At 63.1% G+C, this 112,382-nt stretch carries 109 protein-coding genes and 1 tRNA gene (1 of these 110 running past the window's edge); 52 read left to right on the plus strand and 58 right to left on the minus strand.

Annotation, left to right across the window (positions count from 1 at the left end; translation table 11 throughout):
* The 14 genes from IQ26_RS12845 to IQ26_RS12915 all read left to right on the plus strand — a co-directional run.
* Positions 1-335 (plus strand): ISAs1 family transposase (locus IQ26_RS12845; RefSeq protein ID WP_145716890.1); only part of this gene is annotated, 335 nt, incomplete at its 5' end.
* 289 nt (positions 336-624) lie between these two features.
* A complete protein-coding gene (rpsF, locus tag IQ26_RS12850; RefSeq protein ID WP_145717486.1) occupies positions 625-1,119 on the plus strand; it encodes a 30S ribosomal protein S6 in 495 nt (164 codons plus the stop codon).
* Positions 1,119-1,367: a 30S ribosomal protein S18 gene (gene rpsR / locus IQ26_RS12855; RefSeq protein WP_006203718.1), complete on the plus strand. Its 249-nt coding sequence runs from the start codon at positions 1,119-1,121 to the stop codon at positions 1,365-1,367. The genes rpsF and rpsR overlap by 1 nt, the downstream gene beginning before the upstream one ends.
* A gap of 213 nt (positions 1,368-1,580) precedes the next feature.
* The gene (rplI, locus tag IQ26_RS12860; protein ID WP_145717488.1) at positions 1,581-2,165 is read left to right on the plus strand and encodes a 50S ribosomal protein L9; all 585 of its coding nucleotides are present in this window, start codon (positions 1,581-1,583) and stop codon (positions 2,163-2,165) included.
* 176 nt (positions 2,166-2,341) lie between these two features.
* A complete protein-coding gene (locus IQ26_RS12865; RefSeq protein WP_145717490.1) occupies positions 2,342-3,631 on the plus strand; it encodes an SAM-dependent methyltransferase in 1,290 nt (429 codons plus the stop codon).
* Between the two features lie 85 nt (positions 3,632-3,716).
* Entirely contained in the window at positions 3,717-4,040 is a 324-nt protein-coding gene (locus IQ26_RS12870; RefSeq protein WP_145717492.1) for a YnfA family protein, read from the plus strand.
* Positions 4,041-4,043: 3 nt separating this feature from the next.
* Entirely contained in the window at positions 4,044-5,006 is a 963-nt protein-coding gene (locus IQ26_RS12875; RefSeq protein WP_145717495.1) for a small ribosomal subunit Rsm22 family protein, read from the plus strand.
* 251 nt (positions 5,007-5,257) lie between these two features.
* Entirely contained in the window at positions 5,258-6,748 is a 1,491-nt protein-coding gene (locus tag IQ26_RS12880) for a replicative DNA helicase (RefSeq protein ID WP_145717497.1), read from the plus strand.
* A gap of 243 nt (positions 6,749-6,991) precedes the next feature.
* On the plus strand, positions 6,992-8,395 hold the full coding sequence (gene radA, locus IQ26_RS12890; RefSeq protein ID WP_145717499.1) for a DNA repair protein RadA: 1,404 nt from the start codon (positions 6,992-6,994) through the stop codon (positions 8,393-8,395).
* Positions 8,396-8,443: 48 nt separating this feature from the next.
* Entirely contained in the window at positions 8,444-9,118 is a 675-nt protein-coding gene (locus tag IQ26_RS12895; protein ID WP_145717501.1) for a CvpA family protein, read from the plus strand.
* 78 nt (positions 9,119-9,196) lie between these two features.
* Positions 9,197-10,666: an amidophosphoribosyltransferase gene (gene purF, locus IQ26_RS12900; RefSeq protein WP_145717503.1), complete on the plus strand. Its 1,470-nt coding sequence runs from the start codon at positions 9,197-9,199 to the stop codon at positions 10,664-10,666.
* A 221-nt stretch (positions 10,667-10,887) separates the two neighbouring features.
* Positions 10,888-11,634 (plus strand): SDR family NAD(P)-dependent oxidoreductase, encoded by a 747-nt coding sequence (locus IQ26_RS12905; protein WP_145717505.1) that lies wholly within the window; start codon positions 10,888-10,890, stop codon positions 11,632-11,634.
* Positions 11,635-11,708: 74 nt separating this feature from the next.
* On the plus strand, positions 11,709-12,338 hold the full coding sequence (locus IQ26_RS12910; RefSeq protein WP_145717507.1) for a hypothetical protein: 630 nt from the start codon (positions 11,709-11,711) through the stop codon (positions 12,336-12,338).
* A 113-nt stretch (positions 12,339-12,451) separates the two neighbouring features.
* Positions 12,452-12,658 carry a hypothetical protein gene (locus tag IQ26_RS12915; RefSeq protein ID WP_126040584.1) on the plus strand — a complete coding sequence of 69 codons (207 nt, stop codon included), beginning with the start codon at positions 12,452-12,454 and terminating at the stop codon, positions 12,656-12,658.
* A 14-nt stretch (positions 12,659-12,672) separates the two neighbouring features.
* Here IQ26_RS12915 and IQ26_RS12920 read toward each other — a convergent pair whose 3' ends face one another.
* Together IQ26_RS12920 and IQ26_RS12925 are read right to left on the minus strand one after the other, a co-directional pair.
* Positions 12,673-13,011: an OsmC family protein gene (locus IQ26_RS12920; RefSeq protein ID WP_145717510.1), complete on the minus strand. Its 339-nt coding sequence runs from the start codon at positions 13,009-13,011 to the stop codon at positions 12,673-12,675.
* Positions 13,012-13,155: 144 nt separating this feature from the next.
* The gene (locus IQ26_RS12925; RefSeq protein WP_145717512.1) at positions 13,156-14,184 is read right to left on the minus strand and encodes a MerR family transcriptional regulator; all 1,029 of its coding nucleotides are present in this window, start codon (positions 14,182-14,184) and stop codon (positions 13,156-13,158) included.
* 120 nt (positions 14,185-14,304) lie between these two features.
* Here IQ26_RS12925 and IQ26_RS12930 point away from each other — a divergent pair, with 120 nt between their 5' ends.
* Positions 14,305-14,460, plus strand: coding sequence for a hypothetical protein (locus tag IQ26_RS12930; protein WP_240547100.1), 156 nt, complete (start codon positions 14,305-14,307; stop codon positions 14,458-14,460).
* A gap of 76 nt (positions 14,461-14,536) precedes the next feature.
* Positions 14,537-15,421, plus strand: coding sequence for a DMT family transporter (locus IQ26_RS12935; RefSeq protein WP_145717514.1), 885 nt, complete (start codon positions 14,537-14,539; stop codon positions 15,419-15,421).
* A 164-nt stretch (positions 15,422-15,585) separates the two neighbouring features.
* On the opposite strand, the gene IQ26_RS12940 is transcribed toward IQ26_RS12935, so the two are convergent.
* Entirely contained in the window at positions 15,586-16,443 is an 858-nt protein-coding gene (locus tag IQ26_RS12940; RefSeq protein ID WP_145717516.1) for a LysR substrate-binding domain-containing protein, read from the minus strand.
* A gap of 106 nt (positions 16,444-16,549) precedes the next feature.
* Here IQ26_RS12940 and IQ26_RS12945 point away from each other — a divergent pair, with 106 nt between their 5' ends.
* Together IQ26_RS12945 and IQ26_RS12950 are read left to right on the plus strand one after the other, a co-directional pair.
* Entirely contained in the window at positions 16,550-16,957 is a 408-nt protein-coding gene (locus IQ26_RS12945; protein ID WP_145717518.1) for a tautomerase family protein, read from the plus strand.
* A 199-nt stretch (positions 16,958-17,156) separates the two neighbouring features.
* Complete coding sequence (locus tag IQ26_RS12950) at positions 17,157-19,379, plus strand: AMP-binding protein (protein WP_145717520.1); 2,223 nt, start codon at positions 17,157-17,159, stop codon at positions 19,377-19,379.
* 100 nt (positions 19,380-19,479) lie between these two features.
* Here the strand turns inward: IQ26_RS12950 and IQ26_RS12955 are convergent, their stop codons facing one another.
* The 6 genes from IQ26_RS12955 to IQ26_RS12980 all read right to left on the minus strand — a co-directional run bounded on the left by IQ26_RS12955 (position 19,480) and on the right by IQ26_RS12980 (position 25,455).
* Complete coding sequence (locus IQ26_RS12955; RefSeq protein ID WP_145717521.1) at positions 19,480-19,743, minus strand: hypothetical protein; 264 nt, start codon at positions 19,741-19,743, stop codon at positions 19,480-19,482.
* 158 nt (positions 19,744-19,901) lie between these two features.
* Positions 19,902-20,717, minus strand: coding sequence for a CDP-alcohol phosphatidyltransferase family protein (locus IQ26_RS12960; protein WP_126040569.1), 816 nt, complete (start codon positions 20,715-20,717; stop codon positions 19,902-19,904).
* Between the two features lie 3 nt (positions 20,718-20,720).
* The gene (locus IQ26_RS12965) at positions 20,721-21,419 is read right to left on the minus strand and encodes a phosphatidylserine decarboxylase (RefSeq protein ID WP_145717522.1); all 699 of its coding nucleotides are present in this window, start codon (positions 21,417-21,419) and stop codon (positions 20,721-20,723) included.
* A gap of 180 nt (positions 21,420-21,599) precedes the next feature.
* Positions 21,600-23,486, minus strand: a complete 1,887-nt coding sequence (locus IQ26_RS12970; RefSeq protein ID WP_145717523.1) for an ABCB family ABC transporter ATP-binding protein/permease — start codon at positions 23,484-23,486, stop codon at positions 21,600-21,602.
* A gap of 109 nt (positions 23,487-23,595) precedes the next feature.
* Positions 23,596-23,922: an ArsR/SmtB family transcription factor gene (locus IQ26_RS12975; RefSeq protein WP_145717524.1), complete on the minus strand. Its 327-nt coding sequence runs from the start codon at positions 23,920-23,922 to the stop codon at positions 23,596-23,598.
* 99 nt (positions 23,923-24,021) lie between these two features.
* Entirely contained in the window at positions 24,022-25,455 is a 1,434-nt protein-coding gene (locus IQ26_RS12980; protein ID WP_145717525.1) for an Ig-like domain-containing protein, read from the minus strand.
* Between the two features lie 150 nt (positions 25,456-25,605).
* Here IQ26_RS12980 and IQ26_RS12985 point away from each other — a divergent pair, with 150 nt between their 5' ends.
* Positions 25,606-26,217 carry an LOG family protein gene (locus IQ26_RS12985; RefSeq protein ID WP_126040556.1) on the plus strand — a complete coding sequence of 204 codons (612 nt, stop codon included), beginning with the start codon at positions 25,606-25,608 and terminating at the stop codon, positions 26,215-26,217.
* Positions 26,218-26,477: 260 nt separating this feature from the next.
* The gene (locus IQ26_RS12990) at positions 26,478-27,323 is read left to right on the plus strand and encodes a CorA family divalent cation transporter (protein ID WP_240547101.1); all 846 of its coding nucleotides are present in this window, start codon (positions 26,478-26,480) and stop codon (positions 27,321-27,323) included.
* Here the strand turns inward: IQ26_RS12990 and rarD are convergent.
* The 7 genes from rarD to cysS form a co-directional block, all read right to left on the minus strand.
* Positions 27,298-28,233 (minus strand): EamA family transporter RarD, encoded by a 936-nt coding sequence (rarD, locus tag IQ26_RS12995; RefSeq protein WP_145717526.1) that lies wholly within the window; start codon positions 28,231-28,233, stop codon positions 27,298-27,300. The genes IQ26_RS12990 and rarD overlap by 26 nt on opposite strands.
* Before the next feature lie 83 nt (positions 28,234-28,316).
* Entirely contained in the window at positions 28,317-29,939 is a 1,623-nt protein-coding gene (cimA, locus tag IQ26_RS13000) for a citramalate synthase (protein WP_407660241.1), read from the minus strand.
* Entirely contained in the window at positions 29,936-30,892 is a 957-nt protein-coding gene (gene pip, locus IQ26_RS13005; protein WP_145717528.1) for a prolyl aminopeptidase, read from the minus strand. The genes cimA and pip overlap by 4 nt, the downstream gene beginning before the upstream one ends.
* Positions 30,889-31,365 (minus strand): GFA family protein, encoded by a 477-nt coding sequence (locus IQ26_RS13010; RefSeq protein ID WP_145717529.1) that lies wholly within the window; start codon positions 31,363-31,365, stop codon positions 30,889-30,891. The genes pip and IQ26_RS13010 overlap by 4 nt, the downstream gene beginning before the upstream one ends.
* Complete coding sequence (locus IQ26_RS13015; protein ID WP_145717530.1) at positions 31,362-31,853, minus strand: GFA family protein; 492 nt, start codon at positions 31,851-31,853, stop codon at positions 31,362-31,364. Before IQ26_RS13015 ends, IQ26_RS13010 begins: the two co-directional genes overlap by 4 nt.
* Before the next feature lie 4 nt (positions 31,854-31,857).
* Positions 31,858-32,244, minus strand: a complete 387-nt coding sequence (locus IQ26_RS13020) for a VOC family protein (protein WP_145717531.1) — start codon at positions 32,242-32,244, stop codon at positions 31,858-31,860.
* A complete protein-coding gene (gene cysS / locus IQ26_RS13025; RefSeq protein WP_145717532.1) occupies positions 32,241-33,698 on the minus strand; it encodes a cysteine--tRNA ligase in 1,458 nt (485 codons plus the stop codon). The genes IQ26_RS13020 and cysS overlap by 4 nt, the downstream gene beginning before the upstream one ends.
* A 445-nt stretch (positions 33,699-34,143) precedes the next feature.
* Between cysS and IQ26_RS39690 the strand changes: the two genes are divergently transcribed.
* On the plus strand, positions 34,144-34,299 hold the full coding sequence (locus IQ26_RS39690) for a hypothetical protein (protein ID WP_126040534.1): 156 nt from the start codon (positions 34,144-34,146) through the stop codon (positions 34,297-34,299).
* An 82-nt stretch (positions 34,300-34,381) separates the two neighbouring features.
* Here IQ26_RS39690 and IQ26_RS13035 read toward each other — a convergent pair whose 3' ends face one another.
* Entirely contained in the window at positions 34,382-35,143 is a 762-nt protein-coding gene (locus IQ26_RS13035) for an SOS response-associated peptidase (RefSeq protein ID WP_145717533.1), read from the minus strand.
* A gap of 120 nt (positions 35,144-35,263) precedes the next feature.
* Between IQ26_RS13035 and IQ26_RS13040 the strand changes: the two genes are divergently transcribed.
* From IQ26_RS13040 to IQ26_RS13055, 4 genes are all read left to right on the plus strand, one after another.
* Complete coding sequence (locus IQ26_RS13040) at positions 35,264-35,683, plus strand: NUDIX hydrolase (protein WP_145717534.1); 420 nt, start codon at positions 35,264-35,266, stop codon at positions 35,681-35,683.
* Positions 35,684-35,731: 48 nt separating this feature from the next.
* A complete protein-coding gene (locus IQ26_RS13045) occupies positions 35,732-36,109 on the plus strand; it encodes a TIGR02301 family protein (protein ID WP_145717536.1) in 378 nt (125 codons plus the stop codon).
* Between the two features lie 315 nt (positions 36,110-36,424).
* Positions 36,425-36,682: a hypothetical protein gene (locus IQ26_RS13050; protein WP_077381793.1), complete on the plus strand. Its 258-nt coding sequence runs from the start codon at positions 36,425-36,427 to the stop codon at positions 36,680-36,682.
* Positions 36,683-36,713: 31 nt separating this feature from the next.
* Positions 36,714-37,517 (plus strand): hypothetical protein, encoded by an 804-nt coding sequence (locus tag IQ26_RS13055; protein WP_162457946.1) that lies wholly within the window; start codon positions 36,714-36,716, stop codon positions 37,515-37,517.
* Between the two features lie 44 nt (positions 37,518-37,561).
* Here the strand turns inward: IQ26_RS13055 and IQ26_RS13060 are convergent, their stop codons facing one another.
* The 3 genes from IQ26_RS13060 to IQ26_RS13070 all read right to left on the minus strand — a co-directional run bounded on the left by IQ26_RS13060 (position 37,562) and on the right by IQ26_RS13070 (position 39,982).
* Positions 37,562-38,299, minus strand: a complete 738-nt coding sequence (locus IQ26_RS13060) for a nucleotidyl transferase AbiEii/AbiGii toxin family protein (RefSeq protein WP_145717538.1) — start codon at positions 38,297-38,299, stop codon at positions 37,562-37,564.
* Positions 38,300-38,369: 70 nt separating this feature from the next.
* On the minus strand, positions 38,370-38,597 hold the full coding sequence (locus IQ26_RS13065) for a hypothetical protein (protein WP_097577268.1): 228 nt from the start codon (positions 38,595-38,597) through the stop codon (positions 38,370-38,372).
* Positions 38,598-38,650: 53 nt separating this feature from the next.
* Entirely contained in the window at positions 38,651-39,982 is a 1,332-nt protein-coding gene (locus IQ26_RS13070) for a dihydroorotase (RefSeq protein ID WP_145717540.1), read from the minus strand.
* 83 nt (positions 39,983-40,065) lie between these two features.
* Between IQ26_RS13070 and ygfZ the strand changes: the two genes are divergently transcribed.
* The 3 genes from ygfZ (at position 40,066) to IQ26_RS13085 (ending at position 43,792) form a co-directional block, all read left to right on the plus strand.
* A complete protein-coding gene (gene ygfZ, locus IQ26_RS13075) occupies positions 40,066-40,944 on the plus strand; it encodes a CAF17-like 4Fe-4S cluster assembly/insertion protein YgfZ (RefSeq protein WP_145717541.1) in 879 nt (292 codons plus the stop codon).
* Complete coding sequence (locus tag IQ26_RS13080; RefSeq protein WP_145717543.1) at positions 40,944-41,576, plus strand: HD domain-containing protein; 633 nt, start codon at positions 40,944-40,946, stop codon at positions 41,574-41,576. The genes ygfZ and IQ26_RS13080 overlap by 1 nt, the downstream gene beginning before the upstream one ends.
* 65 nt (positions 41,577-41,641) lie before the next feature.
* The gene (locus IQ26_RS13085) at positions 41,642-43,792 is read left to right on the plus strand and encodes a putative bifunctional diguanylate cyclase/phosphodiesterase (RefSeq protein ID WP_145717937.1); all 2,151 of its coding nucleotides are present in this window, start codon (positions 41,642-41,644) and stop codon (positions 43,790-43,792) included.
* 30 nt (positions 43,793-43,822) lie between these two features.
* Here IQ26_RS13085 and IQ26_RS13090 read toward each other — a convergent pair whose 3' ends face one another.
* Positions 43,823-44,713 (minus strand): fatty acid desaturase family protein, encoded by an 891-nt coding sequence (locus tag IQ26_RS13090; RefSeq protein ID WP_145717545.1) that lies wholly within the window; start codon positions 44,711-44,713, stop codon positions 43,823-43,825.
* A gap of 107 nt (positions 44,714-44,820) precedes the next feature.
* Between IQ26_RS13090 and IQ26_RS13095 the strand changes: the two genes are divergently transcribed.
* The gene (locus IQ26_RS13095; protein WP_145717547.1) at positions 44,821-45,768 is read left to right on the plus strand and encodes a LysR substrate-binding domain-containing protein; all 948 of its coding nucleotides are present in this window, start codon (positions 44,821-44,823) and stop codon (positions 45,766-45,768) included.
* A 14-nt stretch (positions 45,769-45,782) separates the two neighbouring features.
* On the opposite strand, the gene IQ26_RS13100 is transcribed toward IQ26_RS13095, so the two are convergent.
* From IQ26_RS13100 to rpoZ, 17 genes are all read right to left on the minus strand, one after another.
* Positions 45,783-46,043 (minus strand): DUF3303 domain-containing protein, encoded by a 261-nt coding sequence (locus tag IQ26_RS13100; RefSeq protein WP_145717549.1) that lies wholly within the window; start codon positions 46,041-46,043, stop codon positions 45,783-45,785.
* 34 nt (positions 46,044-46,077) lie between these two features.
* Positions 46,078-47,541 carry a RimK family protein gene (locus IQ26_RS13105; RefSeq protein WP_145717551.1) on the minus strand — a complete coding sequence of 488 codons (1,464 nt, stop codon included), beginning with the start codon at positions 47,539-47,541 and terminating at the stop codon, positions 46,078-46,080.
* Entirely contained in the window at positions 47,538-48,644 is a 1,107-nt protein-coding gene (locus IQ26_RS13110) for a peptidase C39 family protein (protein WP_145717553.1), read from the minus strand. The genes IQ26_RS13105 and IQ26_RS13110 overlap by 4 nt, the downstream gene beginning before the upstream one ends.
* Before the next feature lie 229 nt (positions 48,645-48,873).
* Entirely contained in the window at positions 48,874-49,665 is a 792-nt protein-coding gene (locus tag IQ26_RS13115; RefSeq protein WP_145717555.1) for an anti-sigma factor family protein, read from the minus strand.
* Complete coding sequence (locus IQ26_RS13120) at positions 49,662-50,180, minus strand: RNA polymerase sigma factor (RefSeq protein ID WP_145717557.1); 519 nt, start codon at positions 50,178-50,180, stop codon at positions 49,662-49,664. Before IQ26_RS13120 ends, IQ26_RS13115 begins: the two co-directional genes overlap by 4 nt.
* Positions 50,181-50,336: 156 nt before the next feature.
* Positions 50,337-53,111, minus strand: a complete 2,775-nt coding sequence (locus tag IQ26_RS13125) for a DUF2339 domain-containing protein (protein ID WP_145717559.1) — start codon at positions 53,109-53,111, stop codon at positions 50,337-50,339.
* An 82-nt stretch (positions 53,112-53,193) separates the two neighbouring features.
* Positions 53,194-53,712 carry a PaaI family thioesterase gene (locus IQ26_RS13130; RefSeq protein ID WP_145717561.1) on the minus strand — a complete coding sequence of 173 codons (519 nt, stop codon included), beginning with the start codon at positions 53,710-53,712 and terminating at the stop codon, positions 53,194-53,196.
* A complete protein-coding gene (recO, locus tag IQ26_RS13135) occupies positions 53,709-54,485 on the minus strand; it encodes a DNA repair protein RecO (RefSeq protein WP_145717563.1) in 777 nt (258 codons plus the stop codon). Before recO ends, IQ26_RS13130 begins: the two co-directional genes overlap by 4 nt.
* 278 nt (positions 54,486-54,763) lie before the next feature.
* Positions 54,764-55,579 (minus strand): aminoglycoside phosphotransferase family protein, encoded by an 816-nt coding sequence (locus tag IQ26_RS13140; protein ID WP_145717939.1) that lies wholly within the window; start codon positions 55,577-55,579, stop codon positions 54,764-54,766.
* Positions 55,575-56,507 carry a GTPase Era gene (gene era / locus IQ26_RS13145; protein ID WP_145717565.1) on the minus strand — a complete coding sequence of 311 codons (933 nt, stop codon included), beginning with the start codon at positions 56,505-56,507 and terminating at the stop codon, positions 55,575-55,577. The genes IQ26_RS13140 and era overlap by 5 nt, the downstream gene beginning before the upstream one ends.
* A 69-nt stretch (positions 56,508-56,576) precedes the next feature.
* Positions 56,577-57,332, minus strand: a complete 756-nt coding sequence (rnc, locus tag IQ26_RS13150) for a ribonuclease III (protein ID WP_145717567.1) — start codon at positions 57,330-57,332, stop codon at positions 56,577-56,579.
* A 4-nt stretch (positions 57,333-57,336) separates the two neighbouring features.
* Positions 57,337-58,086 carry a signal peptidase I gene (gene lepB / locus IQ26_RS13155; protein ID WP_145717569.1) on the minus strand — a complete coding sequence of 250 codons (750 nt, stop codon included), beginning with the start codon at positions 58,084-58,086 and terminating at the stop codon, positions 57,337-57,339.
* A 77-nt stretch (positions 58,087-58,163) separates the two neighbouring features.
* Complete coding sequence (gene acpS / locus IQ26_RS13160; protein ID WP_145717577.1) at positions 58,164-58,577, minus strand: holo-ACP synthase; 414 nt, start codon at positions 58,575-58,577, stop codon at positions 58,164-58,166.
* A gap of 307 nt (positions 58,578-58,884) precedes the next feature.
* On the minus strand, positions 58,885-59,265 hold the full coding sequence (locus IQ26_RS13165; RefSeq protein WP_208760155.1) for a VOC family protein: 381 nt from the start codon (positions 59,263-59,265) through the stop codon (positions 58,885-58,887).
* Positions 59,266-59,337: 72 nt separating this feature from the next.
* The gene (gene pyrE, locus IQ26_RS13170; protein ID WP_145717591.1) at positions 59,338-59,916 is read right to left on the minus strand and encodes an orotate phosphoribosyltransferase; all 579 of its coding nucleotides are present in this window, start codon (positions 59,914-59,916) and stop codon (positions 59,338-59,340) included.
* A 30-nt stretch (positions 59,917-59,946) separates the two neighbouring features.
* A complete protein-coding gene (locus tag IQ26_RS13175) occupies positions 59,947-62,175 on the minus strand; it encodes a RelA/SpoT family protein (protein WP_145717594.1) in 2,229 nt (742 codons plus the stop codon).
* A 111-nt stretch (positions 62,176-62,286) separates the two neighbouring features.
* Entirely contained in the window at positions 62,287-62,688 is a 402-nt protein-coding gene (gene rpoZ, locus IQ26_RS13180) for a DNA-directed RNA polymerase subunit omega (RefSeq protein ID WP_145717596.1), read from the minus strand.
* A gap of 301 nt (positions 62,689-62,989) precedes the next feature.
* Here rpoZ and IQ26_RS13185 point away from each other — a divergent pair, with 301 nt between their 5' ends.
* Positions 62,990-63,571, plus strand: coding sequence for a LabA-like NYN domain-containing protein (locus IQ26_RS13185; RefSeq protein ID WP_145717603.1), 582 nt, complete (start codon positions 62,990-62,992; stop codon positions 63,569-63,571).
* Positions 63,568-64,245 (plus strand): uracil-DNA glycosylase, encoded by a 678-nt coding sequence (locus IQ26_RS13190; RefSeq protein WP_407660240.1) that lies wholly within the window; start codon positions 63,568-63,570, stop codon positions 64,243-64,245. Before IQ26_RS13185 ends, IQ26_RS13190 begins: the two co-directional genes overlap by 4 nt.
* On the opposite strand, the gene IQ26_RS13195 is transcribed toward IQ26_RS13190, so the two are convergent.
* The 3 genes from IQ26_RS13195 to dapA form a co-directional block, all read right to left on the minus strand.
* A complete protein-coding gene (locus tag IQ26_RS13195; RefSeq protein WP_145717610.1) occupies positions 64,214-64,954 on the minus strand; it encodes a glycoside hydrolase family 25 protein in 741 nt (246 codons plus the stop codon). The genes IQ26_RS13190 and IQ26_RS13195 overlap by 32 nt on opposite strands.
* 106 nt (positions 64,955-65,060) lie before the next feature.
* The gene (gene smpB, locus IQ26_RS13200; RefSeq protein WP_006202221.1) at positions 65,061-65,540 is read right to left on the minus strand and encodes an SsrA-binding protein SmpB; all 480 of its coding nucleotides are present in this window, start codon (positions 65,538-65,540) and stop codon (positions 65,061-65,063) included.
* Positions 65,541-65,565: 25 nt separating this feature from the next.
* Positions 65,566-66,447 (minus strand): 4-hydroxy-tetrahydrodipicolinate synthase, encoded by an 882-nt coding sequence (dapA, locus tag IQ26_RS13205; protein ID WP_145717617.1) that lies wholly within the window; start codon positions 66,445-66,447, stop codon positions 65,566-65,568.
* Positions 66,448-66,689: 242 nt separating this feature from the next.
* Here dapA and IQ26_RS13210 point away from each other — a divergent pair, with 242 nt between their 5' ends.
* The gene (locus IQ26_RS13210; RefSeq protein ID WP_145717944.1) at positions 66,690-68,762 is read left to right on the plus strand and encodes a lytic transglycosylase domain-containing protein; all 2,073 of its coding nucleotides are present in this window, start codon (positions 66,690-66,692) and stop codon (positions 68,760-68,762) included.
* A 265-nt stretch (positions 68,763-69,027) separates the two neighbouring features.
* Positions 69,028-69,915: an alpha/beta fold hydrolase gene (locus tag IQ26_RS13220; RefSeq protein ID WP_145717624.1), complete on the plus strand. Its 888-nt coding sequence runs from the start codon at positions 69,028-69,030 to the stop codon at positions 69,913-69,915.
* Positions 69,916-69,977: 62 nt separating this feature from the next.
* On the opposite strand, the gene IQ26_RS13225 is transcribed toward IQ26_RS13220, so the two are convergent.
* The 4 genes from IQ26_RS13225 to IQ26_RS13240 all read right to left on the minus strand — a co-directional run bounded on the left by IQ26_RS13225 (position 69,978) and on the right by IQ26_RS13240 (position 73,103).
* On the minus strand, positions 69,978-71,042 hold the full coding sequence (locus IQ26_RS13225) for a tyrosine-type recombinase/integrase (RefSeq protein WP_208760156.1): 1,065 nt from the start codon (positions 71,040-71,042) through the stop codon (positions 69,978-69,980).
* Positions 71,043-71,287: 245 nt separating this feature from the next.
* A complete protein-coding gene (locus IQ26_RS13230; RefSeq protein ID WP_145717631.1) occupies positions 71,288-72,448 on the minus strand; it encodes a porin in 1,161 nt (386 codons plus the stop codon).
* A gap of 122 nt (positions 72,449-72,570) precedes the next feature.
* Positions 72,571-72,813 (minus strand): GIY-YIG nuclease family protein, encoded by a 243-nt coding sequence (locus IQ26_RS13235; RefSeq protein ID WP_145717948.1) that lies wholly within the window; start codon positions 72,811-72,813, stop codon positions 72,571-72,573.
* Positions 72,814-73,012: 199 nt separating this feature from the next.
* Positions 73,013-73,103, minus strand: a tRNA-Ser gene (locus IQ26_RS13240).
* A 464-nt stretch (positions 73,104-73,567) separates the two neighbouring features.
* On the opposite strand from IQ26_RS13240, the gene IQ26_RS13245 reads away from it, so the two are divergent.
* Positions 73,568-74,737: a porin gene (locus IQ26_RS13245; RefSeq protein WP_145717641.1), complete on the plus strand. Its 1,170-nt coding sequence runs from the start codon at positions 73,568-73,570 to the stop codon at positions 74,735-74,737.
* Positions 74,738-75,144: 407 nt separating this feature from the next.
* On the opposite strand, the gene IQ26_RS13255 is transcribed toward IQ26_RS13245, so the two are convergent.
* The gene (locus IQ26_RS13255) at positions 75,145-76,818 is read right to left on the minus strand and encodes a tetratricopeptide repeat-containing sulfotransferase family protein (protein ID WP_145717654.1); all 1,674 of its coding nucleotides are present in this window, start codon (positions 76,816-76,818) and stop codon (positions 75,145-75,147) included.
* A 120-nt stretch (positions 76,819-76,938) separates the two neighbouring features.
* Here IQ26_RS13255 and IQ26_RS13260 point away from each other — a divergent pair, with 120 nt between their 5' ends.
* From IQ26_RS13260 to IQ26_RS13270, 3 genes are all read left to right on the plus strand, one after another.
* Positions 76,939-78,051 (plus strand): pyridoxal phosphate-dependent aminotransferase, encoded by a 1,113-nt coding sequence (locus tag IQ26_RS13260; RefSeq protein WP_145717681.1) that lies wholly within the window; start codon positions 76,939-76,941, stop codon positions 78,049-78,051.
* A gap of 198 nt (positions 78,052-78,249) precedes the next feature.
* A complete protein-coding gene (locus tag IQ26_RS13265; protein WP_145717695.1) occupies positions 78,250-78,912 on the plus strand; it encodes a TetR/AcrR family transcriptional regulator in 663 nt (220 codons plus the stop codon).
* A gap of 107 nt (positions 78,913-79,019) precedes the next feature.
* A complete protein-coding gene (locus tag IQ26_RS13270) occupies positions 79,020-80,183 on the plus strand; it encodes an isovaleryl-CoA dehydrogenase (protein ID WP_145717706.1) in 1,164 nt (387 codons plus the stop codon).
* On the opposite strand, the gene IQ26_RS13275 is transcribed toward IQ26_RS13270, so the two are convergent.
* Complete coding sequence (locus IQ26_RS13275; RefSeq protein ID WP_145717718.1) at positions 80,180-80,548, minus strand: type II toxin-antitoxin system HicB family antitoxin; 369 nt, start codon at positions 80,546-80,548, stop codon at positions 80,180-80,182. The two genes, IQ26_RS13270 and IQ26_RS13275, sit on opposite strands and share 4 nt — an antisense overlap.
* A complete protein-coding gene (locus IQ26_RS13280; RefSeq protein WP_420846396.1) occupies positions 80,545-80,811 on the minus strand; it encodes a type II toxin-antitoxin system HicA family toxin in 267 nt (88 codons plus the stop codon). The genes IQ26_RS13275 and IQ26_RS13280 overlap by 4 nt, the downstream gene beginning before the upstream one ends.
* A 107-nt stretch (positions 80,812-80,918) precedes the next feature.
* On the opposite strand from IQ26_RS13280, the gene IQ26_RS13285 reads away from it, so the two are divergent.
* From IQ26_RS13285 to IQ26_RS13300, 4 genes are all read left to right on the plus strand, one after another.
* A complete protein-coding gene (locus IQ26_RS13285) occupies positions 80,919-82,526 on the plus strand; it encodes a carboxyl transferase domain-containing protein (RefSeq protein ID WP_145717730.1) in 1,608 nt (535 codons plus the stop codon).
* Position 82,527: 1 nt separating this feature from the next.
* On the plus strand, positions 82,528-83,070 hold the full coding sequence (locus tag IQ26_RS13290; RefSeq protein WP_145717737.1) for an O-acetyl-ADP-ribose deacetylase: 543 nt from the start codon (positions 82,528-82,530) through the stop codon (positions 83,068-83,070).
* 105 nt (positions 83,071-83,175) lie between these two features.
* Entirely contained in the window at positions 83,176-83,553 is a 378-nt protein-coding gene (locus IQ26_RS13295; RefSeq protein ID WP_145717744.1) for a hypothetical protein, read from the plus strand.
* Between the two features lie 85 nt (positions 83,554-83,638).
* Positions 83,639-85,603: an acetyl/propionyl/methylcrotonyl-CoA carboxylase subunit alpha gene (locus IQ26_RS13300; RefSeq protein ID WP_145717752.1), complete on the plus strand. Its 1,965-nt coding sequence runs from the start codon at positions 83,639-83,641 to the stop codon at positions 85,601-85,603.
* Between the two features lie 136 nt (positions 85,604-85,739).
* On the opposite strand, the gene IQ26_RS13305 is transcribed toward IQ26_RS13300, so the two are convergent.
* Together IQ26_RS13305 and IQ26_RS13310 are read right to left on the minus strand one after the other, a co-directional pair.
* A complete protein-coding gene (locus IQ26_RS13305) occupies positions 85,740-86,861 on the minus strand; it encodes an ABC transporter substrate-binding protein (RefSeq protein ID WP_145717761.1) in 1,122 nt (373 codons plus the stop codon).
* 266 nt (positions 86,862-87,127) lie between these two features.
* A complete protein-coding gene (locus tag IQ26_RS13310) occupies positions 87,128-87,952 on the minus strand; it encodes a methyltransferase domain-containing protein (RefSeq protein WP_145717768.1) in 825 nt (274 codons plus the stop codon).
* Positions 87,953-88,154: 202 nt separating this feature from the next.
* Here IQ26_RS13310 and IQ26_RS13315 point away from each other — a divergent pair, with 202 nt between their 5' ends.
* A complete protein-coding gene (locus IQ26_RS13315) occupies positions 88,155-89,093 on the plus strand; it encodes a LysR family transcriptional regulator (protein ID WP_145717774.1) in 939 nt (312 codons plus the stop codon).
* Between the two features lie 361 nt (positions 89,094-89,454).
* Here IQ26_RS13315 and IQ26_RS13320 read toward each other — a convergent pair whose 3' ends face one another.
* The gene (locus tag IQ26_RS13320) at positions 89,455-89,721 is read right to left on the minus strand and encodes an SEL1-like repeat protein (protein WP_027152750.1); all 267 of its coding nucleotides are present in this window, start codon (positions 89,719-89,721) and stop codon (positions 89,455-89,457) included.
* Between the two features lie 486 nt (positions 89,722-90,207).
* On the opposite strand from IQ26_RS13320, the gene IQ26_RS13325 reads away from it, so the two are divergent.
* The 5 genes from IQ26_RS13325 (at position 90,208) to IQ26_RS13340 (ending at position 93,915) form a co-directional block, all read left to right on the plus strand.
* On the plus strand, positions 90,208-90,549 hold the full coding sequence (locus tag IQ26_RS13325; RefSeq protein ID WP_145717782.1) for a DUF2147 domain-containing protein: 342 nt from the start codon (positions 90,208-90,210) through the stop codon (positions 90,547-90,549).
* Between the two features lie 221 nt (positions 90,550-90,770).
* Complete coding sequence (locus tag IQ26_RS39695; protein WP_167522682.1) at positions 90,771-90,923, plus strand: hypothetical protein; 153 nt, start codon at positions 90,771-90,773, stop codon at positions 90,921-90,923.
* A gap of 32 nt (positions 90,924-90,955) precedes the next feature.
* Positions 90,956-91,150, plus strand: coding sequence for a hypothetical protein (locus IQ26_RS13330; RefSeq protein ID WP_145717791.1), 195 nt, complete (start codon positions 90,956-90,958; stop codon positions 91,148-91,150).
* 151 nt (positions 91,151-91,301) lie between these two features.
* Positions 91,302-92,762 carry an AMP nucleosidase gene (locus IQ26_RS13335; protein ID WP_240547104.1) on the plus strand — a complete coding sequence of 487 codons (1,461 nt, stop codon included), beginning with the start codon at positions 91,302-91,304 and terminating at the stop codon, positions 92,760-92,762.
* 94 nt (positions 92,763-92,856) lie between these two features.
* Complete coding sequence (locus IQ26_RS13340; RefSeq protein ID WP_145717805.1) at positions 92,857-93,915, plus strand: endonuclease/exonuclease/phosphatase family protein; 1,059 nt, start codon at positions 92,857-92,859, stop codon at positions 93,913-93,915.
* A 6-nt stretch (positions 93,916-93,921) separates the two neighbouring features.
* On the opposite strand, the gene IQ26_RS13345 is transcribed toward IQ26_RS13340, so the two are convergent.
* Both IQ26_RS13345 and IQ26_RS13350 read right to left on the minus strand, forming a co-directional pair.
* Positions 93,922-94,527, minus strand: coding sequence for a DUF922 domain-containing protein (locus IQ26_RS13345; RefSeq protein ID WP_145717811.1), 606 nt, complete (start codon positions 94,525-94,527; stop codon positions 93,922-93,924).
* A 142-nt stretch (positions 94,528-94,669) separates the two neighbouring features.
* The gene (locus IQ26_RS13350) at positions 94,670-96,349 is read right to left on the minus strand and encodes an electron transfer flavoprotein-ubiquinone oxidoreductase (protein WP_145717819.1); all 1,680 of its coding nucleotides are present in this window, start codon (positions 96,347-96,349) and stop codon (positions 94,670-94,672) included.
* A gap of 248 nt (positions 96,350-96,597) precedes the next feature.
* On the opposite strand from IQ26_RS13350, the gene IQ26_RS13355 reads away from it, so the two are divergent.
* The 3 genes from IQ26_RS13355 to IQ26_RS13365 all read left to right on the plus strand — a co-directional run bounded on the left by IQ26_RS13355 (position 96,598) and on the right by IQ26_RS13365 (position 99,176).
* Complete coding sequence (locus IQ26_RS13355) at positions 96,598-97,242, plus strand: hypothetical protein (RefSeq protein ID WP_145717826.1); 645 nt, start codon at positions 96,598-96,600, stop codon at positions 97,240-97,242.
* A gap of 102 nt (positions 97,243-97,344) precedes the next feature.
* On the plus strand, positions 97,345-98,232 hold the full coding sequence (locus tag IQ26_RS13360; RefSeq protein ID WP_145717833.1) for a uracil-DNA glycosylase: 888 nt from the start codon (positions 97,345-97,347) through the stop codon (positions 98,230-98,232).
* Positions 98,233-98,369: 137 nt separating this feature from the next.
* Positions 98,370-99,176 carry a helix-turn-helix domain-containing protein gene (locus IQ26_RS13365; RefSeq protein WP_145717839.1) on the plus strand — a complete coding sequence of 269 codons (807 nt, stop codon included), beginning with the start codon at positions 98,370-98,372 and terminating at the stop codon, positions 99,174-99,176.
* 6 nt (positions 99,177-99,182) lie between these two features.
* On the opposite strand, the gene IQ26_RS13370 is transcribed toward IQ26_RS13365, so the two are convergent.
* A complete protein-coding gene (locus IQ26_RS13370; protein ID WP_145717953.1) occupies positions 99,183-100,085 on the minus strand; it encodes a DMT family transporter in 903 nt (300 codons plus the stop codon).
* A 44-nt stretch (positions 100,086-100,129) separates the two neighbouring features.
* Positions 100,130-102,436 (minus strand): xanthine dehydrogenase family protein molybdopterin-binding subunit, encoded by a 2,307-nt coding sequence (locus tag IQ26_RS13375; RefSeq protein WP_145717846.1) that lies wholly within the window; start codon positions 102,434-102,436, stop codon positions 100,130-100,132.
* Positions 102,437-102,590: 154 nt separating this feature from the next.
* Here IQ26_RS13375 and pepN point away from each other — a divergent pair, with 154 nt between their 5' ends.
* Both pepN and IQ26_RS13385 read left to right on the plus strand, forming a co-directional pair.
* The gene (pepN, locus tag IQ26_RS13380) at positions 102,591-105,236 is read left to right on the plus strand and encodes an aminopeptidase N (protein WP_145717853.1); all 2,646 of its coding nucleotides are present in this window, start codon (positions 102,591-102,593) and stop codon (positions 105,234-105,236) included.
* A 174-nt stretch (positions 105,237-105,410) separates the two neighbouring features.
* On the plus strand, positions 105,411-107,735 hold the full coding sequence (locus IQ26_RS13385) for a PAS domain-containing sensor histidine kinase (RefSeq protein ID WP_145717856.1): 2,325 nt from the start codon (positions 105,411-105,413) through the stop codon (positions 107,733-107,735).
* 85 nt (positions 107,736-107,820) lie between these two features.
* Here IQ26_RS13385 and IQ26_RS13390 read toward each other — a convergent pair whose 3' ends face one another.
* The 3 genes in view from IQ26_RS13390 to IQ26_RS13400 are tightly spaced (at most 1 nt apart) and all read right to left on the minus strand, a layout consistent with a single transcriptional unit that may run on beyond the window.
* Entirely contained in the window at positions 107,821-110,778 is a 2,958-nt protein-coding gene (locus IQ26_RS13390) for a bifunctional [glutamine synthetase] adenylyltransferase/[glutamine synthetase]-adenylyl-L-tyrosine phosphorylase (RefSeq protein ID WP_145717859.1), read from the minus strand.
* Positions 110,778-112,253, minus strand: a complete 1,476-nt coding sequence (locus IQ26_RS13395; RefSeq protein ID WP_145717862.1) for a sensor histidine kinase — start codon at positions 112,251-112,253, stop codon at positions 110,778-110,780. The genes IQ26_RS13390 and IQ26_RS13395 overlap by 1 nt, the downstream gene beginning before the upstream one ends.
* Position 112,254: 1 nt before the next feature.
* Positions 112,255-112,382 carry the final stretch of a response regulator transcription factor gene (locus IQ26_RS13400; RefSeq protein WP_162457949.1) on the minus strand. It continues 547 nt past the right edge of the window, so only the last 128 of its 675 coding nucleotides appear in the window; its start codon lies off the right edge, out of view; its stop codon occupies positions 112,255-112,257.

The raw sequence follows: 112,382 nt of genomic DNA on the forward strand, positions 1-112,382 counted from the left end.
GTGTCCGCTCCCGAACCGGCCTCAAGGACAGGAGCCGGTTCGATACGCGCTACTACATCTCCTCGGCCGATCTCTCCGCCGAGCGGGCCGCTCACGCCGTGCGCGGCCATTGGCTTATCGAGAACGCCCTGCACTGGACGCTCGACGTCGTCTTCAAGGACGACCAGTCGAGACTGCGCAAGGGCCACGGCGCAAACAACATGGCAATCGTCCGCCACTTCGCCCTCAATCTCGTCAAAGCCGTCAACGACAAACGTCCAATCAAGCGCAGACGCAAGATGGCAGCCTGGAGCACCGACTATCTCGCATCGATCCTCGGTCAGCTATCGCGTTAACCTGGATTCGGAGCCCTGCGGGTTTTCCGCTTGCGCTTGCCTTGCGGCCAAATTGCTGTATAGACGCCCGCAATCTGCCGGTCCTTGCTGGGGGCTGAACGGAGGGCCGGAGGTTTTTCGAAAACCTCCGTGTGGGGCCAGAAGCGCTTCCGCCTCCCGTGTCTCCGCTCTCGACCGTCTCGTCATGCTCCTTTCTTCCCCCGCCCCTTCGGGACTAGCGGGTCAGAGAAGTTGCAGAGGCTTTTGCCGCCGGGAACCGGGAGAGAAACGAAGAAAGGCAAAGAACAATATGGCTCTTTACGAACATGTGTTTCTTGCCCGGCAGGACCTCTCGCAGCAGCAGGTCGATGCGCTTGTCGAACAGTACAAGGGTGTCATCTCCGCTAATGGCGGGTCCGTCGGCCGGGTCGAGAACTGGGGACTGAAGTCCCTCACCTACCGGGTCAACAAGAACCGGAAGGCATACTACACGCTGATGGACATCACCTGCCCGCCGGCCGCGCTCAACGAGATGGAGCGCCAGATGGGCCTGTCGGAGGATGTGCTGCGTTTCCTCACCGTCAAGGTCGATGCGCATGAGGAAGGCCCATCGGCGATGATGCAGAAGCGCGAAGAGCGATCGGAGCGAGGCAGCTTCGGCGACCGCGATCGCGGGCCGCGCTCGTTCGGCGACCGCGATCGCGGCGACCGTGGCGATCGTCCGCCGCGCAGCTTCGGTGGCGACGCCGGTGCGGACCGTGGTCCGCGCCGTCCGCGCGAAGGTGTTGAAGGGAGTGCAGAATAATGGTCGACATCAATCAGATCCCGACCCGGCGCCCCTTCCATCGCCGCCGCAAGACCTGCCCGTTCTCCGGCGCCAACGCGCCCAAGATCGACTACAAGGACGTACGTCTTCTGCAGCGCTACATCTCCGAGCGCGGCAAGATCGTGCCGTCGCGCATCACCGCCGTCAGCCAGAAGAAGCAGCGCGAGCTCGCCAAGGCGATCAAGCGCGCCCGCTTCCTCGGCCTGCTGCCCTACGTGGTTCGCTAACGCTCTTTTGAGCGGGTGGTTCGCCGCCCGCTTTTCCCACGGCGACGGGCGCCGCAGGGTTTGCCATCAAATCCCGGGTTGAGGTGAAGACCTCTAACTGCCGCGACAGGCAGGACAGCGACATAGGCGGCGACGCCCTCAGCTTCCTGACCTGTTCCAGACAATTCGGCGTCGATGCCAATGATTGGCGCGCCCATACGAAGGAACAAAACCATGGAAGTCATTCTTCTCGAACGCGTTTCCCGCCTCGGCCAGATGGGCGATACCGTCAAAGTCAAGGACGGATTCGCCCGCAACTTCCTGCTGCCGCAGGGCAAGGCGCTGCGGGCCAACGAAGCCAACAAGAAGAAGTTCGAAGGCCAGCGCGCCCAGCTCGAAGCCCGCAACCTCGAGCGCAAGTCCGAGGCCATGCAGATTTCGGAAAAACTCGACGGCACGAGCTTCATCGCCGTGCGTTCGGCCGGTGAAACCGGTCAGCTCTACGGCTCGGTGTCGACCCGCGACATCGCCGAGCTGCTGACGGCGGAGGGCTTTTCGGTCAACCGCAACCAGATCCTGCTCAACCAGCCGATCAAGACCATCGGTCTTACCAATGTGGCGATCGCGCTGCATCCGGAAGTCGAGGTCACCATCACGCTCAACATCGCCCGCACGGCCGACGAAGCCGAGCGCCAGGCCCAGGGCGAGACGCTGACCACCGCCGAAGCCATCTATGGCGAGGACATCAACGACAATGCGCGCCCGGAGAACTTCTTCGACCCCAATGCCGAGTTCGAGGGTGGCGAAGACAACGCCTGATTACATACGACCGAGCGTCAGAACGGCGCTCCGGTCACTTAGTCGGCTTCCAGTCGTTTCTGGACCAATGCCCGGGCCTCTCGCCCGGGCATTTTTGTGCCAAAAGGAACTTTTCGAAACCCTATATGTTGATGCAGAGTAGGACAGCGTGTCTGACCGAGAGGGGACATTTGGTCATGAATATTCTGTTGAAGCGCGTTCTCGACCGCCTGGTTCGCACCGGCAATCTCAAAGTCACCGGACCGAAAGGCTTTTCGGTGACTTTTGGCGACGGCAGCGGCGAGCCGGTGCACATGCACATCAAGACCGCGCATGCTGAGCGTGCCATCACCTTCGATCCGATGCTGGCGGTGCCGGAAGCCTATATGGACGGAGAACTCGACATACTCGAGGGCGGCGTGCTGGGGGTGATGCGCATCGCCTTCCAGAATATGGGCAGCGGCGGCATCGACGCCACCTGGTCGAAGGCGATCGAGGGCCTGCGCCACGCCTTTCGCCGCCTGCAGCAGATCAATACGGCGGCGCGCGCGCGCCGCAACGTGCAGCGCCATTATGATCTCTCGGGCGACCTTTACCGGCTCTTCCTCGACGATGACATGCAGTATTCCTGCGCCTATTTCGAGCAGCCGGACATGACGCTCGATGAGGCGCAGACCGCCAAGAAGCGCCACATCGCCGCCAAGCTCAGGCTGAAGGCCGGCCAGACGGTGCTCGACATCGGCTCCGGCTGGGGCGGGCTCGGCCTCTATCTCGCCAAGTCCTTCGACGTGGACGTGCAAGGCGTGACGCTGTCGACCGAGCAGCATGGCGTCGCCACCGACCGCGCCCATGCGCAAGGTTTGGAAAATCGCGTGCATTTCGAGTTGAGGGATTACCGCGAGCTCAACGAGCGCTTCGACCGCATCGTCTCGGTCGGCATGTTCGAGCATGTCGGCGTCAATCACTTCCGCACCTTCTTCGAAAAGTCGGCGACGCTGCTCAAGCCGGACGGCGTCATGCTGCTGCACACGATCGGCCGCTCCGGCGTGCCGTGGGCAACCAGCGCCTTCATTCGCAAATACATCTTCCCGGGCGGCTATATCCCCTCGCTCTCGGAAGTCATGCCGGCGATCGAAAAGTCTGGCCTCATCGTTACCGACATCGAGATCCTGCGGCTGCATTATGCCGACACGCTGAAGCACTGGGGCGAGCGCTTCGCCGCCAATCGCGACAAGGCCAAGGCGATCTATGACGAGCGCTTCTGCCGCATGTGGGAGTTCTATCTGGCAGCATCGGAAGCAGCCTTCCGCTGGCAGGATCTTGTGATCTTCCAGATCCAGATCGCCAAGAAGAACGACACGCTGCCGATGACGCGCGACTATATGGCCAAATGCGAGAAGGCGCTTGAGATGCACGACATGGGGCATCGCCCAAAAGCCCCTGCCGCCAAGCCCGCGCGGCGGCGCAAGGTGGCGGATCCGGAATAGACTGCCGGCCGCCACGTCATTGCCGCTTGCCATTGCCTGCCTGCATGCTGAAAAAGGTCTCGCCGTCACCGCGAGACCTTTCTTCATGACCTATCTCATCTACATCGTCGCTGCCCTTGCCGAGATCGCCGGCTGCTTTTCGATCTGGGCATGGTGGCGACTGGAAAAGTCGCCGCTGTGGCTGGTGCCAGGCATGGTCTCGCTCGCCCTGTTCGGCTTCCTGCTGGCGCTGGTAGACATCAGTGCGGCGGGCCGCGCCTATGCCGCCTATGGCGGCATTTACATCGGCGCCTCGCTCGGATGGCTGTGGCTGGTGGAAGGCGTGCGCCCCGACCGCTGGGACCTTGCCGGCGCCGCGCTCTGCATCGTTGGCGCCTCGGTCATCCTGCTCGCGCCTAGGGGAGCGTGAGCCATGGAACTGCCTGTCCCGCTTCGACAGGGTGTCGAGCGTCTCCTCGAAAAAGTGCCGCTGCCGATGCTGAAGCAAGCGGCAAGAACGCTGTCGGACCGCTACCGCGCCGAGTTGCGCGACGGCCGCATGCACATGGCCGAGGAGATGGCGGTCAAGGCCTATCTGGCGACGCGGCTGCCGGCGACCTACGCCGCCGTCCGCGCCAGCCTTGATGCGCTCAGCGAGGCAAGGCCCGATTATGCTCCGAAAACCCTGCTCGATGTCGGCGCCGGCCCTGGTACGGTGCTTTGGGCCACGCTCGATCTCTGGCCCGATCTCGAACAGGCGGTGTTGCTCGAGGCGAGCGCCGCGGTGCGCCGTGTCGGCGAAGCGCTTGCCACTGAGGCGATGACGGCCAAAATCGCTTGGCTGGCCGGCGATGTCACCATCGACCTTGCCGATCTCGAGCCGGCCGAGCTGGTCACCTGCGCCTATGTGCTGGACGAGATCGCGCCGGCGTCGCTGCCAAAGCTCATCGACCGGCTCTGGCAGCTCACCGACGACACGCTTCTGGTCGTCGAACCGGGCACGCCGGCCGGATGGCAGCGCATCCTTGCCGTGCGCCGGCACCTCATCGAGGCGGGCGCGCATGTGCTTGCCCCTTGCCCGCATGAGGCACCCTGCCCGCTCACAGCCCCCGACTGGTGCCATTTTTCGCGCCGTGTCGCACGCTCGCGCCTGCACCGGCTGGCCAAGGACGCCGACGTGCCATGGGAGGACGAGAAATTCATCTATGTCGCCGCCTCGCGGCAAACTGCCTCGTCGCGCGCCGCGCGGGTGATCGCGCCGCCGAAATCCGGTTCAGGCAAGGTTCTGTTCAAGCTTTGCCAAAAGGACGGCAGCGCCGGCGAAAAACTGTTCACCAAGCGCGACGGCGATGCGTTCAGGCTGGCGCGACGGCTCGACTGGGGCGACACAATCTAATCTCGCGTCGATTCCTGATGCAGCTTCCTCCTCTCCGATTTTGTTCTTGATTTGTTCGATGCATCGCGTAGAATCGCGACCTTGCTGAGTCAACTGGAATCGAGGCACGGGAATTCTGTCCTGTGGACGGTTTGCCGTTCCTGTGAACAGCGGGCATCAAGGCAAGTTCGACGCGCACTGATGCAGATAAGTCAGCACCGGTTTTTTCTCGTTCTGATATCGAGAAGCCGGGATCAAGAACCGGGGACATCATGGCAGAGGCAGCGCGAAAATTCGGCGTGGCGGAGCAACCGCTTTATCGCGAGGCGCCAAACAATATCGAGGCCGAGCAGGCGCTGCTCGGCGCCATCCTCGTCAACAACGATGCCTTCTACCGCGTCTCGGACTTCCTCAAGTCAGGCCATTTCTACGAGCCGCTGCACAGAAAAATCTTCGAGGTCGCCGCCGAACTCATCCGCATGGGCAAGATAGCGACGCCGATCACGCTGAAGACCTTCCTGCCGGCCGACGAGAAGGTCGGCGACATGACGGTTGCGCAATATATCGTGCGATTGGCCGTCGAGGCGGTCACCGTCGTCAACGCCGCCGACTATGGCCGCGCCATCTACGATCTCGCCACACGGCGCGCGTTGATCACCGTCGGCGAAGACATGGTCAACATCGCCTACGATGCGCCGGTCGACATGTCGCCGTCCGAGCAGATCGAGGATGCCGAACGGCGCCTGTTCGAACTGGCCGAGACCGGCCGCTACGATGGCGGCTTCGAGAGCTTCACCGATGCGGTGAAAACCGCCGTCGACATGGCCAATGCCGCCTATATGCGCGACGGGCACCTGTCGGGCGTCGCCACCGGCCTGCGCGATCTCGACCGCCGCATGGGCGGCCTGCAGCCGTCCGACTTGATCATCATCGCCGGCCGCCCCGGCATGGGCAAGACCTCGCTCGCCACCAACATGGCGTTCAACATCGCCGAGGCCTATGTGCCGGCACAGCAGGCCGACGGCTCGTTCAAGGCGGCCAATGGCGGCGTCGTCGGCTTCTTCTCACTCGAAATGTCGTCGGAACAGCTCGCCACCCGCATCATTTCCGAGCAGACCGAAATCCCGTCGTCAAAAATCCGCCGCGGCGAGATTTCCGAAATGGATTTCGAAAAGCTGGTCGCCTGCTCGCAGACCATGCAGAAAATCCCGCTGTTCATCGACCAGACCGGCGGCATCTCGATCGCTCAGCTTTCGGCGCGCGCGCGGCGGCTGAAGCGCCAGCGCGGCCTCGACGTCATCGTCATCGACTATATCCAGCTGATGCAGGGGTCGAGCGCCAAGGCCTCGCAGAACCGCGTGCAGGAAATCACCGAGATCACCACCGGCCTGAAGGCGCTGGCCAAGGAGCTTGCCGTGCCGATCATCGCGCTGTCGCAGCTGTCGCGTCAGGTCGAAAGCCGCGACGACAAGCGCCCACAGCTCTCGGATCTGCGCGAATCGGGTTCGATCGAGCAGGACGCCGACGTGGTGATGTTCGTCTACCGCGAGGAATACTATCTGAAGAACCGCGAGCCGAAGCCCGGCACCGACGAATATATCAAATGGGAAAACGAGATGAACGAGATGCGCGGCAAGGCCGAGGTCATCGTCGCCAAGCAGCGCCATGGGCCGACCGGCTCGGTCAGCCTCGCCTTCCAGGGCGAGTTCACCCGCTTCTCCGACCTCGCCGAGGAGCATCACCTGCCGGATCGGTTCGAGTAGCCGCTTGAGACAGGTCTCATTCCGTCGCGCCCCCCTCTGTCCTGCCGGACATCTCCCCCTCTTGGGGGGAGATTGGCAGTTTCGATCCAGCCGCACACTTTGCAACACTAATGATTGGCGAAATCCGCCGCGACATTCGATCTCCCCCCTTGAGGGGGAGATGTCCGGCAGGACAGAGGGGGGCGCTGTCCCGCCGGCCTATCCGTCGTTTGCATCTGCCACACCCGAACCGGGGCACGCCTGATGGCCAAGTCCCGCGTTCAGTTCATCTGCCAGAATTGCGGATCGGTGCATCAGCGCTGGGCCGGCAAATGCGATGCCTGCGGCGAGTGGAATACGCTGGTCGAGGAAGGCACGTCCGGCGGCATCGGCTCGGGGCCGGCCAACTCGCGCAATGCGCGCAAGGGCCGCGCGGTGGTGCTCACGACGTTGTCCGGCGATATCGAGGACGCGCCACGCATCGTTTCCGGCATCGGCGAACTTGACCGCGCCACCGGCGGCGGTTTTGTCCGCGGTTCGGCGCTGCTGGTCGGTGGCGACCCGGGTATCGGCAAGTCGACGCTATTGACCCAGGCCGCAGCCGCACTCGCGGCAAAAGGCCATCGCATCGTCTATGTCTCCGGCGAGGAGGCCGTTGCCCAGATCCGGCTGCGCGCGCAACGGCTCGGCGTCGCCGACACTCCGGTGGAGCTTGCCGCCGAAACCAATGTCGAGGACATCCTCGCCACGATCGCCGACGGCCGGCGACCGGATTTGGTGATCCTCGATTCGATCCAGACCTTGTGGACCGACATGGCCGATTCTGCGCCCGGCACCGTTACCCAGGTGCGCGCCGCCGCCCAGGCGATGATCCGCTATGCGAAATCCACAGGGGCGGCGATCGTGCTGGTCGGCCACGTCACCAAGGAAGGCCAGATCGCCGGGCCGCGCGTCGTCGAGCACATGGTCGACGCGGTGCTTTATTTCGAGGGCGAAGGCGGCCACCACTACCGCATCCTGCGCACGGTCAAGAACCGCTTCGGGCCGACCGACGAGATCGGCGTCTTCGAAATGTCTGACATGGGCCTGCGCGAGGTCGCCAATCCGTCCGAGCTTTTTCTCGGCGAACGCCATGCAAAAGCGCCGGGCGCGGCGGTTTTCGCCGGCATGGAAGGCACCCGCCCGGTGCTGGTCGAGATCCAGGCACTCGTGGCGCCGTCGTCGCTGGGCACGCCCCGCCGCGCCGTCGTCGGCTGGGACGGCGCCCGGCTGTCGATGATCCTCGCCGTCCTCGAAGCCCATTGCGGGGTCCGCTTCGGTACCCACGACGTCTATCTCAATGTTGCCGGCGGCTACCGCATTTCGGAGCCGGCCGCCGATCTGGCGGTAGCGGCCGCGCTGGTTTCCTCGCTCACCGGTCTTGCCCTTCCGGCCGATTGCGTCTATTTCGGCGAAATCAGCCTTTCGGGCGCCGTTAGGCCGGTTGCGCATGCGCAGCAGCGCCTGAAGGAAGCCGAAAAGCTGGGTTTCGGAAGCGCGGTTCTGCCCTTGGGCAGCGAGGAACTTGCCGGGGGGATAGGGGCCGGCGCTTTCCAGCCCACCGGGCTTGCCGATCTCGTGGCGCGCATAGCCGGCTCACGGCGCAGCCGCGCCGACGAGCAAGAGTGACGCGGCTCGCCCGAGTCGTGAAAAAGAGACCGGAGTGGGGCAAAAGACATGCCGATTACGCTGCTTGACGGAATACTCGTCGGCTTCACCTTGGTCTCGGCGATGCTCGCCATGGTTCGCGGCTTTTCGCGCGAGGTCCTCTCCATCATCTCCTGGATAGCGGCGGCGGCAGCGGCGTTCTTCTTCTACAGACCGGTCCTGCCTTATGTTCAGCCCTATGTCGACAATGAGAAGGTTGCCATGGTGGCCGCCGCCGGCATCGTCTTCATCATCGCGCTGATCGTCGTTTCCGTCATCACCATGAAGCTTGCCGACTGGATCATCGATTCCAGGATCGGCGCGCTCGACCGCACGCTCGGTTTCCTCTATGGCGCGGCGCGCGGCATCCTGGTCGTCGCGGTGGCCCTGCTGTTCTTCAACTGGCTGGCCGGCGAGAAGGCTCCGGGCTGGGTCGCCAACGCCAAGTCGCGACCGCTGCTCGAATCGATCGGCGCCAAGCTCGAAAGCCTGCTGCCCGAGGATCCGGAAAACGCGATCCTCAACAGGCTCAACCCGAATCAGCCGGCACCCGAGACCGGTGCCGAGACACCTCCGGCGGCGGATGCACCCGCGGCGGACACGCCAGCAACCGGCGACGAGACCGATGCTCCGGCACCCGACGACAGCGGAACCGACGCGCCACCGGCCGACAATGCACCGGCCAATCCGGCGCCGGCAAACTAACGACCATGTGAACGCTGCAAACTCTACGTTGCTCTCTGGCAGTCATCACACTATATAGCGACTTTAGCGGAGCTGAAGATGGCAGACGCAGACGACGTGCTTTCCGCCGAAGCCGACGATCATTTCCATGACGAATGCGGTGTGTTCGGTATTTTTGGCCGACAGGACGCCGCAGCTATCGTCACGCTCGGCCTGCATGCGTTGCAGCATCGCGGCCAGGAAGCGGCCGGCATCGTTTCCTACGACGGCACCCAGTTCCATGTCGAACATCATGTCGGCCTGATCGGCGACACCTTCACCAAGCAGCGCGTCATCGACAGCCTGCAGGGCAACCGCGCCATCGGCCACACGCGCTATGCCACCACCGGTGGCGCCGGCCAGCGCAACATCCAGCCGTTTTTCGCCGAGCTCGCCGAGGGCGGTTTCGCCGTCGCCCACAACGGCAACCTCACCAACGCCATGACCGTGCAGCGCGCGCTGCAGAAACAAGGCGCGATCTTCTCGTCGACCTCCGACACCGAGACGATCTTGCATCTGGTCGCCACCAGCAAGGAACGCGATCTCAACTCGCGCTTCATCGATGCGGTGCGCCAGGTCGAGGGTGCTTTCTCGCTGGTGGCGATGACGGCAAAGAAGATGATTGGCTGCCGCGATCCGCTCGGCATCCGCCCGCTAGTGCTCGGCGATCTCGACGGTGCCTGGATCCTGGCTTCCGAAACCTGCGCGCTCGACATCATCGGCGCGCGTTTCGTGCGCGACCTGAAGCCCGGCGAGATGGTCGTCGTCACAACCAAGGGCATCGAGAGCCTGTTTCCCTTCGAGCCGCAGAAAACCCGCTTCTGCATCTTCGAATATGTTTATTTCGCGCGTCCGGATTCGTCGGTCGAAGGCCGCAACGTCTACGAGGTGCGCAAGCGCATCGGCGCCGAGCTGGCGCTCGAAAGCCCGGTCGAGGCCGATATCGTCGTGCCGGTGCCGGACAGCGGCACCCCGGCGGCGATCGGCTTTTCGCAAGCCGCGGGCATCCCTTTCGAGCTCGGCATCATCCGCAATCACTATGTCGGCCGCACCTTCATCCAGCCCGGCGATTCGATCCGCCACATGGGTGTCAAGCTCAAGCACAACGCCAACCGCCGCATGATCGAGGGCAAGCGCGTGGTGCTGGTCGACGATTCGATCGTGCGCGGCACCACCAGCCAGAAGATCGTGCAGATGGTGCGCGATGCCGGCGCCAAGGAAGTGCACATGCGCATCGCCTCGCCGCCGACACGTGCCTCCTGCTTCTACGGCGTCGACACGCCGGAGAAGTCGAAGCTGCTGGCGTCGCGCATGTCGGTGGAAGAGATGGCCGAGTTCATCCGCGTCGATTCGCTCGGTTTCCTCAGTATCGACGGGCTCTACCGCGCCGTCGGCGAGGCTGGCCGCGACAATGAGCAGCCGCAATTCTGCGACGCCTGCTTCACCGGGCAATATCCGACCCGGCTTGCCGACTTCGAAGGCTCCGACAATGTGCGCACGCTGTCGCTCTTGGCGGCGGGCGGTTCGTAGGGTCTTGCTGCAGCCGTGAACGTCGCCAGCGTGAAAGTTTCTTCGGGATCGCTTTGTCGCGCCCCCCTCTGTCCTGCCGGACATCTCCCCCACTTGGGGGGAGATCGGCTTTCATCTCCACTTTCGCCACACCTTGCAGGTTGGGCGCCGTCGGTGCGGCAGGGAGATGTCCGGCAGGACAGAGGGGGGCGCCGTAGAACGCTAACCTTCGGAGCTGCCCGGTGACCCCTGCCCTCGACCTTTCCGGCCGCGTCGCGGTCGTCACCGGCGCCTCGCGCGGCATCGGCTACTTCATCGCCAAGGAACTTGCCGCCGCCGGCGCCCATGTCATCGCCGTAGCCCGCACCGTCGGCGGGCTGGAAGAGCTTGACGACGAGATCAAGGCGGCCGGCGGACAGGCGACGCTGGTGCCACTCGACCTCGCCGACATGGCCGGCATCGACCGGCTGGGCGGCGCCATCCACGAGCGTTGGGGCAAGCTCGACGTCCTCGTCGCCAATGCGGGCGTGCTCGGCGTCATCTCGCCGATTGGCCATGTCGAGGCCAAAACCTTCGAAAAGGTAATGACCATCAACGTCACCTCGACATGGCGGCTGATCCGCTCGGTCGACCCGCTGCTCAGGCTCTCCGACGCTGGCCGGGCCATCGTGCTTTCCTCCAACGCTGCCCATTCGGCGCGGGCCTTCTGGGCGCCCTATGCGGCGTCGAAGGCGGCGGTCGAGACGATGATGCGTTCCTGGGCGCATGAGGCGGAAAACCTGCCGCTCAGGGTCAATGCCGCCGACCCCGGCGCCACCCGCACCGCCATGCGGGCGCAGGCCATGCCCGGCGAGGATCCGGAAACGCTGCCGCATCCCTCAGAGATCGCTAAACGCATCGTGCCGCTGGCCAGCCCCGCGCTCAAGGAAACCGGCCTGATCTTCCAGGCCAAGCACAACCGCTTTGTCGCCTACCGGCAGCCGGAGTAGACGCACCGCGCATTTTGACGGAAGAATTGCGCCGCCACCGACGTTGTTGGAATGTTCGCAAACGGAGGACCACCATGCGCAAACTGCTTCTCGTCACCGCCGCTGCATCACTGGTAGCCATCGGCGTCGCATCGTCGCAGGACGCGACGATGAGTTTCTTCGTCACCAGCGTCGGTTCGGGCAAGGGCGCCGATCTCGGCGGCCCGGCGGGTGCCGATGCGCATTGCGCCTCGCTGGCTGAAGCCGCCGGCGTTACCGGCAAGACTTGGGCTGCCTATCTCTCGACCAGCACGGAGGACGCGCGCGACCGCATCGGCAAGGGGCCGTGGTTCAACGCCAAGGGGGTCAAGATCGCCGATGATGTCGCTTCGCTGCATAGTGATGCCAATGCCATCACCAAGCAGACGGCGCTCGACGAAAAGGGCGAAGTGGTCAACGGCCGCGGCGACAAGCCCAACCGACACGACGTGCTGACCGGATCCACGCCCGACGGCACGAAAATCGCCGACCAGACCTGCGGTGACTGGACGCTCAGTGGAGCAGAAGGTGCGGCAATGACGGGCCATCACGACCGCACGGGCCTCGACGATTCAGCCGCCGCCAAATCGTGGAATTCCTCGCACGCTTCACGCGGCGGCTGCAGCCAAGAAGCGCTGAAGAGCACCGGCGGCGACGGCCTCTTCTACTGCTTTGCCGTGAACTGAGCTGTCCCGGCCTTACGCGGCTGTAATGCCGCGGCCGCGTCCGGCGGACGCTTTCGTCGATCGCCCGCGGTTGATAGGATTGTCTGATTCCCACAACAACTGAGGAAATTCCCATGGCGGCTTCGAGCGTAGCGTTGGTCTGGTATCTGGTAGTCGCCGGCCCGCAGGGCGGCATGGTGGTGCTGCCCAGCACGTTCGACACCCGCGAACAATGCACCTCCGCCATTACCGAATACCAGAAGCAGCCGACGCCGGCCGGCTGGACGGTGCAGTGCGTGCCGAGCGCCTCGCCGTTCGCCGACGAAGGCGAAAGCGAGTAGCCAGCGGCGGATTTTCAGCGCCGCGCGCTCACCGTCAGTTCCGGCTTCTGATTGATGGTCTGGAACACCACGCAATAGCGTTCGGTCAGCTTGAGCAGCGTGTCGATGCGCTCTTGTGGCTCGTCGCTGTCGAGGCTGAAATTCAACCGGATGGCGCGGAAGCCGACTGGCGCATCCCTTGCCACACCTAAAGTGCCGCGAAAATCGAGATCGCCTTCGGCCACCACCTTGCAGGCGATCGACTGGTCGTCGATCGAGCCCCGGGCCCTGAGCGTGATCAGCGCGCTCGACGCGTCGTTGCGATAGGCCTCCTTGAGCGGTGCCTGCATGGCCTTCAGCCCGGTGGCGTCCATGTCCAACCCTCCTCGACAGTCATTCTTCATTCGCCCGTCGCGACACTCGATGGAACCGGTACGGCCTGAATTTCGATCTCACGACATTTGGATCAGAGTGACAAGCTGTCCAGACATGGCTGTGTCATTTGACAGGGTGCCTGTTCATGCCACCTGGGGCCGCCAGGCGATGACGCCGTCCGTCCGAGCGCGTACCTCGGATGAGGCCAGGCAGGTGGCGACGGCCTCGTAGCCGGGCGTGCCGGGGTACGGGGCGACATGCGTTGGCGGGCTGTGATTGGCGGGGCAGAGGACGATCGCTTCGTCGGTGCCGACGGCCACCAGGTCCAGTATCGCGCAGGAGCGTGTGAGCAGAAAAAGTGGTCGACCACCGGGGCCACGGCGGCGCAGATGGGCAATCAGGGCCTCTTGCGAAGCCTGGTCCAGCCCCCGTTCGATCATGTCGACGACCAGCATGGACGGGCCTTCGGCTTCCAGTCCGGCGAGCAGGGCGATCAGTGCGTCCGACACCGTGGCGCCGTCCTCGACGAGCCAGGCCAGCGTCTCATCGACCCGCGACCTCAGAGCTGGATCGGCGTCCATGCGAGCCAGAGCCACCGCACAACCATCCGCCAGTCGGTCCAAGCCAAGGAAGGCGGTGTTGGGCAGGGTCTCGGCCAGGCGCTGCGCCAGCCGGGTCTTGCCACTGCCTAGCGGACCGATGATGTAGTTCAGCGGTCGGATAGGCTCGAAGCGCTCGCCACCCCAAGGCCAGGGAAGGTCGAAAGCGACGCTGAGCGTGACGTGTGGCGCCATCAGGCGCGTCAGTTCCCCGGCGGTTGGCGCCTCGCCTTGAGCGAGATCATCCCGTAGGCTACCGATCTTCTCTATAGTGCCCACAAGCTGGCGCAGTCGGTCTTCGAGTGCTGCCTGGTGCGCGGCCAAGACCGGCTCCAAGCCCCGCGAGTCGCCCTCCAACACCCGCGCCACCTGGGCGAGGCTGAAGCCAAGCGCGCGCAGGGCCGCGATCTCGGCGGCGCGACCCATCTCGACAGGACCGTAGGCCCGCCATCCGGCCGCGGTGCGGATTGGAGCGATCAGGCCACGCTGCTCATAGAGCCGCAGGGCTTTGGCCGACACCCCGAGCCGGCCGGCGGCTTCGGAAGCATTCAGGAACTGGGCGGAAGGGCTCATGAATCACCTCGTGCTGTTGTCCGCCCTTTCTATCGGGGCTGTCCCAGGGGCCGAGTCAACAGGGATGTTCGCGGTGTGCTCCGCCGGAGCCGTGTCGAACTGCGACATCGGCTTGATGATATGAACCGACTTGAGCAACCAAGCCCTGTTCAGCCATGGCTAGTCTGGGCTTTCGCGATCTGGGGCGATGTGCCGCGCCGCGAAGTGTTCCTCGCCCTGATCGTCGCGACCGGCCTGCTGATCATCGGCAACGAGCATTTCCGCAAGCGAATGTAGGATGCGGCAATCCCTGCTGACGGTATAGTGTCAGGACAAGGCAGGGTAGTCTGGTGACATGACGGGATCCCTAAGCATGCCAGGCACCATCGACACCGCTGCCGAGCGCACCCTTGGCATCATCCTGGTTTCGGCGTCGGCGGCAGTGTTCGGCCTCACCGGCGTATTGACCAAGTCGATCCACGCCGACCCGCTGACCATCACCTGCTGGCGCGGCTTCGTCGGCTCGATCCTGATCACGCTTTATGTGCTTTGGCGGCGCCGCCGCTCCGGCGGGCGTGAAAGCCTGCGCCTCGGCTGGCGCGGCTGGCTGCTGGCGATCGAGGGCGCGCTCGCCAGCATCGCCTTCATATCGGCGTTCAAGTTCACCTTCGTTGCCAATGTCGCGATCATCTACGCCACCGCGCCCTTCGTCACCGCGCTGCTTGCCTTCATGCTGGTCCGTGAGCGCTTCCGGCCGCAGACGCTTGCCGCCGCCGCCGTGTCGCTCAGCGGCGTGGCGATCATGGTCTGGTCCGGCTTCGGTACCGGCCATCTGTTCGGCGACGGGCTGGCGCTGCTGATGACAATCGGCGCCGCGCTCTACATGATCATGGTGCGTGCTTTCCGCGACACGCCTGTGGTGTGGGCCGGAGCGGTATCGGCGTTTCTTTTGTTCGTGCTCGGCTGGTTCGTCACCGACCCATTGGCGGTCTCGGCCAGAGACGCCGTGCTGCTCGTCGCTTTCGGGATGTCCTTCGCGCTGGCCTCTATCCTGTGGACGGAAGGTGCGCGGCTCATCCCGGCCGCCGAATCCGGCCTGCTGGGCTCGGCTGAAGTGCCGTTCGCGATCCTGTTCGCCTTCCTGTTCCTGGCCGAGATCCCGCCGGCCGCCAGCATGATCGGCGGCGTCATCGTGCTTTGCGCAGTGTTCGCCCATGCCGGGTGCGACTGGCAAGCGGCGAGGCAGCGCTCCGCCTGAGAAATCTGCCCCCTGAGATAAATTTGCGCCAGATAAATTTGCAAAGTCACGGAACCATCATCGGGTTCAGGCATTGTTGGATCGACGGGTCACCCCCAAGTCCCCCCAAACCCCTCGGCCCGTCAACCTATAGCCGACCGCAAGGTCGGCTTTTTCTTTGGGCGTCAGGCTAGGGCCAAGGGAAGGCTGCCGCTGATCAACGCGGCCAGGTCCTGCGCTGGCCGGTCGGCCCCCTCGCGCCGCCGGATGGCGAATTCTGCAGCGGGGACCGACGGCAGGCCAAGATCGCGCGGCGCCTCGACGATGCCGGAATGAGCGAACCGCGCCGTCCTCAGCGTCAGCGCGATGCCGGCATTCACCGCTGTGCGCAGTCCGGCCAGGCTGGCGCTGCCGGCGGCGATGCGGTAGCGGCGGCCGGCCGCATCAAGTGCCGCGATTGCCGCGTCGCGAAAGCCGCAATGCGGGTCGAGCAATGCCAACGGCACCTCGTCCTGGCGCGAGACCAGCCCCTTTTGCGAACAGAGCCAGATCATAGGCTCGCGGAGCACGCCAACCTCGTCGGGCGCTGACGCCTGGCGCATGGCGATCGCCAGATCGAGGGTGCCGGATTGCAGCGCCTGCGCCAATTCGGCGGAGCGGCCGACGCGCAATTCGATCCTGACGCGCGCATGACTCATGGCGAAGGCCCTGAGCAAATCCGGCAGGCCGCTGTCGGCGAAATCCTGCGTCGTGCCGATGGCGATGCGCCCGTCGGCCCGCGCGCCGTTGAGCGCCAGCCACGCCTCGCGATGCGCGGCCAGGATGCGCCGCGCATGTCCGACCAGATCCTCGCCGGCTAGCGTCAAGCCGCGCCCTCGCCCCTGCGACACCAAAAGCGGTTCGCCGACAATGTCCTCCAGCCGCTGCATCTGCGCCGTCACCGCCGAAGGCGAGCGGCCAACGATCGATGCCGCCTGCGCCAGCGAGCCGCCATCGACGAAGGCGAGAAAAGTTTTGAGGAGATCGGGATCGAGCGTCTGCATAATTCAATATTATCGAAGTGTTACTCAAAAACAATTCGATTTTTCCGATGCTAGAACCGTGACATGGTTTTCTCCACGCCGCGAGACAAAACCCAGGAGAAGAGATATGCCGATCATCAATGTCAGCGTCACCGGCAGGCCCGATGCCGCTCTGTCCGCCACCATAGCGCGGGAGGTGAGCGAACTGACCGCGACGCATCTGCGCAAGGATCCCACCATCACGGCAGTCGCCATATCCTATCTCGACCCGCAGCACTGGTTCGCCGGCGGCAAGTCAATGGCCGAGCACGGCGCGAAGACCTTCTGGCTCGACATAAAGGTGGTCGACGGTACCAACACCAAGCTCGAACTGGAAGGCTATCTCAAGGCGATCTTCGCCGCCTTTGGCCGCATGCTGGGTCAGACGCACGAGGAAAGCTACGCCTTCGTGCATGAGGTGCCGGCCGCTGCCTATGGCTATGGCGGCAAGACACAGGAATTCCGCTTCATCAGCGGGAGGTTGAAAGCGGCGTGAGCCCCTCCATCGATCCACACTCATCCCGCAGGCGCTCTCTGCCGCAAGGACAGATAGGCACGCACTTTTACTGGCGGGTTAGGCCAGTAAGGCTAAGGAACCGCACCTCCGCATTGACGTTGAGCCCACTTCGGCTAGGTTCTCACCGAAGCGCCCGCCAAAGAGGCGCGACGTGAAGAACGTTGGGAGAGATGCGGCCATGATCCTGACACTGGCGCTGCTTGCGGGCCTCGTTGCGGCCTGGCTGCTGATCGGCGTGGTGGAGAAATTCCGCCTCGGCCTGCGCTTCATCCAGGCGCTGCTATATGTGCCATTCAAGCTCGCCTACCGGGTTGCCGACGGCCGTATCAAGATCGCCCGCAACGCAGCCGCCCCGGTCATCTACGTCATTTCGCATCAGTCGCGCCTCGAACCGGCGCTGATGCTGTCACTGCTGCCGGAAGACACGCTGCATATCCTCGACGAGGGCTCGGCGCGGTCGCCCTGGCTCGAACCCTGGCGTGAGCTTGGCCGCACCATCGCCTTCAACGCCGAGCATGTGTTCGTCAGCCGGCGGCTGGTGCGGGTGCTGAAGGGCAAGGGCCGCCTCGCCGTCTACCTGCCGGATACGGTCGAGCCTGATGTCAGGACATTTCGCCTGTTTCGCGCCGTCACCCGCATCGCGATGCAGGCCGACGCCCGCATCGTGCCGATCTTCGTCGCTGGAGCGCGAACTCTGCCGGCATCGCTGACGCCGGCGGACAAGGCGCCGCGGCTCTGGTTTCCGCGCCTGTCGATCAGTGTGCTGGAGCCGCTGACCATCGCCGAGCTGGTGGCGCGAAACCCTGATCTGTCCTCGAACACCAATGCGCTGTTCGACCGTTTTGCCGAGGCCCGGCTTTTCGGCAGCGATCTTGATCGCGGCCTGTTTCTCGCCATACGCGACGCCGCCGACCGGGTCGGCGCCTCACATCCTATCGTCGAAGACGTGATCAGCGGCGCGCTGAGCTACAGAAAGCTGTTCATCGGCGCGCGGGTGCTGGGCCGCCGCTTCGAGGCTGTGACGGCGCCGGGCGAAGCGGTTGGACTGCTGCTGCCCAACGCCAACGGCGTCGTGCTGTCGTTCATTGGCCTGTTGTCGGCGAGCCGGGTGGCGGCGATGATCAACTACACCGCAGGCCCGGCCAGCGTCACCGCGGCCGTGCGCACGGCCGAAATCCGCACCGTGGTCTCGTCGCGAGCCTTTGTCGACAAGGCCAGCCTCGCTGACATCGTCGCGGCGGTGGAAGAAGGCGGCGCCAGGCTGCTATGGCTGGAGGATGTGCGGGCCAGCGTAACCGTGCTGGACAAGCTCGCCGCCGCTTTGCTATGGCGCCTGCCGCTGCAGCGGCAGGACGCGGCCAAGCCGGCGGTGGTCCTGTTCACCTCAGGCTCGGAGGGCACGCCCAAGGCGGTGGTGCTGTCGCATAGGAACCTTCTCGCCAACGCCATGCAGGCCGAAGCCCGCATCACCATCTCGCCGGCCGACATCCTGCTCAATGTGCTGCCGGTGTTCCACTCGTTCGGGCTCACCGGCGGCACCATCCTGCCGCTGGTCACCGGGGTAAAACTGTTCCTCTACCCCTCGCCGCTTCACTACAAGCTGATCCCCGAGGTCGCGCGCAAGGCAAGGCCGACCGTCATGTTCGGCACCGACACGTTCCTCGCCAACTATGCGCGCACCGCCAAGGATGACGATTTCTCCAGCCTGCGCTTCATCGTCGCCGGTGCGGAGGCGGTGAGACCGGAGACGCGCCGTGTCTACCGTGAACGCTTCCAGGCCGAGATTATCGAGGGTTTCGGGCTGACCGAGGCAGCGCCCGTTGTGGCCGTCAACACAGCCATCCATGGCCGCGACGGCACGGTCGGGCGGCTGTTGCCGGCCATGCGGATGAAACTCGAACCGGTCGAGGGCGTCAGCGGCGCCGGACAGTTGTGGCTCGATGGGCCGAACCTGATGATGGGCTACATGACAGCAGATCGACCCGGCGAATTGCAGCCGCGCGACGGCTGGCACGATACCGGCGACATCGTTTCAGTCGACCGCGAGGGCTTCCTCACCATCTGCGGCCGGGCCAAGCGCTTCGCCAAGATCGCCGGCGAGATGGTGTCGCTGGGCGCGGTCGAGATGCTGGTGCAGTCGCTATGGCCGGAAGAGCACCATGCCGTGGTGGCAGTTCCGGACAAACGCCGCGGCGAGCGCATCGTGCTGGTCACCACCGCCAATGACGCCGACCCCGACGAATTGCGCACGTTCGGAAAAAAGGCCGGTGCCGCCGACCTGATGGTGCCTAACGACATCGTCAAGGTCGAGGAAATCCCGGTTCTGGGTTCGGGCAAGACCGACTACGTCTCGACCCGCCAACTGGCGATCAACCGGCTAGGGCTCAGCGAGGCAGCTTAAAGCGCGTCGCGACTGAAAGAACCCGTGCGGCGCGCTTTAAATTCTTGTTCTTATGCATGTCGTTATCCCAAAACCGCTGCGCACTTTTGGGCGACATGCATTAGAGAACCACCACCGACAACAGCAGGATGACGCCGACCGCCATCATCAGCAGGCCCGGCCAGTTCTGCGACAGGCCGAGGAAACCGAGGCCGCGCCGCCGCGGCTCAAGTGTCGGGCCTGGCGTTGCGAGCTTTGGGGTCGGGCGATCCGGCGCCGTGCGAACAGGCTCCGGATCGCTGAGCCGCCCACGCCCGAGGGCTGCGCCAGCCATGTACACAACGCCAACGACAATGAGCAACGCACCGATGAGGACGACAGCCATTTCTCCTCGCTCTTCTCCAGGCGCTGCACCTGGGACAGCAGCTTGAGAGATCAGTGGCGAGGCATTTCGCGAGTTCGCGCCTCGCCCGCTGAGACAGAACGGTCAACATGCCCGGCAGGTTCCCGCGCCAGGTGACTGCCGGAGCGAATTGGCGACGGTCAGCCGATGTCTGAAGGCGGCACCTTCTCGCCTTCGCGCTTGGCACGCCTCGAATAGGCGCGGACGCTGAACGGCAGGAAGATCAGATAGCCGGCGACCGACGCCGTCAGCGTGTACCAGGGATAGGTCATCAACAGCAGGATGTAGAGGACGACGCCGAGGATGATCGGCAGCACCCTGTCGCCCGGGACTTTCAGGCTTTTGCCGGAATAGACCGGCAGCCGACTGACCAGCAGGAAGGCGACCAGAATGGTAAAGCCGGTGGCGACGTAGGCTGCAGGGCGGGACGGCTCCAGGCCAAGCCGCAGGAAGTACAGATAGAGCGGCAGCATCACCAGCACGGCGCCCGCCGGCGCTGGCACACCGACGAAATATTCGACCTGCCACTGCGGCCGATCGGTCTCTTCGTCGAGCACGTTGAAGCGAGCAAGCCTAAGCCCGCAGGCGATGGTGAACAGGAGCGCGGCAATCCAGCCCGGCGAGCCGGCCCGGTCGAGCAGGAAGGCATAGAGCACCAGTGCGGGTGCTACGCCGAAATTGACGATGTCGGCCAGCGAATCCATCTGCGCGCCGAATTTGGACGTCGCCTTCAGCATCCGCGCCAGGCGGCCGTCGATGCCGTCGAGGAAGGCCGCGAGCAGCACCATCACCACCGCCGGCTCGAAACGGCCTTCGAAGCCGAAGCGGATGCCGGACAGGCCGGCGCAGATGGCGAGCACGGTGACGAGATTGGGCAGCACCATGCGCATCGGGATTTCACGGATGTGCGGGCCGCCGCCGCCATGCGCCTCGAATTTCTTGAATGGCGCGCCCACGGCTCAGGACACCCGCACGAGCGGCGTTGCGGCGACACCGCCGAATTCGGCCAGTATGGTCTCACCGCCAACCGCGGTCTGGCCGACGGCGACACGCGGTGTCGCCGTCGAGGGCAGGAACACGTCGACGCGCGAGCCGAAGCGGATCAGCCCGAAGCGCTCGCCGATGCCGATCGTACCGCCGGCCTCTGCCCAGCAGACGATGCGCCGTGCCACCAGGCCGGCGATCTGTACTGCTGCCACCGTGCCGTTCGGGCTTTCGATGACCAGGCCGTTGCGCTCGTTGTCGACACTCGCCTTGTCGAGCGCGGCGTTGAGGAATGCGCCCGGCCGATGCTCGATCCTTGTGATGCGGCCGCGCACCGGAGCGCGGTTCAGATGGCAGGAGAAGACGTCCATGAACACCGAGATGCGGGTCATTTCGGTGGCGCCGAGTCCGAGTTCGCGCGGCGGCACAGCCGGACCGACCGCGGTGATGATGCCGTCGGCCGGGCTCACCACCAGCCGGTCGTCGACAGGCGTGACGCGCTCCGGATCGCGGAAGAAATAGACGCACCAGGCCGTCAGAATGAGGCAGATCCAGAACAGGATCGAAGAGAAATAACCGAGGAAAAGCGTCACCGCGGCGAACGCCGCGATGAACGGATAGCCTTCGCGATGGATCGGAACGAACGTTTTCTTGATCGTGTCGACGATGTCCATGGAATGGAAACAGCCCTAATTTCAAGTCCGGCCTCAATAGCGGAAACACCTTGTGGCCGCAACGCGGCAATCGGCGAAGGCACACCGCACTGCGGCTGCGGGCGTTGACGTCGATGTGACAGCTTCCTCTGCCCCTGCCGGACATCTCCCCCCATTTGGGGAGATTGGCGCTCCATCGCCCTACGACACCTCCGAGGGGCGGCGGCGGACGACGACGCCGAGTTCGTCGCTCTCGCGCGCAATGCGCAGCCGCTCCTCGGCCTCCGTGGCTTCACGCTGGCGGTCCCACATCGAGGCGTAGAGGCCAGCCTTGCGCATCAAGGCGGCATGAGTGCCGCGCTCGGCGATCTGGCCGTCCTGCAGCACGATGATCTCGTCGGCCGAAATCACCGTCGACAGCCGGTGCGCGATGACGATGGTGGTCCGGCCCTGGCTGACGAGATCGAGCGCCGCCTGGATCTCCTGTTCGGTATGGCTGTCCAGCGCCGAGGTCGCCTCGTCGAGCATCAGGATCGGCGGCGCCTTCAGGATGGTGCGGGCAATCGCCACGCGCTGCTTCTCACCGCCGGACAGTTTCAGCCCGCGCTCGCCGACCATCGAACGGTAGCCGTCGGGCAGCCGCTCGATGAACGGCCCGATCTGAGCGAGTTCGGCCGCCTTGCGGACGTCCTCCTCGCTGGCATCGATGCGGCCGTAGCGGATGTTGTAGGCGATGGTGTCGTTGAACAGCACGGTGTCCTGCGGCACCATGCCGATCGCCGCGCGCAGGCTCTCCTGCGTTACGTCGCGAATGTCCTCGCCATCGATCAGGATCTTGCCGCCCTGGATGTCGTAAAAGCGGAACAGGAGTCGCGAAATGGTCGACTTGCCGGCGCCCGACGGCCCGACAATGGCAACCGTTTTGCCAGCCGGCACGTCGAAGCTGATCCCTTTCAGGATCTTGCGGTTGGGATCGTAGGAAAAATGCACGTCGCGGAACTCGACCTTGCCGGCGCCGACGACCAGCGGCTTGGCATCTGGTTTGTCGACGATCTCCTGCGGCACATCGAGCAGGTCGAACATCTGCTCGATGTCGGTCAAGCCTTGCCGGATCTCACGGTAGATGAAGCCGATGAAATTGAGCGGCACCGATAGCTGCATCAGCATGGCGTTGATGAAGACGAAGTCGCCGACAGTTTGTGTGCCAGCCTGCACCTCCAGCGCCGAAAGGCACATGACGATGACCGTGCCGAGGCCGAAGATGACGCCCTGGCCGAAGTTCAGCCAGCCAAGCGAAGTCCAGATCTTGGTCGCGGCGATCTCGTAGCGCGCCATCGAACGGTCGAAGCGCTGGGCCTCCATGGCCTCGTTGTTGAAATACTTGACCGTCTCGAAATTGAGCAGCGAGTCGATCGCCTTGGTGTTGGCGTCGGTATCGCTGTCGTTCATGTCGCGGCGGATACCGATGCGCCAGTCGCTCGCCCTGACCGTGAACCAGACATAGAGCCAGACCGTGACCGCAACGACCGCGACATATTTCCAGCCATAGGCATAAGCGAAAATGCCGGCTGTCAGCGCGAACTCGAGGATGGTCGGCAAGGTGTTGAGCACGGTGAAGCGAACGATCGTCTCGATACCCTTGGTGCCGCGCTCGATAATGCGCGACAGGCCGCCGGTGCGGCGTTCGAGATGGAAGCGCAGCGACAGTTGATGCATGTGAATGAAAGTGCGGAAGGCGAGCTGGCGCACCGCATACTGCCCGACGCGGGCAAATAGCGCGTCGCGCAGTTGGTTGAAGCCGAGCTGCAACAGCCGCACGACATTGTAGGCGACGACCAGCATGACCGGCGCCAGCAGGAAGGCCGGCAGCGGCGGCACCGACCTGGCGTCGCCGGCCAGCGCATCGGTCGCCCATTTGAAGAAATAGGGACCGGCAACCAGCGTCAGCTTGGCGACGACCAGAAGCACGGTCGCCCACAACACTCGTGCCCTGAGGTCGGCGCGATCGGCCGGCCACATGTAGGGCCAAAGGTTGCGCAATGTCTTGAAGGTCGAACCGGAGTCGGCGGAAACAGTTTTTTCGGCCATTTTTATTGCCTTTTTTATATCTTATTGCCTGACCACGAACGTAGGTTAGCGCAGCAAAAACCGGCTTCCATTTTTCGCTGACGCGGCCCCTTCGGTTCGGGATCATGGTCTAGCGGCCGGAGCAGCAGGAAGTGACAAGCTCGGCCAGCGATGCGGAAACATCGGCGAGCGCATCGCTGTCGACTTGATAGCGCGAGCGTTGCCGGTCCGGTTCGTAGCGGACGAGCCCGGCGTCGACCAATATCTTCAGGTGCTGCGAAACGGTGGACTGCGCCAGGTCGAGATGGTCGACGACCTCGCGGCAGCAGCAGGAGCGGCTGGCCGAAAGATGCCTGAGAATCTCGATCCGCGCCGGATGCGAAAGCGCGGCAAGTTTCGCGGCAACGGACTGGCTGTCGGCGAAGCCGCAGGTTTTCTCGATCAGAGGAGTGTTCATCGTCTATCGCCGATAGACGATGAACAAACTTTCCGCAAGAGACCCGTATAAGAAAATTAATTTCTGCAGGGTCTTGAACGCCTAACTGATCTTGAACGTCTAGTTGGGTTTGGTCGGGGCCGTCGTCATCTGGTCGCCCATCGCCTCGAGGTCGGCGGCTTCGCCTTCCCGCGATTTTTCCGGGACCTTGAACACCTGACCCGGCCAGATGCGGTCGGGATCGCTGATCTGATCCTGGTTGGCGAGGTAGATTGTCGAGTAGCGCATGCCTTGGCCATAGACGCGCCGTGAAATCTGCCACAGCGTATCGTGGCGGCGGATGATGACGGCGCCATCGGCATGCTCGAGCTGGGGCGCCGTCGTCTCAGGAATTTTGGCCGGAGGCGTCGCCGCCACTCCGGCCGGCGCTTCGGTAGCGGGAGCAGGAGGCGCGGTCGCGTCAGCGGCGGGCGGCGTGGCTGGCTGAACCTCGGCTGGCTTCGGCTCGGTGGGTGCCACGGCGGCGACCGACTCGCCTGGCTCCCGCTCGAACGGCACGGCGGCACGGGCCACCACCTTGACCCCGTCAGCATGGAGTGCGTCGACATGAATCGTGTAGGTGCCGACTGGAATGTCGCGCGTCGCCTCAACCAGGAAGTGGCCATCGGGCGAGGTTTTGGCGTCGCCGAGCAAGATATCGTTTGCATAGGCGCGCACCTTGCGGCCGGGGTCGGCGAGGCCGGCGACGAAGATCTTGTTGCCGTCGATCTCTATCGCTTCGACGACGATCTTTGGCCCTGCAGCTGGTGTTGCGGGTGCCGGAGATGTTGCCGGAGCCGGCGCGGGTGCGGCTTCCACGACAGCCGGCGCAGTAGCAGGCGCCGGTGCGGCTGGCGCTGGTGCGGCGGCGGCTGGCGCCTCGGGGGCCGGTGCAGCCGCCTGATCGCTGGTAGCCGGCGCGACAGGCTTTGTCTCGGGCTCTGGAACCGTCAGTAGTTCAGACGGCTTGCCCGGCTCCTCGACCATGGCCAGCACCTGGCCGGCCGGATTCTGGGGAATCGAGACGACGGCGGTCTGAACCGAGGGGGTTACGACATTGTCGGGCGTCGTCGAACGCAGCGTGATCGTGTAGTCGCCGGACTTCAGCGGATCGTCGAGAACGATGGCAAAGGCGCCATCGGAACCGGCGACCGTCGAGCCGAGAACCGTCGAACCGTTGAGGATCTCCACCTTGGCGTTGGGCTCCGCATTGCCGGCGACGACGATGGAACCATTGCTTTCGACCCGCACGACATCGAAACTCGGAGCGATCGCCCCGGCTACGGCCGGTGCCGTCACTGGCGCTGCCGGTGCCATCGCACCCGACGCGGACGGAAGCTGTCCCTCGGCCGCCGGCTCGGCCGGCTTCTCTGCCGGCGGCGTCAGCGAGGCAACTTCCGGCGGCGGCGCGCGATTGAGATATGGGTCGAGCGCGCCCGACACATAGGCGGTTCCCGCCGCGGCGACGGAGCCGCCGGCGACGAACAAAAACGCCTTCAATGGATTAATTGCCATATATTTTCCTGCCCCTTAGCCACCTAATGCCGGTCTAGCCTGTTTTGCCCAAACCGACAAGAAAAACGGGGCCGACAAGAAGAAGGGGGCCGACAAGAAAAAGCCCGCCCGGGCTTGACCACGAATAAAGACCCAATCACCAATCATTCCATGAATACGATTCGATCCGTCTGCGTCTATTGTGGCTCGTCTCCGGGCCGCGATGAAACCTATGCCAAGGCCGGACACCTGCTTGGGCGTTCGATCGCCAAATCCGGCCTGCGTCTGATCTATGGCGGCGGCACCAGAGGCATCATGGGAGCCGTTGCCGAAGGCGCGTTGCGGGCTGGCGGCAAGGTGACGGGCATCATTCCACGCTTCCTGATCAACAGGGAGGCCACCGAAACCGCGCTTGATAGGCTCGACGAGCTCGTGATCACCGACAACATGCACGAGCGCAAGCACAGCATGTTCGAGAAATCCGACGCCTTTGTGGCGCTGCCCGGCGGCATCGGCACTGTCGAGGAAATCATCGAGATCATGACCTGGGCGCAGCTCGGCCATCATCGCAAGCCAATCGTCTTCGGCAACGTTGGCGGATTCTGGGATCCGATGCTGGCGCTGCTCGACCATATGATGGCCGAGGGCTTCATCCACACCGCGCAGCGGGTCAAACCACTGGTGGTCGAAGACCCGGAAGCGATCGTCGCCGCCATCATGGTCGCTGGATCGTCGGTCGATGCGCCCACCGAGGGTGTGCAGTCGGTGATCGACAAGCTCTGAGCTGCTGTCAAGAAACCGTCACACGAAACCGGGTTCGCCCGTGCTAGGAATCACAGTCCGGCCGCCACCGCGCGGCGCCGTATCCGAGAACCTGGCGAAGCGACCATGAATATCGCTCTCAACGCGGAAGGCAGCGAGCTATCGCCTTATCTGCCCGACGAGCATGGGCTGTTCTTCATCTATCATTTCACCGCCGAAGGCCCCGAACCAAAGACCCGGCCGCCACGCACTGGACATGGCGCAGCTACCAGCTCTCCGACATGCGCGCGCGCCATGAGATCGCCACCGAACCTGCGCCGCCGCCGCCAGTGCGCGAAGCCTTCCTGTCGGCCGGTCATGGCTGCCACATCGACCTTGAGGGCGACTGGCTCCATGGCGACCTGCCGGACCTGCGCCACGACTATTCAGCGGAGGCGCGCGGGCTCGGCCATTTCCGCTTTGCCTTCAACGGCACGATGCTGGTCGGCGGCCGCAAGCAGCCGCTGCGGTCGGTCGACACTATCCGCAAGGCGATCGACAACGGGTCGCGCAAGTTCCGCTCTCCGGCCGAATTGATCGAGGCTGTCATGAGCCAGTCGCTCGACGGCATGGCGACGGAACTCGGTGGCCTTGGTGACACGCTCGACGGCATCGAGGACCGCATCGTCTGCGACGCATGGCACAATGAGCGGCAGGCGCTGGTCGATGCGCGCCGGCATCTGGTGGTGATCCATCGGCAGATGGCAACGCTGACCAGCCTGTTCCGCCATCTCGACCATTCGCATCGCAACGATTTGCCGGATGCGATCAACGACATGGCCGCGCGGCTTTCGTACCGCGCCCATACGTTGCATCATGACGGCGAGCAATTGCAGGCGCGCGCCCAGCTTTTGCAGGATGAGCTGATGGCCAAGCTGACGACGCAGTCGAACCAGTTGCTCTACATGCTGTCGGTGATGATTGCGATGCTGTTGCCGATGACGATCATCTCCGGCCTGTTCGGCATGAATGTCGGCGGCCTGCCGCTGGTCGACACGCCGGTGGGCTTCTGGGTGGCGTCGGCTATATCGCTGGTTGTCGCGGCGGTCGTCTATCTGTTCGTCAGGCGGCTGGGGCGCGGGATGTAGCGCCGGCCTTGCGCGCCGAAGAAAACATCGACCAGGAGTAGATCGCCAGCGCCGTCCAGATCAGGCCGAAGGCGACGGCCTGGGTGCTGCCGAAGGGTTCGCCGAAAATCAGCACGGCGATCAGGAACACAATGGTCGGCGCAATATACTGCATGATGCCGATGGTCGAGAGGCGCAACAGCCTGGCCCCGAAGGCGAACAGCAGCAGCGGCACCGCGGTGACCGGGCCGCAACCGACCAACAAGGCCATATCGTTCAACGAGCCGGAGACGAAATGGTCCTGTCCGCTGGCGATGAGAAAGATGATGTAGCCCAGCGCCGGCACCGACAGCAAAAGCACTTCAAGCAGGAAACCCTGGCTCGGGCCGATTGGCAGCGTCTTGCGGAAGAAGGCGTAGGCGGCGAAGGAAAAGGCAAGCGCCAGCGACACCCAGGGCAGCTTGCCGCCCTCGACCGTCAGCACAGTGACGGCAACGGTGGCCAGCGCCACCGCCGCGATCTGCAGCCGGTCGAGCCGTTCGCCGAGCAGCAGCGCGCCGACGACGACGTTGACCAGCGGGTTGATGTAATAGCCAAGCGCGGTCTCGACTGTGCGGTCGACCGCGATCGCCCAGACATAGATGCCCCAGTTGACCGAGATCAGCGCCGCCGTCAACGCCGCCATCGAAATGGTACGCGGCGAACGCACTGCGGCCTTGAAATCCGTGGTGCGGCCGGCCCAGATCAAAACGGCAGCCGCGATCGGTACCGACCAGACGATGCGGTGCGCGATGACTTCGGCCAGCGGCAAGTGTGCCACCGCCTTCATGTAGAAGGGCAGTAACCCCCACAGGAGATAGGCGCCCAGCGCCAGCAGGAAGCCACGCCGGGCCTTTGAGTCTGCTTCGAGCTGAGTTACTTGCGTGGCCATGGCCCAACGCTATGCGCCAGCCGCCGTGCCAAGACCATCGCAAAGTTCTGATGGATCAATGGACTTTCGCTGATGGTTCAATCCTACTCCGCCGCGACCAGCCCGGCCATCTCTCGGTTCTTCATCAGCTTGTAGACGATCGAATCCATCAGCGCCTGGAACGAGGCGTCGATGATGTTTTCGGAGACGCCGACCGTCCACCAGCGAGCGCCGGTCGAGTCATGCGATTCGATCAGCACGCGAGTGATCGCCTCGGTGCCGCCATTGAGGATACGCACCTTGAAATCGGCAAGCTCGAGGTCGGCGATCTCGCTCTGGAACTTGCCGAGGTCCTTGCGCAGCGCGATGTCGAGCGCATTGACGGGGCCGTGCCCTTCGGCCACCGACATCTTCTCCTCGCCGTCGACCAGCACCTTGACGATCGCCTCGGAGACCGTCTTCAGCTGGCCGTTGGCGTCGAAGCGGCGCTCGACCATGCAGCGGAACGAGGTGACATGGAAGAACTCCGGCAGGCCGTGCAGCATCTTGCGCGCCAGCAGCTCGAAGCTGGCGTCGGCGCCTTCATAGGCATAGCCCTCGGCCTCGCGCTCCTTGACCACTGATATCAGCGCGTCGAGCCGGTGGTCGTCCTTCGGCATATCGATGCCACGCCGTTTCAGCTCGGCGAGGAAATTGGCCTTGCCGCCCTGGTCCGAGACCATGACGCGGCGGCGGTTGCCGACCGCTTCCGGCTCCACATGCTCGTAGGTGGCGGGCTCCTTGGCCAGTGCCGAAGCATGGATGCCGGCCTTGGTGGCGAAGGCGGACGCGCCGACATAAGGCGCCTGCGCTTCCGGCGCGCGGTTCAGCAATTCGTCGAACGCGCGCGACAGGCGCGATATCCCGGCCAACGCTTCGGCCGAAATGCCTGTCTCGAAGCGGCTGGAAAAGGCCGGCTTCAACGCCAGCGTCGGCACGATCGAGATCAGATTGGCGTTGCCGCAGCGCTCGCCGATGCCATTCAACGTGCCCTGGATCTGGCGCACGCCGGCCTCGACGGCGGCGAGCGAATTCGCCACCGCCTGGCCGGTGTCGTCATGGGCGTGGATGCCGAGATGGTCGCCCGGTATGCCGGCTGCGATGACCGTCCCGACAATGGCGCGCACTTCCGAGGGCTGCGTGCCGCCATTGGTGTCGCATAGCACCACCCAGCGCGCGCCGGCGTCATGGGCGGTCCTGGCGCAGGCCAGCGCATAATCGGGATTGGCCTTGAAGCCGTCGAAGAAGTGTTCGCAGTCGACCAGCGCTTCCTTGCCCGAGGCAGCCGCCGCTTCGACCGAAGCCTTGATCGCCTCGAGGTTCTCCTCGTTGGTGCAGCCGAGCGCGACGCGGACATGGTAGTCCCAGCTCTTGGCGACAAAGCAGATGGCGTCCGACTTCGACTGGACCAGTGCGGCCAGGCCGGGATCATTCGAAGCCGATACCCCCGCCCGCTTGGTCATGCCGAAGGCAACGAATTTCGCGCTCGCCGTGCGGTGCTCGGCAAAGAAGGCGGTGTCGGTCGGGTTGGCGCCGGGATAGCCGCCCTCGACATAGTCGATGCCGAACTCGTCGAGCAGCTTGGCGATGGCGATCTTGTCCTCGACGGAAAAGTCGATGCCCGGCGTCTGCTGGCCATCGCGCAGTGTGGTGTCGAAGAGGTAGAGGCGCTCGCAGCCCATGATCATTTCCCCGCAAACTCGTCCGTCGCCCGGATCAGCCGATCGAGGATGCCTGGCTCGGAATAGGCATGGCCGGCGCCCTCGATCAGATGGAAATCCGCCTTCGGCCAGGCTTTGTGCAGCGCCCAGGCGTAGCGCGCCGGGCACGGCATGTCGTAACGGCCATGGACGATGGTGCCGGGGATATCCTTTAATTTCCATGCGTCGCGCAGCAGCTGCCCCTCCTCCAGCCAGCCGGCGTGGACGAAATAGTGGTTCTCGATGCGGGCGAAGGCGACGGCGTAGTCGTCCTCCCCAAACGGGCCGCTGGTTTCGGGCTCGGGCAACAGCGTGATCGTCTCGCCTTCCCACAGGCTCCAGGCGCGGGCCGCCTCGACCTGCGCCTTGCGGTCGCTGCCGATCAGCCGCTTGCGGTAGGCGGCCATCATGTCGCCGCGCTCGGCCTCAGGGATCGGCGCGAGGAAGCGCTCCCATTTGTCGGGGAACATTTCCGAGACGCCGAACTGATAATACCATTCGAGTTCCGCGCGCGTCAGCGTGTAGATGCCGCGCACCACCAGTTCGCTGACCCGCTCGGGGTGCGTCTCGGCATAGGCCAGCGCCAGTGTCGAGCCCCACGAGCCGCCGAACACCAGCCATTTGTCGAAGCCGCACATGTCGCGCAGGCGCTCGATGTCGGCAACCAGGTGCCAGGTGGTGTTGGCCTCGAGCGAGGCATTGGGCGTCGATTTTCCGCAGCCGCGCTGATCGAACAGGATGACGTCGTAGAGCTTCGGGTCGAACAGCCGCCGGTGCTTTGGCGAAATGGTGCCGCCAGGCCCGCCATGCAGGAACAGCGCCGGTTTTGCGCCCCTGGTGCCAGAGCGCTCCCAATAGACCTGATGGCTGTCGCCAACGTCCAGCATGCCGGACTCGAAGGCCTCGATCTCGGGATAGAGGGTACGCAATTCACTGCTCATAATTTCAGGCCCTGCTGCGGCCAGTTGGCCGTCTCGTGATCAGGATGCTGGAAGGAGATGATCGATTCCTGCCGGGTGTAGTAATCGGGATCGTCGTGGATCGGCGCGTCGAAGACCTTGTCCACCCACGGCAGCCGGGCGGCGTAATTGACCTGGATCTGTGGTGCGAGGTCGGAGCGATCATCAAAAGCGCCGATAGCGATCTCGAGCCCGCCGGGCTGCCGGTAGGTCAGCGGCGTGCCGCAACGAGCGCAGAAGCCGCGATCGATGTTGACCGACGACTGGAAATAGCTCGGCTCCTCGCGCACCCATTCGACGCCGTCCTTGGGCACCGTCACCAGCGCTCCGAAAAAGGACCCGAACTGTTTCTGACACATGCGGCAATGGCAGATGGACGGGCGCCCGAGCGCCCCACGGATGCGGAAACGCACGGCGCCGCACTGGCAGCCGCCGGTTCGAACGGTCTCGGTCATGATCTTTCCTCCCGCGGCCATTGTTCGGTGTCGTGGTCGGGGTGCTGATAAGAGACAAGATCGGCAAGATAGGAGGCCGACGAGATGTCGGCCATCGTGTCCTCGCCCGGCAAGTCGTGGATGTGATCCACATAGGGGAGCTTTGCTTCGGTGCCCCACTGGATGGTCGGCGCGATCTCCTGCGGAGCGTCGAAGGCGGCGATGGCAAGCGCGATGCCATCGGGCGCCTCGAAGGTCAGCGGCGTACCGCAATCGGCGCAAAAACCACGCCATGCGACGTTGGAGGAGCGGAAGCGTTTGGGCTCGCCGCGCGTCCAGTCGAGTTTTGCGCCACGCACGGACACCAGCGGCAGGTAGAAATTGCCGCTCGCCTTCTGGCACATGCGGCAATGGCAGACGGAGGCGTCGCCCAGTGCGCCTTCGACACGGAAGCGCACGGCGCCACACTGGCAGCCGCCTGTGTAGACCGGTCTGTTGTCGAGGCTCATGGCGTCACTCCGGGGCATGGCAGACGGCTTCGATATTGTTGCCGTCGGGGTCGAAGACAAAGGCGCCGTAATAAATCGCATGATAGTGCGGACGCAGACCCGGCCCGCCATTGTCCTTGCCGCCGGCAGCGATTGCCGCGGCATGGAAGGCATCGACCTCGGCGCGGCTGCGCGCGGTGAAGGCGACGTGCTGGCGGTCCTTCGGCTTGTCCTTGCCGGCATGCAGCCAGAACACCGGCCGGTCGCGGCCATAGCCCCCGACCCTGGCGCCACCGGTGTACTCCTGCGGCACCATGTAGAGGAGTGCTGCACCGAGCGGCGCCATCGCCTTGTCGTAGAAGGCCTTGGAAGCGTCGAAATCGGAAACGGTGATGCCAAGATGATCGATCATCTTTTTACCTCCCAGGTGGTGATGCGGTCGCCGGTGACGGGGTCCTTGCCATCCTTCAGCTGTATACCTTGCGCCAGCAACTCGTCGCGGATGCGGTCGGCTTCGGCCCAGTTCTTGGCGGCGATGAGCGCAAGGCGATTGGTGATCGCCTTGGCGATGGCGTATTCATCAACCTTGGCCGGCGCAACGTCGAAGCCTAGGAACAGAAGCGACGCCTTCAGCGAAGCGGCGGCATCGTTGCCGCCGGCGGCGGCTACGTTGAAATCCACAGCCTCGCCGGCCAGTTGCGTCATCACCTGGAACGCCGCATAGGTGGCGAGATCGTCCGAGAGGGCATCCACGACTTCTACCGGCAGTTGCTTTGCCGCCGCCGGCGTCAGATCCGCCGCCCGCTTCCATTTGCGCAGCGTATTCTCCGCCTCTTCCAGCTTGCGCACGGAAAAGTCGATCGGCTCGCGATAATGCGTCATCAGCATCGCGAGCCGCAGGACCTCGCCCGGCCATTTGCGGCCGCCAAAGGTCTCGGTCTCCAGCAACTCGTTGATCGAGTAGAAGTTGCCCAGGCTCTTGGACATCTTCTGCCCCTCGACCTGCAGGAAGCCGTTGTGCATCCACACCTTGGCCATCACATCAGTGCCGTGGGCGCAGCGCGACTGGGCGATCTCGTTCTCGTGGTGCGGGAAGATCAGGTCGAGCCCGCCGCCATGGATGTCGAAGACCTCGCCGAGATAGGCGGCCGACATCGCCGAGCACTCGATGTGCCAGCCCGGCCGGCCCCTGCCCCACGGGCTGTCCCAGCCCGGCTCTTCCGGCGAGGACAGCTTCCACAGCACGAAATCGCCAGGGTTCTTCTTGTGCGCATCGACGGCGACGCGGGCGCCGGCTTGCTGTTCGTCGAGATTGCGTTTCGACAATTGGCCGTAGTCCGGCATCGAGGCGGTGTCGAACAGAACTTCGCCTGCCGCAACATAGGCATGGCCGCGTTCGATCAAGCGTTGAATCAAGGAGATCATGTCGATCTTGCCGTCGGCGCGCGGCTCGACGAATTCGGTGGCGCGCGGCTCGACCGTCGGTTCCAGGCAGCCGAGCGTCGCCACGTCCTTGTGGAACTGGTCCGCGGTCTTTTCGGTGACCCGCCGGATCGCCTCGTTCAGCGACAGCATTCCCGAGGCGATCTCGCCGCCGAAATCGCGCAGCGCGCGGGTGTTGATCTTGTCGTCGACATCCGTGATGTTGCGCACATAGGTGACATGCGCTTGCCCGTAGAGATGGCGCAGCAGACGGAACAGCACGTCGAAGACGATCACCGGCCGCGCGTTGCCGATATGGGCAAAGTCGTAGACAGTCGGACCGCAGACATACATGCGCACATTGCGCGGATCGATCGGGAAGAAATCCTCCTTCGTCCGCGTCAGCGTGTTGTAGAGGCGCAGGCCCTTCGATGCGTCAGACATTCCGTGCCTTCCCGGTCCGATACTCTTGTTTGAGCATGATCTGGTCCGAAAACCGGCTTCCACTTTTCGGGATCATGCTTTGGCTGGAGCCTTCCTTGCGCCGAGACGCAAATCAGGCTCCAGCCTGCTGGCCGGGGCGTTTGTCCACTCTAGAAGGAAGATAGGCGAAAACGTCCGGACCAGCGCGAGGCTAGCCAATAATGCAAATGCCACAAATGGCGAAAGACGTTCTCATAGGCGGCTTTATCGCCTCACCCACTGTTGCCGTCAAGTCGCAACTTTCGGCAAAAGGGTCACTGGATCACAGGTAATGACGCACCGAAACATTTTATTAAACATCTCGGCACAGTCATGAAACATTCGTCGGCTAGATCGCCAGGTGTCACGATTTGGTCGGATTCGACCAGCAAACGCGGACACGAAGACCTTACCAGGGAAGAGAGAAATGCCCCGAACCAAGCAGGAACCCAGCGGCGCCAAGCAACCGGCGCTCGCCAGCCAATATCGGGCGATCGGCCCGGCCGCGATCGTCGCCGCCCTTCTCCACACAGCGAAGAAGAAAAAGCCGGTGCAGAAGATCATATCGCCGCGCGCTGCCTGATGTGACGTGCGGCCAGCCGGTCGCCAGTAAATGGGCGCCGGAAATTAAGGGCGCTGAAGCGCCTCACGAATAGCAGATACTGCTAAAACAAGGTCATCTGACTGTCGTCCGCGCCGGGCTTCTGGCGCCTGGCCTTCTCGGGCTCCGGCCCCACGACGCCCCTTAACTGAATCTCCGGTCCGGTGTTGGCGACCTTATTGACAAGGTCGGAAACCGGGACAGCCTCGAAGAAATCGAACTGTGCCGGTCTGAGCAGGCCGGCCACATCGCGCGGCTCCAGCGTGCGGCAATCCAGCCAGCGGGCGAAATCCTGCGGATGGATCACCACTGGCATCCGGTCGTGGATGTGGGCGATGTCGGCATTGGCGTTGACGGTCAGGATGGCGCCGGTGTCCATTTCCGAACCGCCTGGCTCGGCATAGGTCTCGATCAGCCCGGCGAAGGCGACAAGCCCGCCATGCTTCGGCCGCAGCCAATAGGGCTGTCCTCTCTTGCCGCCTGATTGATGCCATTCGTAGAAGCCGGAAGCCGGCACCAAAGCGCGGCGGTGGCGCATGGCGGTGCGAAACGAGGCCTTTTCCGTTGCCCCCTCCGAGCGGGCGTTGAACAGCAGCGGAAACGCGCGTGTGTCCTTCACCCAGGCCGGGATCAGCCCCCAGCGCACCAGCATCGGCTGCCGGTCGGGAAGGTTCGAGCCCGGCGACTGCGGCAAACCGGCGACCGCCATCAGCACCGGCTGTGTCGGTGCGATGTTGTAACGCGGCGGAAAATCCTCCAGCTCCGCCAGCCCCAGAAAGGCGGCGGTCTGGTCAGGCGTGGCGGTCAAGGCAAAACGTCCGCACATGAACTAAGCTCTTCGAATTGGTGTCATCTGACGGTGACGATGGAACCGACGTCGCGCAACCGCTAAAGCTGTTCACCGCCGGCTGGTCCACAAGGTGATGCAGCGGTCGAACGGAGAGCCATGGACGAAGTGCGTAAGATACTCCCGGCTGTCTCGGTCGCCATCGTCCGCGGCGACACGGTGCTGCTGGTCAAGCGGGCGCGGCAGCCTTCGCAAGGCTTTTATGCGTTTCCGGGCGGCAAGGTCGAGGCCGGCGAAACGCTGGAAGAAGCCGCGAGACGCGAGTTGCAGGAAGAAACCGGCTTGCAGGCGCACAACTACCGCCCCCTTCGGGAAATCCACATCGACGGCAGCAACGACGGGCACCCGGTCGACTATCTGCTGACGGTGTTCGGCGCCACATATGCCGGCGGCGAACCCGTGGCCAGCGACGACGCCGAAACCGCCGCCTTCTATACGCTCAGCGAAATGAGGGCGCTGCCGCTTGCCGCTTCGGTGTTTGCCGTTGCCGACGAATTGCTCAGGAATGCAGGGGCGTAACCTCCAAAATCGCCTTGCGGGCAGCAAATTGTTTCGCCACAAAGACTTATGATCCGCGCCGCGTTTTTCCTCGCAGCTTGCCTCGCCGTCAGCACGGCAATCGGGGCGCGGCCGGTTTTGGCCGCCGAATCGCCGTTCGAGCCCGGGCTGATGCGGCTGGCGGAGGTGCTTGGATCGCTGCATTTCCTGCGCAATCTGTGCGGCGAAAAGGGCGACCAGTGGCGGCTCGAGATGGAAAAGCTGATCGCGTCGGAAAATCCCGACCCGGAGCGGCGCGCCCGCTTTATCGCTAGCTTCAACCGCGGCTACCGCTCCTTCAGCGGCGCCTACACGCAGTGCACCGCTTCGGCGACGGAAGCCATCAGCCGCTACATGAAGGAAGGCGAGACGCTGTCACGCGACATCGCCTCGCGCTACGGCAACTGACCTTGCCACCTCCGGGCTTGTGTCCGGTGGCGTCTTAGTGCAATCCTCGTGTTGCACTTCTGCAACAGCATTAACGAAACCTTATCGCGCGGATGTGGAATTAACTCAAACTGAAGGTTTTCGTCCCCCTCGCCGGCCTAATCGGCTAAGTTTAGGTCGGATCGAACGCAGGTTTGCAAAACGCTATCGACCTTGTCGAAGACGACCCTAGAAATGTCGTATTTACAAGTACTTACTTAGCCTGCGTGTAAAAAGGGACAGCCCAAGCCTGATCCGCACCTGTCGGATCGTCGCTTGAAAAGGGTGGACATCGCAATGGAACATGGCGTCAACGACATCGACGCGCTGGTCAGGGAAGAGAAGCGCCTGACCGCCGTGGAAAGCCACAGCGAGGCCTGGGCGGAAGGACTTTCGGCCGGAATCGAGCCGGAAATCATCGCCGAGGCGGCCCTCGAAACTGCGTTCGGCGAAATGCTGCGCGCCAATGGCGAAACCTCGGCCCTTGCCCTGCTCGACCGCATGCGTGAAAAGGTGATAGCCGGGGCCTTCGAACCAGGACGGCTGCGGCACTGAACCCGCATCAGGCTCTTTGGAGAGGCAAGCCGTGAATTTTTCGATGTCAGGCCAGCCGCGTGGCTTGGTCCTCAGCATCCGGCTCGCCGCTTTTTGCGCTGCGGTTCCGCTAGCGCTCTGCCTTGCGAGCTGCCCAACTTATGCGCTGAGTGAAATCAAGCGCGAGGAGCTTCCTTCGCCGGTCGCTCCGTCCCCCGACGACGACATGTCGCCGCCCGGAACTGCGGTGCCGATGCCTGGCCCGCTCGGCACGACACCGCCCGCGGCCGGCCAGCCAACGTCCCCCGACGAGCCGGAACAGGTCGAACCGGAGAGGCCAACGGACGATGGTGGCATGGCCAACCCGCGTGCCGATCCGGATGAACCCTTGCCCGAAGTCGTCTACGATCTCGGCAAGCTGCCGGAGCCGGTCAGACGCATGCACGACCTGATCGTCGAGGCCTGCAAGAGCGGCGATATAGAAAGGCTCCGGCCGCTGATCGGCAAGGGCGACACGATGACCCAATTGTCGCTGAGCGAGATCGAAGGCGACCCGATCACCTTCCTGAAAGGTCTTTCGGGCGACGCGGAAGGCCAGGAGATCCTCGCCATCATGGAAGAAGTGCTCAATGCCGGCTATGTCCATGTCGATGCCGGCACGCCGCAGGAACTCTATGTCTGGCCATATTTCTTCGCCGTGCCGCTGGACAAGCTCGACGCCAGGCAACGGGTCGAGCTGTTCAAGATCGTCACCGCCGGCGACTATGACAGCATGAAGCAGTTCGGCGCCTACATCTTCTACCGCGTCGGCATCACGCCGGATGGACAGTGGGCGTTCTTCGTCGCTGGAGACTAAGCCGCCGTTGCGGAAAACTCCACGCCTTGACTCGACCCCTGCTATTATTGGCGCGGATCGGTGAGGCTCTTGCCGATGTCCGCACCTGGCCAGAGGCGAATGCCTTCATTTCGAAGAGCCGAGATAGCAGCTTCGGCCGCCTTAGTGTCCATTTGCAAGGACTCGGCTGCATTGTGCAGTTCGTCCCTGTCCTGAAGCTTGTTCACCACCCACACGATTTTGTGCTGGATATCCGACCCATAGGCGGTTTGCGCCTTGCCTAGCGCCTCGGCCGGGATTTCTCCATAAGCCTTGACCAACGTTCCGAGATCGATAGCATCGCGGTATGCGGTGGCACGGTCCTGACATCGATCGGCATTCGCCAACAGCTTCTCGGCAAACATATCCGCGGTAATCAGGGAAGGCACATTCAAATCGTCGTCGAGATGGCCTTGCAGTTTGATGCGGCCTTCGCGGATGATTTCGAATTTGATCAATTGCCCCTTGAGCCGCACAACCGTTCTCAAACCATACTGATCGATCTGGAAATCCCGAACGGCTTCGACAGGTTCTGGGAAGAACGCCCTGACGCCCCGTTCGGTCGCACGGGTTCGCAGTTCACGATAGCCATCGGCGTCCGCACATAGGAAATCCACATCCAGTGACCGTCGGTATTCGCCGAGTTTCATGACAATCGCCGTCCCGCCGCCGAACCAGCATTGGTTTGCGGCCAGGAATTCGCGATCCATTAGTCCGAGGGCTTCGGCAATGATCCGGTGTTCTGGCCTTTTGAACTCCTTCATGACTTCCGCTCGCTGTGTGTCCTGTTGATGGTTATGGTAGCGAGGAGAAGATCAGGAGAGCAGAAGAACTTTACCGGGTGATCAACAGGACGCCGTGACCGAATTCGTTGGCTAGATTCTGTATAAGCAGCTTCTCACGCGCCGTAAGACGCTTTTGATCGATAAAACGCCAATTGCGCTCATACAGCGCAAATGCTTCTTCGGCGGGAATCGGACGTGCTACGTCACGGTTCCAGGCGAGAGCCTGGAGTTCCGGAAACTCGGCGGGGACGATCATGGGCGCGATATCTGCGTTCATAACCCCAGCAACATAATGCACGGTGCCTAAAAAATCCAACACCGTGGAAACGGCTACACCGCCAGCGCCTCGGAAAACTCCACCGCCCTGCCCTGTCCCGGGGTGACGATCTCGCCTTCCCACATCACACGTTGGCCGCGCACGACAGTGCCGACCGGCCAGCCGGTGACTTCCTTGCCGTCGTAGGGCGTCCAGCCGGCCTTCGAGCCTGCCTGCGCATTGGTGATGGTCTCACGGCGCTTCAAATCGACAATTGTGAAATCGGCGTCGTAGCCGGCGGCGATACGGCCTTTCCTGGCCATGCCGAAGATGCGCTGCGGACCGTGGCTGGACAGATCGACGAAACGTTGCAACGTCAGCCGGCCGGCATTGACATGATCCAGCATGATCGGCACCAGCGTCTGCACACCGGTCATGCCCGACGGCGAGGCCGGATAGGGCTTCGCCTTCTCGGCCAGCGTATGCGGGGCGTGATCGGAGCCCAGCACATCGACGATACCTTGCGAAATGCCGTGCCAGATGCCGTCGCGATGGCGCACTGCCCGCACCGGCGGATTCATCTGGATCAGCGTGCCCAGCCGCGCATAATCATCCGCGCTCAGCGTCAGGTGATGCGGCGTCGCCTCGCAGGTCGCGACATCCTTGTGCTGTTCGAGGAAGGCGATCTCCTCGGCGGTCGAGACGTGCAACACATGGATGCGGGCGCGAACCTGCCGCGCGATACGCACCAGGCGCTCGGTGCAGCACAGTGCCGCGATCTCGTCGCGCCACACCGGGTGCGAAGACGGTTCGCTATCGATGCGTTCTCCGAGCCGCTCGCGCAGCCGAAATTCGTCCTCGGAATGGAAGGCGGCGCGACGGCGCGTATTCCTCAAAATCGAGGCGACGCCCTCGTCGTCTTCGACCAACAGGTCGCCGGTGGACGAGCCCATAAACACTTTTATCCCGGCCGCGCCAGGCAGCCGTTCAAGATCGCCGGCTTCCTTCGCATTCTCGCGGGTGCCGCCGACCCAGAAGGCAAAGTCGCAATGCATGCGGCCGGTGGCGCGTTGAACCTTGTCGGCAAGGGCTGCTTCGCTGGTGGTCAGCGGGTTGGTGTTGGGCATTTCGAAGACGGCGGTGACGCCGCCCAGCACCGCCGCCCGCGAGCCTGTCTCCAAATCTTCCTTGTGTTCAAGCCCCGGCTCGCGGAAATGCACCTGGCTGTCGACGACGCCCGGCAGGATGTGAAGCCCGCGACAGTCGACCGTCTTGCCGGCGGAAGCCTGGCCGAGATCGCCGATGGCGGCGATGCGCCCGCCATTGATGCCGACGTCGCGACGGCCCTCACCATCGTGGTTGACCACCGTGCCGCCTGTCAGGATGAGGTCGTAGGTCGTGGCCATGCTGATCCGGTCTCTTGCGGGGGGAGTGTCAGCGGCTTACGTAATGGCCGACCGTTTTGCAAGATCAGGTTCTTTTTCCGCCCATGTCCTTTGCCCAGTTGAAAGACCGCGCACTCGTTTCCGTGTCAGGCCCGGATGCCGAGAACTTTTTGCAGAACATTCTGACCACCGACCTCGACGCACTGGCTGCCGGCGAAGCAAAGCCCGGCGCCTTGCTGACGCCGCAAGGCAAGATCCTGTTCGACTTCCTGATCTCGCGCGCTGGCAAGAGTTCCTTCCGCCTCGAATGCCGGGCCGACATATCAGTCGATTTCATGCGCCGGCTGATCCTGTACAAATTACGCGCCAAGGTCGAGATTGCCAAGGCCGATCAGGGCCTTGTCACCGTTGCGTGGGGGGATGATTCAACCACTTCACGATTTGATTCGACGCCCGTTGCCGATGCACGGTTCCTCGACGCGGCCGTCAGCCGCTTTTATGACGGCACGGCCGAGGTCGGCGACCCGGCCGCATGGCAGGCCCTGCGTATCGCCCATGGCATTGCCGAAAGTGGGAGCGACTATCAGCTCGGCGACGCCTTCCCGCATGATGTGCTGCTCGACGAGACCGGCGGCGTCGGCTTCAGGAAGGGCTGCTATGTCGGCCAGGAGGTGGTCTCGCGCATGCAGCATCGCGGCACCGCCAGGCGGCGGGTGCTGATCGTTTCGGCCGAACGGCCCCTGCCCGCGCCTGGCACCGAACTGACAGTTGCCGGGCGATCGGTCGGCACGCTTGGCTCCACCACTGGCACGACAGGCCTCGCCATAGCCCGTATCGACCGCGTCAAGGCGGCGCTCGACGCTAGCCAGCCGATCATGGTGGATGACATCACTGTGTCGCTCGCCATCCCTGCCTGGGCGAAATTCACTTTTCCGCTGGAAATCGTTGGCCCGCAGGAATCCGTCGGCACGGAGGAGGCCTGATGGCGGCCGACCGTGCCGGCGCGCCGCCGCGCGCCTGGCAGCGCATGCTGTCGGGCCGGCGGCTCGATCTGCTCGACCCCTCGCCGCTCGACATCGAGATTTCGGACATCGCCCATGGACTTGCCCGCGTCGCCCGTTGGAACGGCCAGACCAGCGGCGAACACGCCTTTTCCGTCGCCCAGCATTCGCTGCTGGTCGAGGCGCTTTTCGGCGAGCTGGTGTCGGATGCTCCGGCCGACGCGCGGCTGGCGGCTTTGCTGCACGACGCACCGGAATATGTCATCGGCGACATGATCTCACCGTTCAAATCGGTGATGGGCGGCAGCTACAAGGAGTGCGAACTCAGGCTGCAGCGCGCCATCCATCTGCGCTTTTCGCTGCCGGTCGAACCGGGTGCGGGCCTGCTCAAGGAGATCAAGCGCGCCGACCAGATCGCCGCCTATTTCGAGGCGACGCTGCTTGCCGGCTTTTCGACCGCCGAGGCAACCGAATTCTTCGGCCGGCCGCGCGGCTTCAATGCCGACCGCTTCGATTTCACTCCGCGTTCGGTGACCTGGGCGCAAAACGCTTTCCTCAAACGGTATGCGGCGATCGAGAAATCACGGCGCCAAACGGTGCAGCCTGCCGACTGAAAAACGGTAAATTAACCGGAAAAGGACACAGTGCCGTGTTCGATCACGGTCTGCAGGCACGCCTCATGTCCGTCACCCATATCAAGGCTGATTCGCCCGTCCGCGGACGGAGGGCCAAAGGCACAGGCCTGCCGCGACGGATAGAAGACGAACTGCGCAAGCAGGATGATCGTTTTTCGGCCGCCGTCGAGAACATGTCGCATGGCTTGGGCATGTTCGATGCCGACGAGCGCATGATCATCTGCAACGGCAATTACATCAGCATCTTCTGCCTAGACCCCGAGATCGTGCAGCCCGGCATCCGGTTTTTCGACATCCTCCAGCACAGCGTCGACATCGGCGTCGCCTCGCACAGCGCCGAAGAACTTTACGCCATCCGCAAGCCCTATATCGACCAGGCGAAACCCTCGACCTACGAGGAAACGCTGTCGGATGGACGCATCATCAATATCTCGCACCGGCCGCTGGCTTCGGGCGGCTGGGTGTCGATCTATGAAGACATCACCGAGCAACGGCGCGCCGAGCAGGAGTTGAAGGAGCAGCACCGCCGTTTCGACGCAGCACTCGCCAACATGTCGCAAGGCCTTCTGATGTATGACGCGGACGGCAGGCTGATCGTGCGCAACGAACGTTTCCTGGAACTCTACCGCGTGACGCCAGCCGATTTTCCGCTTGGCATGAGCCACCGCGACGCGCTCGAGCAGCTCGTGCGCCTGGGTCTCTATGCGGAGATCGACATCGACAGCGAAATCTCAAAAACCGCGGCCTGCCTTCAAGCCGGAGAAATGCGGTCAACCTACCGCCATCTTGCCGATGGCAGAACCCTTTTGGTCGTGCGGCGGCCGATGAGTGGCGGCGGCTGGGTCGTGACCTTCGACGACGTCACCGAGCGACGGCGCGTCGAAGAGCGAATGACCCATCTTGCGCATTACGACACGCTGACCAACCTGCCCAACCGCTCGATGTTTCGTGAACGGCTTGACCAAGCCTTGGGCGAGGCCACGGACCTGGCGATATTCTCGCTCGACCTCGACCGCTTCAAGGCCGTCAACGACACCTGGGGGCACCCTGCCGGCGACTGGCTGCTGAAATGCGTGGCCGAGCGGCTGCAACGGTGCCTGCGCAACGAAACGGATGTGGTCGCCCGTTTCGGCGGCGACGAGTTCGTCATCATCCAGTTCAATCCCAAAGGTGCCGGCCCAAAAGGCGCCGGTGATGCGGAAAAACTGGCAAAACGCATTGTCGATATCATCGGGAGACCCTTTCGCGACAAAAGCCGCCATATGCATGTCGGCATCAGCCTCGGCATCGCCCTTTTCCCCGATGACGGCAGGGATGCCGACACGCTGCTGAAAAACGCCGACATGGCCCTCTACAGAGCGAAAAGCGAAGGACGCAACGTCTATCGCTTCTTCGAGCCGGGCATGGATGCGATGGTGCGGGCACGACGCGCACTCGAAACCGATCTGGAGGCGGCGCTGCCGCGGCGTGAATTCGAGCTGGATTTCCAACCCATCATGAACATCGCTTCCAGCGAAATCGTTGGCGCCGAAGCCTTGATGCGGTGGCGTTCGCCGATACGCGGCTTGGTGCCGCCAGACGATTTCATCCCGGTCGCCGAAGAAATTGGGCTGATCGTGCCGCTGGGAGAATGGGCGCTGAGGAAAGCCTGCACGGTTGCGGCAGGCTGGCCGCGTGGGCTGCGTATCGCGGTCAATGTCTCGGCTGTGCAGATCAAAAGCGGCACCTTTGCCCGCAGCGTCATCTCCGCGCTGGCATTTTCCGGCGTGCCGGCCGACCGGCTTGAACTGGAAATCACCGAAACAGTACTGATGGACGAGAGCGATACGGTGCTCAAGACGCTCAGGCAGCTGCGCAACCTCGGCATCCGCATCGCGCTGGACGATTTCGGCACCGGCTATTCGTCGCTCGGCTATCTCCGCCGCTTCCCGGTCGACAAGATCAAGATCGACCGCTCCTTCATCCGCGACATCGACAACCGCGACACGGCCGCGATCGTGCGCACGGTCATCGGGCTCGGTGCGCAGCTTGGCATCACCGTTACCGCCGAAGGCGTCGAAACCGAAGCACAACTTGAGTTCCTGCGAAAGGAAAGTTGTGTCGAGGCCCAAGGCTACCTGATAGGCGTGCCGTCGAAGGCGACAGACATCCAGCGCCTGCTGAAGGCGAGCGTGGCGCTCAGCCAGTCCGGTTGAGCGCGACAGGACCGAGCCAGTCATCGGCCATCAGCGCAATGTTTCTATATATTTTTCGTGGAAGCGCACATAACCGACTTCGATCTCCTTGAGATGGCGCTCGATCAGGGCATGAAACTGCGGCAGCTGATGGAACGGCACGCCCGGATAGGCATGATGCTCGGCGTGGAAGGGCATGTTCCAAGCGAGCTTGCGGACGAGCCAGTTGGTCAGCGTGGTCCTGCTGTTTTCCAGCATGTTGGCCACAAGTGGACAACGGCCATGTTCAGCCAAGAGATAGAGGCGCAGGAACGGTTGCCCGAGAAGCGCCGGCACGATCCAGACATAGATGAGCGTGGTTGCCCGGAACCAGATGGCCAACACACCCACGAGGGCATAGAAGGCGATCATGGCGCGGGCCTCGGCGCGCACCTTGGGCCGGCCTTTTGGCGGCACGTGACTGTCCCGACACTGGCCGGTGGCGTTGACGTAAAGCGTCTTGAAGTGGCCCCACCACATTGGAATGCCGGAGACGTGGACGATGTATTGCCGCAGCGTTTCCGGCTTTGGAAAAGCCAGTTCCGGGTCGTTCTCCGGATCCTGGGTGAAGCGGTGATGGGCGAAATGGAAATAGCGGAACCAGTCGGCCGGCAATGCGATCGCAAGGCTACAGAGGCGCGCCACGAAATCGTTCAGCAGCTGTGTTTCGAACGCCGTGCGATGAACCGTCTCGTGAAGAAGCGTGAACAGGAAAACGATGAGGATGCCTTGCGGCAGCACCAGCAGCGGCCAGAACGGCACCTTGGCGGCAATCAGCGAGCCGATAACGACGATCGCGCCCCAATGACCGGCAAGCTGCAGCAGCCCGAGACGATCCGACTTGGCGGTCAGCCGATCGCGCTCTTGCTGCGTCAGCGATGCGATCACGTCGCGATGGTCCATTGGCCTTGATCTCGTACTGTCCATCAGATGAGCCTAATCGCCAAAACAGCTTTCGCAAAACGAGGATTCCTGCAATTTAGATAAGCTCAACTTATCTATTGGTCACCATGGTCGCACTTCCATCCTTGCGGGGACTCCAGGCTTTCGAGGCTGCGGCGCGCTGCGGCAGTTTTGCCGCCGCAGCCGAAGAACTTTCGATTTCCGCGGCGGCGGTCAGCCAATTGATCCGGACCATCGAGGACCAGATGGGCCGCAAGCTGTTTCACCGGGTCAACCGCAGTGCCGTGCTGACCGATGCGGGTCGCGAAATGCTGCCTCGACTGACAACGGCCTTCGAGGAGATCGGCAGCGTGTCACGCGAGCTCAGCTGCGCGGAGTTTCGATCGCGGCTTGTCGTCTCGGTGCCGCCGTCCATGGCGATGGGCTGGCTCTCGACCCGCCTGGCGAGCTTTGTCGCTAGCCATGGCGCGGTCGATATATCCCTGAGAGGCGAAGACGATCCGGTGTCGTTCGACCGCGACCCGATCGACATACGTCTTTCCTATGGGCGCTCCCACTATCGCGACCAGGCAACGGAAGACATCGTGAGGGACGCCGTCTATCCCGTTTGCGCACCTGTGATGGCAAGGGGGATCAGCGATCCTGAAGGCGCCGCCGCCCTCGCCCGCTTGCCGTTGATCCACACGGATTGGGGACCGACAGGCGCGTCTTTTCCGTCCTGGCGCAACTGGTTCGAGGCGGCTGGGATCGAACCCGGCCGCGCGAGCCAGCGCGGTCTGTCGGCGAATTCGTCGCGGGCGGCGCTCGACCTCGCCATCTCCGGCCTCGGCGTCGCGCTCGCGCAGGGCGTCTTCTGCGCCGAGGCGGTGGAAGACGGCAGGCTGGTCAGGCCCGTCGCACAGGCGCTGGAGCTGCGCCAACCCTATTGCCTGACGATCCCGCAACGAAGCTTGAGGCGCGACGTGGTGGCAGCGTTCAGGCAGTGGCTGATCGATGAATGCCTGCGCTCAGCGGGTTCGCCAGCGTTGATCGCTTGGCCACCTGAGGGTCGGTGACGGCGGTTGTTCGGTCAGAGATGTCCGCTCAATGCTGCCACCATGTCCTTGTTTGTCGCCACGGGAACGATCTCGAATTCGACCAGATCCGCCCATTCGACGACCCATTGCTGCAGGAGCGTGAAGTCATCGGCCTCCACCAGCAGGAAGCAGCGGCTCATGTCCGCCGCGATCCAGCTGTGGTGCACGAGAAGCGCGTCCGGCTTCAGGCGGCCCTGGTCGCGGAAGCGACGGTAGATCTCCTTGCGGTCACAGCCGCGAAAATCCTCGGTCACAAAAAAACAGCATCTATGTCCCCTATTCGGATATCTACCGCCCCGGCCGGTCGAGCCGTTCCAGGAACCACTGCGTCAGCCGCACCCAGACCTCGTCCTTTTCGCCGGAATCCTCCCAGCCATGATCGAGGTTGGGATTGTCGTTGACCTCGATGACGAAGACGCCGTCCCTGGTCTCCTTGAGGTCGACGCCGTAGAGGCCGTCGCCAATGCAACGCGCCGCCTTCACCGCCGTCTCGACGACATGGGCCGGCGCTTCCTTCAGCGTGAAGGTCTTGATGCCGCCCTGGTCGGGCTTGCCGTTGGCCTTGTGGTTGACGATCTGCCAGTGTTTCTTGGCCATCAGATAGTGCACGGCAAACAAGGGCTGGCCGCCAAGCACGCCGACGCGCCAGTCATATTCGGTCGGAATGAATTTTTGCGCGATCAGGAGATCGGAATCCTCCAGCCATTCGGTGGCCAGCGTCTTCAGTTCCTCGAAGGTCTCGCATTTCTTCACACCACGCGAAAATGACGAGTCCGGTATCTTCAGCACCAGCGGGAAACCCAGTGTCTGCGCCGCCACTTCAAGGTCCGAGATGCCGGCGATCATCACCGTCGGCGGCACCGGCACCTTGTTGTAGGTCATCAGCTCGTTGAGATAGACCTTGTTGGTGCAGCGGATCATCGACAGCGGATCGTCGATGACCGGCATGCCTTCCTGCTGGGCGCGGCGGGCGAAGCGGTAGGTGTGGTTGGAGATCGAGGTCGTCTCGCGGATGAACAGTGCGTCGTAATTGGCGAGCTTGGCCAGATCCTTCCTGGTGATCGGCTCGATTTCGACGCCCATTTTTTCGGCGATCTTGGCCCAATAGCGCAGCGACGAGATCTCAGACGGCGGCAACTCCTCATGCGGATCGACCAGCGTGGCGAAGGTGTAACGCGCCGGCGTGCGGCCCTTGGTGTCGCGCCACTCGCGGTTGGTGTAGGTCTCGAGGCACTGAAGGAAGCGCTTTTCTTCCTCCTCGGTCATCCTGGCCAGCGGATGGAAGCCGATCTTGCGGATCGACGCCCATTCGGCGCTGTCGGTGATGTGGACTTCCAGCGCCGGCGCCCGGAACCAGTCGAACAGGAGCTTGGCGAAGCGGTCCCATATCTTGGACGGGCCGATCCCGAAGAAGATGCAGACTTTTTGCGGAAAGGCGCCGCCCAGATCCTTGCGGCATTTGTTGAGCGCGAGTTCCAGCTCCGGCAGCGCGTGCTCGTAAAGCTTGCGCTCGGACAGGTCGATCATCGTCTCGACCGTCGGGATGACCTTGTGGCCGCGCGAGCCGGCGAGCAGCGAGGCATAATAGCCGCGGCTCTGGTAGCCGTAATTGTTCGACAGGTTGATCACCTTCGGCCGCTGGCCGCGAAACAGCGCCGGATGCGCAAGATAGTCGCGATTGGTGATGATCTTGTGCGGCGTCGCCACCTGATCGAGATCGTTCTGCCGGCCCGTAAGGATGACCCAGGTCATTGTCTGTCGCGCTTTCCGAGGGTGATGGCGGCACGCAATCCGTCGCGGCCGAACTGCGCCATGTTCATGAAGATGCCGTAAGGCACCGGAATGTTGGCAGCATCAAGGATGGTCTCCTGTCGTTCGTCCTCGACCCAGGGATCATGGATCAGGATATGATCGCCGTCGTCGCCGATGGCCAGCACCCAGTGCGGAACCTTCCTGCCGAACATCAGGAAGCCGCTGATCAGGACCAGCACCAGCTTTCCTTCGGCGATCGCGGCGCGGATATCGTCGATGGCGAATGGGCGGTAATTCACCGGGATACCGTAACGTTCCGCACGCCGGCGAAAGTCGACCTGCGCCAGCTCCATCACCCGGCGCTTGTCGTGGCTGCGCACCGACTGCAGGAACAGCGCGCCATGGAAGGATACATAGATCTCCGCAGAGAGACCGCTTTCGTGGCCGGCAACGGCGAGGCCGAACGGCTCGCAGCCACCCGGCCCCGACATCATGAAAACGGTGGTCGCCTCGCGCCACAAACGGATTTCCATGACCGGGTCGGGCACGAAGCCGGAATCGAAATTGGCCATTGCCATCATCAGGCAGCACGGGCCGCAGGTGAATTCGCAGGTCTGCTGGTAGAACGGCACCTTGGTGGCGACCGGAATGTCGCCGCGCAAGGTCTTTTCGTAGCGCAGCGCAGTGGCGCCGTCCTCGTAATAGCCCGGTTCGCGGCCGATCTTGCGGTAGCCGCTCTGCTCGTAGATGCGGATGGCTCGGCTGTTGTCCTCGCGCACCTCGAGGCGCAGCATCATGCGGTCGTGCCCGAAAGCGACCTCCTCGGCCCGTTCCAGCAGCATGCGGCCGATGCCGAGCCCGCCGAAAAAGGGGCCGATGGCGATGGAATAGAGCCGCGCGACGCCGCTGCCCTTGCGAAACAGCACGACCGCATAGCCGGCGACGCGGCCGTCGCTTTCGGCAACCAGCATCTCGGCGCTTTCGCGTTCGATCAACTGGCGAAAGGAGCGGCGGGAAATGCGGTCGCCCGAGAAAACAGCCTTCTCGATGGCGGCGAGCTCATCGACGTCGGACGCGCGGGCCGTGCGAATCTCGGCAGGCATGCGGGCTCGGAAAACCTCGATTGGGTTGTGGAAAAGGCCCTGGTCGAAACGTCGATAACACCAGCCGAAGCGCCGGCATCCGTCAAGCGCTATCGCACCTCGATTCGGGCCGAATTGTGACAGTTTCGGCCCGGCGCATGAGGGCGCGTGGCACTGTAGATCAGTGCAACGGCTTTGAACAGGATCGCTGTTTTGACCGTGGCGCCAGCTTCGGAAAACAGGGCGCGGTTCAGCCGGCCAGCCCAGCCAAAAGCTGGCTGTAAGCGCTTTTCGCCACCGCAGTCAGCTGCGCGCGCGGCAGCGAGCCGACGACGGCGCAGCCATAGCCCTTGTCCAGCCAGTAGACAGCCTCGGGGCCGTTCTCTTCCGACCCATAGGTGCCCTTGGCCTTCTCGGCCGATTCAGCGGTGACGAACAGCGAGATGCGCTCGCCCTTGTCGTCCTCATAAAGCAGCATCGCAGCCTTGCTCTCGCCAGCCGGCAGCAGCCGGCCGCCGACGAGCTGGAACCCTTCCGCCGCCAGATCCGGTGCGACCAGCTTCAGGCCGACCCGATTGGACAGCCAGGTCTGCAGATGATCCTTGTCTGAGGCAGGCACTTCCACCGCATGCCGTTTTTCGGCGGCATAGATGACATGGGCTGCGATCGCCTGCTCGGCGAGCTGGTCCTCGGCGGGATCTTCCAGGCCGAGACGGTCGATGCCGGCGACATAACCGCCAACACCGCCAATGGCCAGCATCGCCGCTGCGGCAGCCGCCAGCCACCAGCGCGAGCGCAATGCCGCCGTCTTGACCGGCGCCTCGCCGAACACGATCTTCTGCAACCGCGCCGGCACCGGCTCGTCGAGCACACCGGCGAAGGCGGCACGCAGCGCTGCGCGGTCGGCGACATAGCGGGCGCTCCTCACCTTCATTTCAGGATTGGCGTCGAGCCAGGCGTCATACGCCACGCGCTCGTCGCCCGGCAACTCGCCGTCGAGGGTCATGTGGATGTCGCGTTCGGAAAAATCGCGCGGGGTCATTTCTCGACGATCCTTATCGCCCGGCGGCGCGCCGTGTCGTCAAGCAGCCTGCGCAATTCCTCACGCCCGCGCGCGATGCGCGACATCAGCGTGCCGGCCGGCACGCCGAGTATGTTGGCGGCCTCGGCATAGGAAAAGCCTTCGATGGCGACCATGACGAGTGCCGCGCGCCGGTCCGGGCTGATTGCCTGCAGTGCGTCGATAATCTCGCGCGAGGCGATGTTCTCCACCTGCTCGGCGGGTGCTGCCTGCGCTTCGCCCGCTTCCAGCGGCAGCATCGCCACTTCACCGCGCCGGTTCACCTTGCGCATCTGGTCGATGAACAAATGATGCATGATCGTAAACAGCCACCTCCTGGGGCTTTCTCCAGTCTGCCAATTGTCGAGCCGCACAAGCGCCCGTTCGAGACAGTCCTGAACGAGGTCGTCGGCGGAATCGCGGTCGCGCAGCAGCGAGCGCGCATAACGGCGCAGACGCGGTATCTCGCCAAGGATTGCTGCCTTCTTTTCGTCCATGACCGCTGGTTCTGAGGCCGCCCTTCTTATCCCGATTGAACGCGCCTTCCCGGCGCGGCGCAAGCGGCCAGCGCGAAGCGGTCTGCCGCCCCGGTCACCCAAGCGATTGAATAACGCTGGCAGCGGGCGGTTTATTCCCGGTGGGATTGAAAACCGTTAGCCACTGCTCGTCTGAAGCTTTTCCCTGGCTGCTCGTGTCAGCAGCCGCTGGTAGAACAGGCCGATGCCGATCAGCACTGCCCCGAGGCCGATGAAGGACAGCGCCCTCAGCACGCCTTCCAGTTCCGACATGTCGAAGAGGAACACCTTCAGCACGGCCACCGAGATCAGCGCGGCCGAGGCGATGCGCAGCACCTGCGATTTCAGCCAGACGCCGGCGGTAAGCAGCGCCACACCGATGATCAGCCACAGCGCGGAATAGGTGTAGGTTTCAAGCTGGCCGAGGCCGCTCCACAGGCCGATGAACTCACCCTTGAACAGACGCCGAACCGACAGCGTCGCATAGGCGAAAGCAAGCAGTGCCGCCACCAGCGCCAGCATCGCGGCATACCATTTCGGCCTGACGTCACGGGCATAGAGCGCGAGCCCCCCGGCAGCGACGGCCGGCAGGAGATAGGCCAGGAACAGCAGGTTGAACACCGGGATCCGGCCGGTCGATTCGTCCGTAAACAGCGGGTTCAGCACCAGGAAATGCTGGACGACGACGAAGGCGGCCGAGACCACGCCCGCGGCAAGCGAACCGTAGCGCAGCACCGAGCTTGGCGAGCGCATGTCGATGGCGACCAGGATGGCGCCGGCGCCGATGGCGATCAGCGTGTAGATCGCCTGTTCGGTGAGCGTCGCGGCACCCGTGTCGATGACACCGCCATGCATGGCGTGGCGCACAAGCATGGCAATTGTGAGCAGCGCAAACAGCGCAGCGCCCGCTTCCAAGGCGAGGCGCGGCCGGCCATTGCCAGCCATTGGTAGTGCGGGGGTGGTGCGGGCGAGCTGCCAGGCGGCAAAGCCGAAGGCGAGCGCCGGTACGCCGTATCCGGGCAGCAGCCAGTTGAAGACAGGCGTCGTCGACAGGAATTCGGCGCCGACGATCGTCGGATCGAAGGCGATACGGCCGAGCACCGCGATAACCGCACCGACCGAAATCCAGCCGAGCACCGGATAGGCGCGCCAGCGGGTGGCCAGCGCCGGCACGATGGCCGCGGCACCCAAAAGGATGGTGGTCCAGCCGGAGCCGAAGGCCATGTAGAGCATCAGCAAGGCGGCGACTGCTGCCCCGCCAAGCGCGAACGAGACGGCAGCACCGCCCTTCAGCGGCGGCTCCTCGCCCTGCGCGATCCATTCGCCGCCAGCGGCGAAGACCACGACCAGAAGGGCCGCAACCGCCGCGTAGACAAGATCGCGGTCGAGATTGCCGAAGGTGACCCAGAGCGTCAGGAGAATGACCAGCGGCGCGGCAACGCCCCATGCCGCCCATGAGGCGGCGCGGATTTGTGCCGACGCGGCAAGGTTGCGCGCCGCCCAGAAGCCGGCTCCGATGAAGACAAACCCGAGAAAGATACCGACCCTGAGCATCAGCGTATCGGTCACCGCCGGCGGCAGGCCTTCGACGCCGAGAGCGCCACCCGAAAAGTCGGAAACGATCGAGGTTGGCGGAATAATGCCGAGATAGACCAGCACCGTCGCCAGCCCTGCGGCGTGCAGGAGCGCCAGCGCCAGCGGCCGGTAGAGCGCCACCGCGACCAGGGCTGCGATAAGGGCTGCTCCCCGCGGAGCATCGCCGGCGGCGCCGTATGCCGGGTCTATGAACAGCGCCATCGCCGAAAGACCGACGAACAAGCCAGGTGCGATCGAAGGCCAGTCGAAGCCCCTGGCCGGTTCTGCTTCGCCACCGCGCCGGCCGAGCCAGACGAAGGCAAGCACGGCCAAGGTGACGGCATCGATGAACAGGATGGTGGAGAGGTTAGCGCCAGGCGCATCGGTCATGTAGAAGATGGTCCAGAGGCCGGTGCCGACGAAGGCCGCCGCCATCAGCAACCTCCAGTCGCGCATGCGGGCGATGACGCCCGCGGCGGCAAGCACGATCGAGAGATAGCCGAACAGCGCCCATGGATTGGGTGCCTGCGAAGCGACCAGAACCGGGGTCACCATGGCGCCGAGCAGGCCGATGCCGGCCAGCGCCTGGCCGTGGACGAGGGCTGCTGCGATCGTCGCCACGCCGATGGCGCCAAGCAGCGTGAAGGCGAGCGCCGGACCGATGAAGCCGTAAATGCCATGCGCGGCATAGACCGTGCCGAACAGGATGAAGGCGCCAGCCGCTGTCAGGATCGCGGGAATGTAGGCGCCGGTCGCTCCCTGCACCGGCACCCTGAAGCCGGTGCGGCGGATGAACTCGCCGGCGGCGACCAGCACCAGCCCGAGCACCGCCGCCATGGCAAGCCGCACGCCGGGCCCGAAAATGCCGGCCTCGATGGTGTAGCGGATCAGGAACAGCCCGCCCAGCGCCAGCGCGATGCCACCGACCCAGACCGCCCAGCGGGTGCCAAGCGCCGTTTCGACATCGGTCTGGCGGGCGGCCTTCGCCGTTGCGGCGTCCTGCCTGGTGGGCTCCGCCGCCTTCGGCGCCGCTTCGCCGGAAGTCCACGGTCCCGATACGACCTCGCTGGTGCTGGCATCAGCTTCCGCGGCCGGCGTTTCCGGCGCGTTTGCCGGTAGCGAGGCAATGTCTGTCGCTGCGGCCGGGGCCGCCTCTGCCGGCTTATCTTCCGTCGTTGCCTGGTCGGCCGGTTTGGCCGCAGGCAGCACGGCACCGGAAAGCACGAGGCTGCGCAGCGCCCCAAGCTCGCGCTCGATCAGGCCGATGCGGCTCTGCTGGCGCGAAATAATGACGAACAGCGCGATGATCGCGACAAGGCCGATCAGGCTTTCGAACATGGCGGTTCCCCCAAACCAGGCCAGTTTACTGACATTCAGTTTTCACTGACACTTAAATGCGGCGGCCAAACGACCGGCCCATTCAACGCGCCGCCAGATTGGCAGCCGGAAAGATCGAGCATGTTTCGGTGCCGAAAGCCAGCAGCTTGCCATTGGCATCCTTCAGCGTCGCTTCCGAAACCGCCAGTGTGCGGCCCTTGTGCACGACCCTGCCCTCGCAAACCACTTCACCGGTCTTCGGCGTGATCGGCCGCGTCAGATTCACCTTGAACTCCGCCGTCGTATAGGCCTCGCCCTTGTCGAGCAGAGTCTGCACCGCGCAGGCAAGAGCCGAATCCAGCAGTGTCGCGGCCCAGCCGCCATGCACCCCACCCAGCGGGTTGAGATGGCGCTCGTTGGGCCTGCCGCGAAACACCGCGCGTCCTTCCGACACTTCCGCCAGGCCGAAACTGAGCTGGAAGGAAATCGGCGGCGCCGGGTATTTGTTGTCGATGATGCGCTGGAGCAATTCCAGACCGGTATACTCGAGGATGTCGGCGTGCGGAATGGTGCCGAGGCCGAGCGGCGAGACCCGGCCGGGATAGAGTTCCACTTCGCTCATGTGATGATTTCTCCGACGGCGGTCTCGGCGCCAATCTCCTTGCCCGCCGCATGATGCTTGCGCAGCGCCGCGAGGAAGCCGGCGCGGGCGCCGGGCGGCTCGATGCCGCGCGGCTCATAGACATGGCGGGTAAAAAAGAAGCCGGTCAGCCGGAAGGCGTCCTCGATCGCCGCCGGATCGGCGCGCAGGCCCGAGCCGCGCTGCAGGAAGGCGGGCAGCACCAGCATCTTGTCGCGCCATGGCGCGCCCGCCGCGCGTGACACGGCGCGCCCGGATTTCGGCGAGACATAGGCAAGGTCCTGCCTGGCGCCGGTCGCGGCACACTGGCTGAGATCGAGGCCGAAGCCGAGTTCGTCTAGAACCAAGAGCTCGAAGCGCGCCACCAGCTCGCCGGCGGCGTCCGGATCGTCGAGGTGGGCGATCATCACGGCCAGCGTCTCGTAGAGGCCGCCATGGGCGTCGCGCTCGGGCAACAGGCGCAGATGTGCTGCCATGGACTGCAGCCCATAGATGGCGACGGCGCTGTCCATCAGCCGGGCGGCGTTCATCTCGATGGCCTCGGCCTGGAAGGTGCCCAGATGCTCGTCGAGCCGCGCCCGCCATAACAGGTCGACGCGATTGCCGGGCTGCAGAACGGGCTGCTGCTTGCGCGAACGGCCGCCGCGCACAAGCCCGAGGTGGCGGCCATGCACACGCGTCATAACCTCAAGAATGGCGCTGGTTTCGCCATGCTTGCGGGTGCCGAGAATGATTCCCTCGTCGCGCCATTCCATGAACGGAGCTTGTCACCGGTTCGATGGCGAAATCAAGATTGGAGCCTTGGATGCCCGGGCTCCGAACTCGGATCAACCAAGTGCCTGTGGGCAGCCACGCCGACGAATGGCGAAGCCTGAAATAAAAAAACCGCCTCGGCGACGGTCGCTGGCGCAAATCAGCACCATACTCAAATCAATAGCATAACTGATGGCACAAAGCAAGAACAAACTTGCCCGCCTTCCGCTTTGGTGTCCCGTTCGAAGTCGCCCAACGCCGGAACTGACATTCGGCGTCATCATGCCGCGCGCTGGTGATCGGCAAGCACTTCATCGATCACGCGTCGCGATTTTTCAACTTCGACCGGATTGACGTCTATGTGTCCTGCGAGCGTAATCAGCGCCTTCCACAGCGTCCAGCCACGGCCTCGCGCCCACATTCCTTCATCGGCGGGAAGTCCGGCGCCGGAAGTCCCGAAGTCGATCACGGCGCTCAACCGGCCTTGCCTGACCAACAGGTTTCCCCAACTGACGTCACCGTGGAACCAGACGGGCGCGCCATGCCATGTCGCGGCAAGCGCTGCCTCCCACACCGCGCTCGCGGCGCTTGTGTCGATCCTCCCGTCGAGGGCGGCAATTGCTTGCCGGGTTTCGCCGTCATAGACGCTCAGAGGTCCGCCGCGAAAAAAGTTGTGCTGGCCCGGCACCGGTCCGCCGGCGGGATCGATCCGTTGCAGGGCGACCAGAAACCGGGCCAGGCTGGCCGCGAACTGCGGCAGGCTGGCAATACGCTCCCGCGTCGCCGTCTCGCCCTCGATCCAGCGGTAGACGGACCAATGCCAGGGATAATTGTCGGCCGGGTTCCCCATTGCCAGGGGAACCGGGACAGGCAGCGGCAGCAGGGGTGCCAGCCTTGGCAGCCAGCGTTGTTCCTTTTCCACCTGCAAGGAATAGGCCGCCGCGCTCGGCAGCCGTACGAGCATGTCGTCTCCGAGACGAAAGGTACTGTTGTCCCATCCGCCCGACGCAACCGGCCTGACAGCGAGATCCTTCCACCGGGGAAATTGCGTGGCGACCAACCGGCTCACGAGTGGTGTGTCGATAGTGACCTTAATGGGGAAACTCCAGCCCCATCTCGCGGTAACGCTCGGGATCGTCGCCCCAGTTCTCGCGCACCTTGACGAACAGGAACAGGTGCACCTTCTGTTCGAGGATGCCTGATATCTCCATGCGTGCCGCCTGGCCGATGGCGCGGATCGTCTCGCCCTTGTGGCCGAGCACGATCTTCTTCTGGCTGTCGCGCTCGACATAGATGGTCTGGTCGATGCGCACGGAGCCGTCCTTCTTCTCCTCCCATTTCTCGGTTTCGATATGGGAGGAATAGGGCAGTTCCTGATGCAGCCTGAGATAGAGCTTTTCGCGGGTGATCTCGGCCGCCAGCTGACGCATCGGCAGGTCGGAAATCTGGTCTTCCGGATAATACCAGGGGCCGACAGGCAGGGTTTCGGCCAGATAGTCGAGCAGGTCCTTGCAGCCCGACCCGGTCAGAGCCGAGACCATGAAGGTGCGCTTGAACGGCACTCTTTCATTCGCTGCCGCGGACAGCGCCAGAAGCGCCTCGGGTTTGACCCGGTCGACCTTGTTGAGGATCAGCACCATCGGCTGCTGGACATCCTTCAGCCGTTCGAGGATGGCGTCGGCGTCGCCTCGGATGCCGCGCTCGGCGTCGATCAGCAACAGCACGATGTCGGCGTCCTTGGCGCCGCCCCAGGCGGTCGTCACCATCGCCGTGTCCAGCCGTCGCTTCGGCTTGAAGATGCCGGGCGTGTCGACGAACACGATCTGCGCGTTCCGATGCGTGGCGATACCGCGCACGATGGCGCGCGTCGTCTGCACCTTGTGGGTGACGATCGACACCTTGGCGCCGACCAGTTGATTGACCAGCGTCGATTTTCCCGCATTGGGCGCGCCGATCAGCGCAACGAAGCCGGAGTGCGTGGCGGCAGCTTCCGTTGCCTGTGGGCCGTTTTCGGTGGCGGTCATGCCGCACTCCCTTCACTAGAGCGCCGCGCGTCCTTTTGGGCGCGCAAAGGACGCTCTAAAACTTTGAACCTATGCATCGTGCTTTCCGAAAATCGATTCCGATTTTTGGGCCGATGCGCTAAGCCAGACGCCTTCGCGCAGCAGCAGTGCGGTGGCGGCGGCCTGCTCGGCCTCGCGCTTGGAGCGCCCGCTGCCGATCGCCGGCGAATAGGCGCCAACCCTGACGCTGACGGTGAACAGCGGGTCATGGTCGGGTCCCTCGCGGCTGTCGATTATGTAGACCGGCGTAGCGCCCGCCGCCTGATGCGCCCACTCCTGCAATTCGGTCTTGGCATCGCGGCGGGCTGCACCCGTGGCCTGCGAGCGCGGCCGCCAGTATTTGTGGATGAAGGCGCTGGCCGCCTCCAGACCGCCGTCGAGATAAAGCACGGCGATCAGCGATTCCAGCGCATCGGCGCGCAGGTTGACCCGCTTGCGTCCGTCGAGGCCGCGCACATCCGAGCCGGCGCGGATCAGTTCCGGCAGGCCGATCTCCTCGGCGATCTCCGCCAGCGCCTCGGCATTAACCAGCGCGTTGAGCCTGAGTGAAAGCTCACCTTCGGCAGCGTCCGGAAACGCCGCCAGCAGCATGTCGGCGACCACCAGGCCGAGGACGCGGTCGCCGAGGAATTCGAAACGCTCATAGTCGACGCCGGCGTGGCTGCTACGGGCACTGGCATGAGTCAGCGCGCGGAGCAGGCGCTGGCGATCGGCAAAGGCGTGGCCGGTACGCTCCATGAGCGCTTCGGCGAGCGCGTCGGCGGTCAGCCGTTTTGTCGCCGCCATGATCCTAATTGACGAAATGGAACAAGCGCGACGCGCGCATCAGCGACGGCCATTTCCAGATTTCGAGCGGGCTGGCGCTGCCACCTATCGAGAAGAAGATGAGGTTGGCGCGACCGACCAAGTGGTCGTCGGGCACGAAACCGACGGTGAAGCGGCTGTCCGAGGAATTGTCTCTGTTGTCGCCCATCATGAAATAGTGGCCGGGCGGCACGTCGAATTCGCGGGTGTTGTCACCGATCGAGTTCGGCGTCAGGTCGAGCGTGTCATAGCTGATACCGTTCGGCAATGTCTCGCGATAGACGTCGACCGGCCCGTTCTCCTCGGTGATGTCGCGATTGTCGATCTGCCCGACCTTCTGGCGTGGCACGCCGACGCCGTTGATGAAGAGCTGGCCGTCCTTGACCTGGATCTTGTCGCCCGGCAGGCCGATGACGCGCTTGATGTAGTCGACGGAAGGGTCCGGCGGGAACTTGAACACCGCCACGTCGCCGCGCTTCGGCTCGGCGCCCCAGATGCGGCCCGAAAAGACATCCGGCCCGAACGGCAGCGAATAGCGGGAGAAGCCATAGGACCATTTGGTGACGAAGAGATAGTCGCCTTCGAGCAGGGTCGGCCGCATCGACCCGGACGGGATAGAGAATGGCTGAAAAAGGAACGTGCGGATGACCAGAGCGAGCAAAAGCGCCTGGACGATGACGCTGACGGTTTCGCCAAGCCCGCCGGATTTCTTCTGGGATTTTTCAGCCACGCTCATGTCGTCCTCGATTATGCGTTGGTTGGTATAGAGTCTCGGCGCGCGCTGGGCAACGTCATGCCGGTGGTCAGATGCAATCAATATGGCGCTTCTTCGACGGGCAACGCCTCGATGATCACAAAGGCTTGAGCAAGCGGAAAGTCGTCTGTGATGGTGAGGTGGATTGCCGCCCTGTGCCCCCCAGGCAGGATTTTGTCCAGCTGCGCCGCCGCCCCGCCGGTCAGCGCCATGGTCGGCTTGCCGCTTGCCAGATTGACGACGCCCATGTCGCGCCAGAACACACCTTGCGCCATACCGGTGCCCAGCGCCTTGGCGCAAGCCTCCTTGGCGGCGAAGCGCTTGGCATAGGAGGCGGCGCGGGCGCCGCGGTTTTCGGAACGGGCCTGTTCGACCTCGGTGTAGATGCGCTGGATGAAGCGCTGGCCATGGCGCTCCAGCGATTTCTCGATGCGTCTGATATCGATCAGGTCGCTGCCGATACCGATGATCATTCGGCGGGAACTTCCCACCCGGCCGTTCCAGGCTTGCGGCGTCGAAAAAGCACTCTGTTCCTGTCCTGATATCCAAGATGCCGCTCCGACCATCCCAGGCCAGGCGCGACAAGCCATACCTTGCGCTTTGAAGCCGCCGAAAGGCAACAACGAGTTGATATAGCGGTGCGCTGGCTGCAGAACAACCGGAGCTGTGGCGCCCGCATGCAGTCACCTTTGCGGGACCGGCGTCTCGTCACTCCGGAAACGGGCACAATCGCAGCGAGGAGCGAGTTCGCCGCGGAGGTCAGCAGCAACCGCGAGCTATCTACCGACCATAGTCGCTGACCTCGACGAGATTGTCGTCCGGATCGCGGAAATAGACCGACATCATCGGGCCACTGGCGCCGATCCGCTCGACCGGCCCGACCTCTATCACCACGCCATTGGCCGCGAGGCTGGCGCATACCTCGGCGAGCGGGCGGGCGGCGACCAGGCAGAAATCCCCGGACCCCGGCGTCGGCGCTTTCGCCTTGGGCTCGAAGGTTTGCCCTACCTCATGCAAATTGATCTTTTGCGTTCCAAACAGCAGCGCCGTCGGCCGGTCCGGCTCGTCGAGGCGCCTGAAACCGAGCACGCGTTGGTAGAAGGCGCAGGTGTCTTCGACGGAACGAACCGTCAGCACGAAATGATCGATGCCGGCGATCACGGCGGCGCCTCCGTTATTTTGTTTTATGCATGTCGTTGTCCCAAACCGCTGCGCACTTTTGGGCGACATGCATCAGATGTTGCGGCTGCCGGGCTTGATCGCCGGTATGGCGGCGAGCTCGGGCGGCAGCCTGTCGGCCGGATAGGCCGGAACCTCGTATTCGGCGAGCGCGATCAGCGGCACGCCGACGTCGGTCTTGCCGGCTGAGCGATCGATGATGCAGGCCGCGGCAACCACCTCGGCGCCAAGCGCGCGCAGGCAGTCGACAGTCTCGCGGATCGACAGTCCGGTGGTGACGATGTCCTCGACTATGACGACGCGCGACCCCCTGGCGATCTCGAAGCGGCGGAGCCTGAACTCGCCCCCTTCCCGCTCGACCCAGATCGCCGGCGCGCCAAGATGGCGCGAGGTCTCATAAGCCGGGATCAGCCCGCCGATCGCCGGGCCGACAACATAGTCGATCCTGCCGGACACGGCGGCGCGGATCTTTTCGGCCAGCGCCTTGCACAGGCGTTCGGTCTTGTCGGCATGCATGAAAACCCGCGCCTTCTGCAGGAAGACCGGGCTTCGCAAGCCGGATGTGAGGATGAAATGCCCTTCGAGAACGGCACCGGCTTCGCGGAAAATGCCCAGCACTTCGTCGGTGTTCATCTCTGCCCTGTCTCCAACACGCTCGTGATTTTAGCCGTTCACGCGCCGCGCATCGCTGACGCTCGAATTGTCCTTGAGCTGCGACAGCAGCCGGTTCAGGTGCTTCAGATCCCAGACTTCGAGATCGATCAGCATTTCGGTGAAATCGGGCGCCGTGCGCACCATCGACAATGTATGGATGTTGGCGTCGTTGGATGCAACGACCTGGGCGATGTCGGCCAGCGAGCCCGGCGCGTTGATGGCCGTGACCGAGACCCGCGCCGGAAACCGCTCCTTGGTGCGCTCGTCTAGGTCCCAGCGCACGTCGATCCAGCGTTCGGGCTGGTCATCGAAAGCCTGCAGCGCCGGCGACTGGATGGGATAGATGGTGATGCCTGTTCCCGGCTGCACGATGCCGACGATGCGGTCGCCGGGCACAGCACCCTCCGGCGCGAAGCGCACCGGCAGGTCGCCGCGGACGCCGCGGATCGGCACGGCGCCGTCCTTCGGCTGGTCCTTGTCCTTGCGTACCGCGCGGCCCGGGATCTGGAACAGCATGCCGGCGGCGTTGCGGATTTTCGACCAGCCTTCCTCACGCTGCTTGGGCGCGGCCAGCGTGACGCGCTCGTCCTTGTAGTCCGGAAATACCGCCTTCATGACATCGGCGGAGGCAAGTTCGCCGCGGCCGACCGAAGCCAGCACATCCTCGACGTCCTTGCGCGCCAGCCGGTGCAGCACCGACTTCAGGCTTTCCTTGGTAAAAGTCTTGCCGGAGCGCTCGAAGGCGCGTTCCAGTATGCGTATGCCGAGACCCGAATATTGCTTGCGGATGGCATTCTTCGTGGCGCGGCGGATCGCCGAGCGCGCCTTGCCGGTGACGACGACCGATTCCCAGGCCGCCGGCGGCACCTGCGCCTTGGAGCGGATGATCTCGACCTCGTCGCCATTCTTCAGCTCGGTCATCAGCGGCATGATGCGGCCGTTGACCTTGGCGCCGACGCAGGTGTCGCCGACATCGGTGTGCACCGCGTAGGCGAAGTCGATCGGCGTGGCGCCGCGCGGCAGCGCGATCAGCATGCCCTTGGGCGTGAAGCAGAACACCTGGTCCTGGAACAGTTCCAGCTTGGTGTTTTCGAGGAAGTCCTCCGGATTGTCGCCTTCGGCAAGCTGCTCGATGGTGCGCCGCAGCCAAGCATAGGCGTTGGTCTCCTTCGAGATCGCGTGGGCGGTGCCATTTACCTTGCCGCCGGCGTCCTTGTAGATCGAATGCGCGGCAACGCCATATTCGGCGATCTTGTTCATCTGGTAGGTGCGTATCTGCAACTCAATGCGCTGGCGCGACGGCCCGACGATGGTGGTGTGGATCGAACGGTAGTCGTTCTGCTTCGGCGTCGAGATGTAGTCCTTGAAACGGCCGGGCACCATCGACCATGTCGTGTGGATGGCGCCGAGCGCCCTGTAGCAGTCCTCGACGGTGTCGACGACGACGCGAAAGCCGAAAATGTCGGACAGCTGCTCGAAGGACAGCGCCTTGGCCTCCATCTTGCGGAACACCGACCACGGCTTCTTCTGGCGGCTCTTGACCTCGGCCTTGATCGCATATTTGTCGAACAGCGTGGACAGTGCCTTCTCGATCTCGGACAGCACGCCCTTGTTGCGCTCGAAGATTTCGGCGAGCCGTGCGGTGACGGCGCGGTGGGCTTCCGGATTGATGAAGCGGAAGGCGATCTCCTCGAGTTCCTCGCGCATGCCTTGCATGCCCATGCGCCCGGCCAGCGGCGCATAGATATCCATCGTTTCCTCGGCGATGCGCAGGCGCTTGGCTTCGGGCACATGGTCGAGGGTGCGCATGTTATGCAGGCGGTCGGCAAGCTTGACCAAAAGCACGCGAACGTCTTCCGAGATCGCCAACAAGAGCTTGCGCAGGTTTTCCGCCTGCTCGGCCTTCTTGGAGACGAGGTCGAGTTTCTTCAGCTTGGTCAGGCCTTCGACCAGCTTGCCCATTTCCGGACCGAACAGCTCGTCGATCTCCGCCCTGGTCGCCGTGGTGTCCTCGATCGTGTCGTGCAACAGGGCAACCGCGATGGTCGCCTCGTCCATGTGCATTTCGGTGAGGATGGCGGCGACTTCGAGCGGATGCGAGAAATAGGGATCGCCGGAGGCGCGCTTCTGGTGGCCATGCTTCTGCATGGCGTAGACATAGGCCTTGTTGAGCAACGCCTCGTTGACGTCAGGCTTGTAGCGCTGGACGCGCTCGACAAGCTCATACTGACGCATCATGGGCGGGATCTCGCAAAGCTGAAATGAATCATGCGCCGCACTGGCGTACGGCGCATGTCATAGATAGCCACGAAACTGCCAACGCGAAAGTGTCGGCAGCCGTCGCAAAGATCAATAATCGTCGCTTTTCTCGGGCGGCACCAGACCTTCGATGCCGGCCAGCAGGTCTTCTTCGGTCATGCGGTCGAAGGCGATGTTGCCCTCGGCGTCGTCGGCGTCGGTTGTCGCAGCGGCGGCACCGCTCTGGTCGGCGATCGCCTCGCCGTCGGCCTCGGGCTCGTCGACCTCGACATGCTTCTGCAGCGAGTGGATCAGATCTTCCTTGAGGTCGTCGGGCGACAATGTCTCCTCGGCGATCTCACGCAGCGCGATGACCGGGTTCTTGTCGTTGTCACGAGGAACGGTGATCTGCGCGCCCTGACTGATCTGACGGGCGCGGTGGCCGGCCAGAAGCACCAGCTCGAAGCGGTTGTCGACCTTGTCGATGCAATCTTCAACGGTTACGCGGGCCATGAGTTTGCCCCTTTCATGCCTGGATTTGACGGAAAACAGGCGCGGTCCATAACCCGAACGCCGTCAAAATACAAGCTTCATGGCGTAGCAGACCTGGACCGGGAGAATACCGAGCCAACGCCGGATCGGCACGCGCCCTGCCTGCGACGATCACAATTGCTTGCAGTGCAGCATCACACCCTTGGATTGCCGCAAAACTGGCGCTATCTCGAATGATAAAGGGCCGGGCAGCATTATTGCGAGGCCGGCCGATAGATCCTGCGCATTTAGACGACCGCTTATTTCAAAAAAGGATATTTCCATGTTCGACCCACGGGAAAAAATCGCCCTTTTCATCGACGGCGCCAATCTCTACGCCACGTCGCGCGCGCTCGGCTTCGACATCGACTACCGCAAGCTTTTGTCGAGCTTCCAGAAGCGCGGCTACCTGCTTCGCGCTTACTACTACACGGCGCTGGTCGAGGATCAGGAATACTCCTCGATCCGGCCGCTGATCGACTGGCTCGACTATAATGGCTTCAAGGTGGTGACCAAGCCGGCCAAGGAGTTCACCGATTCGACTGGCCGCCGCAAGATCAAGGGCAATATGGACATCGAACTGACCGTCGATGCGCTGGAACTCGCCGATGTCGTCGACCATTATGTCATCTTTTCCGGCGACGGAGATTTCCGCACGCTGGTCGAGGCGCTGCAGCGGCGCGGGCGCAAGGTCTCGATCGTCTCCACCATGGCCTCGCAGCCGCCGATGATCTCCGATGATCTGCGCCGCCAGGCCGACCATTTCATCGACTTGATGACGCTGAAGAACGAGGTCGGCCGCGACCCGTCCGAGCGGCCGGCGCGCCGGCCCGAGCCGGCCGAAGTCGACGAGGACGACTATTGACGGCGGCGGTCTTGACCGCGCCCTTGGTCGCCTCTCCCGAGCCCGATCGCGACTGCCCGCTCTGCCCGCGGCTGCGCGACTTTATCGCTGAGTGGCGGCAGCGCGAACCATCCTGGTTCAACGCGCCGGTGCCAACCTTCCTGCCGCCAGAGGGCGAGGATGCCGTCAAGCTGCTGATCGTTGGGCTGGCGCCCGGCCTGCGCGGGGCGAACCGCACCGGACGTCCCTTCACCGGCGACTTCGCCGGCGACCTGCTCTACAACACGCTGATCGCGCACGGCATGGCGCGCGGCCAGTTCAAGGCCATGCCTGACGACGGGCTGGAGCTTGTCGGCACGGCGATCACCAATGCGGTGCGCTGCGTGCCGCCGGAGAACAAGCCGGTCGGCGCAGAGATTGCCACCTGCCGGACGTTCCTGGTACCGACGATCGCGCGGTTCAAAAACCTGCGCGCCGTGCTGGCACTGGGCTCGATCGCGCACCAGTCGACCGTGCGGGCGCTGGGTGGGCGCGTTGCCGCCTATCCCTTCCGGCACGGCGGGCAGCAGCAAGCCAACGGCATCACGCTGTTCTCCAGCTATCATTGCTCGCGCTACAACACCAATACCGGCGTGCTGACGGAAGCGATGTTCGTCAATGTGTTCAGCGAGATAGCGGCGTTTCTGGGGAATTAGATTCAGGCGGCGCAAACAGCTCCGCCAATTTCTCCTGCCCGCCCTGAAGAACGTTCAGGTCGACATCGCCGCTGATGCCGTCGACGCGGCCTCTGTCGTGGTACTGCCAATAAATCCAGTCGTCATGACTTGGCTGCAGCGCCAGCGAACGAACCCAGCGCGGGCGGCCAGCGATCTGGCCGGCATAGGCCTGCGCGGCCCCGTTGGTCACATAGAGGATCGCCGTCTTGCCGAAGGCTGCCTCGACAGGGCCCAGGAAAGCCGAGAGTTCGACATTCAATTCTTCGGGCGATGGCCGCCGCGGACAATTGCCGACGAATTCGATGTCCACCACCGGCGGCAGCAGAGGTTGATCGCGCGGCACGATGGAGATGAAGTTCTTCGCCTGATCGGCGCCGGGCCTGCAGAAAGTGAAGAAATGATAGGCACCGACCGCCAGACCAGCCGCACGCGCCTCGCGCAGATTGGCGTCGAAGGCATCGTCGACATGGTCGCCGCCCTCGGTTGCCTTGATGACGGCGAAGGCGACATCATCGGCGGCAACACGCCGCCAGTCGATCTGCCGCTGATGATGGGAAACGTCGATGCCCCTGACCGGATATTTGCCGCGGTCCGGAGAAAACGTTTGGAGATAGAAATAGAAGCCGACCGCGACGAGGCACGCCAGGATCAGGCTGGCCGCACCCCACAGGACGATCCGGTTGTTCAAGAGAGGCCTATCCCTGTTGAGCCGCCCTGTCCGCCGCTATGGCTCCGGGCGTTCGTCGCTCGAAAAGCCAATCGTTTGGCTTTTCGTCCGCTTCGCGGACCGCTCCTCACCCACGCTCCTTCAGCAGCCGGCCCTTCTCGCGCGACCAGTCGCGCTGCTTTTCGGTCTCGCGCTTGTCGTGCAGTTTCTTGCCGCGGCCGACGGCAAGCAGCAGCTTGGCGCGTCCCTGGTCATTGAAATAGATTTTCAGCGGCACCAGCGTCATGCCTTCGCGGTCGACGCTCTGCGACAGCTTCGCCATCTCGCGCTTGTTGAGCAGGAGTTTGCGGCGCCGGCGCGGCTCGTGGTTGAAGCGGTTGGCCTGGAGATATTCCGGCAGATAGGAGTTGATCAGCCAGATCTCGCCGCCCTCGACCGAGGCGTAGCTGTCCTGGATGTTGGCCTGGCCCTGGCGCAGCGACTTCACCTCTGTGCCGGTCAGCACCAGGCCGGCCTCGATCGTGTCGAGCACCTCATAGGAAAACCGCGCCTTGCGGTTTTCCGCAACGGTCTTGTTGTTGGGATCGGCTTTTCTGACTTGATTCATGATGCGGAGAGGTGGCGCCTCATCCCTAATTAATCAAGCCGGCGTGCTTCATCGCCGCATCGATCTTCTCGGCGGTCGACGGTTCGACCGTCATCAGCGGCGAACGCAACACGTTCTCGACCTTGCCGAGCTTCGACAACGCATATTTCGCGCCGGACACGCCGGGCTCGACGAAGATCGCCTTGTGCAGCGGCAACAGGCGGTCCTGCAAGTCCAGTGCCTTGGCGCTGTCGCCGGAAAGCGTCGCCTCCTGGAATTCGGCGCACAGTAGCGGCGCGACATTGGACGTCACCGAGATGCAGCCGACGCCGCCATGGGCGTTGAAGCCGAGCGCCGAGGCGTCCTCGCCCGAAAGCTGGATGAAATCCTTGCCGCAGGTGGCGCGCTGCTCGGAAACCCGCTCGACCTTGCCGGTGGCATCCTTGACGCCGACGATGTTCTTGAAGTCTTGGCGCAGCCGGCCCATCGTCTCGGGCGTCATGTCGACCACCGAGCGCGGCGGAATGTTGTATATGATGATCGGCAGGCTCGTCGCCTTGGCGACAGCGGCGAAATGCGCGTAGAGGCCGCGCTGCGTCGGCCTGTTGTAGTACGGCGTGACGACAAGGGCGGCATCGGCGCCCGCCTTCTCGGCATACTGGACCAGGCCGACCGCCTCTTCGGTGTTGTTGGAGCCGGCGCCGGCGACGACCGGAACCCTGCCCTTGGCCACCTCGATGCACACCTTGACGACTTGGCGGTGCTCGTCGTGCGACAGCGTCGGCGACTCGCCGGTGGTGCCGACCGGAACCACGCCCGTCGTGCCTTCGGCGATCTGCCAGGCGATGAAGGCGCGAAAGGCTTTCTCGTCGAAACGCCCGCTCTGTTCGAACGGTGTCACGAGCGCGGTAAGCGAGCCTCTCAGCATGTCGTCCAACTCCTTGGGACTTCTCTGGTTCTTGGGTATCTGTCGTGCGCGCCTTCTAGCCGAAAGCGAAGCCGCGCACCATAGTCTCGACACTGTTGCGCGGCAAGCATGGCGGTAGTGCCAGCAAGCGCAATTTGAACGACCCTGGTAGTCCTTTGTTTACGGGCCCTTCATCACCGCCGACTAGCTTCAGTTGATCTGTGCCTGTTGATAATGTGTAAGACAGGGAAATGATGAAGACGATGCCGACCAGGCAGCCTCATTTTTTCGCGCTGCTTGGCGCAATCCTCCTGTTGACGCCCAGCATTCTGGCCGCCGGGACTGTCGATGCGCAGGTCACGTCGGCCATCCCGATGCCAAACCTGCAGAATAATGGCCTGCAGAATAATGGCCAAAAAGACAATGGCCGGCAGGATCCAGGCGGCTCTCCATCCGCCAGCGTCGTCAAGCTGAAGAGCGGCCTCGATGCGCTGGCGGCAAACGATATTGCCGGTGCACGTCAAGTGCGCGAGATCCTGCCGGTCAAATCGCTCGACCAGCACATCCTTGCCTGGGCGATCGCGCTCCATGGCGGCGACAAGGTGCCCAGCGGCGACATTGCCGATGCTGCGAAAATGCTGCCGAACTGGCCGGGCATGATCGCCTTGCGCAAGAACAGCGAGCGAGCGCTCTACCGCGAGAACCCCGCGCCTGACATCGTGGTGCAGGCATTCGGCGGCAGCCAGCCGCTGACAGTCGAGGGCGTGGTGATCCTCGCCCGCTCCTATGTGTCGCAGGGCAACGTCAAGGCGGCGCGCTCCGTGCTGTCGCCTTTCTGGCGCACCGAAAAGCTGGAGGCCAAGGACGAAGCGGCGATCATCCAGGAATTCGGCAAGCTGATCCCGGCAGCCGACCACCGTTTGCGCATGGAGCGCATGTTCTATGCCGACCGGGTCAATTCCGCGCTGCGCGTCGCCGGCCTCGCCGGTGCCCAGCAACTGGCCGACGCCTGGGCGGCGGTATCCAAAGGCGACAAGAAGGCTGCCAAACTGCTGAAGGCGGTGCCGGCGGCGCAGCGTCCGGCCGGTTATATCTTCGCGCAAGCCGAATATCTGCGCAAGCAGAAGAAGTTCTCCGACGCCGCCGCAATGATGATGAAGGCGCCGAGCGACCGCAACGCGCTGGTCGATCCGGACGCGTGGTGGGCCGAGCGCCGGGTGCTGTCGCGCGAACTGGTCGATCAGGGCGACATGAAAACCGCCTACAGAATCGTCGCAGCGCACGCCGCCGAAAGTGCCGCCAACGCGGCGGATGCGGAGTTCCATGCCGGCTGGTACGCGCTGCGCGGCCTCAACGACCCGAACACCGCCGCCAGGCATTTCGCGCGGATCGCCGATCTCGCCCAGGGGCCGATGTCGCTGTCGCGCGCCTATTACTGGCTCGGCCGCGCGGCCGAAGCCGGCGGTCCCGGCAGTGCGAAGGATCATTTCACCCGTGCCGCCGGTTACGGCACGACCTTCTACGGCCAGCTCGCTGGCGAGCGCGTCGGACGGCGGATCCTCAACATCGCCTATCCGCAGCCGAGCGCCGCCGATCGACGGAATTTCGCCAATCGCGAAGCGGTCAGTGCCATCAAGCGGCTGCAGGAGGCGGGCTATGAGCGCTATGCCGACACGCTTTACCGCGACCTCGCCGGACAGTTGACCAGTCCGGGAGAGCTGGCGCTGCTCGCCGCGATGGCGGAAAAGCAGGGCAATCATTTCCTGGCGCTGAAAGTCGGCAAGATCGCCGGCGCGCGCGGCATCGATGTCGGCGCGCTGTCGCATCCGCTCGGTGTCATTCCCGACACCGCCGACATCTCCGGTTCGGGCAAGGCGCTGGCCTATGCGATCGCCCGCCAGGAAAGCGAGTTCAACATCGGCGCCGTCTCCGGCGCCGGCGCGCGAGGGCTGCTGCAGCTGATGCCGGGGACCGCCAGGCAATTGGCGAAGAAGGCCGGAATGACCTTCTCGCAGGCGCGGCTGACCACCGACGCCGGCTACAATGCGACGCTGGGCGCCGCCTTCCTCGGCGAGCAGCTCGGCCGCTTCAATGGCTCCTATGTGCTGACCTTCGCCGGCTACAATGCCGGCCCCAACCGCGCCGCCCAGTGGGTGGCTAGGTATGGCGACCCGCGCGGCAAGGACATCGACGCCGTCGTCGACTGGATCGAGCGGATTCCCTACACGGAAACAAGAAGTTACGTCCAGCGCGTGATGGAGAATTACGAAGTCTACAAGATGCGTATTTCCGGCAAGTACGACATTGTAGGAGATTTGGTGAACGGGCGGAGGTGACGGGAGGGCATTGAGCCGGACAGCCACAGGCTGGCGATCCTTCGCGCCCCCCTCTGTCCTGCCGGACATCTCCCCCACTTGGGGGGAGATTAGCTGTCATCTTCGTTTTCGCTAATCTTCAACGTTAACGTTGCAGAAGAAGCGCCGTCAGCGAAACTGCCGATCTTCCCCCTCGTGGGGGAGATGTCCGGCAGGACAGAGGGGGGCGCCTCCCTCCGACATCTCGCCTGTAGCAATCAGCACAATCCAGAGGAACAGAGTCCACATGCCGAACGACGATGATTTCTCCGACTTCTTCTACGCCTCGCCGGACGGGCTGAAACTCCACGCCCGCATCTACGGCGAAGCGAATTCCGGCCACTGGCCGGTCGTCTGCCTGCCTGGCCTGACCCGCAATGCCCAAGATTTTCACGAACTGGCGCTTTATCTGTCGACGCGGGCGGCGAGAAAAATCGTCGCCTTCGACTATCGCGGGCGCGGGCAGTCCGCTTACGATCCCGATATCAGCCACTACAATGTCGGCGTCGAAGCCGGCGATATCCTCGCCGGGCTGGCGGCGCTGGGGATCGAGGACGCGGCGTTCGTCGGCACGTCGCGCGGCGGGCTGATCATCCATGTGCTCGGCGCGATGCGGCCGGCCATCCTGAGGGCTATCGTGCTCAACGACATCGGCCCGGTGGTCGAGGCCGGCGGCCTTGCCCATATCCGCTCCTATCTCGAGCGCGCGCCGATGCCGAAAACCCATGTCGAGGCGCTCAGTGCCCAGCGCGGCGCGCATGGCAGCGACTTCCCAGCGCTCGCCGGGGCGGATTGGGAGCGGATGGTATCGGCCCTTTACCGCGAGACGGATGAAGGACTGATGCCGGATTTCGACCCGACGCTGGTCGATACGCTGGCGGGTCTCGACGTCACCCAGCCACTGCCAGACCTGTGGCCGCAGTTCGAGGCGCTGGCGGCCATCCCGTTGCTCGCCATACGCGGCGCCAACTCGAAGCTGCTGTCCGCCGAAACGCTCGAACAGATGCGAAAGCGTCATCCCCATATCGAGACGATCACGGTCGAGGGCCAGGGCCATGCCCCATTTCTCGAGACCGGCGGCCTGCCCGGCGCCATTGCCGCTTTTTTGAATCAGGCAGAACTCAAGTTCAAATAAAGTAAAACCCCAAGACCTGATCGGTCCTGGGGTGGTTACAGCAGTATAGAAATGGCCTGAGATTACTTGGCTTTCGAGCTTTTCCTCGGTGCCTTTGCGGCTGCAGGCTCCGCCTTATGCTCGCTCGGCGATGCGGAAGGCGTCGTCAATGGGGACGAAAACACAGAGCTTTCGGCACCCCCAGCGGCCCCGCCGCGAGGCGTTTCCAGCACAGTGACGCAGCCATCGAGGTCATTGGTGGCAAGATGCGCGTAACGCATCGTCATCGAAAGCGTCTGGTGGCCAAGCCACATCTGCACACGCCTGATGTCGATGCCGCCCTGGACGAGACGCGAAGCGCAGGTGTGGCGCAAGATATGCGGCACCACCTGATCGTCGGCGCCAAGGCCGATTTCGGCTTTCGCGTCGTTCCAGATGGCGCGGAACTGCGCCTGGCTCAGCTTGGTGAACGGACCCTTGGGCCGACGGCCTTCGGTGGGCGGCAGCTTGATCACCTCTTTTACCCGCTCGGTCATCGGAATGGTGCGGCTGCGGCCGGATTTGGTGATCCAGAAACTGACGCGATGCTCCTGGATATCGTTCCAGATCAAGCCAAGCGCCTCGCCCAGGCGGCAACCCGTGTCGACAAGAAAGACCGAAAGCCGGTAGGCGTCCTCGCTGCGCTTCCTTATGGCGGCGAACAGCCTGGCCTCTTCGTCCCTCTCAAGGAAGCGAATCCGCCCCGCCCGCTCCTTCTGGCGGCGGAACTCGGGCAGGCTGTGGATATCTCCCATCTTGTGAGCCTTGCGCAGCAGTTTGCTGAGGGCAGCCATCTTCCGGTTGATGGTTGCGTTGCTGTTGCCGCGCTGGCGCAAGGTGCCGATAAGGTTGTCCAGAGTGCTTTGGTCGAAGGCGCTGAAACGCTCCCCGAGGAGAATCTCGTCTATCTCGCCGATGAAGGAGCTGACATTGTATTTATGCCGCCCATCATCCCAAAGTATGTCCCGGTATGCTGAAAAAAGCTCTCCAACCCTGTACGACTTTACTTCCCGTATCTTATTGTAACTGTATTTTATCTTGGAAATTTGAGAAGAAAAAACCGAAAAATGATCAGAGGGCTCATCCTCTTGAATCGCTTCGTTCGTCATAATTCGCCACACCCCCGAGTGGATGGATCAAGACCTATCCGCTTGGAAGCGCCCTTTCAAGAGTTTTTGATCACGCAGTTGTGATTTCATCCGCCATCAACGGATCCCACGAAATCGTCCCACGGACCCTATTCAGCTACCGTTACCCCCTGTTCCTTCTGTTTGACCCTGTTCCAGTCACGAAACAAAAACAGCCCGGGCATTTATGCGCCCGGGCTGAATTTCACTTGTATTAAGTCCAGCCTTTAGAACGAGCGCTGGAAGCGGAGGATGCCGCCGATGGCGTCGTCGTCACGTGCGTCGGTCCAGTCTGAATCGCCGACGTTGACGTAGTCGACTTCGGCCGTGATCGTGAGGCCGGGGACGACGTCGTAGGCGATGTTCGCCGCGACGGCGAAGTTCTCGTCGTCATCATAGGAAAGCTGGGTGTTGAACGAGGTCTTCTCGTTGAACTGGTAGGTGCCACCACCCCAGAGTGCCCAGTTGCCGCCCCACAGCTTGTACATGCCGCGACCGCCAGCGGGGTATGCCCAGGTCGGGTCCGTGAGATTGTCGTCCGTGCCATAGCCGCCCATGATGAACAGCGACAGTGCGTCGTTGACGGTCACATCCAGGCGAACCTTGCCGGAAACTTCTTCGTAGTTGCTGTCGTAGGCAATGACGCCGGTGATAGCGCCCCAGCCCTGCGTCCACTTCACGCCGCCGACGACATGCGGAACATAGCTGTCGATCGTGAAGTCGCCATAACCTTGCTCGAGCGAGACCACGGCCGAGAAGCCGTTGCCAGCGTCGAAGTAGTACTGGATGACGTTGGTGTCGAAACCACCGTAGGGAACCAGCGTATCCATAATGACGCTGCCGGCGTAGCCGATGAACGTATCGAAGGCCGATTCGTCCTTACCGACGCGGAGACCACCGAGCTGGATCCAGGCGAAGTTCAGCGAAGCGCCGCTGTTGCCAGCGGGGTTGAGGCTGAAGACCGGATCCCCAGTTACTGGGTCATAGTGATCAAGCTCGGCGTGGCTGTTGCTGTTGTTGAAATTGAAGCGGGTCTCGGTGTAGGTCTTCAAGGTGCCGAGTTCGGTTTCCTGGCCGGTCCAGGTCCTAAACGTGAAGCGGGCACGCTTGCGGTAGGTGTCGTTCACGCCACCGTCCTCGTGGTCGCCGGACTCAGCACCGGTGAACGCGCCGACGTCGCCGACGCCGATGTCGTAGCGGATGTAGCCGCCGATGCGCAGGCAGGTTTCGGTGCCGGGGATGTAGAAGTAGCCAGCGCCGTAGACGTCGCAGATCCTGACGTATTCAGCGGGCTCCGGCTCGGCAACGACGACGGCGTCGGCGGCGTGCGCACCGGAAACTGCGACCAGTGCCGCAGCTGAGCCGAGAAGAAGGCTCTTGATGTTCATTTTCTGACCTCCAGTCAGAATCGAACGAAGCAGCGGACTCGGCGAGGTGTACTTTTGCGGTAAGTAATTGTTATTGCGTAATTTCTATGGAAATCGCCGATTTTCGTGATCGCAAAAAAAGTTCACCACAGACGCTTGTTGGCGAAAGCGTGCCCCGAACCGGATTTGAGATACCGCTCGAATGAAGTCGCCTTGGCCTGGCTTGAGAAGGCCATATAGGTCACGATTCGCCACGGCAGGAACTTGGATGTGTGGCTGGATTTTCCGGCATTATGGTCGGCAATCCGTCGTTTCAGGTCTGAAGTCACGCCGATATAGCGCTCACCTTCAGCAGCCCTGCTTTCCAGAAGATACACATACCACACGAATCGGCCCTCCTTCGCCATCCTGCTTCGCGGTACGGGCTTCGCAGGACAAGTCCCGTGTGTATGCTGTTAGCGGAAAGGGGACTGCCAACCTTAGTTTTCAAGGGTTTGCGGCCCTCCTTCGCCGAGGCTTCGGAGGGCATCCTGCTTCGCGCAGAAGGTTGGGCTTGTCCTGCGAAGCGCGCAGCGCGAAGCAGGATGGCGGAGAGGATGGGATTCGAACCCACGAGAAGCTTTTGACCTCTACTCCCTTAGCAGGGGAGCGCCTTCGACCACTCGGCCACCTCTCCGTTTCGCCGGTGGATAAAGAAAAGCGCGGCCACAAGCAACAAGCCCGCGCCATTATCATTGAAAAAACCGATTTCCGCCGAAGCGCCGCTTTTTCGCCATGCGACGGAACTGCGGCAATCCCTTGGCCGGCGACTCGATACATGGTCGCGATTCCGGCAGGCAATCGCCGGAATCGGCCGGTTTGCAAGGGCTCGCCCAAGGGCTTCCAGCGGCCGATGGTTAATGGGAGCTTTCCGAGTGAGGCCAAATCGTGTCATTTGTGCAACAACACTTGGGGATAGCACCCGCACAGACCTTTTGCCGGTACGATGGTGGTTGAACGCCGCCGCCTCATGGGTAATGTCGAATTCGAAGGAGCGGCGCGGTGCGCATCTTTTTCGGTAGTGGGGATGGGGCAGGGAACGCTGTCCTTCAGCAAAGAATACCCAGACCCGTTTTTTAACTTTTGACTGGAGGTCAGAAAATGAACATCAAGAGCCTTCTTCTCGGCTCAGCTGCGGCACTGGTCGCAGTTTCCGGTGCGCACGCCGCCGACGCCGTCGTCGTTGCCGAGCCGGAGCCCGCTGAATACGTCCGCATCTGCGACGTCTACGGCGCTGGCTACTTCTACATCCCCGGCACCGAAACCTGCCTGCGCATCGGCGGCTACATCCGCTACGACATCGGCGTCGGTGACGTCGGCTCGTTCGACGGTGCGACGAACTGGGACAAAGAGGACGGCGACGAGAACGACACCTATCGGAAGCGTGCGCGTTTCACGCTGAAGACCTGGACCGGCCAGGAAACCGAACTCGGCACCTTGAAGACCTACACCGAGACCCGGTTCAACTTCAACAACGCCAACGCCCACGCCGGCAGTTACGTCGACGATGATGGGTACACGGTCCTCGTCCCCAACAACGCTGGCAACAGCGGCGCTTCGCTGAACTTCGCCTGGATCCAGCTCGGTGGTCTCCGCGTCGGTAAGGACGAATCGGCCTTCGATACGTTCATCGGCTATGCCGGCAACGTCATCCAGGATACGCTGGTTCCCTACGGCGGCTTCGACACCAACGTGGTCCAGTACTACTTCGACGCCGGCAACGGCTTCTCCGCCGTCGTCTCGCTCGAAGAAGGCTATGGCGACTTCACGATCGACAGCTACGTTCCGCATGTCGTCGGCGGTCTGAAGTGGACGCAGGGCTGGGGCGCGATCACCGGCGTCATTGCCTACGACAGCAATTACGAAGAAGTTGCCGGCAAGGTTCGCCTTGACGTCACGCCGATGGAGAACCTGTCGCTGTTCATCATGGCCGGCTATGGCACCGACGACAACTACACGGACCCAAGCTACGTTTTCTCGGCAGGCGGCCGCGGCATGTACAAGCTGTGGGAAGGCAACTGGGCGGTCTGGGGCGGTGGCACCTACACCATCAACGAGAAGACCTCGTTCAACACCCAGATCTCGTATGACGAAGGCGAAAACCTCGGCGTCGCTGCCAACATCGCCTACGACATCGTTCCCGGCATGACGATCACGGCCGAAGTCGACTACGTCCACGTCGGAGAGTTCGACCCGCTCGAACCCAACTGGACCGGTGCGGACGACGAGGACAGCTTCGGCGGTCTCCTTCGCTTCCAGCGCTCGTTCTAATCAGCAGCGTCTGACTGAACTCGAACCCGGCGGGCAACCGCCGGGTTTTTTGTGTCTAGGACCATTTTTGATGCAGGCGGGACAGCGCCCCCCTCTGTCCTGCCGGACATCTCCCCCACAAGGGTGGAGATTGGCGGCTGCACTGACCGCACCTTCTCTTCAACGTTGGAGATTTGGCGAAAGCAGCGACGACGGCCAATCTCCCCACTTGTGGGGGAGATGTCCGGCAGGACAGAGGGGGGCGCGAAGGATCGCTACAGAGCGCTATTATTCCAGCCGCTGCATTCCGGCTAACGAAGGCACAGCTAATCGCAGATGCTGGGATTTGGCGGCTGAAGGTCGGCTGGCAGGAAGCCTATACGATCTAGAATCTCGCGGTCCACGCAATGTGGACCGCCGACCTCAAGTCAAATCTCTGCGAGGTCGCCCAGCGACTGTATCAGCGGCTGAATTTCGTTTTCATAATTCTTCCAGCGCTTGACGGACGATTTGTAAATCGGTTGACGAACCTGCCAGCGACTGGGCGTATTGACCGAACCGCCCCTGTCGAAAAAGCGCAGGCAGGCGTCATCCCAAGGCAGCCCAATATAATCTATGAGGCGGCGCGACTGCGCTTCCTGGTCCTCGACCAGCGTTTCATAGCGATTTTCGAAGATTAGGCCCGGAAAAACCTTGTTCCAATGCCGCATCAGGCGGTCATATTCGCGATAATACAGGCCTAGTGTTTTCAGGTCGGTGTTGTAGCTGTGTCCCTCGCTGAAGTTGAGGACAAAGCAAGAGACGCAATTGTCGATGGCGTCACGACGGCAATGAATGATGCGCGCGTTGGGAAAGAGAAGGCCGATAAGGCCAATCATTTCAAAATTGTGTGGCATCTTGTCCACGACGCGAAGCGCGGCAGGCGCCCGCTCCCGCAAATAGGACAGATGCTCTTCGGCCAGCGTTCTGGACAGGTCTTCCGTGATCGACATGATTGGCCGGCTCAAATCTCCGGCCGATGAGGTTTTGAGGCCGATCGCATTCGCGACCCGCCTTAGTTTGGCAAGCTCCCCTGCCCCATGAACATCGGGATGGCTGGCGCAGATCTGTTCCGTGAGCGTCGTCCCCGAGCGGGGCATGCCAACCACGAACACAGGCACTTCAGAAGGATTTCCATAGCCGGTTCTGGCAGCCAGAAAGTCCGGCGTGAAGGTTTCAATCATCGAGTCGATCCAGCGACGATACAAGTCGATATCGAACTTGTAGCCGGACGCCTGTTTCGCCTTATTGAAATGGTCGAATGCCTCATCATAACGTCTGAGGTCGTTCAGCACCTTGCCGGCGGCTTGATGGAGTTGCTGCGCGCCGGCTGGATCGAGCTTCGGGCTGGCGAGTTCACGAAGGATGGATTGGAGTTCCCCGGGCTCTTCGGTGAACTTTCGCGTCTGTACAAAGTCGTTGTAGGCGGTCGGCACCTCGATGCGACGTTCGATCGCTTCTTTCAGGTAGACGGCGGCTTCATCCATGCGCCCCAAGCCGCTGAGCGCGCTGGCCAGCCCCGCTCGAGCCTTGGGATGGTCGCGGTTGATTTTCAGCGCCTTCTCGTAAAGCGGCAATGCCATGTCGGGTTTGTCGAACGCAATATAAGCGCGCGCCAATGCACAAAGTGCTTCGACAAGGCCGGGCTGCAGTTCCAAGGCATACTGCATATGCTTGATTGCTGGCGTATATTCGCTGACCTTGAGATAGGCCTCGCCCAGGCTGAGGTGGTAGTAGGGATTTTTAGGTTCCTCGCCGACCGCCCGTGCGAAATATCGCAAGGCCATCTCATTATCATAACCCAGATATAAGGTCCCCAGGATGTACAACGCGAGCGGATGGTTCGGCGTGCGCGCCAGAACCCGAAGGCATAAGTCCTGTGCCTCGTCGAGCCGCTTTGCCTGCTGAAGGACATATGCCTGTTTCAGCAGCGCGTCGTCGGCCTGCGCACGCGATTGAGCGTTTCCTTGATTCACCATCGGCTTCAGTATCGGCACCTTCGCTTTCGGCGCGGGTGCGGGTTTGAGGTGCTTGGACCAGGCAGGTGGGAGTCGATTGTTCATGGTCTCTCGCTAGCAAAAAGAGCCGAAGGAATCCAGCATGCTGGTTGCAGCCAAGGCGGGAGCTTGCGCGACCAACTGTGCCGCGCTAGCAAGAAGGCCCTTTTCGAACGAGCCTTTGCCATGCGCCAGCGCCCTCCCCTCACGCCGATCATCGGTGCGCTTCCCTCGACGGTGCCGTTTGTCGGCCCGGAGGCGCAGGAGCGTGATCGCTGCCGCGCGTTTCGCGCCCGCATCGGCGCCAATGAGAGCAGTTTCGGCCCCTCGCCGCGCGTCATCGCCCGCATGGCCGGCGTCGCCCGCGACATGTGGATGTATTGCGACCCCGACAATCACGATTTGAAGGTGGCTGTCGCCGCGCATCTGGGCGTGAGCGCCGAAAACGTGGTGGTCGGCGAAGGCATAGACGGGCTGCTCAGCCTGGTGGCACGCATGTATGTGGCGCCTGATGACGCGGTGGTCACCTCGCTCGGTGCCTATCCGACCTTCAATTTCCATATTGCCGGCGTCGGCGGCCGGCTGGTCACGGTCGCTTACGAGAACGACCGGGAAAACCTGGACGGCCTGTTGGCCGCGGTGCGTAAGGAAAATGCGCCGCTGGTCTATCTGTCCAACCCCGACAATCCGATGGGAAGCTGGTGGGAGGCGGCCGAGCTCATTCGCTTCATCGAAGCCTTGCCGGAAACCACCATGCTGGTGCTCGACGAAGCCTATGGCGAGCTGGGGCCGGCCTCGGCGCTGCCGCCGATCGATATCTCGCGGCCGAATGTCATCCGCATGCGCACCTTCTCGAAGGCCTACGGGCTGGCCGGCATACGCTGCGGTTATGCGGTGGCCGAGGCTCAGGTGATCCGCGATTTCGAGAAGATCCGCAACCATTACGGCGTCAGCCGCATGGCGCAGATCGCCAGCGTCGAGGCGCTGGCCGATCAGGACTATCTCCAAAGCGTGGTGACGCGGGTCGCCGCCGGCCGCCGGCGCATCGCTGAAATAGCCGAGGCCAATGGGCTGAAGCCGCTGCCCTCGGCAACCAATTTCGTCACCATAGACTGCGGCGGCGACGGCGCCTTCGCGCTGAAGGTGCTGCAGGCGCTTTTGGCGCGCGATGTGTTCATCCGCAAGCCGATGGTGCCGGTGCTCGACCGCTGCATCAGGGTCAGCGTCGGCCTCGACCACGAGCTCGACATCCTTGCCGAGGAACTGCCCGGCGCGCTGGCGGCGGCACGGGGGAACTGAGGATCGCAAAGCCGCGTTTCTCCCCCCCTCTGTCCTGCCGGACATCTCCGCGCAAGCGTTGGTAGCTCCAATAGCCGCGCTTTTCTTCAACGTTAGAGATTGGCGAAAGCTGAAGTGACATCCAAGGCGCCCGAAAGCTCCGGCATCTTGAATTAATTGAACGTTCGTTTTATTATTGCGCTTCTCGATGAGGTGACCATGGCGCGCACAACCGGTTCCGACGGAGAAAAGACCGAGGCAGCGGTCCGCGAGGCGGCGGTCAACCTGATCGCGCGTCTCGGCTACGAGGCGATGTCGATGCGCCAGCTGGCCGCCGAGGTCGGCGTCCAGGCCGCCGCGCTCTACCGCTATTTTCCGACCAAGGAAGACCTCCTGTTCACGCTGATGCGCGAGCACATGGAAGGGCTGATCGAGGCGTGGGACGCGGCGCGCCCCGCCGCGGCCGATCCGGCGACGCGGCTTGCCGCCTATGTCGAAAACCACATCGCCTTCCACATCGAGCGCCGCCATTCCACCCATGTCTCGAACATGGAGCTGCGAAGCCTGTCGCATGACCGCCTGACGCAGATCCTCAAGCAGCGCACGGCCTATGAAAAGGAGCTGCGCGCCATCCTGCGCGACGGCTCGGAAGTGGGCGTCTTCAGTGTCGACGATACCGGCCTCACCGCCATGGCGCTGATCCAGATGATGACCGGCGTCATCGTCTGGTTCCGGCCAGGCGAGCGGCTATCGATCTCCGAGGTAACCGCCACATATCTTTCAATGACAATGCGCCTGGTTGGGGCAAAGGCCCATGGCGTGACAACGACCTACAGCGCCGCGCGTCCCTTTGGACGCACCAAGGACGCTGCGGCATTTTGATTTCGCGAATGATCCTCGGCGGACCGAGGGTCAGCGCAGCAAAGAGCGAGTTCGATATTCGCTGATGCGAACCTTCGGTTCGGAATCATGCGGCGGGAGGAAACGGCATGTACACGCACACGCTCAATTTCGGGCTTGATGAAGACATCGAGGCGCTGCGTGACCTTGTGCGGCGCTTCGCCCAGGACAAGATCGCGCCGATCGCCGCCGAGATCGACCGCTCGAATGAATTTCCGGCGTATCTGTGGGCCGAACTCGGTGCCCTCGGCCTGCTCGGCATCACCGCCGATCCGGATTTCGGCGGCACCGGCATGGGCTATCTCGCCCATGTCGTCGCGATGGAGGAGATTTCGCGTGCCTCGGCCTCGGTCGGCCTTTCCTACGGCGCCCACTCCAACCTCTGCGTCAACCAGATCAATCGCTGGGCGACGCCCGCGCAGAAGGAAAAATATCTGCCTGCGCTGTGCTCGGGCGAAAAGGTCGGCGCGCTGGCCATGTCGGAATCCGGCGCTGGCTCTGACGTCGTGTCGCTTCGGCTGCGCGCCGAAAAGCGCAACGACCGCTATGTGCTCAACGGCACCAAGATGTGGATCACCAACGGGCCGGACGCCGAGACGCTGGTCGTCTATGCCAAGACCGATCCGGAGCTCCATTCGCGCGGCATCACCGCCTTCATTGTCGAGAAAGCTTTTGCTGGCTTTTCAGTGGCGCAGAAGCTCGACAAACTTGGCATGCGCGGCTCCAATACCGGCGAGCTGGTGTTCGAGAATGTCGAAGTGCCGTTCGACAATGTGCTGCACGAGGAAGGGCGCGGCGTCGAGGTGCTGATGTCTGGTCTCGACTACGAGCGCACCGTGCTTGCCGGCGGCCCGATCGGGCTGATGGCGGCGTGCCTCGATGTGACGGTCCCCTATGTGCATGAGCGCAAGCAGTTCGGCCAGCCGATCGGCGAGTTCCAGCTGGTGCAGGGCAAGCTGGCCGACATGTATACGGTGATGAGTGCGGCGCGTGCCTACGTCTATGCCGTCGCGGCCGCTTGCGACCGCGGCCAGACCACGCGCAAGGACGCCGCCGGCTGCGTGCTGTTTGCCGCCGAGAAGGCGACGCAGATGGCGCTCGACGCCATCCAGTTGCTGGGCGGCAACGGCTACATCAACGACTATCCAACCGGCCGGCTTTTGCGCGACGCCAAGCTCTACGAGATCGGCGCCGGCACCAGCGAAATCCGCCGCTGGCTGATCGGGCGGGAAATCATGGCGGAGGGAATCTAGTGAGCGCGGGTTCGGACTTTTGTCGAACCTTCGTCGACCCGCTTTCGGGCGACTTCGGCAAGCGTGTCCGAAATCCACTGATTGATGGATTTGCCGTCGCTGGCTGCCGCCTTACCCAACAAGGCATGAATTTCCGGCGTGGTACGCAGAGCGAGCTTGCCGGAGTAGGGCTTTTGGGGCTCGGTGCCATGCTCCTTGCAAAAGGCAAGATAGTCGTCGACGCTGTCGTGAAACGATTTCACCAGCTCGTCCGCACTTTCGGCCTGGAAAGTCACAATGTCACGAATGCCGAGGACACGGCCATGGAACACCATATCCTCGTCATCAAACTCGATCGATCCAGCATAACCCTTGTAAAGCTTCATGGCCTTATTCCAACATTTGTCAGAAACTCGCGGATGTCCCTGATTGCCCACCGCTTGGTATCGGGTGATGGATGCGGACGATGAAGAAATAATGTCTGGCCGGCGATGGTGAACCTGACTCGAGAACCGCTTCCCTCGGACATCTCCGCTCCGAGTGCAATCAACAACGCCTCGACATCCCGCCATTTGATCGAGCCACTCACTGGGTCCGCAAAAATGGCTTCCAATGTTTGCCTGTGTTTTCCGCGCATGATGACCTCCATGGAAAATGCCCCGGCAGGAAGCGCCGGGTTCGCCGTTGGCGGTCGCACGTCATGCGCGACGAAACTCAGATTTGATAGCGAAATATGATATCACCTCAGGTTTGTCAATGACCACCCTCACCTCGCAGATCTCGCCCGCCTCTGACACCTTCCGCGCCAATGCCGAACGCATGCGGGCGCTGGTCGCCGATATTGCGGAAAAGGCGGCAACCGTCGAGCGCGGCGGCTCGGACGAAGCGCGTGAACGCCACCAGAGCCGCGGCAAGCTTCTGCCGCGCGAGCGCCTCGCCCAGTTGCTCGACACCGGTTCGCCCTTCCTCGAGATCGGCCAGTTCGCCGCGTGGTCGATGTATGGCGAAGACATCTCCTCGGCCGGCATCATCGCCGGCATCGGTCGCGTCGAAGGCACCGAAGTGATGGTCGTCGTCAACGACGCCACGGTGAAGGGCGGCACCTATTATCCGCTGACCGTGAAGAAGCATCTGCGCGCCCAGGAGATCGCGCTGCAGAACAAGCTGCCTTGCGTCTATCTGGTCGACAGCGGTGGCGCCAATCTGCCCAACCAGGACGAGGTGTTTCCCGACCGCGATCATTTCGGCCGCATCTTCTACAACCAGGCCAACATGTCGGCTTCAGGCATACCGCAGATCGCCTGCGTCATGGGTTCGTGCACGGCGGGCGGCGCCTATGTGCCGGCGATGTCGGACGAGACGATCATGGTACGCAACCAGGCGACCATCTTCCTTGGCGGCCCGCCGCTGGTGAAGGCCGCCACCGGCGAGGATGTCAGTGCGGAGGAGCTGGGTGGCGCCGATGTGCATACACGGCTATCCGGCGTTGCCGACCATTACGCGCTGGACGACGAGCATGCGCTGGCGATCGCGCGCCGCATCGTCAAAAACCTGAATCGAAAGAAGGAGATCGGGCTGGCACTTCGCGATTCGATTCCGCCGCTTCATGCAGCGGATGAGCTCTACGGCATCGTGCCGACGGATCTGCGCCAGCCCTATGACGTGCGCGAGGTGATCGCGCGTGTCGTCGACGGCTCCGAATTCGACGAGTTCAAGCAGAATTACGGCACCACGCTGGTCACCGGCTTTGCCCATCTTCAGGGCATGCCGGTCGGCATCATCGCCAATAACGGCGTGCTGTTCTCCGAAAGCGCCTTGAAGGGTGCGCATTTCATCGAACTGTGCTGCCAGCGCAAGATCCCGCTGGTCTTCCTGCAAAACATCACCGGCTTCATGGTGGGACGAAAATACGAGGCGGGCGGCATTGCCAAGGACGGCGCCAAGCTGGTGATGGCGGTCGCCACGGCCCGCGTGCCGAAGGTAACCATGATCATCGGCGGCTCGTTCGGCGCCGGCAATTACGGCATGTGCGGACGCGCCTATTCGCCCCGCTTCCTATGGATGTGGCCGAATGCCCGCATTTCCGTGATGGGCGGCGAGCAGGCGGCCACCGTCCTGGCCGTCGTCAAGCGCGAGGGGATCGAGCGCAAGGGCGGGGAATGGAGCGCCGAAGAGGAGGCAAAATTCAAGAAGCCGATCCTGATGAAATACGAGCATGAAGGCCACCCGCTCTATTCCTCGGCGCGGCTCTGGGATGACGGTATCATCGACCCGGCCAAGACGCGCGAGGTGCTGGCGCTCAGCCTATCCGCCGCGCTGAACGCCGAGATCGAAGAGACACGGTTCGGCGTGTTCAGGATGTGAGATGAGCGAAATCGATCAGAGGATTCGCCTTCACATTGGCGACATCACGAAGCTGGCGGTCGATGCCATCGTCAACGCCGCCAACACGTCGCTCTTGGGAGGCGGTGGCGTCGACGGCGCCATTCACCGGGCGGCCGGCCCCGAGTTGGAGTTCGAATGCCGGATGCTGAATGGCTGCAAGGTCGGCGGCGCAAAACTCACCAAGGGCTACAGACTGCCGGTTCGCCACATCATCCACACGGTCGGCCCCGTCTGGCAAGGCGGTGATAAAGACGAAGCGGAGCTGCTCGCCTCCTGTTATCGCCGGTCGCTCGAATGCGCCGCCGCCAAGGATTGCCGGACGGTGGCGTTCCCGGCGATCTCGACCGGTGTATACCGATATCCAAAGGACCAGGCGACGCAGATCGCCGTCGGCACCGTGAGCGCCTTCATCGGCCAGAACGCGGTTCCGGAAACCGTCGTTTTCTGCTGCTTCGACCAACAAATGGCGGAACTATATCAACAGGCGTTACTGCGCCTGGCGGAGCGTGGTCCGCACCGATGAGAGAACCCATCCACACCCTTCAGACTCATTTTCAATCATTGAACTGGCCACACGGAAAAATTGCGTCTATTGCTCCTTGTAAATACCAATGGGGATTGGGCGAAGATGAGACTGCAATTTTTTCAGAAAACAACTGTGTCTGTACTTGCGGGACTTCTTATATTAGCGGCACCTGGCGTTGGCGCAGCGGAATCGCTGGCGGGAAGCAAAGGCGACAGCCGTTTCGCCGTCCATTTTCCGCCGGGTTCGACGGGAGACTGCCCGAAAGCCTACAAAGCCTATGTGGCAGCCAGCGGGCATTCCGCCTATGCAACGACCTTCCATTCGCGCGTGACCGATTTATACGTCATTTGCAGCGCGCGGCTGAACGCGCCCTCCAAGAAGGCTGCGGAAGATCTGGCCCTGCGGTCCTGTCAGGCCGGCGTCAAACAATACAAGGTCAAGACCGCAAGCGGGGGCTGCGGAATCGCCGCTTCGAAATAGACGGGCGCCTGCCAGGCCGGCGGGACAGCGGCAGCGCGAAGAAACAACCACGTCGTCCGTCGCAAACCCTGGCTGCGGAGGCTGCATGTTCGCCAAGATCCTGATCGCCAATCGCGGTGAGATCGCTTGCCGGGTGATCCGCACGGCACGCAAGCTGAGCGTGCGAACGGTCGCCGTCTATTCCGACGCCGATGCCGGGGCCTTGCATGTAGAGATGGCTGACGAGGCGATTCATATCGGTCCCTCGCTCGCCGGCGAAAGTTATCTGCGCGGCGACAAGATCATCGCCGCGGCTTTGGCAGCAGGCGCGGAAGCCATCCATCCCGGCTACGGTTTTCTGTCGGAAAACCCCGATTTCGTCGACCAGGTGACAGCGGCGGAACTCATTTTCATCGGCCCATCGGCCGCCTCGATCCGCGCCATGGGGCTGAAGGACGCGGCCAAGCGGCTGATGGAGAAGGCCGGCGTGCCTGTTGTGCCGGGCTATCACGGCGAGGCGCAGGAGATCGTGCTGCTCGCCTCCAAGGCACGCGAGATCGGCTATCCGGTGCTGATCAAGGCGCGCGCCGGTGGCGGTGGCAAGGGCATGCGACGCGTGGAACATCCCGACGACTTTTCCGAGGCGCTGTCGGGGGCGCGGCGCGAGGCGAAGGCCGCCTTTGGCGACGACCGCGTGCTGGTCGAGAAATATATCGACAAGCCGCGCCACATCGAGGTTCAGGTGTTTGGCGACAATGTCGGCAATGTCGTGCATCTCTACGAACGCGACTGCTCGGCGCAGCGCCGCCACCAGAAGGTGATCGAGGAAGCCCCCGCCCCCGGCATGACGCCGGCGCTGCGCAAGGCGATGACGGAGGCCGCGGTGAAGGCCGCCAAGGCGATCAGCTATTCCGGCGCCGGCACGATCGAATTCATCGTCGATGCCTCGCAAGGGCTGAAGGCCGACCGCTTCTGGTTCATGGAAATGAACACCCGCCTGCAGGTCGAGCACCCCGTCACCGAAATGGTCACCGGCACCGATCTGGTCGAATGGCAGTTGCGAGTGGCCTCCGGCGAGAAGCTGCCGAAGACGCAGAGCGAGATCGCGCTCTCCGGTCACGCCTTCGAGGCGCGCATCTATGCCGAGGACGCGGCGAAGGGGTTTTTGCCGGCGACGGGCACGCTGCATCACCTGAAATTTCCGGATATCGTGGCCGAGGGCGCCAGCATGCGGATCGAGACCGGCGTGCGGGCCGGTGATGCCATCCCGCCCTTCTACGACCCGATGATCGCCAAGCTGGTCCTGCATGGCAAGGACAGGCCGGCGGCACTCGAAGCGCTGGGCACAGCCCTTTCGCAGACCGAGATCGCCGGCTCGACCGTCAACACCGCCTTTCTCGCTGCGCTTGCCGCTGACGCGGATTTTTCGGCAGGCGATGTCGATACCGGTCTGATCGGCAGGCATCAGCAAGCGCTGACCGCAGTCCCGTCGCCGAGCAGCGAGACCGTCGCCGCAGCCGCGCTTGCGGCGTCCAGCGCCGGGGCTCGGGCGCCGACCGACGACCCGTGGTCGTCACTTGCCGGCTATGCGCATTTCCACGCGACCGCGCGGCGCGCGCGGCTGCGTTACGGCGAGGAGGATATTCTCGCGCTTGTGTCGGTGCGGCCGGACGGGCGCTTCCAAGTGGCGCTGGACGCACCTTATGACGGCGCCAACCCGCATGATCTTCGCGCCGCCCCTCGCCTCGCCCGATGGCCGGGCCACGTCACGGTATTCGAAGGCGCCGCCGGCTACAGTTTCGTCGTGCCCGATCCGCTGGCGAGAGCCGACGAAATCGCCGCCGGTTCAGACAGCCTGCGCGCGCCGATGCCGGGTCTGGTCAAGCTGGTGCGCGCGGCGAGAGGCGAGGCCGTCATCAAGGGCCAGCCGCTGTTGATCCTGGAAGCGATGAAGATGGAGCACACGATTTCCGCCACCCATGACGGGACGATCGCGGAGATCGCGGCCGAAGGCGCGCAGGTCACCGACGGGACGGTGCTGGTGCGTTTTGCCGAGGAAACCCACGGCTGACGCGCCGAGTCGCCGACCCCGGTGCCAAAACAGCCGCAGGCGGCGGGACAGAAGGGGGCCATAAAGCGCCCACTTCCAGACCAGAAATGGAAATGGCCGGGCAGCCCGGTCATTTCCACCTGAAATACAGAATCGACTACGGCTGGATCGGCGCGTATTTGCCGTCGTGCCACTGGTTGATGTCGTAGCTGGCGTTCTTGAGGTCGCCCTTCTCGTCGAAGGTAACCGGGCCGACGACGGTGTTGATCGACTGACTGTTCTTCAAGGCTTCGGCAACCTTGGCCGGATCGTCGCTGCCGGCGCGCTTGATGCCCTCGGCAAAGGCCTGGATTACGGCGTAGGAGAACAGGGTGAAGCCCTCCGGTACGAAGCCACCGGCCTTGATCTTTTCGATCGCTTCCTTGGCTTCCGGCTTTGCTTGCGGATCCGACGGGAAGACGAACATGGTGCCTTCGCCGGCCGGACCGGCAACCTGCCAGAATTCCGGCGAGGCGATCGAGTCCGGCATGATCAACTGGAACTTGAGGTCCTGTTCCGCCGACTGGCGCAGAATGAGGCCGGCTTCGGGGTGATAGCCGCCGAAGTAGACGACGTCAGCCTTCAGGCCCTTGAGCTTGGTGACAAGCGCGGCGTAGTCCTTTTCACCGGCGTTGATGCCCTCGTAAAGGATCTCGTTGAGGCCGTTCTGGTTCATCGTTTCCTTGACGGCATCGGCCACGCCCTGCCCGTAGGCGCTCTTGTCGTGCATGATGACGACGTTCTTGCCGGCATATTTCTTGGCGATCCAAGGACCGATGAAGGCGCCCTGGGCATCGTCACGCGTATAGAGGCGCATGATCGTCGGCCAGCCGGCTTTCGCCGCGGCGTCCGTCAGCACCGGGTTCGACGACGCCGGGCTCATCATCAGCGCGCCGGCTTCGGCATAGACGGCGGAGGCCGGGATGCTCGAGCCCGAGCAGGCATGGCCATCGATGAACATGACTCCGTCAGCCACGATGCGATTGGCGACCGAAACCGCCTGCTTCGGATCGCACTGGTCATCCTCGATGTCGAGCTTGATCTGGCGGCCATCGACGCCGCCGGCCGCGTTGATCGCGTCGGCGGCGGCTTGCGCACCCTGCTTGAACTGGTCGCCGATGGTGGCAAGCTGACCGGTCATCGGTCCGACCACCGCAAAGGTGATGTCGTCGGCGAAGGCAACCGGCGCGCTCATCATCAGGCCCACTATGGCCGCGCTCAAAATACCCAATCTTTTCATAGCGATACAATTCCTCCACTCTCGCGCGGCCGCCCGGCCGCGCCTCTTCCAGAGTGGGCGGGAGAATTTCACCCTTCGCCAGGCCTGTCTAGGCGCATCGGCGGCACTCGATTGGGCCTGCAACGTTACTGTTTGACCATGTGTGGGGGTCTGGGCCCTTGCCGGTATTAGGGATAGCCCGCCCGAAGTTTCGAATTGCGATACATAACGGACATGCCGCTAGCGAGCGGCGTTCCGCAGTTTGGCTCCGAGCCGGCTGGACCCGGTCACACGGCGCGCGCTATATAAGCGTAGTAAACACAGCAGCCGAAGAACTCGCCGGCAGCGCTGGCCGCCAAGAGTTCATCCAGCCACGACGATGCCTCGGCTTCGTCCACTATTCCCGCCCGCGGCGCGAGCTTGGCGTAAGCTTCGATCCCGCTTCTCCAGAAATCAGCGCCCCCGATCTCTGCGATGATGCTCGGGATGACTGTTTCTATGACGAATCCTGCTTGCTTCAGTAGTCGAGGCAGTTGCCGGAGAATGCGCGGATTGGTTACGAGCGATGCGACGATTGCATCGTCCATGTGGCGCGAACGCCGCTCATCAGAAAGTTCGAACGTCATCGACGCATAATCGCCGTCGAAGATGCACGCGGATGCTCCCTGAGGGAGCAGTCGCCGCATCTCGGCGAGCGTCCTTGGCGGATCATCGAGATGGCTGAAGAGGGTGTGAGCAACCACGGCGTCGAGTGATCCCGATTGAAGGCCAAGCGCACGCGAATCACCAGCTTCAAAACGAACGCGATCGCTTAGCTTCTCTCGTTCGGCCAGTCGTTTGGCTGCGTCGACGAGATAGTCGCTGAGATCGATTCCCAGAACGGAACCCCCGAAGCCGGGACGCTGCGCTATGGCCCGTGCCGCAACTCCCGTGCCGCATCCAAGGTCAAGGACATTGGCCTTGTCGTCGATTTCCATTCGATCGAGGTATGCGGAAAGCGGTCCCGCAAAATTGGGATGTCCTCCGCGCGCCTCCAGGCGAGTGATCATCACTTCCAAGGCATTCGGATCTAGCTTGTCGGTGAGTCGGAAAGGGTCGAGCGCCTGGGCCATGATGTCTGTATCCCCCAACTACCGTTCCTACGACGTTACGGCGGCATCTTGCCGTTGCGAAACCTCATCGGCCCGCAATCCGGTTTTTGAACGCTCTGACGGTTTGCACCGATAGCCACTACAATTCTTCTACCATGTTCAACTTTGCGGAAAAATTCGGCAATATGGAAATCCGGGCTTGCAAAATCGCACAGGAGCCGAGATGGCGGCGCAGTCATCTGTTTCCTCACACGGCGTCGAGTGGAACGATCTCGAGGTCGTCCTCGCCATATGCCGGACGGGAAGCCTTTCCGGCGCGGCGCGACAGCTCGGCAACAATCACAGCACGGTTTTTCGCAAGATAAGCGCCATCGAAAAACGCATGGGCGTACGCCTTTTCGAGCGCCTCCCCACCGGGTATGAGATGACGGAGGCCGGCGAAGCGGCGATGCGCTATGCCGAACGCATCGAGGGCGAAGTCCACGCGATGGAACGGGAGCTTCTTGGCCGCGACACCCGACTGCGCGGCAAGATCCGGGTTTCGGCCCCAGAAGGTCCCACGATCCTTATCCTACCGTCACTGATTGCCGAATTCCGCCGACAGCATCCGGAGGTGAGGGTCGATCTCGTCATGGGGCTCGACGCGGCCGACCTGTCGCGTCGGGAAACGGATATTGCCGTGCGCGTCACGAGACGCCCACCGGAAATGAGTGTAGGGCGGTTCGTCTGCGACTTCAAATTCGGCATTTATGCAGCGCCGGACTATCTCGCGCGGGCCGGAGAGCGCGATCTGAAGGATCACGACTGGGTCATGCCGCATCTGGTTGTGGACTGGATGGTCCCACTGGTCTGGAAAAGCCGCGAGGCGGTCTACGAAAGCTGCGTCTTCACCAGTAATTCAGTGCTCGCCTGCGTGGAGGCGGCACGCAAGGGAATGGGCGTTTCAGTGATCTCGACCTTCGTCGTCGAAGGAGACGACACGCTTTTGCCGGTGACCGGTCCCGTCGAGGAACTTGCGATGGAGCTATGGGTTCTGACGCATCCGGATTTGCGCCGGACGGCGCGCGTAGCCGCTCTGATGCAGTTCCTTGTCGAAAAACTGAGCGCGCAAAAGCCCATTTTCGAAGGCCGGCCAAGCCGCCGCCTCAATGAGGCAGGGTGAAGTCTGGCGAGCGGTTCGGCCGAACCGACCCTCCAGGTCTTGAATGCTCCTTTGTCCACGTCTTTCATTTCTTGCGCGGCCATGATCTCTTCCAAAAACCGGCTTCCACTTTTTGGGATCATGGTCCGAAAACGCAAAAGCCGCGCCAGCCTTGTTCCGGCCGGTCGCGGCTTTTGTCGGTCGAACCATCCCCGAACGCTCCCGCGCCCGAAACCGCTCACCTTCCCTGTCCGTCGCGCAGCTTGGCCGTATCCGGCCTGCCGCGTTCTTGTCATTGCCGGTCCGGCCGTCTTGCGCGGCCTTGACCTGAAGCGTCCCTGTCGGTGATCTCGGCGCCTATGAACTCAGAGGCCCCGTGAACTCAATGCATCGTCATCCATTCGCGGGCTTCGCGCAGCGCCCTGGCGATCTCGACCTTCGACATGGCGGCCGACAATTCCGAGCGCAGTTCCGCAGCGCGGACGGAGCCCTTGATCGCAGCGATGTTGAACCATTTGTGGGCGGCGACGACATCGGTCTCGCAATCGCGGCCGGTCGCATACATCATGCCCAGTTCGAAAAGAATGTCGGCCTGGGCGGTTGCCCCCATGGCGCCGAAGCCGGCTTCAGGCATTTCAAAACGTGCCATTTCAATCCCCTGTTCTAGCCCCTGTCAGGCTCCCGAGAGCCGCCTCCTTCCGTCCCTTGGTATCCGTTGATATCCCTTGGGGGTGGCCGCTCTTTCGATGCTTTCGAGAATGACGCGGAGGCTTGAATCCGTCGTTAAATGGCGTGCTTAATTTGAGGAAAACAAAGCTAAAACAAGAGGTAAATGCGGAAATTCGTTAAGGATACAAAGCCAGCAATTTCGCCGGTTCGCGCTCAATTTGACGAAAATTTGCGAGACGCGGATCAAGACTCCGCTAACCAAGGGAGACAAAGACGGAGTTGCGACCGTATCATTTCCAGTCGACGGGGACCGCTTCAGGCGGTCAAAATCCTGGCGTCTAAAATCCTGAAGTCTTCCGCAGCGGCACCGCTTTTGTTTTGCCGGGAGGTGGATTAGCTTACGTTTGCGTAAAGGGCAGTCTGGTGGGGCGGAACATCCGACCGGAAGCCCGCAGGGAGGAAAAACATGTTTCGCAAGACCAGCATGGCCCTCGCGGCCACATTGATCATGGCCGGCGCGGCTTGGGCCGACCCAATCGAAGGCAACTGGAAAACCAAGGACGGCGACACGGCGGCCATTAGTGCCTGCGGCGGCTCATTCTGCATCAAGCTGACGACCGGTCAATATGCCGGAAAATCGATCGGCAGCATGAAGGCGAGCGGTGGCGGCAAATATGTTGGCTCGATCACCAAGCCGTCGAACGGAAAAACCTATTCAGGTAGCGGGGCCCTAGCCGGAAGTTCGCTGAAAATGACCGGATGCGTCCTGGCTGTTCTCTGCGAGAGCCAGACCTGGCACAAGCTCTGATCGTTTGCATTCTGACGAAATGAAGACGGGGCCTTAGCGGGCTCCGTTTTTGTTTGGGCCAGTTGTTGCGGCCGATGGATCAAGCATGCCGGCTCACGCGCGCCGGCGGGCGCCGCTCGTAAAACTCCGTCAATGAATTTGAACCGCAGATGAACGCCAGCATCAGAGCCGGTTCAGTTGTATCAGGGCATTCTCATGCGTGTTGAAGGAGACGCCACGCAATGCTCGCCCGCCGCTTCACCATCGTCTGCCTGTTGCTGAGCCTGTTCGGCATGATGTTCGCCATCCTCGTCACCGAAGCCGAACGCCCGGCCCGCGCCCGGGACGTGGCCAGTTCCTGCCAGTTCGATTGCCTGAACCATTTTCGCCCCTGAACCGACAGACACCTAGAAAGAAACAACACACCATGAACCGCATCGTCGCCAGCGCCCTCAAGACCCTTCGGCTCGTGCCGCGGGCGGCGCTCATCCTGATGGTTCTTGCCGCGCCGGTTCTGGCCGTACCCACGATGCGCGCCGATGCGGGTTCGACGATCGAAGCGCCGGCGTTGAGGAAGAGCGGCGTCGGCTTTGTGCTGCTGGTCAGCTTGCGGCGCGGTTAGGATCAATCGATCTTTCATCGAAACCATTCGATAAGAAAAACGACGTTTTTGACCGCGTTCGGGCCGGCATACCCCTCCCAACCGCATGGCCAAGCCTCTATATTGGGTCATGGAAAAGCGAATCTATCCCCAAGCCATCGAATCGGTTGTGATGCCGGAGCCGTTTGGCCGGCAGAGTTTCAACGATGCCGAAAAGGCCGTCGCGGCCTTGCAGGTCCTTTACGATCGCAACACCAAATTCCTGCGCGATTCGTTCACGGCGCTCGCCGCAGGCACCGACAACAACAAGCGCTACCGGGCCTTCTATCCCGAAATCGGCGTCACCACGAGTTCGTTCACCCAGATCGACTCGCGGCAGGCGTACGGCCATATGCCGACGCCTGGGCATTTCTCGACCACCATCACCCAGCCTGCCCTTTTCGAACGCTATCTCATCGAACAGCTTCGCCTGATCATGCGCAATCACGGCGTTCCGGTCACCGTTTCGGAATCGACGACGCCCATCCCGCTGCATTTCGCGTTCCTGGAAGGCTCCCATGTCGACGGCGCGGCCGCCGAACGCATCAGGCGGCCGATCCGCGACCTGTTCGACGTACCGGACCTCGACGGCACCGACGACCAGATCGCCAACGGCACGTTCGAAGTGGCGTTAGGCGAAGCCAGGCCGCTGGCGGCGTTCACGGCGCAGCGCATCGACTACTCGTTGCACCGGATGTCGCACTACACGGCGACCAGTCCCCAGCATTTCCAGAATTTCGTGCTATTCACCAACTACCAGTTCTACATCGATGAATTCGTCGCCCGCGCGCACGAGCTGATGGCGAATGGCGGCGGCGGATACGTCGAATTCGTCGAGCCGGGAAACGTCGTCACCAAGGCCGGACAAAGCGCGCCTGGCGATGGCGCGGCGCCGCGGCGCCTGCCGCAGATGCCGGCCTATCATCTGAAGAAGCCGAACCATGGCGGCATCACCATGGTCAATATCGGCGTCGGCCCCTCCAATGCCAAGACGATCACCGACCATATTGCGGTACTCAGGCCGCATGCGTGGGTGATGCTCGGCCATTGCGCCGGGCTGCGCAACACCCAGGCGCTCGGCGACTATGTGCTGGCGCACGCCTATGTGCGGGAAGACCATGTTCTGGACGACGATCTTCCGGTCTGGGTGCCGATCCCGCCGCTGGCCGAAATCCAGGTGGCGCTGCAGGAGGCTGTCGCCGAAATCACCGGCCTTTCCGGCTACGACCTCAAGCGTATCATGCGCACCGGCACCGTTGCCACCATCGACAACCGCAACTGGGAACTGCGCGACCAGCGCGGGCCGGTGCAGCGGCTGTCGCAGTCACGGGCGATCGCGCTCGACATGGAATCGGCGACGATCGCAGCCAACGGCTTCCGTTTCCGCGTGCCCTATGGCACGCTGCTTTGCGTCTCCGACAAGCCCCTGCATGGCGAATTGAAGTTGCCCGGCATGGCGACCGAGTTCTACAAGCGGCAAGTGGCGCAGCACTTGAAGATCGGCATCAGGGCGATGGAGAAGCTGGCCGAGATGCCGATGGAGCGGCTGCACTCGCGCAAGCTCAGGAGCTTTTCGGAGACGGCGTTCCAGTAGCACCGATCAGCCTTCGTTGATCCGAGTGCGGCAAGAGCGCGGCAGGGCATTTCGTCATCTTGATGGGCCGCATTTCTGCCGATAGGCGAAGCAGATGGCACGCATTCGAAACATGATGGCTTCGGTGGCATTCGTCGCAATGCTTGTCTTCTCGGTCCCGCTGGTGGCCGGGTTTTTCGGAACGCTGCATCCGGCATTCGATTCCTTCGCCCATTTCCGCGTCCATCTTGCCGTGCTGATGGCGGTTTGCGCGCTGCCGTTGCTCGCGACCTCGTTTCGCCTGCAGGCGGCCACGGCGCTGCTCTTTGCCGTAGCTGCCTTCGCCACCACGTCGAACGGCCTGCCGGTGCCGCGCCTGTGGCCAGTCCAGGCAGCCTACGAAGCCAAGCCCGGTGACCTTCTGGTCTACCCCGGTGACCAGGAGATCTACCGCCTGCTGCAAATGAACCTGCGGTTTGACAATCCGACGCCTGAAAAGGTGCTGTCGCTGATCGGCCGGACCCAGCCCGATGTGATTACCCTCGACGAGGTGTCCGACATGTGGGAGGCGAAGCTTGGACTTCACGCCGGCGCCTACCCCTACCGGATCCTCTGCCCCTACCCCAATGGCGTGTTCGGCGTTGCGCTGCTGTCCAGACGGCCGTTTGCCGCCGGCACGCAACCGCGCTGCGATGGCCGCGGTGCGATGGCCATCGCGACCGTCGATTTCGGCCGAACCAGCATCGATGTCGCCGCCATCCATCTCACTTGGCCATGGCCGCGCAACCAATCACGGCAGATCGGCGGATTGTCGCGGGAGCTCGCTTCGCTCGGCGAGACAGCGATCATGGCAGGCGACTGCAATGCAGTACCCTGGAGCGCCGCTGTCCGGCGCGTCGCAGATCTTGGCAAGCTGACCGTGGAGCCTTCGCCGGGGCCGACCTGGCTCTACGACAAGTTACCGGATTTCCTGCGCTTCGCCGGACTGCCGATCGACCAGGTTTTCAGCAAGGGCGCGGTTCTCATCCATTCCGTGTCGAGGCTGGAAGACACAGGCTCCGACCATCTTCCGGTGATGGTGGAATTCTCGCTCAGGCCGGAAGAGAAAAAGCCGGTCGGCGAAGGTGAAACCGCGACCGCATCCGTGACACGGAACGGCAACACTCGAAGCTGAGCAGGCCTATTGCTTGCGCGACAGGGTATCGACGAGGTGCTCGACATGGCCGCCGTCGCGATGCTCGCGCGCGTCGAAGGCGTTCTGTTTCGCTTCGTATTCGGCATAGACGGTCTTGATCCGGCGCCTCGCCTCGCGGTGCGTCTTGCTGCAAAACCAGTTGTCGGCGAACTCCAGCCCCGTGATCGATTTCTCGGTGGCCCGCATCATTGTCCTGGCGATGCGGCCATGGGTATGCTCGTGGGTGCGAACGCCCGCGAAGAACCGCTTCCAGCGCTTCTGAAGCGCCGGCGTCGCGGCTGAGGCCAGATGGGGTAAGGTGTAGGTGAGATCGAGTGTCCCATTGGCCTGCCGCAGGCGGCAGACACCACCGTCCCGGCTGATGTCCAGGTCCCAATTTGCGGTATAGGCGGTCAGCGCGATGGCGTGCGTCATGAAGCCGTGCCTCTTCGGACCCTTGCGGTCCATAGCCTCGATCAGGGCGGCGCCCGTGGTTCCTGAAATGTTGTAAGTCCGCGTCTTGACCAGCACCTTCGTGTCAGCCGATGCCGAGGATGCGAAGCCGCACAAGGCGCCAATCGCCGCAAGGCACGTCAGAACCGCCAGGCGCATGGTCATCTCTCCGGATCAGAGGGAAAGGGAACCACAACCGCCGCGCCGCTTCAACTTTTTTTAGACGCCGCGAATGTAGCGGGCCTTCGCCGGATGCATTTTGGTCGGCGGTCGAATCGGCCGGCGCGGCGATTCTGGCAAACTACATGTTCTGGTAGACCGGTCCCTCTCCACCTTGTGGCGGCACCCAGGTTATGTTCCGGTTCGGGTCCTTGATGTCGCAAGTCTTGCAGTGGACGCAGTTTTGCGCGTTGATGACGAAGCGCACATCCTTCGCCGCGGGGTCGGCGGCGGCGTTGCCATCCTTGTCGACCCATTCGTAGACGCTGGCCGGGCAGTAGCGTGTCGAAGGCCCGGCGTAGACATCGTGTTCGGAACGCTGCTGCAGATCCATGTCCGCGACCAGCAGGTGGACAGGCTCGTTCTCCTCGTGATTGGTGTTCGACAGAAACACCGAGGACAGGCGATCGAAAGTGAGCACGCCGTCCGGTTTCGGATAGGCGATCTTCTTGTGTTTGGCGGCCGGCTCCAGCGTCGCATAATCGGCCTTGCCGTGCTTCAGCGTGCCGAAGGGCGAGAAGCCGAACAGCGTGTTCAGCCACATGTCGAGGCCGCCAATGCCGACGCCGACAACGGTGCCGAAGCGCGACCACAGCGGCTTGACGTTGCGCACCTTCTTCAAATCCTTGCCGATGTCGGTCGCCCGCCATGCGGCCTCGTAAGAAGCCAGTTCGTCATTGGCGCGGCCGGCGCCGATCGCCTCGGCGACATGCTCGGCCGCCAGCATTCCGGAAAGCACGGCATTGTGCGAGCCCTTGATGCGCGGCACGTTGACGAAGCCGGCAGCACAACCCATCAGCGCGCCACCGGGGAAGGACAGTTTCGGCACCGACTGCCAGCCACCCTCTGTGATGGCACGGGCGCCATAACCCAGCCGCTTGGCGCCCTCGAACGTGCCTTTGATTGCCGGATGGGTCTTGAAGCGCTGGAATTCATCGAACGGCGACAGGTAGGGGTTCTTGTAGTTGAGGTGGACAACGAAGCCGACCGCCACCTGGTTGTCCTCCAGGTGGTAGAGGAAGGAGCCGCCGCCGGTCTTCATGTCGAGCGGCCAGCCGAAGGAATGCTGGACCAGGCCTGGCTCGTGGTTTTCCGGCTTGACCTGCCAGAGCTCCTTGAGGCCGATGCCGTATTTGCCGGGCTCGTGGCCGTCGGAAAGATTGTATTTGGCGATCAGCTGCTTGGCCAGCGAGCCGCGCGCGCCCTCGCCGATCAGCACATATTTGCCCATCAGCGCCATGCCCGGCGCGAAGCCCGGGCCGTGCGTGCCATCCTTCTCGACGCCCATATCGCCGGTGACAACGCCGGTGACCGCGCCAGCTTCATTGTAGAGCAGGCCGGCCGCGGCAAAGCCCGGATAGATCTCGACGCCCAGCGCCTCGGCCTTGGTCGCCAGCCAGCGGCAGACATTGCCGAGCGAGACGATGTAATTGCCGTGATTGTTCATCAGCGGCGGCATCAGGATGTTGGGCAGCCGGAACGAACCGGCGGGGCCGAGGACCAGGAAATGGTCTGCCGTGACCGGCGTCTTGAAGGGATGACCCTCTTCGTCACGCCAGCCCGGCAACAGCCGGTCGATGCCGATCGGATCGACGACGGCGCCGGACAGGATGTGGGCGCCGACTTCGCCGCCCTTTTCCAGGACGACGACGGAAAGCTCGGGATTGACCTGCTTGAGACGGATCGCGGCGGCGAGGCCGGCCGGACCGGCGCCGACGACGACCACGTCAAATTCCATGCTTTCGCGTTCTATATCGCTCATCAACCCCTCACTGGCTGCCGCATTTACGCATCTTGCTGGCTTATCCGCTGCATAGCGCATCAATTCGCGACGCGAAACCGGCGCTGACGTGACAATGCCGATTTCGTCAAAAAGTCGCGCATCGTACTACAAGATCGCGTTTTGGAGTTCGCCTGAACGTCGACCCAGGCCGGCTCCATTCCAGGGAAGAGCCGCCGCCTCACGTTTTTAATTGTTCGACGGCTTGCTTATCGGCCATACTTCGAGCCATGCGCATATACGGGCCAACCGGCTTTTCATCGACGCGCTTTTTTTCCTCGCCCGGACGGATTTGCCGGGCGCTCCTTTTGGCCTTTTCGCCGCTGGCGCCGGGTGACGCCAGTGCCGACCCACAAAAAGTCTGGGCGGCCGGGGCCTATTCCTTTTCCGATGAGCTCGGCGGCTTCCGCATCACCGGGGCTTCGGGCATCGGAACCAAGGAAAACCCGCTTGTCATCACCGAAGAACTGAATTCGGCGACGCCGGTGACGCTGACCATCCGCACGACAAAGCCGATCCAGCCCTTCGGCAAGGCAGGGGAATTCGCCAACGGCCTCATGTATATGCGCATCGATGTGCTCAACAACAGCGGCCAGGCCTGGGTCGAATTCCAGTTCGAGTTGCAGGAGGTGCTCGACCGGCCGAGCGTGTTCGGCGACGGCCTGTCGTTCGATCAGCGCAACAAGAAGCCTGATAATATCTGGTCGAGCAGCTTTGCCGATTTCGACCGCGATTTCGAACCGTATGACCAGCTGCTGTTCAGGAACGGCAAGATCGACCCGCTGAAGACGGCGAATTTCATTTTCCTGATCACCGACTACACGCCGCGCTGGACGTTTTATCTGGTGCAGGATCCGCGCATACCGTCGAGCTAAGAGTCTTTGTTTTCGTGCATGTCGCTACCCCCAAAGCCGCTCCGCGCTTTGGGCGACATGCATCACCTTGCAAATTCCTGCCGCGCGGCCGAATGTGAAAGCATGACTGCCGTTTCCCGAGACAATCGACCTGATATCGCCGACCTGCTGGCCTTCTATGCCAGTGCCGGCGTCGATGACGCGCTCGAAGACGAGCCGCTGAACAGGTTTGCAGAGACGGCACCCAAGCCAGTGGAGCGGACGTCAGCGGCAGCCTCGCCATCAAACGGTGAAAACCCTGCACCGCCACGCTCGACGAGCGTGTCACGCGCCGAAATGGGCGAAAGGCAAGCTGCGGCACCGGCGGTGCGCGCACCGTCCGGTACGGCGACGGTGCCTGACGAGCAACAGGCGGCATTGGCGCGCCAGTTGGCGACGACGGCGGCGACCCTTGACGAACTTCGCCAGCACATGGCGGCATTCGACGGCTGCAACCTCAAATTCACCGCCAAGAACCTGGTGTTCGCCGACGGCAATCCGAATGCTGCTGTCATGCTGGTCGGCGAGGCACCTGGCCGCGACGAGGACATCGAGGGATTGCCGTTCGTCGGCCGCTCCGGCCGGCTGCTCGACCGGATGCTGGCCGCGATCGGCCTCGACCGGACATCTGCCTACATCGCCAATGTCATCCCCTGGCGACCGCCGGGCAACCGCACGCCGACACCGCACGAGACCGAGATCTGTCGGCCGTTCATCGAACGACAGATCGAGCTGGTCAATCCGAAGGTGCTGGTCAACCTGGGCGGCCCCTCGGCAAAGACCCTGCTCAACACCACCGAAGGGATCCTGCGGCTGCGCGGCAATTGGCGCGTCCACACGACCGCCTCCGGCGTTGCCATTCCCGCCATGCCGACCCTGCACCCGGCCTATCTCCTGAGAACCCCCGCGCACAAGAAGCTGGCGTGGCGTGATTTCCTTGAGGTGAAGGCGAAATTGCGGGCACTGGGTTGAGGTGCGATTAGCTAATCTCCCCCCTCGTGGGGGAGATTGGCCGTCATCGCGGCTTTCGCCAATCTCCGGCGATGCCCGGATGCTCATAACCTCCCAGGTAATTGAAATCCCTCCCCCAGAGCCCTAACCATGCGCCCATGACATCCGCACAGATTTCCGCCGGCAGCCTCATTCGCGAATGGCGCACGCGCCGGCGCATGAGTCAGCTCGACCTCGCCATGGAAGCCGAAATCTCGCAACGGCATCTGAGCTTCGTGGAAAGCGGGCGTGCCGCACCGTCGCGCGACATGGTGCTGCATCTGGCCGAGCAGCTGTCGATCCCGCTGAGGCAGCGCAACCAGCTCCTGCTGGCCGCGGGCTTTGCCCCGAGCTTCAGCGAGCGCTCGCTCACCGACACGGCGCTGGCGCCCGCAATGGCTGCCATCGAGATCGTGCTCAAGGGGCACGAGCCCTTCCCGGCGCTGGCCGTCGACCGGCACTGGAACCTGGTGTCGGCGAACGCCGCCATCGGCCCGTTCCTGGCCAACGTCGCCGAGCCCTCCTTGCTGACGCCACCGGTCAACGTGCTTCGGCTCAGCCTGCACCCGGGTGGTGTCGCGCCGCGCATCGTCAACCTCGCCGAATGGCGAGCGCATCTTCTCGACCGGCTGAAACACCAGAACGACGCCTCGGGCGACCCGGTTCTGGTCGAACTGGAGCGAGAGCTTCGGACCTATCCGTCAGGCCTGAAAGGCGGACGGCCGGTACCGATCGAGCCGAACGCGATCGTGCACCCGCTGCGGCTTGCCCATGGCGATGCTGTGCTGTCGTTCATCAGCACGATCACCGTGTTCGGCACGCCGCTCGACGTGACGCTGTCGGAACTGGCGATCGAATCCTTTTTCCCCGCCGACGAGCAGACAAGGACGGCGCTGGTGCGATTGGCGAAAGAGCGGGCCAAATGATCCTGATCATCCCTGCGGCGGGGCCGCCTGGCGGGTGCGGGCACGTTCCAGGCCAAGCTGGCGCTCGCGCCAGATGATGAAGATGCCGGCGGCGACGACGATCAGGCCGCCGATGAGCATATGAACCGTCGGGACGTCGCCGAAGGCGAGATAGCCGACGACGATGCCGAGCAGCATCGACGTGTATTCGAAGGGCGCCACGACCGAGGCCTCGGCATGGCGATAGGCTGCCGTCATCAGAATCTGGGCGAGCCCGCCGCAAAAACCAGCCGCGACCAGAAGACCCGCCTGCACCGGCGCCAGTGACTGCCAGCCGAACGGCAGCGAAAACAGCGCCAAGACGCTCGCCGTCACCGAAAACCACAGCACGATGGTTGCCGTCGGCTCGCTCTGGACGAGATTGCGCACGAGCAGCATGGCGACGGCCGAGATCGCTGCCCCGGCCAGGGCGGCGATGACGCCAAGCACCTCCTGGTCGCCGAGAGCCGCGCCCGAGCTCAGCAGCGTCAGTTCCGGCCATGAGATGATCAGCACGCCGACCAGTCCGACCGCAACCGCGCTCCAGCGATAGACGCGGATCGCTTCGCCGAGGAAGATCGAACTGAACACCACCACCAGCAGCGGCTGTGCGTAGTTCAGCGTGATCGCCTCCGGCAGCGGCAGTCGCGTCAGAGCGAAAAAGCCGAGGCCCATGGCGCAGACGCCGACAACGCCGCGCGCAATGTGGTTGAGCGGGCGCTTGGTCGAAAACGCGGTGCCGAGCTTTCCCTGGAAGGCGAGGAAGACGATGATCGGAAAAATGGCGAAGAAGGAGCGGAAGAAGGCGATCTGGCCCACCGGCACCGCGCCCGCCGCCTTGATGCAGGACGCCATGCCGACAAAGACCGCCACCGACATGATCTTGAGCATGATGCCGGTGAGCGTATTGTGCCCGCCGGGATGGTTCGTCGGGTTCACTTAGCAGCTGCTTCCTTGATCGCTGCCCAGATACGCGCCGGGGTCGCCGGCATGTCGATGTGTTTGATGCCGTAGGCGCGATAGAGCGCATCGGTCACCGCATTGAGCGCGGCCGGCGTCGCCCCGATCGTGCCGGCCTCACCGGCGCCCTTGATGCCCAGGGCATTGGTGGTCGATGGCACGTTGCGGGTCTCGAAATGGAAGAACGGGAAATCGTCGGCGCGCGGCATGGCATAGTCCATGAAACTCGCCGTCAGAAGCTGCCCGTCTTCGCCATAGACCGTGTTCTCGGTCAGCGCCTGGCCGATGCCCTGGACGACGCCGCCATGCACCTGGCCGGCCAGCAGGATCGGATTCACGGTGACGCCGAAATCGTCGACGATCGTGTAGCGGACAATCTCCGTCATGCCGGTATCGGGATCGATCTCGACCTCGCAGATGTGGGTGCCGTTCGGATAGGTGCATTCGTCCTGCACGAACTCGCCAAAGCCCTTGAGATCGTCCGGGTCCTTGGCGGCCTTGGCGATGCTGGAAAAATCGATCGTACGGTCGGTGCCGACGATGCGGGCAACGCCGTTGAACAATTCGATGTCGCCGGCCGAGGCTTCCAGTTCATCCGCGGCGATGCGCTTGATCTTGTTGGCCAGATCCTCGCCCGCGCGAGAAGCTGATACACCGCCAAGGGGAATGGAGCGCGAGCCGCCGGTGCCGCCGCCGGCCTTCAGCTCGTCGGTGTCGCCCTGGCGGACATGGATCTTGTCGATGTCGATATGAAGCTTTTCCGAAAGGAACTGCGCATAGGCGGTCGCGTGTCCCTGCCCGTTGGTCTGGGTGCCGATCTTCAGCGTTACCGTGCCGTCGCCGTTCAATTCGACAAAGGCCGGTTCAGAGCCCGGAAAGGCACAGGCCTCGATATAGGTCGCCATGCCGATGCCGCGGATCTTTCCTTCGGCCTTCGACCGCGCCAGCCGCTCTGGGAACGCTTGCCACTCCGCCTGCTCGATGGCGCGGTCCATATGGCCCGCGAATTCGCCGGTGTCGTACAGGCGGCCGGTCTGCGTGCGGTAAGGGAACTGCTCGGGACGAATGAAATTGCGTCGGCGGATTTCCTCGACGGGAAGGCCCAGATCATGAGCGCAGGCGTCGACGAGCTTTTCCAGCAAGAATGCCGCTTCCGGGCGGCCGGCGCCGCGATAGGCATCGACCGGGCAGGTGTTGGTGTAGAGGCCGGTCACCGAAACATCGAGCGCCTGGATGTCGTAGACGCCGGTCGACATGGTGACGCCGATATAGGGGATGAAGGGACCGTATTGCGAGACATAGGCGCCGATATTGGCCAGCAGATCGACCTTCATGCCGAGGAAGCGGCCGTCCTTGTCCATCGCCATTTCTGCCGTCACGACATTGTCGCGGCCTTGCGCGTCGGTGAGGAAATGCTCGGTTCGGTCGCCGGCCCATTTCACCGGACGGCCAAGGCGCCTGGCGGCCTCAAGCACCAGCGGATGCTCGCGATAGACGAAGCTCTTCGGCCCGAAGCCGCCGCCGACATCCGGCGTGATGATGCGCAGCTGGTCCTTCTTGATCTTGAACACGTCGGCCAGGATGTACTGCATGGAATGCACGCCCTGCGAGCCCGTCGTCAGCACCAAGCGGTTCTCTTGCGTGTTCCACTCGCCGATCGCCGAGCGCGGCTCCATGTAGTTGCAGACCAGCCGGTTGTTGATGAATTCGATGCGGGTGACATGCGCGGCACCGGCGAATGCCGCCGCCGTCTTCGCCTTGTCGCCGACATGGTAGCTGAAGGCGCGGTTGGAGCCGAGTTCCGGCCAGACCAGCGGCGTGCCTTCGTCAAGCGCCGTGGCGGTGCCGGACGCGGCATCCTCGCCATCGTAATCGACCTCGATCAGCTCGGCCGCATCCTGCGCCAGAGCGCGGCTGTCGGCGACGATGAATGCGACCGCGTCGCCGACGTAATTGACCCGGTCGCGGCAAAGGACCGGAATGTCGCGCGTTGGCGCCTTGGTGCCGTCCGGCTGCCTCTGCATGACGCCGGATTTCAGATCGCCGAGATGAGCAAGGTCCGCACCGGTCAGCACCAGATGGACGCCGGGTGCTGCCTTGGCCGCCTCGGTCGAACCGATGGTGAAGCTTGCCTTGGCCACTGGCGAACGTAGGACATAGCCGTGCAGGATGCCGGCAGGCTGGATGTCGTCCGTATAGCGACCGAGACCCTTGATGAAGGCCTGATCCTCGCGACGCAACACGGAGGCACCCATGCCGAATTTCGGTGTGACGACGGTCATGGATACCTCGCGATGATGATGGAGAACGAGTGCCTGAAATAGGCATCGCGCCAGTTTTGTCGAGTGACGGTTTCGTGTAAAGAGCGCGGGCTTCGAATTTTTTGGACCACTGGCCCCACCTACCGCTGCTGGAATCGACAGGAAACCCCACGGAATGCGTACTGACACCGGCCAGGTCTTCAAGCTCGAAGACTATCGCCCCAACGACTATCTCATTCCGGAAACCAGCTTGACTTTCCGCCTGTCGCCAGAAGCCACACGCGTCACCGCGGTGCTGACGGTCGAACGCCGCGGCGGCGTAGCGGCGTCAGTGCCGCTGGTGCTGGACGGCGATGGCCTGACGCTCAGCCGCATCGCAATCGACGGCCAGACACTCGCGCCGGCGGATTTTTTTGCCACGCCCGATCAACTGACGATCACCACCCCGCCCGCGGCAATCCGCTTCCAGCTTCTGATCGAAACCGAGCTGGCGCCGGCACGAAACGAAGCCCTGATGGGCCTCTATCGCTCCAGCAATGTCTATTGCACGCAATGCGAGGCCGAGGGCTTTCGGCGCATCACCTATTTTCTCGACCGTCCCGATATCCTGTCGGTCTATACGGTGCGCATCGAAGCTCAGCACCACGAGGCGCCACTGCTTCTCTCCAACGGAAACCCGGCGGGCAGCGGCGAACTTGCCGACGGCTGGCACTATGCCGTCTGGCACGACCCCTTCCCCAAGCCGTCCTATCTGTTCGCCCTGGTGGCGGGCGCGCTCGGCAAGGTCGCCGACAGCTTCGTCACACTGTCCGGCCGCGAGGTCGATCTCGGCATCTACGTCGAACCGGGCAAGGAACGGCTCGCCGGTTATGCCATGGACGCACTGAAGCGCTCGATGAAATGGGACGAGGAGGCATTCGGCCGCGAATATGACCTCGACGTGTTCAACATCGTCGCCGTGTCCGATTTCAACATGGGTGCGATGGAGAACAAGGGCCTCAACATCTTCAACGACAAATATGTGCTGGCCGACCAGGAAGCCGCCACGGACGCCGATTTCGCCAATATCGAGGCGATCATCGCGCATGAATATTTCCACAATTGGACTGGCAACAGAATCACTTGCCGCGACTGGTTCCAGCTTTGCCTGAAGGAAGGGCTGACGGTCTTCCGTGATCACGAATTCTCCGCCGACCAGCGCTCGCGAGCGGTGAAACGCATTGCCGAAGTGCGCACGCTGCGAGCGCATCAGTTTCCCGAGGACCAGGGACCGCTGGCGCATCCGGTGCGGCCGCGCCGCTACCGGGAGATCAACAATTTCTATACGGCGACGGTCTACGAAAAGGGCTCGGAAGTGGTGCGCATGATCCGCACCATTCTCGGCGCCGAGATGTTCCGCGCCGGCATGGATCTCTATTTCGAGCGCCATGACGGCGAGGCTGCGACAATCGAGGACTTCCTCAGGGTGTTCGAGGATGTGTCCGGCCGCGACCTGTCACAATTTTCGCTCTGGTATCATCAGGCGGGCACGCCCAATCTGACGATCAGTTCGACGCATAATGCGGCAGCGCAGGAATTCACGCTCGAGATCGAGCAGTCGGTGCCGCCGACGCCATCCGAAAGCCGCAAGCGGCTGATGCACATTCCGCTCGCCTTCGGCCTGGTAGGTAGCAATGGCAAAGCGATAGCCTATAGCGGCGTTGAGGGCGCCGGCGTCGAGGACGGCGTCATCCATATTCGCAAGCGCCGGCACATGGTGCGCTTTTCGGGTGTGGCCGAACGCCCGGCGATGTCGCTCAACCGCGGCTTCTCGGCGCCGGTGACGCTCTCGGTCGAGCAGAAGGCCGACGATCAGTTCTTCCTTGCAAGCCATGACAGCGACGCCTTCGCGCGCTGGCAGGCGTTCAACACGCTTTTGACCGGTGCGCTGATATCAGCCTTCCGTCAGGCCCTTGGCGGCAAGCAGCCCGGTTTCGCATCGCGGCTGACAGACCTTGCCGGCAAGATCGCCGGCGACGAGACACTCGAACCGGCCTATCGGGCGCTGGCCCTGGCGCTTCCGAGTGAAGCCGATATCGCCCGTGACATCGGCAAGAACATCGACCCCGATGCGATTTTTTCGGGCCGTGAGGCGCTGGCGACCGCGATCGCCGAGGCTAACCGCGAGATATTCTCCCGCCTCTACGATCGCCTCGGCGACAATGGTCCGTTCAGTCCGGACGCGGCGAGCGCAGGGCGCAGGGCGCTGCGCAACACCTTGCTCGACTATCTCTCGCTGCTGCCGGAAGGTGCCGCGCTTGCGGCCAGGCATTTCCAGTCGGCGACCAACATGACGGACCGCGCCGCCGCACTGACCGTGCTTGCGCTCCGCCACAGCGGTTCGCCCGAGACGGCCAAGGCGCTGGCCGACTTTGAAGCGAAATATGCGGCCGACCCGCTGGTGATGGACAAATGGTTCCAGATCCAGGCCAGCGTGCCCGGCCCGCAAACCGTCGACGCGGTACGCGCGCTGACCTGCCACCCGGCCTTCTCGATGGCCAACCCGAACCGGGTGCGCTCGCTCGTCGGCACGTTTTCCAGCGCCAACCAGACCGGCTTCCATCGCGCCGACGGCGAAGGCTACCGGTTTTTCGTCGAAACGGTCCTGCAGGTCGAAAAGCGCAACCCGCAGGTGGCCGCCAGGCTGGCGACGGCACTCAGATCATGGCGCTCGCTCGAACCTGCCCGGCAGGCCAAGGCACGGGAAGCGCTGCTAGCGATTGCCAATGCCAAGAACCTGTCGGCCGATTTGCGCGATATCGTCGAACGCACTCTGGCGTGAGTTTATAGGAGGCAGCGCCATCATCGGGCGGAAAAGCCATTATTTTAGTCTATTTTTAATCTTTTTTGGCCGCGCCTCTGGACAAGGCGAATCACCTTTGATTCTTTAGCTGAAGATTCGGAAGTGCGGCGTCGCCGGATCGTCAAGCAGATTTGAAATCGGGGAGAGCCATTTATGGCGAAGGCGGACGCGTGGGGCGCGGCCGGAGGGACGGCTTTTGAGCGGCGCGAGGCGGGAAGCGACGGTCTCGCCGGCAACGCGCGGCTCATCGCCGAACCCGCCTACCGACGGCTCCTGGCAGCCGAGCCATTGTTGCGCCGATCGATACCGGCGCTCATCATCATTTTCCTGCTCGTCATCGCAGCGCTGCGGTTCCTGTCGCTGATGAACGAGCGCGACGACGTGGAACGCGACGCCAAGGCTATCCTCTCGCTCGCGGCGGGCCAACTGGCCAGTTCGATTACCGCCGACGCGAACATGGCCTCAACGCCTGGCGCGACGCAGGACCTTTTGGAGGGTATCAGCCGTCAGGGCGGCATGGGCCGAAGCCACGTGCTTGCGGTCACCGACGGCGCGTTCAAGATCGTTGCCGTGACACCTCAATCGACACGTTGGGAGGGACGGTCGCTCGACGCCATCGCCCAGGGCGGTCAACCGCTGTTCATGTTCGGCGACCGCGCCGGCGTCATGGAGGTCAGCATCGGCGGCCAGGACTGGTATGCGGCGGTAAGCCTGACAAATGGAAGGAACGGCGCTGCCGCGGCGCTCGTCCCGCGGGAAGCGGTCTTCGACACGTGGCGCAAGACCGTTTCGCTCAACGTCACCCTGTTCGTGCTGACAGCCGGCGTGCTGATCATCATCCTTTATGCCTATTTCGGCCAGGCGGCGCGCGCTCAGGCCGCCGACCGCATTTATCTCGAAGCGCACCAGCGCATCGACATGGCGCTGGTGCGCGGCCGCTGCGGCCTGTGGGACTGGGACATGGTGCGCGGCAAGATGTACTGGTCGCGCTCGATGTACGACATGCTGGGCTATGAACCCTGCGACACGATGCTGTCGTTCGGCGAGGTCGACGAGATCATCCATCCCGAGGACGGCGACCTGTTCCAGCTCGCCAACAGGATCGTCGCACGCGAGATCGATCACATCGACCAGGTGTTCCGGATGCGCCATGCCGACGGACAATGGGTGTGGATGCGCGCGAGGGCACAGGTGATCGATCCGGAAGCGCCGGAGATCCAACTGATCGGCATCGCCGTCGATGTCACCGAGCAACGGCACCTGGCGTTGCGCTCCGAGGCCGCGGATCTTCGGCTGCGAACCGCCATCGAAAACATCAACGAATCCTTCGTGCTCTGGGATTCCGCCCAGCGTCTGATCATGTGCAATTCCAAGTACCAGCAGGACAACGGCCTGCTGGATCGCGACGTGATGCCGGGTGCCTCGCGCGCCGTTCTGGAAGACCGCATGCTTGCCTTCGCCTCGGAGCGCCGGCTTGCCAACACCAACGGGCAGCAAGGCGGCGTGACCTTCGAGCGGCAGCTTGCCGATGGCCGCTGGCTGCAGGTGAACGAGTTGCGGACCAGGGATGGCGGCACCGTCTCGGTGGGCTCCGACATCACCCAGATCAAGCTGCACCAGGAGAAGCTGGTCGACAGCGAGCGCCGGCTGATGGCGACGATCCACGACCTCAGCCTTGCCCGCCGGGCGGAGGAAGAACGGTCGCGCGAACTGGTCGAGCTCAACCGTAAATACATGAAGGAAACCGAGCGCGCCGAGGCCGCGAACCGGGCCAAGTCCGAGTTCCTAGCCAACATGTCGCATGAACTGCGCACGCCGCTCAACGCGATCATCGGCTTCTCGGAGCTGATGGAACAGGCTCTGTTCGGGCCTTTGGGGTCGCCACGCTACGAGGAATACGCCACCGATATCAATGGCAGCGGCAAATATCTTCTGGGCGTCATCAACGACATCCTCGATATGTCGAAGATCGAGGCCGGCCAGTTCTCGATGTACCAGGAAGAAATCGATCTCTGCCCGCTGATCAGGGAAACAGTGCGCGTCATCTCGCTGCAGGCAGCGGAAAAGTCGATCACCGTCGAAACACGCATCCCCGATTCACTGACGCTGTTCGCTGACCGCCGGGCGATCAAGCAGATCGTTATCAATCTTCTGTCGAATGCAGTGAAATTCACCGGCCAGGGCGGCCGAATTGCGGTAAGGGCCCGCAATACGTCCAGCGCTCTGGTCCTGACGATCGAAGACAATGGCTGCGGCATTCCGAAGGAGGCGCTGAGCAAGCTCGGGCGGCCGTTCGAACAGGTGCAGAACCAGTTTTCCAAGAGCCATACCGGTTCCGGCCTTGGCCTTGCCATCTCACGCTCGTTGGCCGAGCTTCAGGGCGGCGCCTTGAAGATCCGCTCCACCGAAGGCGCCGGCACGATCGTGTCGGTGCGCATTCCGATCAAGAAGCCGACGCCGGTGAAGGCTGCCGCTTAGGGGCGCGAAGCAACTCGGTAGGCCAGGACGGATTCCGGCGGCACACGCCGCCGGAGCTGTCACGAATTTACTGCATGTTGCGCCTTCATGGCCGCTTCGCACGAAGCAAAAGGTCGAAATCCGTTCTGACCTTTTGCGACGTCTCCTTGAGGTGCGCTTCCAGCACACCGAAATCCGGCAGGTCGGTGACCGCCAGAAGCAGATCCGAAAGCCCCGGCGGGACGTCGCCCCGCTCGAATACGCCGGTGAGGCAGAGCCGCGTCATCTGGGTCAGCGCCAGATAGAGTGCATAGGCAGCGCAAAGTTCCTGCCTGACCTGTGTATCGGCGAAATCCGGCGACAGCCGCGACAGGATCTCCGCTGTCCCGGTGACCCGGCGGCCTGCTTCGACCTTCCCCGTGATTACCGCCACCTGCGCGATGAATTCCAGGTCGATGAGACCGCCCGGAATCAGCTTGATGTCCCAGAGATCACGCGGCGGCTTCTCCTTCTCGATCATCGCGCGCATCTCGAACGCCTCGGCCATCACCTTGGCGCTGTCGCGCGGCAGGGCAAGCACCGCCGCCACCTCAGTTTCGACCTCGGCGCATAGCGCTTGATCGCCGCCAATCGCGCGAGCCCTGGACAGCGCCATATGCTCCCATGTCCAGGCGTCCCGGCGCTGATACTTCCTGAAGGCGTCGACATGGGTGGCCACCGGCCCCTTGTTGCCGGACGGCCGCAGGCGAAGGTCGAGCTCGTAGAGAACGCCTTCGGCCGTAGGCGCCGACACGGCTGATATCAGCCGCTGCGTCATCCTGGAGTAATAGTGGGATGGGGCGAGCGGCTTGTCGCCGTCCGACTCTTCGGCATCGATGTCGTGATCATAGAGCAGGATGAGGTCGACGTCGGAGCCAGCCGTCAGTTCGCGGCTGCCGAGCTTGCCCATGCCGAGCAGCGCAACCCTGCCGCCGATGCGGCCGTGGCGCGCCGAGAACTCGGCGACGACCGCCTGCAGCGCCGCATCGATGGTCAGATCGGCCAGATCGGAAAAGGCACGGCCGGCGCGGGCCGGATCGATTGAGCCGGCAAGCAGCCTGACGCCGATCAGAAATTTTTGCTCGGACGCAAAGATGCGCAAGCGGTCGAGCACGTCCTCATAGGCCCTGTCGCCTTCAAGGAAGGCGGCGAGACGCGCCGACAGATAGGCGCGGTCGGGAAGTTCGGTCAAAAGGGCCGGGTCAAGCAGGCCATCGAAGACGTGTGGCCGGCGCGTGATGATGGCGGCCAGCCGGGGGGCCGCGCCCATGATCGTCGCCAGCAGCTTCAGCAGAGCTGGATTGGACTGGAGCAGCGAGAACAGCTGGATGCCCGCGGGCAGACCGGCGAGGAACTCGTCGAAGCGTATCAGCGCCTCGTCCGCCCGGCGCGTCTGGCCGAAGGATTGCAGCAATGCCGGCGTCAATTCGGTCAACCGCTCGCGCGCCTCTGCCGACTGGGTGACGCGATAACGGCCGAAATGCCAGCCGCGGATGACGCGGCAGATGTCGCTCGCTCGCTGGAAGCCGAGGCCCTGCAAGGTCTGCAACGTATCGGGATCATCGATATCGCCGGTAAACACCAGATTGCCGAGGCCCGCCGAAAGCTCGGGCGCGGTTTCGAAAAGAGCCGCGTAATGGCGTTCGACCTGATGTAGCGCGGCGCGGAACGCCTCGGCAAAGGTCGCCGCATCGGCAAAACCCAGCATGCGAGCTATGCGTTCGAGCCCTTCGTCATCTTCGGGCAGTACATGGATCTGCTCGTCGGCGACCATCTGGACGGCATGTTCGACGCGGCGCAGGAACCAGTATTGCCGGGCGAGCGCATCGCGCGCGTCGGCCGTGATCCAGCCGCGTGCCGCTAGCTGGTCAAGCACCGGAACGGTCTCGCGGCCGCGCAATTCGGGGAAGCGGCCGCCGGCGATGAGCTGCTGGGTCTGGACGAAAAATTCGATCTCGCGAATGCCGCCGCGGCCGAGCTTGACGTTGTGGCCCTTCACCGCGACCTCGCCATGGCCCTTGTGGGCGTGGATCTGGCGCTTGATCGAATGAACGTCGGCAATCGCCGCGTAGTCCATATATTTGCGCCAGATATAGGGCTGGAGCTCCTTCAGGAACACAGCACCGGCCGCGAGATCGCCGGCCACCGGACGCGCCTTGATCATGGCGGCGCGCTCCCAGTTCTGGCCGCGCGCCTCGTAGTAGTTGAGCGCGGCCTCGACCGGGATCGCCAGCGGCGTCGAACCGGGATCGGGACGAAGCCTGAGATCGGTGCGGAAAACATAGCCGTGTTCGGTGCGGTCCTGGAGAATGCGGGCCAGCCGGCGCGTCAGGCGCGAAAACAGCTCCGTCGCATCGAGCGGATCAACGACGGCGGGGGCTTGCGGATCGAAGAAAACGACAAGGTCGATGTCAGAGGAAAAGTTCAGCTCATGCGCGCCAAGCTTGCCCATGCCGAGCAGGATCCAGCCCGACTGGCGCGCCGGATCCTCGGGGTCCGGCAGTTTGAGTTTGCCTTGCCCATGCGCGTCGCGAAGCAGGAAGTCGACTGCAGCGCGGATGCAGTTCTCGGCAAGATCGCTCAGCCGCCGTACCGTGACGGCGGTCTCAGCCTCGCCTGCAAGGTCGGCCAGCGCGATCAGGACATGCGCTTCCGCTTTCCACTGCCGCAACTCCATCATCAGGCTGCTTTCGGAGATGGCTTCGGCCCGTGCGGCCTTGTCGACCGCCGCGCCGATCGCAATCAGCCGGGCCTCGACGGTCTCATCGAAAAGCGCATCGAGGATCCGCGGGCGGCGACGCATTGTGTCGCGCAGGAATGGCGACAGGTCGAATATTGCAGCGAGGAAGTCCTGGACAACGCCCTTGTCGGCCAGGAATTTCGCCAACCGGGTAAGCCCCTCTTCCTGCGCGGCGGAAGCGATCTCCGACAATTCCCGCCGGGCTCGGCTCTGATCCAAAGGAAGGAGCTTTGCCTTTGGCTTCAAGAGCCAGTTGGTTTCGACCCGTTCCGCCTTCACCGCCATCAGTGATCCTCCGGTTCGGGAAAACTCATGACCACGGACAATCCGGGATCGCCGGGCAGAAGATCAAGCCGCCCGCTGTGGAACTTCATGATCGCCTTAGCGAGGCTGAGACCCAGGCCGGAACCCGGCTGCGAACGGCTTTTTTCCAGCCGCACGAAACGTTCGGTCGCCCTGGCGCGGTCGGCATCGTCGGGAATGCCCTGGCCGTTGTCCGAGACGGAAAGCCTCACTTCCCTGCCAACGCGATCGAGCGCCACGCGCACCGTCGGCTCGGCCGTAGAGTCGGTTGAATATTTGATGGCGTTGTCGACGATGTTCGACAGCGCCTGGCCGATCAACTCGCGATTGCCTTCGACGACGAAGGCATCCTGCATCGAGGTCTCGAGTGTCACTCCCGCCTCCTCCGCTACCGGCTCGTAGAGCTCGACGACATCGCGCACCGACGCAGCCAGATCGACGCGGCTGGTGCTTTCGGAAGAATAGCCCGCTTCCAGCCTGGAGATCATCAGAATGGCGTTGAAGGTCTTTATCAACTGGTCGGACTCGGCGATGGTCCCCTCCAGCGCCTGCCGGTAGTCGGTGGTCTTCTGCTTGCCGGAAAGCGTCGCCTCGGCGCGGTTGCGCAGCCTGGTCAGCGGCGTCTTCAGATCGTGGGCGATGTTGTCGGAGACCTGCTTCAGCCCTTCGTTGAGCGTGGCGATCCTGGCCAGCATGGAATTGAGGTTTTCGGAGAGCCGGTCGAACTCGTCGCCTGCCCCGGTGACCGGCAGCCGGCCGGAAAGATCGCCGCCCATGATGCGGCGGCTGGCCTCCGACACCGAATCGATGCGCTTCAGCGCCGCGCGTCCGACAAAGAACCAGATCAGAAGCCCGCCAAGCCCCATCATGCCCAGCGCCAGCATCAGGGCGCGGCGGATGACGGCGCGGAACCGTTCCGGCTCGCCGAGGTCGCGACCGACCAGCATGATCATCTGGTTCGGCAGGCGCAACACCAGTGCAATGGCGTTATGGCCCTTCTCGCCTTCCACCTGCACTTCACTCTCGCTGGATTGCATTTCGTTCTGATCGGACGCCGGGTTGCGTTGCCGCTCGAGCTCGCCCTCGCCGAAGCGCCGGTAGGAGAACGGACGAGTGGTCCAGCCTTCGGTCTCGATCACCCCCGGCTCCAGGCTTTGCACATTGCCGGTCAGGATCTGGCCATTGGTGTCAGCGATCAGATAGAGATTGGCGCCGGGCTGGCGCGAGCGGGCCTCGACCACACGCACCAGGACCGGCAGGCCGCCGCGCTGATAGGCCCGGGCAAGGCCGAGCACTTCGTCGTTGATGGTCTCCTGCGTCTGCGCGGTCAGCATGCGCGCCGACAGCGAGGTCATGTAGAAGACGAGCAGCACCGCGCAGATGGCGAACAGCAGGAAATAAAGCGCCGAAAGCCGCGCTGCCGTCGTCCTCATGATGGCCGGCACCGAAAGAGCCATGCTACCCGCTCTTGAGCATATAGCCGGCGCCGCGAACCGTATGCAGGATCGGCTTGTCGAAGCCCTTCTCGATCTTGCCGCGCAGCCGCGAGACGTGAACGTCGATGACGTTGGTCTGCGGATCGAAGT

Origin of the sequence: Mesorhizobium tianshanense, assembly GCF_007830515.1 — a bacterium.
In the GTDB taxonomy this organism is placed as follows: domain Bacteria; phylum Pseudomonadota; class Alphaproteobacteria; order Rhizobiales; family Rhizobiaceae; genus Mesorhizobium; species Mesorhizobium tianshanense.

Excerpts from the sequence above, each read along its gene's own strand:
- IQ26_RS12990 (WP_240547101.1), top strand. The coding sequence starts at position 26,478 with ATGCGCGCGCGCCATGAGATCGCCACCGAACCTGCGCCGCCGCCGCCA.
- IQ26_RS12970 (WP_145717523.1), bottom strand. The coding sequence starts at position 23,486 with ATGGCCGAAAAAACTGTTTCCGCCGACTCCGGTTCGACCTTCAAGACA.
- IQ26_RS13310 (WP_145717768.1), bottom strand. The coding sequence starts at position 87,952 with ATGGCCCAGGCGCTCGACCCTTTCCGACTCACCGACAAGCTAGATCCG.
- IQ26_RS13305 (WP_145717761.1), bottom strand. The coding sequence starts at position 86,861 with ATGAAAAGATTGGGTATTTTGAGCGCGGCCATAGTGGGCCTGATGATG.
- IQ26_RS13120 (WP_145717557.1), bottom strand. The coding sequence starts at position 50,180 with ATGGACGAAAAGAAGGCAGCAATCCTTGGCGAGATACCGCGTCTGCGC.
- IQ26_RS13360 (WP_145717833.1), top strand. The coding sequence starts at position 97,345 with ATGACTGCCGTTTCCCGAGACAATCGACCTGATATCGCCGACCTGCTG.
- IQ26_RS12965 (WP_145717522.1), bottom strand. The coding sequence starts at position 21,419 with ATGGACATCGTCGACACGATCAAGAAAACGTTCGTTCCGATCCATCGC.
- IQ26_RS13255 (WP_145717654.1), bottom strand. The coding sequence starts at position 76,818 with ATGAACAATCGACTCCCACCTGCCTGGTCCAAGCACCTCAAACCCGCA.
- IQ26_RS39690 (WP_126040534.1), top strand. The coding sequence starts at position 34,144 with ATGCCCCGAACCAAGCAGGAACCCAGCGGCGCCAAGCAACCGGCGCTC.
- rplI (WP_145717488.1), top strand. The coding sequence starts at position 1,581 with ATGGAAGTCATTCTTCTCGAACGCGTTTCCCGCCTCGGCCAGATGGGC.
- IQ26_RS13320 (WP_027152750.1), bottom strand. The coding sequence starts at position 89,721 with ATGGCACGTTTTGAAATGCCTGAAGCCGGCTTCGGCGCCATGGGGGCA.
- IQ26_RS13280 (WP_420846396.1), bottom strand. The coding sequence starts at position 80,811 with ATGGAGGTCATCATGCGCGGAAAACACAGGCAAACATTGGAAGCCATT.
- IQ26_RS13105 (WP_145717551.1), bottom strand. The coding sequence starts at position 47,541 with ATGACCTGGGTCATCCTTACGGGCCGGCAGAACGATCTCGATCAGGTG.
- IQ26_RS13210 (WP_145717944.1), top strand. The coding sequence starts at position 66,690 with ATGCCGACCAGGCAGCCTCATTTTTTCGCGCTGCTTGGCGCAATCCTC.
- IQ26_RS13225 (WP_208760156.1), bottom strand. The coding sequence starts at position 71,042 with ATGACGAACGAAGCGATTCAAGAGGATGAGCCCTCTGATCATTTTTCG.
- IQ26_RS13015 (WP_145717530.1), bottom strand. The coding sequence starts at position 31,853 with ATGAGCCTCGACAACAGACCGGTCTACACAGGCGGCTGCCAGTGTGGC.
- rpoZ (WP_145717596.1), bottom strand. The coding sequence starts at position 62,688 with ATGGCCCGCGTAACCGTTGAAGATTGCATCGACAAGGTCGACAACCGC.
- IQ26_RS13300 (WP_145717752.1), top strand. The coding sequence starts at position 83,639 with ATGTTCGCCAAGATCCTGATCGCCAATCGCGGTGAGATCGCTTGCCGG.
- IQ26_RS12880 (WP_145717497.1), top strand. The coding sequence starts at position 5,258 with ATGGCAGAGGCAGCGCGAAAATTCGGCGTGGCGGAGCAACCGCTTTAT.
- IQ26_RS13285 (WP_145717730.1), top strand. The coding sequence starts at position 80,919 with ATGACCACCCTCACCTCGCAGATCTCGCCCGCCTCTGACACCTTCCGC.
- IQ26_RS13035 (WP_145717533.1), bottom strand. The coding sequence starts at position 35,143 with ATGTGCGGACGTTTTGCCTTGACCGCCACGCCTGACCAGACCGCCGCC.
- IQ26_RS12925 (WP_145717512.1), bottom strand. The coding sequence starts at position 14,184 with ATGAGCCCTTCCGCCCAGTTCCTGAATGCTTCCGAAGCCGCCGGCCGG.
- IQ26_RS13290 (WP_145717737.1), top strand. The coding sequence starts at position 82,528 with ATGAGCGAAATCGATCAGAGGATTCGCCTTCACATTGGCGACATCACG.
- IQ26_RS13335 (WP_240547104.1), top strand. The coding sequence starts at position 91,302 with ATGCCGGAGCCGTTTGGCCGGCAGAGTTTCAACGATGCCGAAAAGGCC.
- IQ26_RS13085 (WP_145717937.1), top strand. The coding sequence starts at position 41,642 with ATGTCCGTCACCCATATCAAGGCTGATTCGCCCGTCCGCGGACGGAGG.
- cimA (WP_407660241.1), bottom strand. The coding sequence starts at position 29,939 with ATGATCATGGGCTGCGAGCGCCTCTACCTCTTCGACACCACACTGCGC.
- IQ26_RS13090 (WP_145717545.1), bottom strand. The coding sequence starts at position 44,713 with ATGGACCATCGCGACGTGATCGCATCGCTGACGCAGCAAGAGCGCGAT.
- IQ26_RS13295 (WP_145717744.1), top strand. The coding sequence starts at position 83,176 with ATGAGACTGCAATTTTTTCAGAAAACAACTGTGTCTGTACTTGCGGGA.
- IQ26_RS12870 (WP_145717492.1), top strand. The coding sequence starts at position 3,717 with ATGACCTATCTCATCTACATCGTCGCTGCCCTTGCCGAGATCGCCGGC.
- radA (WP_145717499.1), top strand. The coding sequence starts at position 6,992 with ATGGCCAAGTCCCGCGTTCAGTTCATCTGCCAGAATTGCGGATCGGTG.
- dapA (WP_145717617.1), bottom strand. The coding sequence starts at position 66,447 with ATGCTGAGAGGCTCGCTTACCGCGCTCGTGACACCGTTCGAACAGAGC.
- IQ26_RS13070 (WP_145717540.1), bottom strand. The coding sequence starts at position 39,982 with ATGGCCACGACCTACGACCTCATCCTGACAGGCGGCACGGTGGTCAAC.
- IQ26_RS13245 (WP_145717641.1), top strand. The coding sequence starts at position 73,568 with ATGAACATCAAGAGCCTTCTTCTCGGCTCAGCTGCGGCACTGGTCGCA.
- IQ26_RS12915 (WP_126040584.1), top strand. The coding sequence starts at position 12,452 with ATGGCGGCTTCGAGCGTAGCGTTGGTCTGGTATCTGGTAGTCGCCGGC.
- IQ26_RS13115 (WP_145717555.1), bottom strand. The coding sequence starts at position 49,665 with ATGACCCCGCGCGATTTTTCCGAACGCGACATCCACATGACCCTCGAC.
- IQ26_RS13375 (WP_145717846.1), bottom strand. The coding sequence starts at position 102,436 with ATGACCGTCGTCACACCGAAATTCGGCATGGGTGCCTCCGTGTTGCGT.
- IQ26_RS13065 (WP_097577268.1), bottom strand. The coding sequence starts at position 38,597 with ATGAACGCAGATATCGCGCCCATGATCGTCCCCGCCGAGTTTCCGGAA.
- IQ26_RS13340 (WP_145717805.1), top strand. The coding sequence starts at position 92,857 with ATGGCACGCATTCGAAACATGATGGCTTCGGTGGCATTCGTCGCAATG.
- IQ26_RS13345 (WP_145717811.1), bottom strand. The coding sequence starts at position 94,527 with ATGCGCCTGGCGGTTCTGACGTGCCTTGCGGCGATTGGCGCCTTGTGC.
- IQ26_RS13095 (WP_145717547.1), top strand. The coding sequence starts at position 44,821 with ATGGTCGCACTTCCATCCTTGCGGGGACTCCAGGCTTTCGAGGCTGCG.
- IQ26_RS13315 (WP_145717774.1), top strand. The coding sequence starts at position 88,155 with ATGGCGGCGCAGTCATCTGTTTCCTCACACGGCGTCGAGTGGAACGAT.
- pip (WP_145717528.1), bottom strand. The coding sequence starts at position 30,892 with ATGAGCAGTGAATTGCGTACCCTCTATCCCGAGATCGAGGCCTTCGAG.
- IQ26_RS13050 (WP_077381793.1), top strand. The coding sequence starts at position 36,425 with ATGGAACATGGCGTCAACGACATCGACGCGCTGGTCAGGGAAGAGAAG.
- rarD (WP_145717526.1), bottom strand. The coding sequence starts at position 28,233 with ATGGCCACGCAAGTAACTCAGCTCGAAGCAGACTCAAAGGCCCGGCGT.
- IQ26_RS13010 (WP_145717529.1), bottom strand. The coding sequence starts at position 31,365 with ATGACCGAGACCGTTCGAACCGGCGGCTGCCAGTGCGGCGCCGTGCGT.
- era (WP_145717565.1), bottom strand. The coding sequence starts at position 56,507 with ATGACCGCCACCGAAAACGGCCCACAGGCAACGGAAGCTGCCGCCACG.
- IQ26_RS12950 (WP_145717520.1), top strand. The coding sequence starts at position 17,157 with ATGATCCTGACACTGGCGCTGCTTGCGGGCCTCGTTGCGGCCTGGCTG.
- IQ26_RS13260 (WP_145717681.1), top strand. The coding sequence starts at position 76,939 with ATGCGCCAGCGCCCTCCCCTCACGCCGATCATCGGTGCGCTTCCCTCG.
- IQ26_RS13325 (WP_145717782.1), top strand. The coding sequence starts at position 90,208 with ATGTTTCGCAAGACCAGCATGGCCCTCGCGGCCACATTGATCATGGCC.
- acpS (WP_145717577.1), bottom strand. The coding sequence starts at position 58,577 with ATGATCATCGGTATCGGCAGCGACCTGATCGATATCAGACGCATCGAG.
- IQ26_RS12980 (WP_145717525.1), bottom strand. The coding sequence starts at position 25,455 with ATGGCAATTAATCCATTGAAGGCGTTTTTGTTCGTCGCCGGCGGCTCC.
- lepB (WP_145717569.1), bottom strand. The coding sequence starts at position 58,086 with ATGAGCGTGGCTGAAAAATCCCAGAAGAAATCCGGCGGGCTTGGCGAA.
- IQ26_RS13270 (WP_145717706.1), top strand. The coding sequence starts at position 79,020 with ATGTACACGCACACGCTCAATTTCGGGCTTGATGAAGACATCGAGGCG.
- IQ26_RS13175 (WP_145717594.1), bottom strand. The coding sequence starts at position 62,175 with ATGATGCGTCAGTATGAGCTTGTCGAGCGCGTCCAGCGCTACAAGCCT.
- IQ26_RS12865 (WP_145717490.1), top strand. The coding sequence starts at position 2,342 with ATGAATATTCTGTTGAAGCGCGTTCTCGACCGCCTGGTTCGCACCGGC.
- IQ26_RS13125 (WP_145717559.1), bottom strand. The coding sequence starts at position 53,111 with ATGTTCGAAAGCCTGATCGGCCTTGTCGCGATCATCGCGCTGTTCGTC.
- IQ26_RS13130 (WP_145717561.1), bottom strand. The coding sequence starts at position 53,712 with ATGAGCGAAGTGGAACTCTATCCCGGCCGGGTCTCGCCGCTCGGCCTC.
- IQ26_RS12945 (WP_145717518.1), top strand. The coding sequence starts at position 16,550 with ATGCCGATCATCAATGTCAGCGTCACCGGCAGGCCCGATGCCGCTCTG.
- IQ26_RS13390 (WP_145717859.1), bottom strand. The coding sequence starts at position 110,778 with ATGGCGGTGAAGGCGGAACGGGTCGAAACCAACTGGCTCTTGAAGCCA.
- ygfZ (WP_145717541.1), top strand. The coding sequence starts at position 40,066 with ATGTCCTTTGCCCAGTTGAAAGACCGCGCACTCGTTTCCGTGTCAGGC.
- IQ26_RS13110 (WP_145717553.1), bottom strand. The coding sequence starts at position 48,644 with ATGCCTGCCGAGATTCGCACGGCCCGCGCGTCCGACGTCGATGAGCTC.
- smpB (WP_006202221.1), bottom strand. The coding sequence starts at position 65,540 with ATGAATCAAGTCAGAAAAGCCGATCCCAACAACAAGACCGTTGCGGAA.
- IQ26_RS13395 (WP_145717862.1), bottom strand. The coding sequence starts at position 112,253 with ATGGCTCTTTCGGTGCCGGCCATCATGAGGACGACGGCAGCGCGGCTT.
- IQ26_RS13365 (WP_145717839.1), top strand. The coding sequence starts at position 98,370 with ATGACATCCGCACAGATTTCCGCCGGCAGCCTCATTCGCGAATGGCGC.
- rnc (WP_145717567.1), bottom strand. The coding sequence starts at position 57,332 with ATGGCGGCGACAAAACGGCTGACCGCCGACGCGCTCGCCGAAGCGCTC.
- cysS (WP_145717532.1), bottom strand. The coding sequence starts at position 33,698 with ATGTCTGACGCATCGAAGGGCCTGCGCCTCTACAACACGCTGACGCGG.
- IQ26_RS12935 (WP_145717514.1), top strand. The coding sequence starts at position 14,537 with ATGCCAGGCACCATCGACACCGCTGCCGAGCGCACCCTTGGCATCATC.
- IQ26_RS12940 (WP_145717516.1), bottom strand. The coding sequence starts at position 16,443 with ATGCAGACGCTCGATCCCGATCTCCTCAAAACTTTTCTCGCCTTCGTC.
- recO (WP_145717563.1), bottom strand. The coding sequence starts at position 54,485 with ATGGAATGGCGCGACGAGGGAATCATTCTCGGCACCCGCAAGCATGGC.
- IQ26_RS12955 (WP_145717521.1), bottom strand. The coding sequence starts at position 19,743 with ATGGCTGTCGTCCTCATCGGTGCGTTGCTCATTGTCGTTGGCGTTGTG.
- IQ26_RS13040 (WP_145717534.1), top strand. The coding sequence starts at position 35,264 with ATGGACGAAGTGCGTAAGATACTCCCGGCTGTCTCGGTCGCCATCGTC.
- IQ26_RS13060 (WP_145717538.1), bottom strand. The coding sequence starts at position 38,299 with ATGAAGGAGTTCAAAAGGCCAGAACACCGGATCATTGCCGAAGCCCTC.
- IQ26_RS12930 (WP_240547100.1), top strand. The coding sequence starts at position 14,305 with ATGAACCGACTTGAGCAACCAAGCCCTGTTCAGCCATGGCTAGTCTGG.
- IQ26_RS13330 (WP_145717791.1), top strand. The coding sequence starts at position 90,956 with ATGAACCGCATCGTCGCCAGCGCCCTCAAGACCCTTCGGCTCGTGCCG.
- IQ26_RS13080 (WP_145717543.1), top strand. The coding sequence starts at position 40,944 with ATGGCGGCCGACCGTGCCGGCGCGCCGCCGCGCGCCTGGCAGCGCATG.
- IQ26_RS12910 (WP_145717507.1), top strand. The coding sequence starts at position 11,709 with ATGCGCAAACTGCTTCTCGTCACCGCCGCTGCATCACTGGTAGCCATC.
- IQ26_RS13185 (WP_145717603.1), top strand. The coding sequence starts at position 62,990 with ATGTTCGACCCACGGGAAAAAATCGCCCTTTTCATCGACGGCGCCAAT.
- IQ26_RS12975 (WP_145717524.1), bottom strand. The coding sequence starts at position 23,922 with ATGAACACTCCTCTGATCGAGAAAACCTGCGGCTTCGCCGACAGCCAG.
- purF (WP_145717503.1), top strand. The coding sequence starts at position 9,197 with ATGGCAGACGCAGACGACGTGCTTTCCGCCGAAGCCGACGATCATTTC.
- IQ26_RS13045 (WP_145717536.1), top strand. The coding sequence starts at position 35,732 with ATGATCCGCGCCGCGTTTTTCCTCGCAGCTTGCCTCGCCGTCAGCACG.
- IQ26_RS12985 (WP_126040556.1), top strand. The coding sequence starts at position 25,606 with ATGAATACGATTCGATCCGTCTGCGTCTATTGTGGCTCGTCTCCGGGC.
- IQ26_RS12875 (WP_145717495.1), top strand. The coding sequence starts at position 4,044 with ATGGAACTGCCTGTCCCGCTTCGACAGGGTGTCGAGCGTCTCCTCGAA.
- rpsR (WP_006203718.1), top strand. The coding sequence starts at position 1,119 with ATGGTCGACATCAATCAGATCCCGACCCGGCGCCCCTTCCATCGCCGC.
- IQ26_RS13020 (WP_145717531.1), bottom strand. The coding sequence starts at position 32,244 with ATGATCGATCATCTTGGCATCACCGTTTCCGATTTCGACGCTTCCAAG.
- pyrE (WP_145717591.1), bottom strand. The coding sequence starts at position 59,916 with ATGAACACCGACGAAGTGCTGGGCATTTTCCGCGAAGCCGGTGCCGTT.
- IQ26_RS13230 (WP_145717631.1), bottom strand. The coding sequence starts at position 72,448 with ATGAACATCAAGAGCCTTCTTCTCGGCTCAGCTGCGGCACTGGTCGCA.
- IQ26_RS12895 (WP_145717501.1), top strand. The coding sequence starts at position 8,444 with ATGCCGATTACGCTGCTTGACGGAATACTCGTCGGCTTCACCTTGGTC.
- pepN (WP_145717853.1), top strand. The coding sequence starts at position 102,591 with ATGCGTACTGACACCGGCCAGGTCTTCAAGCTCGAAGACTATCGCCCC.
- IQ26_RS13355 (WP_145717826.1), top strand. The coding sequence starts at position 96,598 with ATGCGCATATACGGGCCAACCGGCTTTTCATCGACGCGCTTTTTTTCC.
- IQ26_RS13370 (WP_145717953.1), bottom strand. The coding sequence starts at position 100,085 with ATGCTCAAGATCATGTCGGTGGCGGTCTTTGTCGGCATGGCGTCCTGC.
- IQ26_RS13275 (WP_145717718.1), bottom strand. The coding sequence starts at position 80,548 with ATGAAGCTTTACAAGGGTTATGCTGGATCGATCGAGTTTGATGACGAG.
- IQ26_RS12920 (WP_145717510.1), bottom strand. The coding sequence starts at position 13,011 with ATGGACGCCACCGGGCTGAAGGCCATGCAGGCACCGCTCAAGGAGGCC.
- IQ26_RS13350 (WP_145717819.1), bottom strand. The coding sequence starts at position 96,349 with ATGAGCGATATAGAACGCGAAAGCATGGAATTTGACGTGGTCGTCGTC.
- IQ26_RS13385 (WP_145717856.1), top strand. The coding sequence starts at position 105,411 with ATGGCGAAGGCGGACGCGTGGGGCGCGGCCGGAGGGACGGCTTTTGAG.
- IQ26_RS13220 (WP_145717624.1), top strand. The coding sequence starts at position 69,028 with ATGCCGAACGACGATGATTTCTCCGACTTCTTCTACGCCTCGCCGGAC.
- IQ26_RS39695 (WP_167522682.1), top strand. The coding sequence starts at position 90,771 with ATGCTCGCCCGCCGCTTCACCATCGTCTGCCTGTTGCTGAGCCTGTTC.
- IQ26_RS13265 (WP_145717695.1), top strand. The coding sequence starts at position 78,250 with ATGGCGCGCACAACCGGTTCCGACGGAGAAAAGACCGAGGCAGCGGTC.
- rpsF (WP_145717486.1), top strand. The coding sequence starts at position 625 with ATGGCTCTTTACGAACATGTGTTTCTTGCCCGGCAGGACCTCTCGCAG.